The organism is Flintibacter sp. P01028 (assembly GCF_041925235.1).
Taxonomy (GTDB): Bacteria; Bacillota; Clostridia; order Oscillospirales; family Oscillospiraceae; genus Lawsonibacter; species Lawsonibacter aceti.
In genome coordinates this window covers 226,296-339,329 of sequence record NZ_JBHEVC010000003.1, presented here as the reverse complement: position 1 = coordinate 339,329, position 113,034 = coordinate 226,296, and the positions used below count along the sequence as shown (strand labels likewise).

Genomic DNA, 113,034 nt, shown 5'->3' with positions numbered 1-113,034 from the left:
GGTGCTGGACGCCTTCGATGACTATAATCAGTAACTATAATAAAACTTCCCGCTGCCAAGCAGCGGGAAGTTTTTATGTCAGTTTTCCTGTTCTTTGGGCTCCCCCTCGATTTCCTCTCCCTCCTCGTCCCGCTTTCGCAACCAGGCGGATACCAGCAGGGTGATGGGGATGGCGGCGCCGAATAGGATAATCTGAAGGGAGCGTGTGAAGTCCCTGCCCACGAACATCCAGGCGACGGCTCCGCCGTAGACCAGGGGGACAATGCAGCCCAAATACCAGTTGGAGGAGCCTCTGCCCCTTACCCAGGCCTGGATGACTACGGCGGCAAAGGCGAGGGTAAAAATGGCCCAGGAATTCACGACAAAACGCTCCTTTCAGTAGTAAAGAGTTACTCCAGATTCAGCTTGTTTTTCAAGATATAGCTGGTGACTAGGAACGTGAGGACGGTGGGAATGAGAAGAAGGAGGATGCCAAGCCAGTAGCCCAAGTGGCTGCTCAAATCCATCCCGTAGAGCCAGTTCAGCGCATCCATATGGTGCAGAGAGCTGGTGACAACGCTGTCCAGAATGTTGAGGAGGAAGAATGCGATTACGCTCATCAAGATTCTGCGCTTAGAGAACAGATGGCCGATGGCCATAGCCAGATAGAAAGTCATGAACATAGCGGCGCACATGACCAGCATCAGCAGAAGGAACTCCAGAAAATAGACGATGGTATCGGGATGCTGGGTCAGGCTGCGAAAGATGGTCTGCCACAGCTCAGTGTCAAACAGTTCCTCCCAGTCCAGAGGCATCATCAGGAACATTGCGGCAAAACCCACGATGCCGTTGACCACGGTGGTGGCAAGGGCACAGATCAGCTTGGACAGGACAAGCTGCCAGGACTTGACGGGGAGGGTGTGCATCAGATAGCCCTCGTCTCCCAGAAGGCCCTTGTAAAACCGGGTGAGGACGAATACGGCGGACAGAATGACCAAGGTAAAACACACGCCTATGAACAGACCCATGGAGATGACGCTTACCCACTGGCCAAAGGCGCTTTCACCGGGGTTGGTGGTGCCGAAGAGAGTGAAGCGGTTGACCAGAGCCAGGATGAGGGCAGCGGGCCAGACAATGCGGAAGGTTTTCCACATGGAGCGGAAGTCGTATTTCAAAAGTTTGCCGAACATTAGTACAGACCTCCTTCCAGGGGCTGGGCCTTAAAAATCTCGCGGAACAGGGCGTCCACGCTCTTGCCCTGCCGCTCCCGGATGTCGTCCACTGTGCTGTGGAGCATAATCCTGCCACTTTTCAGAAAGATCACCTCATCCAGCACCTTCTCAATATCGGCAATCAGATGGGTGGAGATCAGGACAGTGCCATCCTCGTTGTAGTTGGTCAAAATGGTGTGCAGGATAAAGTCACGGGCAGCTGGGTCTACCCCGGCGATGGGCTCATCCAGCAGATAGAGCTGGGCCTTCCGGGCCATGACCAGCACCAACTGGACCTTTTCCTTGGTGCCCTTAGACATGGATTTCAGCCGATCCTTCGGCTCCACGCCTAGACTGCGGCACATGGCAAGGGCCTTATCATAGTCGAAGTCCTGGTAAAAGTCCCGGAACAGGTCAAACAGGTCGGTGGCCTTCATCCAGTCGGCAAAGTACATCCGGTCGGGCAGATAGCTTACCTGGGCCTTGGTTGCGGGACCGATATGCTGGCCATTGATCTCTAGGGTGCCAGTGGTGGGCTGCAGCAGACCGCACAGCAGCTTGATCAGCGTGGTTTTCCCGCTCCCGTTGGGGCCGAGCAGCCCAACGATCCGGCCACGGCCCACTTCCAAATCCACTCCGGACAGGGCGACCTTTGGACCGTAGGCTTTCGAAAGCCCCCGGCAGACGATCAAATGTTCACTCATGTATGCTCCTCCTTCAGCATCGCCGTGGCCTCTTGCTGGGAGTAGCCCAGCTCTGCCATGGCGTGATAGTATTGGTTGACGACCACATGGGCCTCCGCCCTCCGTACCGCATCCAGTATAGCGGTGTCTTGGGTGACCAGCCGCCCCGCCGTCCGGTCCGCCTTGGCCAGACCGTCCTGCTCCAGCTGGGCCAGGGCCCGCTGCATAGTGTTGGGGTTGACCCCCGCCTCCGCCGCCAGCTCCCGCACTGGGGGCAGCTTGCTCCCAGGGGGATAGACCCCGGTGATGATGCGCCGGGTCATTTGCTCGGCCAGCTGGAGCCAGATGGGCCGGTCGTCATTGAGTTTCCATTCCATAGAGGCTCCCTCCTTGTACTATTGTATTAAGTGATTAGTACAATAATACATTCTGAGGGATTTGTCAAGCCCAAAATAAAAAATTTGTGTCTATTCTGATTTGTTACCTATGTAACGGGTTTGTAGCCGCTTTGAAAGGAAATAGAGATGTTTTTCTGGGAGTAGGCGGTATAATAGTGTATCATGCCTGCATTTTCCCTTAGTCGAGGGCTTGGAAAAAGAGGTTCCAAACAGGACACGCCTTGTTTGATAAGGAGGATTACAATGAAACAATGGAAAAAACTGCTGCCCGCCCTGCTGTCGCTGGCCCTGCTGGTTTCCTGCGGACCGAAAAGGCCGGGCACCGACACCTCGGTCGGGGATGTGTCCGCCCCTGGCACGGCGGCCCCCTTTGTATTCACCAGAGACAGCCTGCCCCGGCTGGATGGCTCCACCTCCACAGCGCCCATGGCCCAGGCCATGTGCGCGGTGCTGCTGGGGGAGGGGCGGGAGCAGGTGGCCGACCTGGTCCAGTTCTCCCGGACCACCCAGTCGTACCGAAATTTGATGGCAGGTGCCGCTGATTTGCTGTTGGCCGCCGAGCCGGCCCCAGAGGTGGCCCAGGAGTTGAAACAGGAGGGGGAGTGGCTGCTGACTCCCTTTGCCACGGACGCGCTGGTGTTTGTGGTCAACGAGGACAATCCGGTGGACAGCCTGACTACCGAGCAGGTGAGAAAGATATACACCGGCCAGATCACCAACTGGAAGGAGGTGGGAGGAGAGGACCTGGACATTATCCCCTTCCAGCGCAACAGCGAGGCTGGGAGCCAGACTCTGATGGAGAAGCTGGTTATGGACGGTCTGGAGATGATGGATGCCCCGGAAGCCTGGGTGCCCGACTCCATGATGGGGCTTCTGGAGGCGGTGCGGGAATATGACAACTCACCCTCCGCCATCGGCTACACCGTGTACTACTACGCCAATGATATGGAGATGGCCAAGGGGCTGAAGGTGCTGACCATCGACGGGGTGTCCCCCTCGGCCGAGGCCATTCAGGCTGGGGAGTACCCATTTTTAAACCCCTACTATGTGGCCATGGCCAAGGACCGGCCCCAGGACGACCCCACCCATATACTGTATGACTGGCTGCTGGGGCCAGATGGCCGGCGGCTGGCGGAGGAGCTGGGCTATGTCCCCGCCTCTGACGCTGGGGAGCCCCTTATCCCGGTAGAGGTGGACTGGTCAAAGCTGGATGAGCAGGAAAAGCCTCTGCCTGATATTGGCGGCCGCTGGTATCAGGAGCGTGTGGAGCAGCTTCGCCCCAGCCAGGAGTATGGTCAGCTCGTCCCCTTCGAGGGGGCGGCGGGCTACTTCTCCTGGCAGGCGGACAACTGGCCGGAAACGCTGATAGGGCTGATGACCACTGGCGGCAAGGTGGTCATGGACCCGGTGTGTAGCGAGATCAGCCGGCTGTATTATACAGATGACGCCGGGGACAGCCAGACCCTTCCAGTGTGGGAGCTGGAGAAGGGGGACCCGGAGCGGGGCAGCCCCGGTAACGGCGCCCTTATCGCCCTGGCAGCGCAGGACGGGAGCTGGGTCACTGAATTTAGGTACTGGGGTGTTAAGGGAACTCCGGTGGGTATTTTCGCGGGGGATGGGCACAAGCTCTATCTGCTGCGTCAGGAGGATGGAACAGAGAAGGCCTCCTGGTCATGGGACCAGCTTGGCATCGCCCGCCCGGAGAGCTTCCCCTGGTTTACCGGCGATGCATATGAAACCGCCCAGTGGTACGATGGCGGATTTTTCCTGGGCTGCTGGGGAGAGAACTGGGATAAAGCCCTTTTTTTGGACCCGGAAACGGGAGAAGTGACCGCTCTGGCTGCTCAGGATTGGTATGATAGGATACAGAAGCGATATCAGGACACTCTCTGGTGGGACAGCAAAACAGACGGCCAGGGCCAGGTCACTCTCACCTATGGGACGGACAGCTTTACCTTCCCCTCCCCCCTGCCGGAGGAGGAATTTCCCTATGTGACCGGCGGGGACCGGGTGATCTTCAACGATACCCAGGGGGACCGGTGCGCTGTGTCCCTGCTGAACGGACAGGAGGTCCTGCCCGCCCAGGACGGCCAGGTAGAGGCCCTCCAGGGGGATGAGGCCAGCTGGCTGGCGGTGCGGAAGGACCAGGGCAGACAGTGGAACATCTACGACTGGAAAGGAGAGCTGTCCTGCACCCTGGAGGGGGAGGAGGAGAGCTGGCTCTCCCTGTCCGGTCCCCTGCTGGAGCTGCGCTGCCGGAACTATACGGCCTATTATGAGCCGGAGAGCGGTACCTGTGTGTTCCGTACCTGGTTCTCCCTGGGGGACCGGGGCGGAGAGGCCCAAGAGCCCGCCGGCTGAGAATTGTAAATAATTTTTGAACCCTATTGCATTTTCCGCCTGACTGCGCTATCATATGGTTAGCACTCGGATATAACGAGTGCTAACCATTTTGTTTTCAAAAAATTTTTCATATACGGAGGCAGAAAATCATGGCAAAGAAGCAGTTTAAGGCCGAATCCAAGCGGCTGCTGGACCTGATGGTCAACTCCATCTATACCCATAAGGAGATCTTTCTCCGGGAGCTGATCTCCAACGCCAGCGATGCCGAGGACAAGCTGGCTTACAAATCGCTGACTGACGACACAGTAGAAGTAAAGCGGAAGGACCTGAAAATTACCATCGTCCCGGACAAGCAGATGCGCACCCTGACCATTTCGGACAACGGCATCGGGATGTCCAAGGAGGATTTGGAATCCAACCTGGGCACCATAGCCCGCAGCGGCTCCGGCCAGTTCAAGGCCGGACTGGCCGAAGACGACAAGGCCGCGGACAAGATCGACGTTATCGGCCAGTTCGGCGTGGGCTTTTACTCCGCCTTCATGGTGGCCGATCAGGTCACCGTTATCTCCCGTGCCTGGGGGAGCGAGGAGGCCTGGATGTGGCAGTCTGACGGGGCCGACGGCTATACTGTGACCCAGTGCGAGAAGGACGCCCCCGGTACAGATATCATCATGCATATCAAGGCCAGCGGCGAGGATGAGAACTACGACCAGTATTTGGAAACTTATAAATTACAAGAGCTTATCAAGAAATACTCCGACTATATCCGCTATCCCATTGTCATGGAGGTAGAGGACTATAGGAGGAAGGACAAGCCCGCTGACGCCCCCGAGGACTACAAACCGGAATGGGAGACCGTCAAGGAGTGGAAGACCCTCAACTCCATGGTCCCCCTGTGGCAGCGGCAGAAGTCCAAGGTGAAGCCGGAGGAGTACAACGCCTTCTATAAGGAGAAATTCGGAGATTGGCAGGATCCCCTGGCCGTCATCCACACCAGTGCTGAGGGGGCTGTGACCTATAAGGCCATGCTCTATATCCCCGCCCAGACACCCTACGACTTCTATACAAGGGAGTATCAGAAGGGGCTCCAGCTCTATTCCTCCGGCGTGCTCATCATGGACAAGTGCGCCGACCTGCTGCCCGACCACTTCCGCTTCGTGCGGGGCGTAGTGGACTCCGCCGATTTTTCCCTGAACATCAGCCGGGAGGTGCTGCAGCACACCCGTCAGCTAAAGGTTATCGCCACCGCCCTGGAGAAAAAGATCAAGTCCGAGCTGCTGAAGATGCAAAAGGAAGACCGGGAGAAGTATGAGAAGTTCTGGGCCGCCTTCGGCACCCAGCTAAAATACGGAGTGGTGGCGGAATACGGCGCTCACAAGGAGATGCTTCAGGATCTGCTGCTGTTCTGGTCCTCCAAGGAGGGCAAGAACACCACCCTGGCCGCCTATCAGGACCGCATGCCTGAGGACCAGCCTTACTACTACTACGCCTGCGGCGAGAGCGTGGACAAGATCGCCAAGCTGCCCCAGGTGGAGCGCATCATGGACAAGGGTTATGAGATCCTGTACTGCACCGAGGACGTGGATGACTTTGTCATGAAGGCCCTGGGTGAGGTGAACGGCAAGCAGTTCAAATCTGTCAGCGATGAGGACGCCCTCCCCCAGACGGAGGAGGAGAAGAAGGCGGCCGAAGAGAAGGCCGAAGCGGGTAAGGATGTGCTGGAGGCGGTGAAGGAGGCCTTGGGCGACCAGGTGAAGAACGTCCGCGTCTCCTCTATCTTGAAGTCTGGCGCCTGCTGTCTGTCAGCCGACGGCCCTGTTTCTTTGGAGATGGAAAAGTATATGAGCAAGCTGGAGGGGAGCGACCACCCCAAGGCCGACCGGGTACTGGAGCTCAACCCCGATGCCGCCCCCTTCGCCGCCATCAAGAAGGCGGTGGACGCTGGGGATAAGGATACTGTGGCCAAGTATGCCAAGCTGCTCTACGGCCAGTCCCTGCTGATGGCGGGCCTGCCTCTGGAGGACCCGGCGGAGTATGCCCAGATGGTTTGCTCTCTGATGGTCTAAGGACGAAACGATAAGAAAAAGCCAGCCATGGAGGTTTGCTCCATGGCTGGCTTTCTGCTGTTTGGAGGGCCCGTCAATTCACAGTCAAGTAGTCAGCGGACACATAGCCGATGGCGGCCTGTCCGGCCCGGTTGAGATAGAGGACCTGATACCACCCGGCCTCCTGGCCCAGAATTACCACACAGGTCCCGTTGTCCAGCCCGCCGATGACGGGCCGGTCGGAGCCTGGGCCAGAGCGGACGTTAAGACCCAGCTCCGCGTCAGTGACCGTGCCGGTCTGGGCAGCCTGTTGGCAGAGAACGGTACAGCTGGCGGACAGGCCGTTCCAGCTGGCCGTGATGGTGACAGAGGCGGTGCCTGTCCCAGTGTAAAGGTTGGTCACCGCGCCTTTGGAGGAGACAGGAGCGGCGGAGGGATCGCTGCTGGTCCAGGAGATCTCCGCTCCCTCCCAGGCCGGGGCGAGGGAGGCAGTGAGCGGGACGCTCTCACCGGACTTTAGAGTGACCTCGTTGTGGTCCAGGGTCAGCGTATACTGGCTGGGGTCGGGGAGCTGGGGCTCTATGGGCTCCTCAGGATCGACGGGGCCCTCTGGGTCCACCGGCTCCTCAGGCTCCACGGGATCTACCGGCTCCTCCGGGCCGGTGGGCACATCCTGAATGGGGGTGTAGGTGAGGGCCTTATAGAGTAGGGCGGCCATCTCGGCACGGGTCAGATAGCCTTGGGGATCGATGCCGTCGCCCTTGCCGCTGATCACGCCTTGGGCGACCAGAGTGGCGGTATGTCCCTTGGCGTAGTCGGCGATCCGGTCACGGTCGGCGAACTGGTCCAGAACAGACAAGCTGGCGTCTGGGCAGTCCTTGCCCAGCAGAGGAAGGACCTGGCGCAAGATGGTAAAAGCCTGCTCCCGGGTAATGGGGGCGCCTGGAGAATAGGCGCCGTCCCCGGTGCCGGAGGCTAGGCCTACGCTCTGGCCCCAGGACAGGGCGGTATAGTAGTAATCAGTGGGAGCTACATCGGTGAAGGTGCAGTCCTGGGTGACGGCAGGCTTGCCCATGGCATTGTACAGCATCAGCATGAAATCGCCTCGGCGGATCTGGAGGTCACGGCCAAACTCAGTAGCGGAGATGCCGCCCACGATGCCGTGGGTGTAGCAGTAATCCACGGCGGTATAGGCCCAGTGGTCCTCCGTCACATCGGTATGGACATTGGTCATGGAAATTGCGATGGTCTGGGTCTTTCCGCCAGCAGAGGCGGTGATGGAGCCGGTGCCCCCAGTCTTGGAGGCGGTGAACAGACCGTTCTCATCCACGGTCCCCACGTCCCCCTCTGTGGTCCAGGTGACGGCGGTCCAGTCCCGGAGGGCGGTGCGGCCCCAGTAACTGCCGGTGACGGCCAGTTGGACCTGTTCTCCAGGCTCAACAGACAGAGAAGTGATGGGAGAGGCGCTGCCCTCCTTGGAAATGACCAGTTCAGTCAGGTGGTCCACCACATGGATCTGGGCCTCTCCCTCTACATCCAGGTCCCTGGAGCGCAGACGGAGGGTGTCGGTGCCGGCCCTGTCGCCGGCGGTGTATACCCCGTCCTCCACTTCGCCCAGGTCCTCCCTGGAGGTGATGGTCAGGTCACGGAGCTCTCGGTCCAGAAGGTTCAGCCCTTCGTCCAGCACAGCGGCATCCGGCAGGGTGAGGGAGGTGCCCGTCAGAAGGGTGAGGCCGTTTTGCGTCAGGGCCAGCCGGTCTGGCCGGCCGTCCCCCTCCTGGTCTGTGACCAGCAGCAGATAGGTTGCGCAGCTTCGGGGCTTGCCGTCAGAGGGCAGGTTGAGAACAGCGGGCCCCGTCTGTCCCGGCAGCCAGAGGGAGATGGCGGTGGAGCCGCCCCCATCCAGATTGACGGCCCAGACGCAGCCCCGCCGGATCATCTCCTCCGCCAGATCCTTCTGGGACAGGCCGGAGGAGTAGCCGGACTGGCGGCCATCCACGGCGTAGACCAGCAGAGTGCCGTCCTCCTTCATGCCCAGGGCGGTCCTGGGCTGACGGCCGTCCTTGGCATAGGTCCACTGGGATGAGTCGGTAAGCTGGCCGTCCCACACCATAATGTCCCCCACACCTCCGGCCCACTGGGCATGAGATAGGGCCTCGTTCTCGCAGGAGGTGGTCAGGGTGATCCGGTCGCCCACCTGGAAGGACTGAAAGACGGACAGATAGCCGGAGGCATCGGCGGCGGTAAGGATGTACTCCCCATCGCCAATGGCGAGGGGCTGGTCAGACTGGAGCAGCTCCGTCACCTCCAGCTCCAGGGTGCTATTGACCGTGAGGGGCTCGTCCTCCTCCATCAGAGCCATCCGTACATACCAGCCAGGGGTGGAGGTACGGGTGGACACAGCGGAGAAGTCCTGGTTGAGCAGGTAGATGCCCCCTGACTCGCTGCGCCATTTGTTCAGGTGGGAGGGCTTCACCGTGCTGTTGTCCCGCTGGTTGACCAGAGTGAGGGATACCGACGGCCCATCTACCAGGGAGACTTGACCATCGGTGATGATCATGGCGTCCTCGTGCTCCGGGCTGGACTTGTAGACACCGTCCTCGATGACGATGCCGATGGGCACGCCGGAGGCGGTGGAGAAGAAGTCGGTGTTTACCGCGCCTAGTACGTGGTAACCCAGCTCCTGGGCATAGGTGACAGCTCGGTTGATGGTGGCGGCGCCGTAAACAGTGCCGGCAGCCTGAAGCAGGATGGGGTAGGCGTCGCTGTCCTTCTCCAGCTCCAGGGAAAAGCTCTCCACCCGGCGCTCGCTGTTGTCGGTGATGGTGTTGCGGTAAGTCAGACCATCCACCAGGTCGATGGAGGTCTGCAGCTTCTGTTCCCCAGCGTGGGCATAGACGGTGGGGAGGGCCAGCGCCAGGGCTAGGACCAGGGCGGCCGCCCGGTGGGATAGGGATCTGACGGTATGTTTTTTCATGGGTACTCCTTTGTAATATGTAAACCGATTGAATATGGCCTATTATAGCAGACACAAAAATCGGATTCAATGGAAAAAGAAAGAAAGTTGCGGGAAAGGAGATGTTTACAAATCGTTCAGGATCAGATGGTTGAAAAAGGGATATTCTTGGTGTACAATAAATCAGTTGTACTAATATTGCGCAGGGAACGGAGGAAGAAGCCTTGGAGGATCGGCACAGCGCCACAAGGACGATCAGCGCCGTTATGGCCATCACTCTGCTGGGAAAAGTGATGGGACTGTACCGGGACCACCTGCTGGCCGTGCATTACGGTATGGGTATGGAGGCCAACGCCTTCTATACCGCCAGCCGAATCCCACGGGTATTCTTTGACGCGGTATTCGCCTCGGCCATCGCCGCTTGCTTTATCCCGGTGTTCAGCGAGTATCTGGAACAGAAGGGAAAGAAGGAGGCCTACCGCTTCGCGGGCTGCTTTATTACCATCATCGCCCTGCTCACCGGCGTTCTTACCTTGGCGGGGATGGCCTTTCCCCAGCCGTTGGTGGCCCTCTTTGCCGACTATGAGGACCCACAGACTACGGCCTTGGCAATTTCTTTGACTAGGACCATGTTTCCCACGGTTCTGTTTTCCGGCGTGGCCTTCTCCTTGGTCGGAGTGCTCCAGGCCCAGGACCACTTCACCGCCCCCGCCCTCATGTCCGCCCTATCCAACCTGGTTATTATCGCCTACTTTCTGTTTCTGGACCAGTCTATGGGCATCTATGGTCTGGCGCTGGCCTATCTGTTGGGCTGGTTCCTCCAGGGGCTGATCCAGGTCCCGCCGCTTAGGCGGCTGGGCTACCAGTATCGGCCGGGATTGGACTTCCGGTCGCCGGGGATGAAAAAGGTGTTTGCGCTGATGGGGCCGGTGATGGTGTCCACCTGGGTCCAGCCCATCAATCTGGTCATCAATTCCCGATTCGGTTCCCGGCTATACGGGGGGGCGGGTGTGTCCGCTATGGAGTATTCCACCAACCTGTATCTGGTTATTGCCGGTACCTTTATCCTGTCGATCACCAATGTGATCTTCCCTAAGCTGTCCCGGCTCACCGCCGGCGGACAGCAGGGGGATTTCCGGGATACCCTCCGCCAGACCGTCCACAGCAGTTTGTTTTTCGTACTGCCCATGGCCGCAGGGCTGATGGCGGTAGCCAGACCCCTGGTGTCCTTCCTCTACGGAGGGGGGGAGTTTGGGCAGGGGGCAGTGGAAGTCACCGCCAGCGCCCTGTCCTGGATATCCCTGGGCATGGCGGGCTATGCGCTTCAGAATATTCTAAGCCGGGCCTACTTCGCTCGGCAGCAGGGGAGAGGGCCCCTGGTAGCGGGCGCCCTGTCCATCGGGGTGAATCTCCTGCTGTGCATGGCCCTGGTCGGCCCGCTGGAGGTCCGGGGGCTGGCCATCGCCTCCGCGGTCTCCTCCACGGTGTACGCGCTGCTGCTGATCGTTCCCATGGAGCGGGAAGGTCAGGGATTCCTGGACCGGGCCCTGTGCCTGGACTTCTTCAAAATGCTGGCTGCCGCCGCGGTTACGGGGCTGACCGCTTGGCTGCTTTTGGGATGGCTTGGATCGGTCCTGCCTGCCGGAAAGATGGGGGAGCTGCTCTCCCTGGCCCTGTGCGCCGGAGGCGGCGTGGCCGTCTATTTCGGCGTTACCCTGTCCATGGGCATGGAGGAGGCCGCCATGACGGCGGCCCTGATCAAACGTCTATTAAAGAGAGGATAAGGGATGGAACAGATGAAGCAAGTGTTGTCCGCCAGCCTGGTCTGGCGGTGGCTGACGGCGGTATGCCTGTGGTTTAGCCGCCAATGGGAGCGGAGCGGACTGGTCCAGTGGTTCCTCCACCCGGCGGGGTGGAATAGAGCCTCGTCCGAGCGGAGCGTCTTTTTTAAGCTCTGGTCCCTGGTGCGGAGGGGCCTGTGCTGGCTCTACGATAAGCTGAGGCTGGAAAAGCTCTTTGCCGGGAGCATCTTTACCAGAACCTGGCTGTGGTGCGCGATCCCGGTGGTGCTGGCCCCGATGCTGGCCGTGTCCCGCCCCTCTCTGATAACCATGGGGCTGGCGGCCATCGGCTATGCCTCTCTGCTGCTCAATTTGGTCCGGGACAGGGATCGTCAGTTGGCCTGGTCCCCGGTCAACAAGTATATCATCCTCTACGCCGGCGTTTATCTGGCGGGCACTCTTTTCTCGGTGGACCTTGAGAGCAGCCTTCAGCCCGGCCTGCTGTCGGTGGCCTTCATTCTGTTCTCTATCGTGCTGTACAACGGGGTGACCAACCGAAACCAGCTGGACACGCTGGTAGCCCTGATGGTGCTGGCTGGGGCCATCGTGTCCGCTTACGGCATCCTCCAGTATATCTTCCGCTGGGGCTACCAGTCCGCCGCCTGGGTGGACAGCGATATGTTCTCCAGCATTCAGTTCCGGGTGCCCTCCACCTTGGAGAATCCCAATATGCTGGGGCAGTATCTGATTCTGCTTATCCCGCTGGGGGGAGCCAAGCTGCTGGGGGCCAAGGACTGGCTGAACCGGGTCTTTTACCTCGCCTGCTGCTCTGTCATGTGCGTTTGCATGATCCTCACCTTCTCCAGAGGGGCCTGGCTGGGGCTCCTGTTCGCGGGGCTGGTCTTTGTCCTGCTCCTCAATCCCAGACTGCTCCTGCTGGCCCCCTTTGTCATGGTAGCCCTCTATTTCGTCCTGCCGGATACGGTGATCTCCCGGTTTACCAGTATCGGAAACCTCACTGATAACTCCACCTCCTACCGGGTGTATATCTGGATAGGCGTACTGGCCATGCTGAAGGATTACTGGCTGTGTGGTATTGGGCCGGGGGACGGGGCCTTCAACATGGTCTATCCCGCTTACAGCTATAACACCATTGTGGCCCCCCACTCCCATAACCTATTCCTCCAGATGGTGTGCGACGCGGGTATCTGTGCCCTGGTGGTCTTTCTTCTGCTGCTGTTCAACTTCTTCCGGGATATGTGCTCTGCCATCGGCAAGGAAAAGAACTGGACCAGCCGGGTTCTTCAAATCGGCATTACGGCCGGAGTATGCGGCTTTATGGTCCAGGCCATGACGGATTACTCCTTCTATAACTACCGGGTTATGTTCCTGTTTTGGGCCTATCTGGCCCTGGGCGGCCTGGCTGCCCGGCGAGGGCAGCTCCCGGAGGGGAGGCTGCTGGTATGATCCGGGTGCTGAACATCATCAGTGATACCAATATCGGCGGGGCGGGCCGGGTCATCCTGAACTATTTGAGCTATGCCGACCGCTCCCAATATGAAACGATGGTGGCCATCCCCAGGGGAAGCCTGCTAAAGGAGCCCTTGGAACAGGCGGGCGCCCAGGTCTACGAGGTGGACGGCATGGCGGACCGCTCTTACCACAGGGACGATGTGAAGGTGCTCAAAGAGCTGATCAGGCGGATCAAGCCCGATCTGGTCCACACCCATGGGGCCCTGTCGGGCCGCATCGCCGCCAAGGGCCTCCATGTACCTGTGGTGTACAGCCGGCACTCTGCCTTCCCGGTCCCGGCCAAGATAAAGTATCCGCCCGGCCGCTGGGTCAACAAGCTGGTCAACGAGCACTTTGCCGACCATATCATCGCCGTCAGCCCGGCTACCCGGGACAACCTGACCGAGGGGGGGATTTCCCCCAAAAAGATCACCGTGGTGATGAACGGCGTGGCCCCGGTGGAGGAGACCGGGCCAGAGGACCGCGCCAAGCTCCGGCAGGCGCTTTCCATCCCTCCGGACACGGTGGTATTCGGCATCCTGGCCCGGATCGAGGACTATAAGGGCCACCTGTATTTGGTTCACGCCGCAAAGCTGTTAAAGGAGCAAGGGCGCAGCGGCTTCCGGGTCCTCATCGCCGGTACTGGCTCCTTTGAGGAAGATGTGGCCCGGGCTGTGGTGGAGATGGGCGTGGAAGACGTGGTCCAGATGCTGGGCTTCCGCGCCGACGTGGCCGCCCTGCTGAATATCCTGGACGTGCAGCTCAACGCCTCCTACGGCACCGAGGCCACCAGCCTGGCCCTGCTGGAGGGGATGAGCCTGGGCCTGCCCACCATCGCCAGCGACTACGGGGGAAACCCCTGGCTGGTGACCAATGGGGAGAACGGCCTGCTATTTCCAAGCCGAGACAGCCAGAGCATGGCCAAGGCCATGGCCTATCTGATGGATAGGCCGGAGGAGCGCCGGGAGATGGGCCGTCAGGCCAGAGAGCGGTTCCAAACCAGCTTTACCGGTCAGGTGTTTGCCAAAAATATTGAGAACGTCTACCAAGGCGTGCTGAAAGGAGATCCTCATGGAAGAAAATAAGTACAAATTCCGTCTGCGGCTCAATCTGTTTGATGGCATCATTTTGGTGGTGGCCCTGGCGGTGGCCGCGGTCCTGCTGTGGATGGCCGTAAAGCCCCAGGCCGTTTCCAACGAGTCGTCAACTGCCGCCGCTACGGTCCGGTACACTATCCGCTTTCAGCGATGGATCGAAGGGACCAGCTCCATCATTCAGCCGGGGGACAAGCTGGTAGACAACATCAAGAACAATGAACTGGGCCAGGTGGTGTCCACCCAGGCGGTCCCTGCCCAGACACAGCTTCTGGACCAGGAGAGCCACAGCTATGTACTGGCCGACGTGCCAGGCTATGAGGATATCCTTGTAACGGTAGAGGCCCCCTGTACAGTCAGCGAGGAGGCGGTCATCCTGGGCAGCAATTTCCAACTGCTGGTGGGGTCCACCGCCTATATCCGGGGCGAGGGCTATATGGCCAGCGGCCCCATTATCTCCATTGAACGGGAGGGACAGGAATGAAGCTCATTGACCGGGAGGGCCGGCTGTTCGGCAAGATCAGTATTATCGACGTGCTGGTCCTGGCCGTCGTTATCGTGATGGCTGTGGCCCTGTATGTAAAGACGAATCACCGTGAGATCACCAGCACCACCACCTCGGACACCCCCTTTACTTACCAGATCCTGGTCAGCGGGGTCCGGGGCTATGTGGCCGACGCCATCCGGGAGAAGGACATGCTGTATGACGTGGACAACAGCAGCGGCGGTGCCCTGGGAGAAATCACTGACATTCAGGTGATGGAGGGGGCCAAGCTGGCCGAATATGACGACGGCACCATGGAGATGACTCCCGTGGAGGACGGCGTCAACCTGCTGCTTACCGTAGAGGGCAGGGGCATCATCAGCGACGGCCGCTATCTAGTCAACCGGGTGTACGACCTTGGTGTCAACTCCGCCCGCAACTACCACACGCCCTATGCCCAGTTCACCGGAACAGTGGTAGCCATCGATTGAATATGACCTGGAGAGGAGGGAACCAATGAAGATCCTCATGGCCACCATGGGCATGAACATCGGTGGGGCGGAGACACATATCCTGGAGCTGTCCAAGGAGCTGAAGCACCAGGGGCACGATGTTATCATCGTATCCAATGGAGGTGTCTATGTGCCGGAGATCGAGGCGGCCGGCATCCGCCACTACCAGGCGCCCATGCACCGCCGGGGCTTTCGGGAGATGCGCCGTTCCCGGACCATTCTCCGTGACATCATTAGCAGGGAGAGGCCAGACGTGGTCCATGCCCATGCCCGGATCCCGGCGTTCCTGTGCGGCAGCCTGCAAAAACGGATGGGGTTCCCCTTTGTGACCACTGCCCACTGGGTCTTTGATACCAGCGGCATCCTGCGCTATCTGACCAACTGGGGCCAGCGGACCGTGGCGGTGTCCGAGGATATCAAGGAGTACCTGATCCGGGAGTACGGTCTGCCCCCGGAGCATATCTCTGTGACCATCAACGGCATCGATACAGAGAAGTTCTCCCCCGCTGTTTCGGGGGAGCGGGTCATCCGGGAGTTCGGGCTGGACCCCTCCCGGCCCATCCTCTCTTATGTCAGCCGGATGGATGCCGACCGGGCTCTGGTGGCCCGGCAGCTCATCCAAATCGCTCCGGAGCTGGATCGGGCTATCCCCGGCATCCAGCTGCTCATCGCCGGGGGCGGCAACGTCTTTGACGAGCTGAAGGCGCTGGCCAATCAGACCAATCAAAGGCTGGGCCGCAACTGTATTACCATGACAGGCCCCCGGACAGACATCAACGAGATCGTGGCCGCTGGCGACCTTTTTGTGGGGGTATCTCGGGCGGCGCTGGAGGCCATGTCCGCCGCCAAGCCTGTCATCGTGGCGGGCAACGAGGGTTATCACGGCCTGTTTGGCCCGGACAAGCTGGCCGAGGCACAGGCGGGCAACTTCTGCTGCCGAGGCCTGCCTGTGTCGAGACCGGAGACCTTGCTGGCCGACGTGTCTGCGGCGTTCTCCCTGACGCGGGAGGAGCGGGAGCGGTTGGGGGCCTATGGCCGCCAGGTCATCTTTGACCACTATTCCGTCCGCCGCATGGCCAGCGACTGTCTAACCATGTATGAGCAGGTCCGCCGCCGGAAATATCGGGTAGTTATGAGCGGCTACTACGGCTTTTCCAACGCTGGGGACGATGCCATTTTGGAGTCCATCCAGCAGGCCATCCATGAGGCCAGCGACGAGGTGGCCGTCACCGTCCTGTCCAATGACCCGGACCTGACCCGGCGGCAGTACGGGCTGGATGCCATTCCCAGATTTCGAATGTGGCGGGTATTCTCCGCCCTGCGCCGAAGTGACGCCCTGCTGTCCGGGGGAGGAAGTCTGCTCCAGGACACCACCTCCACCCGGTCCCTGTTTTACTATCTGTCTGTCATCCGCTGCGCCGAGCTGCTGGGCAAGCCGGTGATGCTGTACGCCAACGGTATCGGTCCGGTCCATAAGCCGGCCAACCGCCGGAGGGTGAAGCGGGTGGTGGAGCGGGCCGCCCTGGTCACCCTAAGAGACCACAGCTCCGCCAGGGAGTTGCGGGACATGGGCGTGACGCGGGACGATATCAGAGTTACCGCCGACCCGGTGTTCCACCTGGCTCCTGCGGGGGAGGCGCGGTGCGCCCAGCTTCTGTCCGGCACCGGCATTCCAAACGGCAGGCCTTTTGTGGCGGTGTCCGTCCGTGGCTGGCCCGGTACGGGAGAGTTCCCCAGGGAGCTGGCCCGGCTGTGCGACCACCTGCACCAGGCCCATGGTCTGGAGATGCTCTTTTTGCTCATGCAGCCCGATAAGGACCGGGAGGCCACCCGGCAGGTGAGAGAGCGGATGAGCACTCCCTCCTATGTGCTGGATGCTCCCTGTACCCCACGGGAGCTGATGGGGGTGCTGGGGAAGGCGAAGCTCTGTCTGGCCATGCGCCTGCACACCCTGATCTTCGCCGCCCGGATGGCGGTACCCTCCATGGGACTGGTCTACGACCCCAAGGTGGACAGCTACCTGCGGGAGCTGGACCTGCCGGCGGCCGGAAATGTAGACCAATTTGACGGAGGAGAGGCCATCCGCCGGGCGGACCAGATGCTGGCCGACTACGACGGGGTATTGTACCGGCTGAAGATACGATCCGGGGAGCTGGCACAAGAGGCCAGAGAGAATGAGCGGCTGCTGCTGAAGCTGCTGGAAGAGAGTAAGCGGTAAAGACAGCGGGGGTCGGGCCTGTGTCCCAGCCCCCGCTTTTTGAAGGGAACGCTATGGAATACTACTTTGCCCCTATGGAGGGCATCACCGGCGGGGAGTTCCGCCGGGTCCACCACCGACACTTTTTCGGGGTGGACAAATACTATATGCCCTTTATCAGTCCCACCAGGGAGCACCTGTTCACCCAGCGGGAGCGGCGGAATATGGACCCGGAGGTCAACCGGGGCATCCCGGCAGTCCCTCAGCTTCTGACCAAAAGCGCCGAAGACTTCCTCTGGGCGGCTAATGCTCTGGGAGAGATGGGATATGAGGAGGTCAACTTGAACCTGGGCTGCCCCTCCGGCACCGTGGTAGCGAAAGGAAAAGGGGCGGGGATGCTGGCCCATCCTGAGGAGCTGGACCGATTTTTAGATCAGGTATTTGGCGGCGTCCGGGTGAAGGTGTCGGTCAAGACAAGGCTGGGTCTGGAGTCGCCGGAGGAGTTTGGACCTCTCTTGGAGATATTCGAAAAATACCCCCTCCATCTGCTCATCATTCATCCCCGTGTGCGGAAAGATTTTTATTCCGAGCCTGTTCGGATCGAGGCATTTTCCAGGGCGCTGGAGATGTACAGCGGGCCTGTGTGCTACAATGGCGGGCTGGTGACGGCGGAGGGATGCTGCCGTTTTCAGGAGCGATTCCCCCAGGTGGATCGGGTAATGATCGGACAGGGGCTGCTGGCTGACCCGGCCCTGGCGGCCAAGGCCAAGGGGGAACCGCCGCCGGACAGGAAAGTTCTGCGGGCCTTCCACGACGGGCTGTATCAGACCTATTTGGAGGCCTTCGGCAGCCAGCGCAATACGGTGTTCCACATGAAGGAGCTGTGGAGCTACCTGTGTCGTCTGTTCGAGGGCGGGGACAGACTGTTCAAGGACATCAGAAAGGCCCAGGACAGCAGGGACTATGAAGGGGCCGTGGCCCGTGTCTTTGGGGAACTGCCCATGCGCAAGGACGCGCTATGGGAATAAAAGGGGACCGCGCAACCTTGGCGCGGCCCCCTTTTTGTCTTTTTTTACAAAAGGGATAAGACACTGCTGTCCCCGAATTCTAGGACCCGGATGGTCCTGCGCAGGTGGGACTCCATGGCCAGCCGGGTGCCCTGGGGGTCCCGATTCCGGAGAAAACTGGTAATCAGGGCGTTGTCCTGGATCACCATATCGGGCAGAGAGGGGTAGGAGCCCACCATCCGCCAGGTGGAGGTGACCGCCCGGTTGAGGATGGGCACGAGTTGCTCCATGAACTGGTTGTGGGAGGCCGCCACAAAGGCGTGGTGGAAGTCCACGTCGGCGCTGTCCCAGTCCCTGCCGGAGCGAATCCGCCGGGCAACCTCGTCAGCACAATGGAAGATGTGGTCCAGCTCCTCCTGAGTGCCCCGATGGCAGGCCAGCATGGCGGTAGTGGGCTCGATCATCAAACGAATCTCGAACAGATCCTGGAGGCGAACCTGGACCGTTTCCAACTGGGGCAGGCCAATATCCTGACTGATGGTGGTCCGTGGTGCTACAAAGGTGCCCAGCCCCCGCCGTACCTCCACATAGCCCTGAGCGGCCAGGAAACGCACCGCCTCCCGGACAGTGGTGCGGCTGACCCCGAACAGGGCGCACAGCTCCGTTTCGTTGGGGAGCTTGGATCCAGGGCACAGCTCCGGGTCGGAAATAATCATCTGGAACAGACGGTCAGCGGTCTGGTCGGTCAGTTTTTTTGATGTAATCCTAGCCATAGACCCACTCCCCCGTTAAAATATACAATGATTATGCCACAGATGTAGAATTTTTGCAAGCCTCTTGACATACTACATCTTAAGATATATTATGACATCATACAATAAGTAATAAAATAATATGTCTAAAGGGAGGGGGCAACAATGGACAGAATGGAGTGGCTGGAGCAGAGCCGCTTGACCGTAGTCGTGGGATACAGTGGCAGCGGAAAGACAGAGTTCTCCGTCAATCTGGCCCTGGCCCTGGCCCGGCAGGGAAAGCGGACTGCCCTGGCCGACCTGGATGTGGTCAACCCTTACTTCCGCTCCAGGGAGCGGAGAGATCTGCTCTCCCACGAGGGGGTGCGGCTCATTGCTACCTCCCAGGCATGTGTGGACGCCGACGTGCCGGCCATGCCGGCGGAGGTGAACGTTCTGTTCCAGGATCAGGACCTCTGGGGTGTGCTGGATATCGGCGGGGGCGGCGTAGGGGCACGGGTACTGGCCCGATATCGGCCGCAACTGCTGGGGTCCCAATGCCGGGTCCTATTTGTCCTCAACGCCCGCCGGCCTCAGACACGAGACGTGGAAGGAGCTCTGGCCAGTCTGGAGGAGATCCAGGCGGTCACCGGATTGAGAGTGACCGGACTGGTAGACAACACCCACCTGTGCCGGGAAACAGAGCTGGCCGACCTAGAGGCGGGAGCGGCCCTGGCCCGAACAGTTTCTAGCCAGACCGGCCTGCCGGTGGTATGCCATGTGATCCAGGAGGAACTGATCGACCAGGCAGAGGGGATGCCGGGCCCCCTGTTCCCCGTCCGGCTGTACATGAATAGACCATGGGAAATGGATGAATAAAAAGGAGGAGTGTCCCTATGCAAGCAAGATTGACCTTTGACCGGGACCGGTGTAAGGGCTGCGAGCTGTGTATTTCCGTCTGTCCCAAGCACATTTTAGCCCTGGATATGACCTCGGCCAATGTGAAGGGCTATCACCCGGCCGGAGTCACCGACCTGAGCCAGTGCATCGCCTGCGCCAGCTGCGCCAGGATCTGTCCAGACTCGGTGATTACTGTGGAAAAAGAGTAAGGGGGAAGAAGAAAATGGCAAAAGAACTTTGGAAGGGGAACGAGGCCATCGCTCAGGCGGCTATCCGAGCCGGCTGCGACTGCTTCTTCGGATACCCCATCACACCCCAGAATGAGATACCGGAATATATGTCCCTCCATATGCCCAAACTGGGCCGGGTCTTTGTCCAGTCTGAGTCAGAGGTAGCCGCCATCAACATGGTGTACGGCGCCGCCTCCTCCGGTAAGCGGGCCATGACCTCATCCTCCTCTCCGGGCGTCAGCCTGAAGCAGGAGGGCATCAGCTACCTGGCCGGCGCGGAGCTGCCCGCCGTGATCGTTAACGTGATGCGGGGCGGCCCCGGCTTGGGGTCCATCCAGCCCTCCCAGGCCGACTACTACCAGGCCACCCGTGGCGGCGGGAATGGCGACTACCGCACCATCGTTCTGGCTCCCTGCAACATCCAGGAGGCTGTGGATTTGACACAAGAGGCATTTGACTTGGCCGACTGCTACCGCAATCCAGTGGTGGTGCTGGCTGACGGTATGATCGGCCAGATGATGGAGCCCATCGAATGGCACGATATCCCCAAGCGGGAACTGCCCTCCAAGGACTGGGCGGCAAGCGGACGAAACGGAAGGGCCCACAACAACTTCGTTACCTCCCTGTTCATCGAGGCCCAGGCCTGCGAGGAGCACGACCTGGCCATCCAGGCCAAGTATGACTTGATTGAGGAGCGGGAGATCCGCTGGGAGGAGAAGAACACCCAGGACTGCCAGGTGCTGCTGGTGGCCTATGGCACGCCCTCCCGCATTGCCATGTCCGCCATCGAGCAGCTGGCGGAGCGGGGAGTCAAAGCCGGTCTGTTCCGACCCATTACCCTGTGGCCCTTCCCCTATGCGGCGCTGAAAAAGGCAGCCAGTCAGGCCAGCGTCCAGGCTGTGCTGACCGTGGAGATGAGCCTGGGGCAGATGGTAGACGATGTTCGTCTGGCTGTCGAGGGGGAAAAGCCTGTTTATTTCGAGGGCCGTGCCGGCGGCAGCATTCCCACGCTGACCCAGATCGTGGACGCGGCTGAACGGGCGCTGAAGGGAGGCAAGTAAGATGACGACTGTATATAAAAAGACTGCCGGCCTCCAGGATACGGAGCTACACTACTGCCCTGGATGCAGCCATGGCATTGTACATAAGCTGATTGGTGAGGTCATGGAGGAGCTGGGCATTATCGACAGCACCATCTGTGTGTGCCCTGTTGGCTGTTCTGTCTTTGCGGGCAGTTACTTCGCCTGCGACGCTGTCGAGGCCGCCCACGGCCGGGCTCCCGCTGCCGCCACCGGCATCAAGCGGACCCACCCGGACCAGCCTGTGTTCACCTATCAGGGGGACGGCGACCTGGCCTCTATCGGCGCCGCTGAAATCGTCCACGCCGCTATGCGGGGCGAGAAATTCACTACCATCTTTATCAACAACGCCATCTATGGCATGACGGGCGGCCAGATGGCGCCCACTACCCTGATCGGCCAGCGGGCCACCACCGCGCCCATGGGCCGGACAGAGGAACTCCACGGCAAGCCCATACGGGTGGCTGAGATGCTGTCCACTCTGGACGGCCTGGTATACGCGGAGCGGGTGTGCGTGGCCGATATCCCCAACATTGTCAAGGCCAAAAAGGCCATCAAGAAGGCATTTACCAAGCAGATGAACAACGAGGGATTCACCTTCGTGGAAGTGCTGTGTGCCTGCCCTACCAACTGGGGCATGACCACCCTGGATGCTAACCGCTGGGTGCTGGATAAGATGGCGGAGTATTATCCTTTGGGCGTCATCAAGGAGGTGGCTGACCAGTGAAAAAGGAGATCGTGATTGCCGGCTTCGGCGGTCAGGGCGTTATGTCCATCGGCAAATCTTTGGTAGAGGCCGGATTGGAGGAGGGGCTGGAGGTTTCCTGGGTCCCGTCCTACGGCCCGGAGATGCGGGGCGGTACCGCAAACTGTTCTGTCATCATGTCCGATGAGCCTGTGGGCTCCCCCATCGTCTATCACCCCACGGAGCTCATTGCCATGAACGGCCCTTCTTTGAAGAAGTTTGAGGACGAGGTGGTCCCCGGCGGCACCGTCTTTTTGAACAGTTCCATTATCAAGGAAAAGGTGGACCGGGAAGACCTGCGTGTTATCCAAGTCCCCTGCGACACCATTGCCAACGAGCTGGGCAACGGAAAGGTGGCCAACATGGTTATGCTAGGCGCCTATATCGCCGCCACCGGCGCCCTGAAGGCGGATACTCTGCGGGAGATGATCCGGCAGATGTTCACTGGGCCTAAGGCCAAGCTGGTGGACCTGAACATGACCGCTTTGGCCAGGGGCATGGAGTGCGTCTGAACTGCGAAAATCGAAGAGAGGAGCGGGACCTCTGATGAGGTCCCGCTCCTCTTTTAATGTTAGGGGAGGGAGGGCTTAGAACTTGTCGTACAGGGCGCGAATCAGGATGATGGCCTCCTCCACGGTGGTGTTGGCCACAGGAGCGACGCCGTCGCCCTTGCCGCTCATCAGACCATTATTGGTCAGCTTGGCCACAGCGGGCTTGGCCCAGTCGGCAATCTGGTCCACATCGTTGAACCGGCTGGCATCCACCTGGGTGCTGGTGTCGGTCAGGGTGGTAGAGTCATTGGCCTGGTCCACATACTCAATGACCTTGTTCAGCATGACACAGATCTCCTGGCGGGTGATTTTATCGCTGGGGGCGAAGATACCCTCGCCCTTGCCGGAGGTGACGCCAGCGGCCACAGCCTTCAGTACCATGGGATCGCTGGTGTCGGTGAAGGACTGGGTAGAGGGGGTGATCTCCTTGCCGGTGGCCTCTTCAATCAGGTTGACAGCCAGCTCGGCAAACTGCAGGCGGGTGATCTGGTCCTGATACAGGCCCTCGGTGCGGTCGGTGATTAGCTTCTTGTCCTTAGCGTCGGCGATGAGCTCGGCAGCCCAGGCGGAGGGCTGTTGTGTGCCGGGCGTGGGGTCGGCAGGCTGGGTGGAGGTGCCGGGTACATTCAGGGTGTAGGTCTTGCTGGAGCGGGAGAACTGGCCGCCGCTGGCCTCTGCCTTGACGGTGTGGCTGCCGCCGCCCAGAGCGGCCAGGTCGAGCTCATAGTAGTAAGGGGCCTGGGTGCTGGTGTGGACCAGCTTATCGTCCACATAGTATTTGACTGTGTTGGTCTTCTTGCCGGGGAAGCTGACATAGGAGGCCAGCTTCAGTGTGCTGTCGCCAGCGGAAAGGGCGGTCTTGTCCAGCGTTTCCCAGCCGGTGGCGGAGCCGTCCACCTCATCCAGATAGGCGCCGTTGTTGCGGATGGCGTTCTGATAGGTGGAGGACACGGAGGAATTGCCGTTGAGCATATACTTAAATCCGCTGTCGGGGTCGGCGTTGAAGTAGAACACAGCCTTTACCTGGGGATAGACCATGTTGATATAGGAATAGAACCAGTTAAGCTGCTCCACGGCGAAGGAGGTCAGGTCGGTGCCGGAGCTGTTGCGATAGGCAAAGCCGCACTCGCTGACCATAACGGGCTTGTTGTGGGCCACGGCCAGGTCGATGATGGGCTTGATGGTGACCATGGGGTCATGGTCATAGATGCCAAGGCCGTAGTAGGCGTCATTGCCGTAGCCGGTATAGTCAAAGCTGTAAGAGGAGGTGCCGCTGTAACCGGCATAGTTGGTGTTGTGATAGGTGGACATACCGACCCAATCCACATACTGGTCTCCGGGATAGAAATCGGCAATGGTCCGGTTCCGGTTGCTGATATTGTCCGGGGAGAAAACCATCTGGATGTTGCTGTACCGGCTGGCGGCGTCGGCCACCTTGCGGAAGGCCTGGATATAGGTAGCGGGGTCACAGTCGGACCAGTTGTTCATCTCGGCGCCCACCCGGAGCAGGACAGTGGCATCCAAGCTGCCCAGAGCCCGTAAGCTTTCCTCAATATAGCTGTCAGCGGACAGAACGGCCTGGGCTCCGGCGGTGCCCTCAGGGCTGAAGTTCCAGGCAAACTCGATGACGCCGCCGTTTGCCGCCTCCCGGAAAGCGGGCGAGCAGTCCATGTAGTAGTCGATCCAGTAGTCCACAGAGTAGCTGTCACCGAAGGTGACATAGATCAGAGAGGCGGAGCCGCCGGTGGTGGAGCTGTCCGCCGGGGTGCCATACCAGGTCCCGGTCTTGGGGCCTACCGCATAGGGGGAGGCGCTGTCGTCGCTCTGGGCGTAGATGGTGACATTCTGGGCGGCTTTCAGGTAAGCCATCCGAGCGTCCACGTTGAGCAAGGTATCCTTGTAACTGCGAATGTTCTGGTCCAGCCAGCTGGCAAAGGTGCGCTGCCGTTCCAGCCACAGGATAGCGCCATCGATGTCGCCCTTCATCTCACAGGCCCAGGAGGCCCGGCCAGCCTTGGGCTCTAGGTTGTAGCACACATCCTCGCCCAGGCCCAGGGGCATCAGCAGGTCATAAGTCTGCTGGGCTACGGAGATGACTTGCTCAGGGCTCTTGGCAGCCACAGCCTCATCCCAGGCGGAGTGGAGCTTCCAATAGGCGGAAGGGTAGGTGAAGGCAGAGGCGGTGAAGCACATGCCCGTCACCATGACTGCCGCCAGAGCGGCGGACAGCAGTCTGCGCATGTTTTTTTTCATCTAAAATTCCTCCCTTATCCATTTTTACCGCGCGCAAGGCGGCGCAGATATACTTAAATTATAATGTAAAAAATATTTTTAGACAATAGGGCTGGCCGCATAGGGAGAAAATCCTCCCTATTGCGGAAGAAAAACACGGGGATCGGATTGTGAACTTTTCGTGAAAAGGCTGGACAGAAAAGCTGGGTTGGATTATGATATATTCTGCTACAAAATGGAGTTTTACCACGTATTTTCTCCAAAAGAGGGAAAATACAGGGAGGTTAGTCAATGCGAGGTTCCTTTTTCGGGGGAGTACACCCCGTTACAAGAAAAGAGCTTACCCGCCGCAAGCACCTGACCCAGCTGGACCGGCCGCCGGAGCAGGTGGCTATCCCGCTGCGTATGAGTGCCGGAGAGGAATCTGTCCCTCTGGTCAAGCCTGGGGACCTGGTGGAAGTGGGACAGCCAATCGCCGGCCCGGGACCGGGCGGCGCGGCTGTCCATGCCAGCGTATCCGGCCGGGTTTCGGCGATCCGGGAACAGCCCCACCCCTGGGGCGGACAGTCGGTGGCGGTGGTGATCCGTAACGACGGACAGGATACCCCCTGGTCTGGCCGGCCAGAGCCGGTCATTTTGGAGGAGGTCACGCTAGATCTGCTGCTGGACCGGGTGCGGGAGGCTGGCGTCGTGGGCATGGGGGGCGGCGCGGCCCCCACAGTCCAAAAGCTGGAACAGGCGGCCGGAAAAGTGGACACTGTGATCATCAATGGGGCGGAGTGCGAGCCCTATGTCACCGCGGATCACCGGCTGCTGCTGGAGCGCAGTGACCAGATCTTACAGGTCACTCAGGTCCTGGCCCGCTGCCTGGGGGCCCATCGGGCGGTGGTGGTTACCGAGGGTGACAAGCTTAACGCCGCCGAAGTCATTGAGCGCCGCCTTCGAAAACGGGGCGGAAAAGTGGAACTACGTACCCTTCGGACCCGCTATCCCCTGGGGGGAGAGAAGCAGATCATCCAGACCGTCACCGGTCGCGAGGTCCCACTGGGGAAGGCGGCCTGGGAGGAGAAATGTCTGGTGCTGAATGTGGCCACGGTCTTTGCCATTCAGGAGGCCCTGGTGAAAGGAAAGGCCCTGACCCACCGGGCTGTGACGGTCACCGGTGGAGCGGTGGTCCGGCCCCGGAATCTCTGGGTGCCGATCGGCACACCGCTGCGCGTTCTGCTGGAGTCCGCGGGGGGGTTGCGGGAGCGGCCTGAGCTGATCCTTACCGGCGGCCCTATGATGGGGGTAGCCCAAGAGGACCTGGAGGCCCCCGTTGTAAAAAATACCAACTGCGTCGTCTGTCTGACGCAGGAGGAGCGAAGACGGGCTGGGCCAGAAGGGGTATGTATCCGCTGTGGGAAATGCGTGGCCGCCTGCCCCATGCACCTGGCGCCTATGTTTATTGCCCGTGCCCTCCGTCAGCGGGAGTGGAGGCAGCTGGACCGCCTCCATGTAGAGGACTGTATCTCCTGCGGCTGCTGCTCCTATATCTGCCCGGCCCAGATCCCGCTGGTGGATCTGGTACGACAGGCGGCGGAGCACGTGGGAAAGGGGGTGGACAGCCATGGGGCCTGATTTGATGCCGGTCCGGCGGATGTCCCCCCAACTGCGGCAGCCGGCCAATACGCGGGCCATGATGGTGGATGTGATGGTGGCTCTGGTGCCGGCGCTGGCTATGGGAGTCTTTATGTTTGGCGTCCGGGTGCTGGTGCTGGCTGCGATCTCTGTGGCCTCCTGTGTCCTGTTTGAGTTTCTGTACCGCCGGATGGTGGGGGAAAGCGACTCCGTCCGGGATCTGTCCGCCTGTGTCACCGGGCTGCTGCTGGCCATGAGCCTGCCGGCCACCGCCTCTTACTGGGTGCCAGTGCTGGGCGGGGCCTTCGCCATTGTGGTGGTCAAACAGTTTTACGGCGGCCTGGGCAAGAACTTTATGAACCCGGCCCTGGGGGGACGGATGCTGCTGGCCACCTTCCCCATGCTGATGACCAACTGGTCGGAGGCTATGGACCGCCTCCCCCTGCTGGGAGTGGACGCGGTGTCTGCCGCCACGCCTATGTCTTACCTCCACCAAGGAGTCCTGCCTCCTCAGGAGCTGTCCCAGCTTCTGCTGGGCCAAAGGGGGGGCTGCATGGGAGAGGTATCCGCCTTTATGCTGCTGCTGGGGGGTGGCTATCTGTTGCTGCGGCAGGTCATATCCCCCCGTATCCCTCTGGCCTATTTGGGAACAGTCGCCCTGCTTACCTTTTTGTTTCCACAGGGAAACGACCCGGTCGCCTGGATGCTGGCCCAGTTGTGCGGCGGCGGCCTTCTGTTGGGCGCCTTCTTCTTCGCCACCGACCCGGTTACGTCTCCGGTGACACCCAGGGGGCAGCTGATGTTTGGCGTGGGGTGTGGTCTGCTTACCGTGTTGCTGCGCTACCACAGCTCCTACCCCGAGGGGGTGGGCTGGGCTATTCTGACTATGAACTGCTGCGTCTGGCTGCTGGACCGGGCGGGGATGCCCAGGCGTTTTGGAGAAAAGAATCTGGCCGCGGTCCAAAGCTGGCTGGGTCGGTTCCGGGCCCATATGTCTGATATCAAATTTGTCAAACCTCAATTCTCCCTGTTCACCAAGGCGCTGCAGGAGGGCAAGATGCCCGGTGAGGCCCATCTGGACCAGATTCGGTCCCAAGCTGTCATCCTAAGCCGCCTGGGGGTGGTGGTGCTTGCTGTGGGTGTGATGATTTTCGGTGTGCACCGCTATACAGACCTGGATACTGTCCGGGCGCAAAATAGGGAACAGAGAGAACTGCTGGCCCAAGTTATGCCTCAGGCTTCCTTCAGTTCGGAAACACCCTATCGGGCCGCCGGCGCTCTCAGTATCCTGGGTGGGTACAGCGGGGAGAATGAACTGCTTGGCTATTGCGTGGAGGTCCAGTCTCAGGGCTTCGGCGGCCCCATCACTATGGTGGTGGGAGTGGATCTGGACGGCAAGGTTACCGGCGTGGCCGTCACCGACCACCGGGAGAACCGGGATACTGGAGCCAAAGCCCTGACCCCTGCCGCCCTCAGCCGATATGTTGGGAAGGCGGGTACCATCCGTGCCTCGGGCAGCAACTCAGTGGACGCGGTCAGCGGCGCGACCGCAACCTCACACGCGATTACCGCCGGAGTCAACCGGGCACTGGCCATCGTGGCTAATCTGGATACAGAAGGAGCGGACATCTACTATGAAGACAGTGAAGCGGGTTGAGTGGTCCGCTCTGGAGAGAGGGGGCGTGGCCCTGTGGCCTCTATTTTGGAACTAGCGGGGGTGGCGTTGGCCGCCCTGCTGTCCGAAAACTTTGTGCTGGTCAGCTGTATGGGCATTGGCACCAGGACCGAGGCATTCCGAGACCCAATGGACGCGGTGCGTACCGGATATTGCCTGACCGCGGTCATGGTACTGGGGGCCCTGTGCGCCTGGCTTATCGACTTTTTCCTGCTGGGGCGGTTCGGCTGGCAGCATTACCGGCTGCTGGTCCTGGCACTCCTCATTCCAGGGCTGGTCGCCGGACTGAGAAAATTTCTGAAGGTATGTATCCCGGAGCTGTCCCGCCGGATTGACGGACAACTGAAATCAGTGGCCACCAACTGTGCCGCCCTGGGTTCAGCCCTGCTGATCTCACAGCGCAGTTACAGCCTGCCCGCCGCGCTGATATTCGCTCTGTGCGGAGGAATCGGCGCTACTGTGGCACTGGCCAGCTTTGCCGGTCTGCAAAACGAGGTGGACTTGGAGAGCTGTCCCAGATCCTTCCGGGGAATACCCATTCAACTCATTACGGCCGGGCTGATGGCCATGGCCCTTGTGGGCTACTATGGTCTGCACCTGGACTGAGAGCTTGAAAAGATACAAAGAGAGGCCCGGAGCCAACGGCTCCGGGCCTCCCTTTGTCTTTGAAAAAACTGTTCAGCGGACCTGGCCCAGCTTAAAGGAAGCGCACTCAGTACCCTCGCACTTGGTGGGGGTGCAGTCGCAGCAGCCCACCTTAATGGAATCCAGAGAACAGCAGTTCTGGGGAGCATTGTGGTAGGCGCAGGAGCTTACAGTGCACTTGATGCTGGTGTTGCAGGACTTCTTATCCATATTAAAACCTCCCTTACTGTGGATGGCCTTAGTATGGATTGCCGGGGCAGGATTATTCTTTATCAGAACGATTCTTTTTCGATTTTTTTAAAAGTTTTGGGGTCCAAGGCTCCTGATCCTCGGGCTGAATATCCACAACCTGAGGGATAAACCGCCGGGCAAAGCGGCCTTTCCCACGGCTCTTGACATAGAAATAACCGATAAAGGAGAAAACCACCGCCCCAATAAAGTTCACGAACAGGTCCTTCATGGTGTCCAGGATCCCCACATCCAGATAGCCGCCCAGGCCGAGGGAGATCTCCTCCCCACTGCCTGTGACCACGATAACGTCGGCAATGTCCCGGATGATAGTGGGGGTATTGCCCCCGGTGGGGTCCAGCATGACCGAGGAGATGGAGTGGATCACCGCGTCCTTCTGCATATCCAACAGGAAAAACTGGTCCATGGCGCACTCGAAAAACTCCCACAGGACCCCGATGGTCATGGAGAAGCAGAAAGCGACAATGGCCATGAAGGCAGGAGAGAGGGACAGAGAAAACCGTTCTGTCCGGTTCAGCATATCTACCAACGCAAAGCCGATAGCGGCGCAGAGGAAGCCGTTGAGGGTGTGGAGGATGGTGTCCCACCCCCGGAAAGTGGTGTAGTAGGACTGGATTTCCCCCAAAATCTCGGCGGCAAAAATAAAAAGCAGGATGATGATTTCCATGGTGTTGGGCAAATCGATCTTTAGTGCCCGCTCGAAGATGGTAGGCAGCAGAAACAGAATGAGGGTCAGGCCGCAGAGGAACACATTTTCGTAGTTGCCATTAAAAAATTGGGCTACGGCTATGATGATGACCAGAAAGCGCAGCAGAACATAGACCATGGCTACCGTCCGCTTCCGCAGCAGGGCGGAGTTGGCGGAGGATAGCAGGTCCCGTATCTTATGTTTTGCCAAGATGGCCGACCTCCTTGATAATAAGTTTATATAAAAGAGAGTATAGTATGTCCGCGCTGGAAAGTCAAGAAATGGGTAGGCGTTCCTCCTCCTCTCTGCTCCCCTGAAAACAACACGCCCGGTTCAGGAAAGAAAATATCGTTCATCTGTCAAACCGCCGCCCTGCTGGCATAGAATGGGAAGTGGAGGTGATCTTACATGGATCTGCGTAACCAGACCATCACCGTGGGCGAGCTGTTGGACGACCCCAAGTCCAGGGCGGTCTTCCAGCGGCGGTTTGGAAAATTGATGAAACATCCCATGGTGGGGGCCGCCCGGTCCCTGACGCTGCGCCAGCTGTCCGAGATGGCGGCGGTCTATCTGCCTCAGAAGACCATCCAGGATACCCTGCGGGAACTGAGTCAGATCTAGCGCCCAAGCCAGCCGCCTTTTGGCGGAAGTGACCCGAATCCGGGGGAAAAGAAAGATGGTTTTCTTCCATGTAACGGGTTGTCAGCGGCAGGAATTTGGGATAAAATAGAACATCATGAAAAAGAGGGGGGGACGGCCATGGATATCACACGTCAGCAGCGCCATGGCGTCCTTTTTTATGCCTGCATGGACCCTGCCTGGCGGGGGGCGGCCCACGGGTTTTCTACTCGGCTGGGTGGGATATCCCCCGCCCCATGGGACAGCCTGGATCTGGGGGCTAACCGGGGGGATCACCCGGCCAATGTCCGGGAGAATTTTGTCCGCTTCTGCGCTGCGGTCGGTACGGATGCCCGGAGCCTGGTGAAAAATCATCAGGTCCACAGCGATCTTGTCCGCCCTGTGACACGGGCTGATATCCAGTCCGACCCAGCCGCCCCCGGCGTCTATGAGGCGGACGGCCTGGTCACTGACGAGCCTGGTGTCTGCCTGACCATCTTTTCTGGAGACTGCATCCCTGTGCTGCTCTATGACCCGGTCCGCCGCTGCATAGCCGCTGCCCATGCGGGCTGGCGGGGCACCGCCCTGGGGATCGCCGCTCGGGCAGCGGAAAAAATGTGCGGCGACTACGGCTGCCGCCCAGCGGATATCCTGGCCGCCATTGGGCCGGGGATTGGCCCCTGCTGCTTTGAGACCCATGTGGACGTGCCCGATGGACTGCGCGGCGGCCTGGGAGTGGAAGCCGACCCCTTTATTCACCCCCTGTCACGGGCGGGGAAGTACCAGGTGGACCTGAAGGGGGCAAACCGCCGCTGGCTGGAGCTGGCCGGCCTGGACCCGGACCATATCTCCGTCTGTGACGCCTGTACCGCCTGCCGCCTGGACATCTTCTGGTCCCACCGGGTCCAGGGGAATGCCAGGGGCAGCATGGCGGCTATGATCCAGCTTCTCCCCACCCCGTGATGGGAAGAAGATACCTCTATCTTTGCCCTGTGAAAGGTTAGTGTATGAAACGATTTTGCGCCTGCCTTCTCTCCGCCGCCCTGCTCCTCTCCCTATCCGCCTGCGGCGGGGAAGGAGAGGCCAGTTCTTCTGACAGCTCCGTGGATACCAGCCAGGAGGAGGTCCGGGAGCCGGAAACGGCGACCCTGACCCTGGCGTTCTATCCTCAGCAGAGCCTGCATCCGGCGCTGTCCGCCAACCGGGCCAACCTGACATTAGCGCCCCTGCTGTACGAGGGACTGTTCGCCGTGGACGGCTCCTTCACGGCCCAGCCGGTGCTGTGCGAGAGCTATACAGTCAGCCCGGACAAGCTGACTTGGACCTTTACCCTTCGCGGTGGAGTTACCTTTTCCGATGGCACTTCTCTAACGGGAGAGGTGGCGGCCGCCGCCCTGGAATTGGCCAGAGGGGAGGGCTCCCGTTACAGCGGCCGGCTGTCCCATGTCACCTCAATCACCGCTGGGGAGGGGACGGTGACAGTCACACTGGACGAACCAAACGGCTCACTCCCCCTGCTGCTGGACATCCCGCTGGCCCTGGGGGCAGGGGAGCGCCCTGTGGGAACCGGCCCATACCTTTTGTCGGAAAACGGGGAGGAGGCGGAGCTAACCGCACGGGAGAACTGGTGGCAGGCCAGACAGATGCCTGCTGATACGATCTCCCTGAAGATTATGAACAAGAGTGACGAGATGATTTTCGCCTTTGACGCTGGGGATATCTCCCTGGTGGAAGTAGATTTGATGGGGACCAACTCCCTGGGCTACTCTGGCAGCTATGAGACCTGGGATTACAGCACCACGTCCATGATCTACCTGGGCTTCCATACCAGGGCCGGCCTGTGCCAGTCGGCGGAGGTGCGCAAGGCTCTGGGGCGTGGAGTAGACCGGGAGTCCATCGCCCGCATTACCTACGCTACCCACGCGGTCCCCTCCGCCCTGCCTGTTCACCCGGACAGCCCCATGTACGACCGATGGATTGCCTCCCAACTGTCCTACGACCCGGAGGCCCTGGTGAATGAGCTGGAGGCGTTGGGCGCGGCTGGCCGGGAGCTGGTACTGTTGGTCAACACCGAGAATATGGCCAAGGCATCTGCTGCCCAGTGGATCGCCGACCAGCTGGAGTCGGCGGGGATGAAGGTCCGTGTGGACAACCTGCCCTTTGAGGAATATATCTCCGCACTGGAGGCGGGACGGTTCGACCTGTATCTGGGGGAGGTGGCGCTCACCGCCGATTTTGACCTGTCCGCGTTGCTTGCCTCGGATGGCGCGCTGAACTACGGCCGCTGGCAGGATGAACAGACCGACCAACTGCTGGCTGCTCTGGCCGCCGCGCCTATGGACAGCAGGGAGGAGGCCGCTTCCGCCCTGTACGCCTATCTGGGGCAGCGGGTCCCGCTGGTGCCAGTGTGCTTTAAAAACAACTCCGTTTTGACGAAGTGGGGAAAACTGTCCGGCCTGTCCCCGGTGCGTGGAAACCTGTTTTACGACCTGGAGAACTGGGTTATCTCCTAGAAAGCTGCTGTTATATCCAGGGCGCGGGCTGGCGCCCTTTCATCGAAAGAAAGATAGGTGGAGGAAGAAAAATGAGTGTTTACCGCTGTTATTCCGTAAAAAAGCCCGGCTTTGATGTAGAGGCCAGGGGCTTGTGCAGGGCGCTCCAAGAGCAACTGGGTGTCCAGGGCCTAAAATCGGTGACCATTTTGAACCGGTATGACGCCGACCAAATCAGTCAGGATGTCTATGACCAGGCCAAGAGTATCGTGTTTTCCGAGCCCCAGGTGGATGCGGTGTACGACGAGACCTTTCCTGTCCCCGGCCACCCCCACTCCATCCTGGCGGTGGAGGCCCTGCCGGGCCAGTTTGACCAGCGGGCCGACTCCGCCGCCCAGTGCATCCAGCTCATGGCCGGTGTGGACCGCCCTCTGATCGCCTACGCCAAGGTGTATCTGCTGGAGGGGGAGCTGTCAGACAGCGACCTGGAACAGATCCGGGGATACTTGATCAACCCGGTGGAGAGCCGCCAGGCCGCCATGGACAAGCCGGAAACCCTGGTCCGCACCCACGAGGCCCCCGACCATGTGGCTGTGCTGGAGGGGTTCACCGCTCTGGACGAGGGGGGGCTGTCCGACCTGCTGTCCCAGTTAGGGCTGGCTATGGACCTGGATGACTTGAAATTCCTCCAGGCATATTTCCGGGACCAGGAGAAGCGGGACCCCACCATAACCGAAGTGCGGGTAGTGGATACCTACTGGTCTGACCACTGCCGCCACACCACCTTCTCCACCCATCTGGACGAGGTAGAGATCAGCGATCCCGATGTGAAGGATGCCTATGAGCGATATCTGGCCGCGCGGGTGGAGGTCTATGGGGAGGAGAAGGCCGCCAAGCGGCCCCAGACCCTGATGGACATCGCCACCATCGGCACCAAGACCCTGAAAAAGCGGGGCCTGCTCCCCGAGCTGGACGAGAGCGAGGAGATCAACGCCTGCTCCATCCACGTCCCGGCCAAGGTAGATGGCAAAGAGCAGGATTGGCTGCTGATGTTCAAAAACGAGACACACAACCATCCCACAGAGATCGAACCCTTCGGCGGCGCGGCCACCTGTATCGGCGGCTGTATCCGGGACCCCCTGTCCGGCCGGGTGTATGTCCACCAGGCCATGCGCTTCACCGGCGGAGGAGATCCAAGAGTCCCCTTTGAGCAGACGCTGGAGGGCAAGCTGCCCCAGCGGAAGCTGGCTCAGACCGCGGCGGCGGGCTACTCCTCCTACGGCAACCAGATCGGCCTGGCTACCGGCCATGTGGCTGAGGTGTACCACGATGGCTATATCGCCAAGCGTCTGGAGTGCGGCGCGGTTGTCGGCGCGGCCCCTGCGGAGAACGTCCGCCGGGAGCGGCCCGCCCCCGGGGACGTGGTCATCCTCCTGGGCGGAAGGACCGGCCGGGACGGCATCGGCGGGGCCACCGGCTCCTCCAAGAGCCACAACAAGAAGTCCCTGACCACGATGGCCTCCGAGGTCCAGAAGGGCAACGCCCCTGAGGAGCGGAAGATCCAGCGCCTGTTTCGGAACGGTGAGGTGACCCGCCTCATCAAGCGGTGCAACGACTTCGGCGCCGGCGGCGTGTCCGTGGCCATCGGTGAGCTGGCCGACGGCCTGAAGATCGACCTGGACGCGGTACGAAAGAAGTACGAGGGCCTGGACGGCACCGAGCTGGCCATCTCCGAGAGCCAGGAGCGCATGGCTGTGGTGGTGGCCCCGGAGGACGCGGCCAGATTTATCTCCGCCGCCGAGGCAGAAAATCTGGAGGCTTATCAGGTGGCCGTGGTCACCGAGAGCCCCCGGATGGTCATGCACTGGAAGGGCCAGACCGTGGCCGACCTGTCCCGTGAATTTTTGAATACCAACGGCGCGGTGAAGCACGCCAGCGTGTCTATTCCCCGCAAGAGCGATTTGGGCAGCCTTGTTGTGGACCCCGATGGAGCTTGGTTTGGGGAACATAAACGGGAGCATGTACCCTTCCACAGCCTGCGGGAGATGGCCTCCAGTCTGAAATGCGCCTCTCGCCGCGGTTTAACGGAGCGGTTCGACGGCTCCATCGGGGCGGGTAGTGTCCTGATGCCCTTCGGCGGAAAAAATCAGCGCACCCCCGCCCAGGCGATGGCCGCCCTGTTCCCCGTCCTGCCCGGTCAGGAGACCGACCAGGCCAGCGTCATGGCCTGGGGCTTCGACCCAGATCAGATGATGGAAGATCCCTTCCAGGGCGCTTACAACTCCGTAACCGTATCTCTGGCCAAAGTAGTAGCTGCCGGCGGAGACTATAAAAAAGCCTACCTGACTTTTCAGGAGTTCTTTGAGAAGCTCCGGGACGAGCCCCGGCGCTGGGGTAAGCCCTTTGCCGCCCTGTTGGGCGCTCTGAAGGCTCAACTGGACTTCGGCCGGGCTGCTATCGGCGGCAAAGATTCCATGTCCGGCTCCTTCCTGGACAAGGATGTGCCCCCCACTCTCATCTCTTTCGCCATCGCTCCGGTGAAGGCGGGGGAGGTGCTCTCCCCCGAGTTCAAGGAGGCGGGCCATCGGGTCTATCTCTTCCGTCCTTCGGACTGGCCCCGATTCCACAACCTATGTCAGAAAGGACTGGTTCGTTCCGCCTATGCGGTGGAGAGCTGTGTGGCCGAAGCTGTGATGAAGATGGCTTTTGGCAACGGGATTGGCTTCCAGGCTGCCGCTGCGGTCCACGGACCGGAGATGTGGTATGTTCCAATGCCTGGTTGGATTGTGGCCGAAGTGGATACAGATTTGGCACGGACTTTCCTCCTGGGCTTCACCGTGGATGTTGCGTCTGTTGATCTGGGCGGTGGTGACCGTGCCCCCATCCAGGAGCTGCTTTCCCTCAATGAGGGCGTGCTGGAGAAAGTTTACCCCACCAAGGCGGGCACCACCGAGACCGTCGCCCCCATCTCCTGGGACAAGCCCTCCGTGGCCGTGTGCAGGCACAAGTCGGCCCATCCGAAGGCAGTCATCCCCGTGTTCCCCGGCACCAACTGCGAGTACGATACCGCTCAGGCCTGCCTCCGGGCGGGCATCGAGCCGGAGATCGTGGTAGTTCGCAACCTGACCACCGATTTCCTTACCCAGTCTGCTCAGGCGCTGGAGAAGGCCATCCGCTCGGCCCAGATGATGGTTATCCCCGGCGGCTTCTCCGGCGGCGACGAGCCAGAGGGCTCCGGTAAGTTCATCGCCTCCTTCCTCCGTTCCCCCGCCCTGGCGGAGGCCATCATGGACCTGCTGAAACACCGGGACGGCCTGATGCTTGGTATCTGCAACGGCTTTCAGGCTCTGGTGAAGCTGGGACTGGTCCCCTACGGCGAGATCCGGGATATGGATGAAAACTGTCCCACCCTGACCTATAACCTGATTGGCCGGCACCAGAGCCGGTATGTCACCACACGGGTCTCCTCGGTCCAGTCCCCCTGGATGCTCAAGAGCAAGGTGGGCGATCTGCATACCCTGCCCATCTCCCACGGCGAGGGCCGCTTTGTAGCGCCGCCCAAGGTCATTGCCGACTTGATCGGCCGGGGCCAGGTGGCTACCCAGTATGTGGACCTGAACGGAAATCCCGCTATGGATATCAATGTGAACCCCAACGGTTCTCTGGAGGCCATTGAAGGCATCTTTTCCCCTGACGGCCGGGTGTTCGGCAAGATGGGGCATCTGGAGCGCCGTGGCCCCTATGTGGGCCGGAATATCCCCGGAAACAAGCATCAACCCCTCTTTGAGTCGGGTGCGGAGTATTTCAAATAACGCATGGCAAAGGCGGCCCCCACGGGCCGCCTCCATTTTTATCTTTTTTTAATCCGAACATAGGGGAGTTTTTAAGAATAGCATGGTAGGATAGCACTGTAAAACACAGGGAGGGATCCTCTATGATCAAACTCTTAACGCTTTCGCTGCTGTGCCTCTTTTTGATTCCAGTGATTTTAGTAGCCCTGCTGCTGTTTAGCATCCCCTTTGCCATCGTCATGGCTGTTTTGCCCTGGCTGTTGCGGATTGCGGCAATTATCCTGCTCCTCCGGGGCCTGATGGAGAGCCCCTTCCACTGGTCTGCTCTGGCGCCGGCCGGAGTAGCCTTTGCCCTGTCTGTCCTGCTGCGGTAGGCCGGGGGGAGATGCCTCCGGCCTGCTCAGGAAAAAACAGAGGAAAAAATGAAATTTCCTGTTGACAAAGGCTGGCAAATCGGATATACTAACTCTTGCCCTGCGTAAGGGAAAAACATGGCGGCATAGCTCAGGTGGCTAGAGCATACGGTTCATACCCGTAGTGTCCCCGGTTCAAATCCAGGTGCCGCTACCATATCAATTACGGGAGTTCTCCCGTTCCCATATAAAAACGGCCCGGTGGTCAAGCGGTTAAGACTCCGCCCTTTCACGGCGGCAACACGGGTTCGAGTCCCGTCCGGGTCACCACCTTATTTATTGCCGTTTCCATATGGAGGCATAGCTCAGCCGGTAGAGCGTCCGCCTCACACGCGGAAGGTCACAGATTCGAGTTCTGTTGTCTCCACCAGGAAAAGACACCCATTCGGGTGTCTTTTCTTTTTTGATTTTTCCCCTTTATTAGCTCTGTGGATAACCTAGAGTGCCCTGTCGGTTGGCTTACTTGTGAATCAATATGACGCCAGATGAGAAATTTTGGGGCTGCAGCAGAAAAAAACTGTGGCACTTTAACGGTTTAAAGTCTTGACTTGCGCGGATGAGTGAACTATAATAATCCAGAACGCGAGTCGCGATCAAATTTATACCTTTTGTGTTGAGGAGGAAAAATCGTGGAAGGATCTACAAGCGGATTGATGCTGGTGCTGGCCAGCACGGTCCTGGTGATGCTGATCGGCTTTGGCATTGCCTTCTATTTCCAGCGCAGGACCAAAACAGCAGAGGACTGGGCCATGGGCGGACGAAGCCTGCCGTCTTATGTAATTGTCTTTACCCAGTTTGCCACCCTGGTAGGCGGCGGTGTGCTGGTGGGCCATGTGAGCATCGGCTTCAGTTATGGTATGGCTCCCTTGACTTACGGAATATGTGGCGCGGCTGGCTGTTTTATCATGGCCATCATCGCAGCTTGGCTTCGTGAGAATGAGTTTACCACTATTCCCGACATTTTTGAGAAAGTTTATGGCAAAAACCGCTTCCTTATGTTAGTGGGTGCCCTGATGGCCATGGTGGTCCCCTTTGGCTGGATCGCCTCTCAGGCCACCGCCTTTGCTAAACTATACACTTCCATAACCGGAATTGACAGCCGGATCCTTGTGGTGGGGATGATTGTAGTCAGTGTGTTGCTGACCCTTCCCTCCGGCTTTAAGGCTGTGGCCTGGACTGATTTTGTGTTTGGCGTGCTGATGCTGGCTTTGTGTCTCCTTACCGGCGTGCAGGCTCTGGATATGGCTGGCGGCTGGGAAAATATTGTGGCCAACCATCCCGCCCCTGAAACACTATCCCTTCCTGGAGGGCTGATGTCCGCTGGCTTCGCCACCACCGCACTGTGGTTCATCGCCGCCACCCCTGGCATGATGACCAACCAGATGACCCTTCAGCGGGTGTGCGCCGCAAACTCCGCAAAGAATGCCCGCCGTACTTTGATTGTAGGCGGTATCCTGATCGCTGGAATTGAGTTGTGGGTGGTGGTAGTAGGCAACGCCTGCCGAGTTCTCAATCCTGGCCTGGCCCCCGAGGATGCTAGCGGCTGGTTCCTGACCCAGATCCCTACCTGGGTGCTGGCTTTGTTCTCCGGCTTTATTGCTACTACTATTCTATCGACCACGGACAGCGCCCTTCAGTCTGTGTCCGTCAATCTGACCCAGGATATCTACAAACAGTTCATAAATCCCAACGCTGAGGACAAGAAGCTGCTGTCCGTGTCCCGAATCTGCACTGTGTTTGTGGCCGTGGCTGCCGTGGCCTTGGCCATCGTATTCCCACGGGTGTTGGATCTGATCGTCGCCTCTTATGCGTACTCAGCCTCCGGGCTGCTGGTGCCTATCTACTGCGGCTATGCTTTCCGAAATAAGAATTTCCTGACTCCGGCTAGCGGTGTCGCGGGCGTAGTGGGTGGAGTGATTGGCTGCGGTCTGGCCCAGGCGTTTGAAGCCTCTCTGCCTGCTGTCTTTGGGATTCAGTTGCCCTATGCCATTTATGGGATCTTGGCTTCCTTCCTCTGCCTGATTGTGGTGGCCCTGGCTACCAGGAAGTCCAAATAAGAATATTTCTGGGGCGCTTGAAGAACAGGAAAAAAAGTGATAAAATTTGAAACCAAGACAGAATGACTGTCGGCGGCGGGCCGTGCTCGCCGCCGACAAGATTACCGAAATAAGGAGGAGTTTATGATGAATACCATTCTGTTAAAGGAATCTGAGATCAAAAAGCTGGTCTCCATGCGGGACATTATTGAGATAGTGGACAAGACCTTCGTGGACTTGGGGGAGGGCAAGACGATCAATCCTACGAAGCTGAACCTGAACCTAGGGGACAGCGAGCCTACCAACCTGCCCTATAAGGCATCCCTCAATGCCATGCCCGCCTATATTGCCTGGCAGGATATGGCTGGCCAGAAGTGGGCCGGTGGCTGGGGCAAGGGCCGTCGTGAGATCGGCCGCCCCTTTATCAACGCCCTGATCATGCTGGTTCATCCCAACTACGGCGACTTCCTGGCCGTGATGGATGGCGCTTGGATTACCAATATGCGCACCGGTGCCCAGACCGCCGTTATCCTGCGCTATCTGTTGAAGGATAAGAAGGATATTACCGTTGGCCTGTATGGCGCCGGTGTCCAGGGCCGTACACAGACCGAGGCCCTGACCGCTATCTTTAATGTCCAAAAGCTGTATGTTTATGACCCCGTGCCCGCTGCCGCCGCCAAGTTTAAAGAGGACATGAAGGACTATGTCCAGGGCGAAATCATCGTGGTGGATCACCCCCAGAAAGCGGCCAAGGCGGATGCGGTCATTACTGTTACTCCTGCTACTCAGGCATTCCTGAAGGGAGAGTGGCTGGAGAAGGGCACCGTCTATTTTGCCATGGGTTCCTACCAGGAATGTGACGACCAGGCGATTCTGGGTGCTGATAAGCTGATTTGTGACCATGTGGGACAGTGTCTCCACCGCGGCAATCTAAAGCATTTGGCTGAAGAGGGTAAGATTACGGAGAATAGCGTGTACTGTACCGTGGGAGAACTGGCTGCCGGCATGAAGCAGGTGGGCGACGTGGCGGATCAGAAGCTGCTGGTGGTCCCCATCGGAATGGGCTGCCTGGATGTAGCTGTGGCTGGCATCGCCTACCGCAAGGCATTCTCCCTGGGTGTGGGGGAGACCTTCGCGTTTGACGAATAAGGAAGGCGGACTCCATGAAGCAAAATTTTGCGGTATTGGGTGCCGGCAACGGCGGACAAGTAATCTCCGCCTATTTGAAACTGTGTGGGAAACATGTGACCCTGTATGACCGCTTTCCTCAAGTCTTAGCGCCGATAAGAGCCAGAGGCGGCATTCAGCTAGAGGGAGTTTCCAAAACCGGTTTTGCCAAGCTGGATCAAATCTGTGAGGATGTGGCCCAGGCGGTAGACGGAGCGGAGATCATCTTTGTAGTACTGCCCGCTTTTGCCCATGCCTATGTGGCCCAGGAGCTGGCAGGCTGCTTGGTGGACGGCCAGACGGTCGTCGTTTGTCCCGGCGCGACCGGCGGCGCGTTAGAATTCCGGGCAATCTGGGACAGGGCCGGCTGTCGGTCCAAGGTCCGCCTGTGTGAGACGAACAGCTTGTTCTATGCTGCCCGGGCCCAGGATGCTGTAGCTACCATTTCCGGAGTGAAGGATGAGCTGTCTCTGGCGGCCCTGCCTGCACAGGATACTCAGGCTATCATTGACGATTTGTCTGATGTGTACCCACAGCTGATTCCCGCAGCCAATGTACTGGAAACCAGCCTAAACAACATGAATACGGTTGTCCACCCTCTGCCTGTTCTGCTCAACGCGGGCAGTATCGAACGAGGGGAAAAGTTCCGCCACTACTTTGACGGCATCACCCCCGCGGTGGGCGAGGTAGTGGAGCAGATGGACCGGGAGCGGGTAGCTGTGGGCAGGGCCTACGGGCTGGATATTCTCAGTCTGAGAGACGCTTATATCCACTACTACCATGTTCAGGCAGAAAAGATGTCAGACCTGTGTCATATGTCCCAGGCCCACGCCGATATTATGGCTCCTGGGGTGCTGGACTCCCGCCTGATCGTGGAGGATGTGCCCATGGGGCTGGTGCCCATCTCCGCCCTCGGCCGGGCAGCCGGGGTGCCCACCCCAATCATCGATTCGGTGATTACGCTGACGGGTGCGCTGGTCGGCCAGGATTTCTGGAAGTCCGGCCGGACGATGGAGTCACTAGGAATTGCCGGGTTGGACCGGGAACAGCTTATGGCGAAACTATAATATAAAAGGGCCTGTGGCGAAAAAGCCACAGGCCTTTTTATAAGATGGGACGTATCACAGCAGGGCGAGCTGTTTTAGCAGGAAAATCCACAGGAATAGGGTCAAGCTGCAGAGCAGAGAGGTAGTGACAATCAACTGGGCGGTCAACTGATGGTCGCTGTCGCAGGCCAGAGCCATAGGATAAGAGGTAGAGGCGGTGGGGGAGGCGATACAGACCAGTACAGTGCCTAGCGCCCCGCCCCGGAAGCCCATCAAAATGGCAGGAATCACCGCACAGGCTGGAGCAATGACCAAACGGACCAGCGCCCCAAAAAGGACAGGCTTCCAATTTGTCCGCAGCCCGCCCAGCCGGAAGGAGGCCCCTAGGGCGATCAGCGTAGTAACACTGCCTGCGTTGCCCAGACTGGCCACAGTGGTTTCCACGCAGGAGGGCAGCCGTACTTCCAGAAACAGACAGATCAGACCCATTAGGCAGGCCAGGATCAGCGGGTTGCGAAGGATGCTAGTCAATGTTTTCTTCAGATCTGCCCGCTCTCCACGGCAGGTTTCCAGTGTGATTACCGCCATCACATTGTACATGGGGACCATAATAGCAATGGCCATGGACAGCAGCGCTACCCCATTCCCATCCATCATTTGTTGGGCTAGGGACACTCCAACCACGGCGATGTTAGTGCGAAAAGAGTTCTGGATATAGGCGCCCCGGCGTCTGTGATCGGGCTCTGCCTTAGTATAGATTAAATAGCAGAGCAGGAACCAGCCCAGCAGCCACAGGGCTAGGTACAGAAGAAGGTCCGGCTGGATGGCTGTAGATAAGTCGGTGGAATAGATGTTGGAAAAAAGGAGGCAGGGAAGCAGGGCGTGGAAGCTGAGAGAACTGAGCTGGTCGAACATCCCTTCCGGTACTACTTTACTCAGCCGGATGAGAAGACCGGTGCATAGAGTGAGAAACATGGGGATGACACAGTTGACAGATACAATGAGATTTTCCAATTTCTATACCACCTTATCTAGTTCCCTTTTTGTCTATTGTAGCACAATCAGAAAAAAAGGGAAGAAAAAGATAGGCCAGTTCCACGGAACTGGCCTATCTGTCTTACGACCGGTTTTGCGCCTCTACCAGCCGGACGCCGCAGTATTGCTCCCGTAGCTTGGGCTTCTCGATCTTGCCGGTGGGATTCCGGGGAACGTCAGCGAAGATGAGCTTGCGGGGCCGCTTATATCGGGGGAGATCCATACAGTACTGGTTAATTTCGCTCTCGGTACAGGTCATGCCCTCTTTCAACTGGATGATGGCGGCGGCAATCTCACCCAGTCGGTGATCGGGTAGGCCAATCACAGCCACGTCGTGGACCTTGGGATAGGCGGACAGGAAGGCTTCGATTTGAACCGGGTACAGGTTCTCGCCGCCGGAGATGATCACATCCTTTTTCCGGTCTACCAGATAGATAAAGCCCTCCTCGTCCTGACGGGCCATATCCCCGGTGTGGAGCCAGCCGTTTTCCAGAACCTCGGCGGTGGCCTCCGGATTGTGGTAGTAGCACACCATAACGCCGGGTCCCTTGACACACAGCTCGCCTACATCACCCTGCTTCACCAGGGCATTCTGTTCGTCCACAATTTTTACCTTCCAGCCATAGCCGGGAACCCCGATGGCCCCCACTTTGTCCAGGTGATCCATGCCCAGATGGACACAGCCAGGGCCGGTGGACTCGGACAGGCCATAATTGGTATCGTACTTGTGGTGGGGAAAGTAGCGCATCCAGTGTTTGATGAGGGAGGGAGGGACTGGCTGGGCACCAATGTGCATGAGCCGCCACTGGGACAGATGGTAGTCCTCCAGCTCCAGGTCCCCTCGGTCTAGGGCGGCCAGGATGTCCTGACACCAGGGGACCAACAGCCAGACGATGGTGCACCGCTCAGAGGAGGCGGCCTCGAAGATAGCCTGTGGCGTGTTGCCTTTCAGCAGAACTGCCCGGCTTCCAGTGAACAGAGAACCAAACCAGTGCATCTTGGCGCCCGTGTGGTACAGGGGCGGGATGCACAGGAAAACATCCTCATGGGTGGTGGCGTGGTGGATGGCCTCCATCCGGGCGGACTGGATCAGGGCCTGGTGCTTGAGTAGGATAGCCTTGGGAAAGCCGGTAGTCCCGGAGGAGTAATAGATGGCGGCTTCGTCCTCGTCATCGATCAGCACCTTGGGAGCGACGCTGGAACAGTTGGCGGTGGCTCGGTGGTAGTCCTCGGCAAAGGAGGGGCAGGTGTCGCCCACGAAGAAAAGGAGCATCTGCCGGGATATCTTGGGCACAATGGCCTCCACTCGGCCGATGAACTCCGGCCCGAAGAACAGCACATCCACGTCAGCCAGCTTCAGGCAGTAGTCGATCTCGTCGGAGGTATAGCGGAAATTGAGAGGGACGGCCACCGCTCCGGCCTTTAAAACTCCGAAGTAAATGGGGAGCCACTCCAGGCAGTTCATCAGCAGGATAGCGACCTTCTGTCCTCTGCGGATGCCCCGACCCAGGAGCATATTGGCAACCCGGTTGGCTTTCTCGTCAAAGACGGACCAAGTGATCTCCCGGCGGTAGGGGACGGAGGAGGTGGGCTGGATCAACTCGTACTCCTTCCAGGTGACCCGCTGTTCCTCCTGGATCTCGGGGTTGATCTCTACCAGGGCGATTTCCTCACCGTATAGTTTGCTGTTGCGCTCCAACAGATCCGTGATAGGCATGGCGCTCATATCCTTTCCAAGGCCGGATTCGGCCAGGTGCTTTATTGATTTCAACCTTTAAACCGTTAAAGTATCATAACCCATTTGCGGCCTGTTGTCAAGAGGGAAACGCCAACGGGGATGGAGGCGAGGCTGTAATTGATAAAAGCGGCATTAGGTAGGCAGTCCTGTCCAGCCCCTGTACCCGGAAGTAAACAGGGAAAGTCGTTCAAAGAACAAAAATGGACTTGACAAATGATGCCAGAGGTGTATAATGCGAACCAATAAAGTGTGGACGGAAACAAAGTAGGGCGCGGGTCCGGCTGTACAGAGAGTTCCCGGTAGGTGTGAGGGGCACAGCTTCGCGTTTGAAATTTCATTTCCTGAGCTGTCCGAGGAAAGGCTTTGGGCTGAGTAGAGCGGATCGGGTCCTCCCGTTACAGAGGCTGGGTGTTGTTGGACACCCGATAAGACTGTCCCTATGGGGACGGTGAACAGAGGTGGTACCACGGGAGACGTTTCCCCGTCCTCTAGCGGCTTAGGCTGCTAGGGGGTTTTTTGTTTTTTAGTAGAATTTGGCCCCGTAAAAAGAGAAAGGCTCATTTACTTTTTTGCTTTTGTGTGCTACACTTTACACAAGTAAATTCTCCTGGAGGAGAAGAAACTTGGAAAAGGAGCGAAGACAATGGCGAAAGGGGAAAAGAAAGGCCGAAGCCTGGCCCTGTACGAAACTATTTTGAAGCTGAAGGATCTAGACGAGTGCTGCCGGTTTTTTGACGACCTGTGCACCCCGACCGAGCTGCGCAGCCTGGAGCAGCGGTTCGATGTGGCGGTCTACTTGCAGCAGGGGTTGGTCTATTTGGACATTCTGGAGAAAACCGGGGCCTCCAGTGCCACCATTAGCCGGGTCCGCCGGTCCATGCTGGACAACGGCGCCGGCGGTATTATGCGGGAGGTTATTCAGCGGGAAACTCTTCACAACAGGGGAAGCGACGAATAAATATTAGGAAAGCAGGGAAGAAACATGAAACAACTGATGCTGGGTAATGCCGCCGTTGCCCGTGGGCTTTATGAGGCCGGGTGCTGCGTGATCTCCAGCTACCCCGGTACCCCCAGTACTGAAATTACCGAGGAGGCCGCCAAGTTCGACGATATCTACTGTGAGTGGGCCCCCAACGAGAAAGTGGCTATGGAGGTGGCCTTCGGTGCCAGCCTGGCTGGGAAGCGGGCCTTCTGTGGCATGAAACATGTGGGGTTGAATGTGGCCGCTGACCCTCTATTTACTATGAGCTATACCGGCGTGAACGGCGGTATGGTTATCGGCGTGGCTGACGACGCGGGGATGCATTCCTCTCAAAATGAGCAGGATTCCCGCCGCCACGCCATTGCCGCCAAGGTGCCTATGCTGGAGCCCTCCGACTCCGCCGAAGCCCTGGCCTTCACCAGGCTGGCCTTTGCGCTGTCCGAGGAGTTCGACACCCCGGTGCTGCTGAAAATGTGTACCCGGGTGGCCCACTCCCAGTCTCTGGTGGAGTTGTCCGACCGGGAGGAGAGGCAGACCGTCCCCTATGAGAAGAACATCGCCAAATATGTGATGATGCCGGGCAACGCCATCCGCCGCCACCCCGCAGTGGAGGAGCGCACCGGCCGGCTGCGGGAGTGGGCGGAGACTGCTCCCATCAATCGGGTGGAGATGGGCGGTACCGGCCTGGGCATCATTACCTCCTCCACCAGCTACCAGTATGTGAAGGAGGTCTTTGGGGACAGCGTGTCCGTGCTGAAGCTGGGTATGGCCAACCCCCTGCCCGTCAGGCTGATCCGGGACTTCGCCGCCAAGGTGGACAAGCTGGTGGTGGTAGAGGAGCTGGACCCCATCATTGAGGAGCACTGCCGCACCCTGGGCCTGGAGGTGTCCGGCAAGGATGTACTGCCTATGGAGGGGGAGTTCTCCCAGAACCTGGTGGCCGCCCGGCTGGGCGGGACCGTACATAGCGGGAAGGCTCTGGACGACGCCATTCCGCCCCGGCCTCCGGTCATGTGCGCCGGCTGCCCCCACCGCGGGCTGTTCTACACCTTGAACAAAAACAAGTGCACCGTCCTTGGGGATATCGGCTGCTATACTCTGGGAGCGGTGGCCCCCCTGTCCGCCATGGATATGACTTTGTGTATGGGGGCCTCCATCTCCGCCATCCACGGCTTCAACAAGGCCCTGGGCACGGAGAGTGAGGGCAGGACGGTGGCCGTCATCGGCGATTCCACCTTTATGCACTCTGGAATGACCGGATTAGCTAACATCGCCTATAACCAGTCCAATTCTACCGTCATTATCCTGGATAACTCCATCACCGGCATGACTGGCCACCAGCAGAATCCCACTACCGGCTACAACATCAAGGGCGACCCCGCCGGCAAGATCGACCTGGAGGCCCTGTGCCGGGCCATGGGCTTCAACCGGGTGCGGGTGGTGGATCCCTATGACCTGAAGGCCACCGACCAAGCAGTGAAGGAGGAGCTGGCCGCGGACGAGCCCTCCGTCATCATCAGCCGCCGGCCCTGCGCCCTGCTGAAATACGTTAAGCACAAGGCACCGCTGAAGGTAAACACAGACAAGTGCATTGGCTGCAAGAGCTGTATGAAGATCGGCTGCCCCGCCATCTCCATGAAGGAGGGCAAGGCCCATGTGGACAACACGCTGTGCGTGGGCTGCGGCGTTTGTGAGCAGCTCTGCCCCGTGGGGGCCTTCGAGAGCACCGGCAAGGAGGGTTAAGGCATGGAAACCAAGAATATTATGATTGTGGGCGTAGGGGGACAGGGCTCCCTGTTAGCCAGCAAGCTGCTGGGCCACCTGCTGATGGAGCAGGGCTATGACGTGAAGGTGTCCGAGGTCCACGGCATGTCCCAGCGGGGCGGAAGCGTGGTTACCTATGTGCGCTACGGGGAAAAGGTGTGCTCCCCCGTCATTGACAAGGGAGAAGCGGACTATATCGTGTCCTTCGAGCTGCTGGAGGCCGCCCGCTGGCTGGCCTACCTGAAGCCAGATGGACAGATTGTCACCTCTACCCAGCAGATCGATCCTATGCCCGTCATCACCGGCGCGGCCCAGTACCCCGAAAATTTGGTGGAGAAGATGAAGGCCGCCGGCGCCAAGGTGGATGCCCTTGACTGCTTGGCCTTGGCCGAGGAAGCTGGCTCCTCCAAGGCGGTGAACATCGTCCTGATGGGCCGCCTGTCCCACTACTTCGAACTGCCCGAGGAGGCGTGGCACAAGTCCCTGGAGGCCATGGTGCCCCCAAAGTTCCTGGAACTGAATAAGAGAGCGTTTGAGCTGGGGAAGAACGCCTGATGGGGTTGGGCGGTTTAATGGTGGCCGCGGGCGGCGCCTTGGGTGCCGCTGGCCGCTATGGGATAAGCCTGCTGCCATGGCGGGGGGAGCTTCCCCTGCTTACCCTGTGTACTAATTTCCTAGGGGCCCTGGCCATCGGCTTTGTCGTCGGACTGGCCGGGCAGCGCCGCCTTTCCCCCGGCTGGACTCTGTTCTGGAAGACCGGGGTGTGCGGCGGCTTTACCACCTTCTCCACTTTTTCTCTGGAGAGCTTCACCCTGCTGGAGCGGGGAAAGTGGCTTCTGTGCGGGGGATATATGTTTCTAAGCGTGGCGCTGTGCCTGCTGGGAGTGGCCCTGGGGCAGAGGTTGAGCGGGGATGCCTGAATCGGCCCTGTATGTCAGGAACAAAAGGGCGGCGATTGCCGCCGCCCTTCTATTTTTCCATATTTTTTGATATGCCGCCCAATTTGTCCTGGAAGATTTGTCAGGATTGGGCCTTTCTGAACGCAAGAATCAAAAGAAGCTGGAAAGCACGAGAGAAAACTGGAAAGGACTGATACCCATGGAGAGATATTACCAGCCAGAGATCGAAACCGCGTCCCAGGAGCAGATCCGCGCTTGGCAGGACGAGCGCCTGGTCAAGCAGGTGAAACACGTCTGGGACAACGTGCCTTACTACCGCAAGAAGATGGAGGAGAAGGGGCTGACTTCTGACGACATCAAGGGCGTGGATGACCTGCATAAGCTGCCCTTTGTCACCAAGGCCGACCTGCGGGAGGCATATCCCTACGGACTAGTGGCCAAACCCCTGAAGGACTGCGTGCGTATCCAGTCCACCTCTGGCACCACTGGCAAGCGGGTGGTGGCTTTCTACACCCAGCACGATATCGACCTGTGGGAGGACTGCTGTGCACGGGCCATCGTGGCCGCCGGCGGCACCAACGAGGACGTGTGCCAGGTGTCCTACGGCTACGGCCTGTTTACTGGCGGACCCGGACTCAACGGCGGCAGCCACAAGGTTGGCTGTCTGACCATCCCCACCTCCTCCGGCAATACGGAGCGGCAGATCATGTTTATCCGGGACTTAAACGCCACCATTCTGTGCTGCACCCCCTCCTACGCGGCTTACCTGGGCGAGTCTATGAAAGAGATGGGCCTGACCCCCGACCAGATTCCCCTGAAGGCGGGCATCTTTGGGGCCGAGGCGTGGAGCGAGGAGATGCGCCAAGACATCCAGAATACACTGGGTATTAAAGCCTATGATATATACGGCTTGACGGAGCTGTCCGGCCCCGGTGTGGCCTTCGAGTGCTCCGCCCAGTCTGGGATGCATATTAATGAGGATCACTTTATCGCGGAGATCATCGACCCGGACACCGGCGAGGTGCTGCCCGAGGGCAGCCAGGGCGAGCTAGTATTTACCTCCATCACCAAGGAGGCGTTCCCCCTGCTGCGCTACCGTACCCGGGACATCTGCGTGCTCAGTCATGAGCCTTGCCCCTGCGGCCGCACTCATGTGAAGATGACGAAGCCCCGCGGCCGCACCGACGATATGCTTATCATCCGGGGTGTCAATGTGTTCCCCTCCCAGATCGAGACCGTGCTCCTCAACCATGGCTACCCCGCAAACTACCAGATCATCGTGGACCGAGTGAAGTCCACCGATACTCTGGACGTTCAGGTGGAGATGACCCCCGAGATGTTCACCGACAATCTGGGCGAGATCAGCCGCCGCCAGAAGGAACTGGTGGATGGGCTGCGGTCCATGCTGGGACTGGCCGCCAAGGTCACCCTGGTGGCCCCCAAATCTATCGTCCGTAGCGAGGGCAAGGCGGTGCGCGTCATCGACAAGCGCAAGATCTGAAACTAAAGGAGGAAAGCGGTATGAATATCAAGCAGATCTCCGTCTTTGTGGAAAACAAGCCGGGCGCCCTGTATGCCATGACCGGGGTGCTGGCTCAGAACCAGATCGATATGAGGGCCCTGAATGTGGCCGAGAGCAGCGACTTCGGTGTGGCCCGCGTAATCGTGGATGATGTCTATAAGGCCGCCACGGTACTGAAGGAGGCGGGCTATGTCCACAATATCACCCCTGTGCTGGGGGTAGCCATCCCTGACGTGCCCGGCGGACTGAACAAAGTGCTCCAGGTACTCACCGATGCCAAAGTCAATGTGGAGTATATGTACGCTTTCCTGGGCGGTAAGGATACCACCAACGCCTATATGGTATTCCGGGTGGCCGACAACGAGGCGGCTGCCGCCGCCCTTGCGTCCCGAAGCATCAAGACGGTGGACCAGGAGGAGATGAACAACCTGTAAGGACGGGGTGTCCAAACCTTTCACAACGGCAGAGGCCGCCCATTGGGCGGCCTCTGCCGTTGTGAAAGGAAGGATTTGTCTTCGGGCGGGTCCATAATGATAGAAGATCCATGCTGGCCTTATCGAGTCCACACCATCCGATATTCCATCTCTCCGGTATGCTCATCCAGCCCTTCCCGCTGTATCACGAACCGTTCCCTCTGATAAAAGGCGACCGCTCTGGAATTTTTCTGGTATACGTTTAGCTCCAGTCGGTCTTTGCGGGCCTTTACAAAGTCCAGCAGCCGTTTCCCAACCCCTTGGGATTGTGCCTCCTGGCGGATAAATATTCCCTCTATGTAACTGCCGTTGAGGCCCACGAAGCCCTGTATGGCTCCCTCTCTCTCACAAAGATAGACCTCGGCTTGGGCAAGGGCCTCCGTTACTTCGGACAACTGGCCTTCCCAATATTGGGAAGGAATAAAAGCGTGGGCTGAGAGATTGGTATTGAGCCAGATAGCGGACACAGCGCTGATATCCTCCGTCTGTAAAGCTCTGATCATAATTCGCTCCTAAGAGATGATTTGGGGTGTCTGATACAATTATATCACAAGCGGGGAAGGGCAGCAACGGAACGAGGGGATATAAAATGCTCTCTGTGATTGTGCTGCTGATTGGCATACTGCTGATGGGAGCGGGCCTGTATGACCGGACTGTGTTTTAGAGAAAAAAGCTCCGCTCTGAGTGATTTCAAAGCGGAGCTTTTTTGTAAATTTATACATTTAGTATCACTCTTGCTAGGCCAATGGCTGCCAAATGGGCAGGATAGAAGGCATAGAAAAACCACTTTGGCACCTTGATGCCTGTGTGGGTGGGGAGAAAGATGGGAAAGGCAGACAGGACAGCGAAGATGGTCCAGTTGATGGCGTGTCCGGCGATCTTCACACTGAGGGGATCCTCCATTTGTCCGCCCCACAGGGCAGGCAGCCAGAAGAGCACATAGACAGCCGCCCCCAGGACGGGTCTGTTTCGGCACAGATAGAAAATGAGCATCAGCACGATGCCGTTGGCCGAGTAATCAAAATTGACAAAGCTAGCCAGCAGGAATAGGGCGAGGAACAGCCACCACCGTCTGGTATGGACTCCCCACAGGGCTAGCAGGCTTACCAGCAGCGTGAAAAAGATGTTCATATTCATCCACTCCGCTTGCCAGTCCCAGGGGTGAAAGGCAAAGATGTAGAAGGGCTGGGAAATCAGGGCGAAGGCCCCCAGCCGCAGGAGGTATTTCCTGATGTCGCGGGTGTACAGCAGACCCACTGTCAGACAGTAGGCGAAGATGGGGAAGGCCAGCCGCCCCACCCATCGAAAGACGGGGTACTCCGGAAAAAAGGCGGTGCCCACATGGTCAATGACCATGGAAAGAATGGCAATCAGTTTAAGAAAGTCAGTGTCCAGATTCGTTTTCAACTTGGGCATGGCGGAGAGCGGTTTGGTTTCCATACGGGTCCTCCTTGTATAGGCCTTCGTCCGATGCTGCGACAGTATAACACTGTCGCTGGCAAAACGCAAGACGTTTTGCCCTGACAGGACTGGGGACCGTCCGAGAAAGCCCTGCCCCTTTGGAAAAACTTACCTTGACACAGGAGGTTTATTATAGTAAACTTAATTGAGAGAGGTTTATTGTGATAAACTTAAGAAGGTGAGTCTGTGGAAAAACTGTTTGAGGGGGAATACCGCGTGATGGAGGTGCTGTGGGACAGCGGGCCGGTAAGCTCCACCCAACTGGTTTCCCTGTGCGGAGAGCGGTTGGACTGGAACAAGAGCACTACCTACACCGTTCTGCGGCGGCTAAAGAATAAGGGCTTAGTGCGCCACCAGAACACAGTGGTTACCCCTCTGGTTACCCGGGAGGAGGTCATCCGGGCCCAAGGGGAGGAGTTGGTGAGGCGGGCAGGGGGACTGCCCCTGTTTATGACCGCCTTCCTCAGCGGCCGAAAGCTTACCGCCCAGGAGGCGGAGGAGCTGAAGGAGCTGATCGACGAGAAAATGGGGGAGGGATAAAGCCGTGGAGCTTGTGGCGCGGTTCTGCTGGTGCGCCATGCTGCAGATGCTCAATTGGAGTATTTACCTGGGAATGGCCCTGGCCGCCCTTCTGGCCCTGAGACCCATGACCCGGCGGCTCCTGGAGCCCCGGCAACGGGTAGCCCTGTGGGGGGTGGTGTGGCTGTCCTTCTGCTTGCCCCAGTGGATAAACCTGCTTGACCGGGTGCCCCTGCCCTTCACCCTCCGCTCTTTCCTGACTCCCCGGACTTATTGCGACAGCGGCTTTGACCATTTCCCTATGTATCTGCCTGAGATTACTGGGGAGGGGACCTATCACCTTGCCCTGCCTGGGGGCTTTTCCATCCCCATCCAGGTGTCCTGGCAGGGGATGGTGCTTCTGGTACTGCTGGGAGCGGCCTATTTTGTGGTGATTTTTAGCCTGGCTCGCTGGTCAGACCGGGGAGTCAGGAAACTGGCCAGCCAGGGGAGGGCGCTGGAAACGGAGGACTATGAACGGCTGGGGCTGACCATGGCCGAGGGGCAGAGCATCAAGTTGTGTCCGGACCTGCCCACCAGCTTTGTGCTCCGGCGCAAGGGCGGACATGACATCCTGCTTCAGAGAGAGCTGACCGGCGAGCAGATGAAATTGGTGCTCATCCATGAGCGAGAGCATGTGAAACAACGCCATCCCTGGCTCCAGGGGATTGCTTCTGCGGTCTGGATTCTCAATTTCTGGAATCCCCTGGTGTGGCTGGCCTACCGGGCCTTCCGCTTAGACATGGAGCTGGCTTGTGATCAGGGGGTGCTGGAGCAGCTGGACGTGGAGGGCCGGCGGAGCTATGCCCGGACTCTGGTAGAGCTTGCCAGCGACCGCCCAGTATGGGGTGGGGTTACCTCCTTCGGCGAGTGTGACGCAGCCCTCCGTGTCCGGCAGGCTGCCAACTGGCAGCCCGATTACAGAAGCTCCGGGCCGGGGGCGTCACGGAGCGGGGACAGGAAAACGGTCCTGGGCTGGGCAGCGGCCGCCGCCCTGGCTGCCTTTCTTCTGGCAGGGGGCCCCTACCGTGCCCTGGATGCCGATGTCCTGGATGTGATGGAGCGGTACCAGATCTGGTCCATGATGGCAGAGGAGGCGGACTGGGACGAGGATACAATTTTCTATGCGGCGGAGGATGGGAGCAGTTATATCTCGGTCCGGTTTCAGGATTTGAATGGTACCTGGTGCCACGCCCTGTTCCGGCGGTGGTTTTGGGGGGATACTATCGACTTCCACTTCACACCTGACGGCAGATCGCCGGACCAAGACCAGAGACTGGACTACTGGGTGCTGCTCCCGGGCGGAAAAACAGAGCCCCTGTCATAAGACAGGGGCTCTGTTCTGTTCAATGCCGGTCCTGCTTCCTGACTGCCAGATGTTCCATCATGGCCCGGTCGAAGGACAGGCAGGAGCCAAAGGGGTCCACCACAAAGCCCGCCGCCCGGTTGTCCCGCAGGACCATGGCGGCATAGTCGTCAAAGGTGAGAACCAGGGTTTGCTGGTTTTTGGGGCCGCACAGCTTGCGCAGCTCCTCCCAGCAGGTGAAGGCGGGGAAAAAGGGCTGCCCCTCCTGATTGGGCAGCAGTTGGAACTGGATGGCGGTGCCCTCCCCTAGTGGGGCGCTCTCCTGCTGCTCCGGGGCGGGAGAGATGGTCACCGGGGCCAAAAAACGGGCCTTGGAGATGACGATGTCCAGCACTGCCTCCCGGCTCGCCCGGCTGCCCTGGGCGGCCATATCAGCGACCGCCTGGGCCAGTTCCGGGTTGGTGATAGGTTGTGTGAGATCACTCATGGAAAAGACCTCCTAATCAAAAATATCCGGCGCCTTAGGACAGCCCTAGCAGCCTCTGGGCGTTACCGCCCAGAATGGCCTCCAGGTCCGGCTGACTTAGGGGCAGGGCCCGGAGCTGGGCGATGCCCTCTTCCTGCCCACGCCAGGGGCTGTCGGTGCCGAAGAGTATCCGGTGTGCGCCAAAGGTGTCCACCATGCGCAGAAACTGGGCCTTGGACATTAGATCCAGCTCCTCCGGAGCGAAGTGGCCGTCCCCCCTGTGGGCAATCCGGCCCAGGGCGTAGGCGGTGTCCAGATAGACATGGGTATGGGGCAGCAGCTCCTCCACTTGGTCCCAATTTCTCCACCCACCCATGTGAGCCAGAATGAGCTGGAGGGGGCCTGCCTGTTCCACCGCCCGGAGGACCATCTCTGGGGAGCAGTTTACTTGGCCGGGAAAGCCGATATCCAGTCCGGCGTGGGTCAGCACAATGAGGCCCAGCTCTCCGCACCGGTCCAGGATGCGCAGATAGCGGGGGTCGTCAAAGTCCACCCCCTGGTAGACGGGGTGGACCTTAATGCCCTTCATACCCAGGGCAGCCACCCGTCCCAGTTCCTCCTTCCAGCCGTCGAAGTCCGGGTGCATACAGCCGAAGGAGAGAATGCCATTCCCCTGGCTGTTCAGGCGAGCGGAGGCGTCATTGATGTGGACCACTTGGCGGGGGCTGGTGGCCACGGGGAGGACCAGGGAGAAATCTACTCCAGCGGCGACCATGGAGGCCCGCAGGCCCGCTTCTGTCCCATCGGTAAAGGGGCGGGTGTGGGAAATATCCTGTAATTTTTGAATGGTGGAGGCGGCGATGCGCTCCGGAAAGGTGTGGGTATGGATATCGACGACCATAAAAAACTTCCTTTCGGAAATGAGGATAGAACATACCGTCAGGGCCCACAAAGTGGGCCCTGACAGAGTCGTGTGCTTATTTAGGATACCACAGTGCCCGCCTTTTTGCAAAGAGGGAATTTATTTGTCCCCCAGGGCCTGGCTTTGCCGGACCAGCACCTTCTCGTCATAGCAGGAGAAGGCGTCCTCTACCAGCGCACGGTCCGGCTTGGCGGTGCAAAGGGAGACCAGGGGAACGATCACAAGACCAGCGACCATGCAGAAGGCCCCGGCGTTGATGGGGGACTGAAGGAGGGCGGGAAGGACGGACTTTAGAGGGCTGATGACAGCCAGCATAAAGACGGTGGAAAACAGGAAGCTGGTCCAGCAGGCGGCCTTGGTGGCCCGCTTCCAGTACAGCCCAAAGAGGAAGGGGGCCAGAAAGGCGCCGGCCAGGGCGCCCCAGCTGACGCCCATGAGCTGGGCGATGAAGGTGACGTTGGACCTGTATTGAATGATGGCCAGCACCACGGAGATGGCGATAAACACCACGATGAGGCAGCGCATGACAAAGACCTGGCGCTTCTGGTCCATGTCCTTCCAGACGTGGTCCTTCAGCAGATCCAGAGTCAGCGTAGAGCTGGAGGTGAGCACCAGGGAGGACAGGGTAGACATGGAGGCGGACAGCACCAGGACCACCACCACCGCCAGCAGAACGTCTGGCAGGCCGGACAGCATAGTGGGGATGACGGAGTCATAGCCGTTGGCGGCGATATCGATCTGGCCGCTGAACAGCCGTCCGAAGCCCCCCAGGAAGTAGCAGCCCCCGGCCACGATGACGGCAAAGAGGGTGGAGATGACCGTGCCGGTGTCGATGGCCTTCTCGCTCTTGATGGCGTAGAATTTCTGGACCATCTGGGGCAGTCCCCAGGTGCCGAGGGAGGTGAGGACCACCACGCCCAGCAGGTTCAGGGGGTCGGGGCCGAAGAAGGAGGCAAAGACGCCGGGGGCGGCGGACACCTCCGGGTCGCTCACCTGGGCCAGCCCCTCCAGGGCAGCCAGAAAGCCCCCCTGGCTGTTCAGGACGGCGGCAATCACCGCCACGATGCCGAAGATCATGATGATGCCCTGGATAAAGTCGTTGATGGCGGTAGCCATATAGCCCCCGGCGATGACATACACTCCAGTGAGCACTGCCATGACTACCACACACACGGAGTAGTCGATGTCAAAGGCCATGCCGAACAGCCTGGACAGGCCGTTGTACAGACTGGCGGTGTAGGGGATAAGGAAGATGAAGATAATGACTGAGGCGGCGACCTTCAGGGACCTGGAGCCAAACCGCTTGCCAAAAAATTCGGGCATGGTGGCGGAGTCCAGGTGCTGGGTCATGATGCGAGTCCGGCGGCCCAGCACGACCCAGGCCAACAGAGAGCCCAGGATAGCGTTGCCGATGCCCGCCCAGGTGGCGGCAATACCGTACTTCCACCCAAACTGCCCGGCGTATCCCACAAAGACTACGGCGGAGAAGTAGGAGGTGCCGTAGGCGAAGGCGGTGAGCCATGGTCCGACAGACCGCCCACCCAGCACAAAGCCGCTGACATCGGTGGCGTGTTTCCGGCAATACAGACCGATGCCCACCATGACGGCGAAGAACACCAGCAACATACCCAGCTTGATACCCATTTTGAACCAGTCCTCTCATCAAACACATTTGATTTATTGGTTTGATGCGTTAAAGTTTAACGCACAAAAGCGATAAAGTCAAGAGAGAATTTGATTGTTTGGGCAAAAAGTTTTTCCAAGCTGGGATTCTCCCGATCAGAAGGGGCCGGGAAACAGGGCGATGAAGGGGGCTGCGGGGACTGGGTGGGAAAGCGGCAGATTTGCAAGTGGATGATTGAAGGGACGCTCCCGATACTGGGAACGTCCCTTTGTCACAAGGCCAGGAGGAGATAGCCACTCAGCAGTATTGTCAGAAAAACCAAATTGGCCGCGGTGAACCACAACAGGTATTTTCCCTTTTTGTAGGGAGAGCGGCGGACCACCTGCTTATAGGAAATCAAACTGGCCATAGAGGCGATCAGCGTACCCAGTCCCCCCAGATTAGTGCCAACCAGTAGTGCGGTCCCGTTGTCTGTAAAACCAGACAGCAGCAGGGCGGCGGGCACATTACTGAGCGCCTGGCTAGCCAGGACGGCGCATACCGCCTCATGGTGAGCGAGGACGGCCCGGAAAAAGTCATGGCAGGCGGGCAGGCGGCTTAGGTTGCCCACAAAGAGAAAGAAGCCTACAAAGGTGGCCAGCAGGGACCAGTCCACCCGGACCAGCACACGGCGGTCTACCAGGGCAGTGAGCAGGGCCACCAGTACGCATAACAGCGCCACAGGCAGGGCTTTCGCCACCGCGGCCAGACAGAGGACAAAGAGGATGAGGTAAAAGCCCAGACGCCTGCCTTCGGAAATCGCGGGAGGTGTCAGCTTGGGTAGGGACAGGGGGGTGGAGTGGCGGCACAGAAGGAACAGTAGAATCAGCAGACCGGAGGCGGCGGTGAGGGGGAGCATGGACCGGAAAAACTCCCCAAGGCTCATCTGATAGTGGGAGTAGAGGTACAGGTTTTGGGGATTGCCGATGGGGGTAGCCATACTGCCTAGATTGGCGGCGATGGTCTGCATGGCCACCACAGGGATCAGGCGCTCCTCCTCTCCGGCTAGCTCTAGTACCTCCATTGCGAAGGGAACAAAGGTGATAAGGGCCACATCGTTGGTCACCGCCATGCTGAAAAAGAAGGGCAGGAAGATGAGCGCACCCTCCAACTGTCTGGTCGTGGCCGTCCGCTCCAGCAGATGCTCACCCAGACGGCGGAACAGACCCAGCCCCTGGAGCCCTGCCATCACCGCCATCAAAGAAAAGAGCAGCCCCAGGGTGCCGCCGTCGATATAATCCAGATAGGCCCGGTCCGGGGGGACCAGAAAGGCTGTGGCAGCCGCCAGCAGCCAGGCGATGGACAGCACCGTTTCCCGCCGTAAAAATACTATGAGCTTTTGCAACACACATCTCTCCATTCGGGAGGATATGTTAGCACAGACAGAGGGAAAAATCAAAGAAAATATTTTTGTGGGGGAGAGGCTGGAGGATATCGAATTACCATATGTCAGCACTTTGGAGGGTAGAGAAATAGGAAAGCCCCCAAGCCAAAATGGCTTGGAGGCTTGTTAAGCCGTCCGGGACAGAAGCTTTTCCTGCCGGAGGACACGGAGAAGAAAGAGAAGGGAGAGAATGGCGGTGAGTACTCCGGTAGAGGTGGAGATGAGCCACACCCCATCCAGCCCCAGGGCGCCGGGCAGTACAAGCAGGGACAGGAGGGGGAAGACAAGAGTCCGGCTGAACGCCAGGACCAGGGAAAGCCCCGGTCGATTCAGGGCGGTAAAGAAGGAGCTGAGGCAGGTGCTCACCCACCCAAGGAGATAGGACAAGGAGAAGAGCTCCATGGCCCGCAGGGTCATGTCCAGCAGAGCTGAGTCCTCCTCCTTGAGGAACAGGGGGATGACCTGTTCGCCTCCGAGCTGCATCCAGACCAGCACAGCCAGGGAGATAGCCGCCGCCGCCGTCAGGACTCGCTTCTCCAGGGCGAACATACGGGTACGGCTGCCGGCACCATAGTTATAGCTGATGGCGGGCTGCATGGAGTCGGCCATGCCGAAAAGGAGGGCGCCGACGATGCTGTCCACATACATCACGATGGAAAAGGCGCTTACCGCCGGGGTGCCGGCCAGATGGAGCAGTACACTGTTGAGGATGACCATGAGCACCGAGCCGGCGATGCTGGAGAAGAATTCTGAGCTGCCATTTGCCAGCAGGGCAGCCAGCTGATGGAGAGGTACCCGGCCCCGGACAAAGCGTAGGGGCAGTTTTTTTCGTAGGAAGGGGAGCAGGCCAAGGACTGTGCCCAGGGCCATCCCAATGCAGGAAGCCAGGGCCGCCCCGGCCACTCCCCAACGGAAGACAATAAGGAATAGAGCGTCCAGTACAATGTTCACAAGGGAGGTGAACACATTGATTCCCATGCTGTACCGGACCCGGCCGCAGATGCGCAGATAGTTGTCCAATGCGAAAAAGAGCATGATAAAGGGGGCCAGCAGAGCATAGACCCGCAGGTAATCCACTGCCATAGCGGTGACCTGACGCTCCGCGCCCATGAGTGCCACTGCGGGCCCGGCCAAGAAGAAACCCGCCGCTCCGATTAGAAGAGAGAGCAGAAGGATGAGCTTGGAGCAGAAGCTGAAAATACGGCTGGCCTCCTCGGACTTCTGCTCCCCCAGGCGGATCGCGATCTGGACCGAAGAGCCCACGGCTACCAGATCGATCAGGGCAAAGCTGATTAAAAGCAGGGGCATGACTAGGTTAACGGCGGCCAGGGCGTCGGCCCCAACATAGCGGCCCACAAAGATGCCGTCCACTACCGTATAGAGCGAAGTGACCGCCATGCTGACCATACTGGGCAGAGCACATCGGAAAAAGAGCCGGGTAGGGGAAAGGGTGATAAAAATACGTTCTTGCTGTGTCATATTAAAGATCCTTTTGATACTCCTTGCTGAATATGTCTAAAATCGCGCAGAACAGGTCAATTTCATCCTGGGAGTAGGCGGCCTCCACCTGACGAGCCGCACGCTCCAGCGGACGGTCATAGGCTTTTAGCGCCAAGGCGGCCGGCCCGGTAACTGACAAGTAGCTGACACGCCGATCCTCCTCGCTCCGGGTTTTGGTTACCAGGCCCAGCTTGACCAGTTCCCCGACTTTGATGGTGGCTGCCGCGCGAGAGATGTGCAGGGTGTCTGCCAAGGTGGTGACAGTGCACACGCCCAGGGCCTGCTGATAGGAGATGACATCCAAATACATGATGCTGTTATAGGACAACTCACCTCCTCCAGTCTTGTTTACTTGGCGCAGGTCACTGACGGTAGAGTCATAATAAAATCTGCACAGACTGTCACGCAGGTCCATAAAACAGGCGCCTCCTAAATAGTTAACCAAATTTAATTAAATTTGCTTAATCAATATAACAGAAGATTATAATGTTGTCAAGTAGGAGAAAGAAGGATGCTAAGAAGTAAAAAATCCGTCCAAGCACAGCTTGGACGGATCAGATGTACGAAAGGGAAAGGAAAGATATGCTCAGAGATCCTCCCCGCTGATGACTTGGGCTTTAATCAGGTTGGTGGAGCCGCTCTTGCCCAGGGGGACCCCAGCGGTAATCACGACCGTGTCCCCAGCCTGGACCAGCCGTTCCTTCAGAGCCACCTCGGCGGACAGAGAGAAGATGCGGTCGGTGGAGTTGACCTCTCCGGTGAGGAAGGGGATGACACCCCAGCAGATGTTCAGCTGGCGGCGCACCTTCTCATGCATGGTCAGGGCGGCCACGGGGCAGGAGGGGCGGAACCGACAGATCATCCGGGCGGTACGGCCGGAGTTAGTGGCCGCCAGGATGGCCTTGGCGTCCAAGTCCTTGGCGGTCAAACAGCAGGTGTGAGTGATGGCGTCGTTAATGTTGCTGGCCGGGACCACCCTCTGCTTTTGGAAGTGGCGCCAGTAGTCAATGGAGGCCTCCGCCTCCTCCACAATGCCTGTCATAGCTGTGAGGGCCTCCACCGGATATTTGCCCCCAGCAGTCTCGCCGGACAGCATGACGCAGCTTGTGCCGTCAAATACGGCGTTGGCCACGTCGGACACCTCTGCCCGGGTGGGCCGGGGGTTGCGCATCATGGAATCCAGCATCTGGGTGGCGGTGATGACAGGCTTGCCTGCCTGAAGGCCCTTGCGGATGATTTTCTTCTGAAGGATGGGTACCTTGGCGGCGGGGATCTCTACGCCCAGATCGCCCCGGGCCACCATAATGCCGTCGGCGGCGGCCAGGATCTCGTCGATGTTGTCTACGCCCTCCTGGTTCTCAATCTTGGCGATGATCTTCACACTTTCCCCGCCACAGTCCTGAAGGACCTGGCGGACCGCCTCAACATCGCTGGCCTGACGGACAAAGGAGGCAGCGATAAAGTCAAAGTCATTCTCCACCCCGAATCGGATGTCTGCCACATCCTTCTCGGTCAGGGCGGGCAGATGGATATGGACGCCGGGGATATTGATGGACTTATTGGCGGATAAAGTACCACCGTTCTCCACTGTGCAGACGATGTCCTCACCCCGGATCTCATCCACCCGGATGGCCACTAGGCCGTCGTCAATGAGGATCTCCTGGCCGGGGGCCACCTCCTGGTGGAGCTTGGGATAGCTGACAGAAACATGCGTCTGGTCCCCCACCTCCTCCCGTGTGGTCAGAGTGAAGGTATCCCCCGCCTCCAGGGAAATGGACTTGGTGTCGAAGTTGCGGATGCGGATCTCCGGCCCTTTGGTGTCCAAAATTGTGGCCACCGGGCGGCCCATAGCGTCACGGACAGCCTTGAGCAGACTAAGCCGCTCCAGGTGCTCCGGGTGGCTGCCGTGGGAGAAGTTGAACCGGGCCGCGTCCATTCCGGAGCGGATCAGGGTGCGAATCATATCCTCGCTGTCCACTGCGGGGCCCAGGGTGCAGATGATCTTTGTTTTTCTCATATTGATTTCCTCCTGTGGGAATCAAACTGTTCAGACTTCGTACATCCCTATCATACAGGAAAAGAGGGGCTTTGAACAGGGGGCAATTCCATGAAATTATGTCCTCTCCATGACCAAAAATCCGACAAATGGGAGGGGGGCTATCCGAATGGTGAACGGACGCAGAAGGTATGAAAAGACCCCCTCCCGCTTAGGCGGAAGGGGGCAGTCATTTTATAGGTAGGAGTCAGCCAGAGCCTTGAATTTCGGCAGGGCCCGCTGGATCATCTCGGTCTGGACACAGTAGGCGATGCGCACATGGCCGGGGGCGCCGAAGCCGGAGCCGGGGACCAGCAGCAGGTCGAACTTCTTGGCCCGCTCGCTGAAAGCCAGATCATCGGGCTCCAGGGACCGGGGGAAGAGGTAGAAAGCGCCGCCGGGCTGGGCTACATGGTACCCCATCTCCCGCAGGGAGGAGGTGAGCAGCCGGCAGTTCTCCTCGTACACCTTCAAATCAGAGGTCATATCGCAGCACAGAGAGGTCACCTGCTGGAACAGGCTGGGAGCGTTCACATAGCCCAGGGAGCGGCCCGCCCCGGCCACGGCGGCGTAGACCTCGGCAGAGTCGGTGATGTCACCGGGGACCAGCACATAGCCCAGCCGTTCGCCGGGGAGGGACAGGGACTTGGAGAAGGAGTAGCACACGATGGTGTCCCGGTAGATGTGAGGGACCCAGGGGACCTCGAAGCCCTGGAATACAATTTCACGATAGGGCTCGTCAGAGATGAGGTAGATGGGGTGTCCGTACTCCTGACTCTTGGCGGTGAGGACGGCGGCCAGCCGCTCCAGGGTGTCCTTGGAGTAGACTACGCCGGAGGGATTGTTGGGGGTGTTGACCACCACGCCCTTGGTGTGGGGGCCGACAGCCTTTTCAAAGGCCTCAAAGTCAATCTGGAAGTGGTCGATCTCCGGGGGAATGAGTACCATTTTGGCCCCCGCGCCTTCAATGAATACCTTATATTCGGGGAAATAGGGGGCAAATACGATAAACTCGTCCTCGGGGCAGGTCAGTCCGCCGAAGACACAGCAGAGAGAGGCGGCCGCCCCTACGGTGATATAGAGCTGGTCGGCGGTGTAGCTGGCCCCAAAACGGCGGTTCAGGGAGTCGGCGAATCGCTGGCGGGCCTGTGCGTCGCCCTGGGCGCTGGTGTAGCAGTGGATCAGTTCGGGCTGTTCCCGCAGAATGCGGATGGCGGTCTCGTTGACCGCGTCGGGGGCGGGAACGCTGGGATTGCCCAGCGAGAAATCAAAGACGTTTTCAGGGCCGACAACAGCGGCCCGCTGCTTGCCGTACTCAAACAGCTCACGGATCACAGACCGGGCGGTGCCCAGTCCAAGCATACGTTCAGAAACCACGGGGATGACCTCCTTATGAAAAATCGGGAAAAAAGAACAGGAACGGACCTGCTTGTCCATTATACCACGGCAATTTATCAGCGTAAAGCGGCAATTTTGAGTCAGAGGGAAGAAAAAGGGGGGAAGTTCGATGACAAGAGGGGCAAAATCAGCCACGCCTCGCCTTTACAAACGGAGAATGGGGGGCTATAATCAAAGAAATACCAGTGGAGAACGGGGAGGTGAGGGTATGCTGGAGTTGGCTGGAAGATCCATCGCGGAGCAGATCGCTATTGGACAGTTGCACTTTTACCGGCGTGAGCCCCCTGTGTTAGCCCCCCGCTCTCAACGCGGCCCCCAAGAGGAGCTGGAGCGATTCCAACAAGGACAGAGGCAGGCCGTACTGCAGTTGGCTGCCCTCTACGACCGTGCCTTTGCCGAGGTGGGGGAGGAAACAGCCTCTATTTTTGCCATCCACGCTATGCTGCTGGAGGATGAGGACCTTGTCCGAACCATCACGGACATGATACAAAGGGAGGGGGCCACGGCAGAATATGCTGTCAAGGCGGCGGGGGATGCTCTGGCCGCCGCCTTTGGAGCGATGGACAGCCCCTATATGCGGGCCAGATCGGTGGATATGCGGGACATCTCCCGCAGAATGCTCCGGGCGCTGCTGGGTCGCCGGCCAAAGGCACCCTTGACCCGGCCGGGGACCATCCTGGTCTGTGAGGAGTTTTTCCCCAGCGAGGTGATGGAGTTGGACCGCCGCTGGCTGGTGGGACTGGCGGCTATGCGGGGCAATGTGGACAGCCATACCGCTCACCTGCTGCGGGCCTATCACATCCCAGGCATGATTGAGCTGGACTTGTCCCCGGACCTGGAGTGGGAGGGACAGATCGGCCTGATGGACGGATTTGACAACAAGCTGTATTTGGATCCGGACCGGGAATTGATGGAGAAACTCCGCCTGAGGTATCAGGAGCGGGGCTGCCCCGTGGGCTGCGGGACATAGAAAGAAAAGAAAGGGGAGCGTACACATGGAGCGGGAGAAGAAGCGGAGGTTGAGCTGTACGGACTGCGGCCTGTACAACTGTCGAAACCGGGGGGAACAGTACCCGGAATTCTGTTTGACCACCGGATGTGTGGAGGCGGGGGAAACCGCTGAGTTGGACCAGATTTATGGCGGCGACACCATAGACGGGAAAATGGCTCGGGCCGCCGCCCAAATCGAGGGGCGGTATTACTGTACCAAGACCCGTGTAGAAGAAACCGTCCTGTTTATCAAGGAGATCGGGGCCAAAAAGGTAGGGATCGCCACTTGTTTTGGACTGATTAACGAAGCTAAGATCTTTGCCAAAATCTTGCAGAAAAACGGAATTGAGTATGTCAGTGTGGTGTGTAAGGTAGGGGGAGAGGACAAGGCGAATATGGGGCTAGCCCCTGAGGACACCATCTGCAAGGGGGCCCATCCGGAGACCATGTGCAACCCCATCCTCCAGGCACGGGTGCTCAACCGGGAAAAAACGGATCTGAATATCGCTATCGGCTTGTGTGTAGGCCATGACGCCCTGTTCAGCAAGTATTCTGACGCGCCGGTGACTACCCTCATCGCTAAGGACAGGGTGCTGGGCCATAACCCGGTGGCCGCTCTGTACAGCGGGTACTATAAAAAACTTTATGAGTGAATCGATCCAGGGATGCCATGGGATGATTTGAGGAACCAGACTTGAAGGTGCTATTTGAAAGAATAAACGGTGGCGCGGACTGCCTGGATAGACGTTTGGAGCAAGTACAGTTCCTGACAGGAAATTCCTTGAAAATGATCGCTGTTATGGCGATGGTTATTGACCACACCTGCAAAATCGTCCTTCAGTGGCTCTTATCAAATTACTGGGGCGTAATGGTGGATACCGGGAAACTATCCTGGGAGCAGTTTGAGAAAATTGATTATTTCATTCGATTTGATCTGCAGAGCATAGGTACAATTGCGTTTCCGCTGTTTTGCTTTTTGCTGGCAGAGGGTTTCCAACATACTAGAAACAAGAAGCGATATATCGGGTTAATGCTTGTATTTGCGCTAATCTCCGAAATACCTTTTGATATAGGATTTTTTAGCAGATATTCGCTTATGGAGGGTACATTTCCGTTTTATTTAAAATATCAAAATGTATTTTTCACTTTGTTTTTAGGCTTATTGACATTAGCGTGTCTCGAAAGATGCTCGTGCAAATCACAGGTGCGCACTGATAAAATTAAGTCAGTGGTTTTGCAAGTTGTCAGTGTGGCGCTTTTTTCTGTAATTGCTGAACTGATACGCTGTGATTACGGGATACAGGGGATCCTGTTCATATCCGCGTTCTACGTCTGCCGCAGCCATCGGGTCTATCAAGTGCTGCTGTTCCTTCTGGCATATATGGGGGCGACTGGAAATCAGCCGACTATGTGCATCCTTTTTACCTGTCTGCTCATTTTACTCTATAACGGCAGGCGGGGGAAACTGAAATTGAAGCGCTTTTTTTACGTATTCTATCCGCTGCACATTACGATTTTGTACCTATTCCGATTGCTCTTGGAAAAGTCGATGATAACCTGATCGCGCGATTTTGATTTGCCGGGGCACTGGCCCCCTGAAAAAACCTGTGCTGCGCATAACAAAGTCCTCCGTATGAATTCGATCATGCGGGGGACTCAGTTTGTTAAGCGATAATTCTGTAAGAGCGCAGACTATTGTTATTGAATCGGCATAGGGCAGACGGGGCAGAAAGTATGCACCTGTTCCTGGCCGTTGAGGATACGCAGAGCGCCCAGGGCCAGGGCCTCCATCTCGTTTTCTCCGGGGATGACCACCACCCGACACAGGTTGTGGAGATAGTCGATGACCATGCTGGTGAGCTTTTTGGAGTTGGCCAGCCCCCCGGTGAGGATGACCGCGTCGATCAGCTCATGGAAGCAGCCCAGCATGATTCCAACGCCCTTGGCGATCTGGAGGGCTTGGGCCTGGTAGACCAGGGCCGCCCACTCATCCCCGTCCTCGATACGGCGCTCCACCTCCCGGCAGTCATGGGTGCCCAGCAGGGCGGACATCCCACCCTCCCCCCGAAGCTTTTTCAGCATCTGGGCCTTGGTGTACTTGCCCGAGTAGCACAGATCCACCACATACAGCATATTCAAACTGCCCGCCCGGTCCGGGGAAAAGGGGCCGGCGTCGTCGGACACAGAGTCGATGATGCGCCCGTGGCTGTGTGCGGAAATGGAAATTCCACCCCCCAAATGGGCCACGACCAAATTCATATCCTCGTATTTCCGGCCCATGGCCTGGGCGTACTTGTGGCTGGTGGCTCTGGCGTTGAGGACGTGGCAGAAGCTGGCGCGGGTGACCTCCTTAAAGCCAGTGACACGGGCCTCCGGGGGCAGCTCATCACTGGTGACCGCGTCGTAGATATAGGCGGGGATGCGCAGCGGTTCAGCAAATTCCCGGGCCATCAATCCACCCAGGTTGGAGGCGTGGTCAAACACTGTGTGGTGGAGCAGGCAGTCGGTCAAGTTGTCATCCACCACATAGCCGCCGGCCACGATATTAGGAATGATGCCGCCCCGCCCTACCACAGCGGAAAGCTGCGTCAGGTCAAAGCCCTCCTGGGCCAGCCAGCTTCGGACCAGGGCCACCCGGTAGTCTAACTGGTCGTTGAGGGCAGGATAGGGGGACAGGTCCTGGTTGGTGTGCCCGATGCTTTTGAGCATCAACGGGTGCTCATCCTCGTAGACAGCGGCCTTGGTGCTGGTGGAGCCTGGGTTGAGGACTAAGATCTTGTGGGACATGTCAGCTTCCTCCTAATCCATGGCGGCGCAGAGCAGGATAGAGTAATATTTCTCCTCCGGCGTGGCCCCACGGGAATTGATGGTGATAGGGACCGCCGCTCCCAGCACGACTCCGGCCATCTGGCCGCCGGCCAAGCCATATAGGGCTTTGCCCAGTACGTTGCCCACGGCGATAGCGGGGACCAGCAGAATGTCCGCGTCCCCGGCCACCGGGCTGTGGTAGCCCTTCACCAGAGCCGCCTCGCGGTCGGTGGCCAGGTCCAGAGAGATGGGCCCTTCCACGATACAGGGACCGAATTCCCCCCGCTCTCCCGCTTCTTTTAGTGACAGGGCGTCCCCGGTTTCAGGCATAGCGGGATTCACCGTTTCCACAGCGCACAAGGCGGCGGCCTTGGGCCGTTCATAGCCCAGGAAGCGGCAGAAGTCCACCGCGTTTTTCAGGATATGGCCTTTCTGCTCCAGATTGGGGGCTACTACCATACCGCCGTCGGTGATGAATAGCAGCTTGTGGTAGCGGGGCACATCCAAAATAGCCACATGGGACATGACCTGGCTGGCCCGAATGCCTGTTTCCCGGTGGACCACCGCCTTGAGCAGAGTGCCGGTCTGAAGCATCCCCTTGATGAGGATATCCCCCTTTCCCTCCCGGATAAGAGCGACAGAGCGGGCAGCGCACTCCAGATCATCCTGGGCGTCTACGATCTGTTCTGGAGAGAGCTCCTCCCCCAGACTGCGGGCAATGGATCGGATCTCGTTCCGTCGGCCCACCAAGATGGGGCGGATCAGCCCGTCTCGGCGGGCGGCAAAGACTGCCTGTAAGGTGTGTTCGTCATGGGCCGCGGCTACCACCGCCTCCCTGGGGGAGAGATGTTGCAGCCGGCTCTTCAGAGCTGAAAAACTCGAGATGACCATGGGCGTCCTCTTTTCTGTCAGTTTGTCGCACCTATTCTAACATTCCAGAGAAAAAAAGTATAGGGCAAATTTGCTGTCCTTCCCCTTGACGGATGGGACCGGAATCGGTATAATATCATTTGTTATCCGCTAGTGTGGCTCAGGGGTAGAGCAGCTCACTCGTAATGAGCAGGCCGTGGGTTCGATTCCCACCACTAGCTCCACGTCGGAGCAAAGTCCGCTTTGCTCCGACGTCTTTTTATGCCTGGGGCAAAAAAGACGTCATCCGCCCGCTTCCCTGCTCCTCCTTTTCAACTGCGGCCCGCTCCGCTAGGCACACAGTTGGTGGGCCGCCCTGTGGGCGGCATTTTTCGCCATGAAGAAATATCGATTTTGACCGTCCCTGCCAGCTCGTCGCAAGCGATATGTCGCTTGCGACGAGCTTTTTCATTGTAAAGAAAGACACGACTTACGTCGTGCCTTTCTGAAAAAATAGGAAGTTTTCGATCATCAGCCCATGCACTCAGCACATCTTGGCGCCAGCGGGGATCTTGTCGTCCAGCATAAGCAGATTCAGGACCTCAGCGCCCTTCTCAGTGTGGACGGCGGAGATGAGCATACCGTTGGACTCCAGGCCCATCATTTTCCGGGGCGGCAGGTTGACGATAGCCATGAGGGTCTTGCCTACCAGGTCCTCCGGCTTGTACCATTTGGCGATGCCGGACAGGATCTGACGGTCGGTACCGGTGCCGTCGTCCAGGGTGAATTTCAGCAGCTTCTCGCTCTTCTTCACATTCTCACAGGCCTTGACCTTGACTGCTCGGAAGTCAGACTTACAGAAGGTGTCAAAGTCCACCTTGGCCTCCAGCTGGGGCTCTATTTCCAGGTCCGGGAGGGCGGACTTCCGGGCGGCTTCAGCCGCCGCCTCCAACTGGGCCAGGGCCTTCTCTGTGTCTACACGGGGGAACAGGTTTTCCCCCCGCTGGACGGTGACATCCCTCCGCAGGGAGCCGTAGACGGCGGCGCTGTCCCAGGTGCGGCACTCCTGGCAGGCGCCGATTTGGTCCAGTACCTTTCCGGCGGAGCCGGGGATAAAGGGGGTCAGCAGGATACCGGATACCCGCAGTACCTCCAGCAGGTTATACATGACCCGTGCCAGACGGGGACCGTTGGCCTCCATGTCCTTGGCCAGCACCCAGGGGGCGTTCTCGTCGATATACTTGTTGGCCCGGCCGATGACCTTAAAGATTTCCGCCAGGGCGTTCTGGAAGGCGTAGTGCTCCATCTGCTCCTCATACTTGGCGCGCAGGGAGGAGATGAGCTCCACCATCTCCCTGTCCATCTCCCCGTCTTCCGACTGATCTTCGGGCAGGGTGCCACCGAAATACTTGCCTACCATGGACACGGTTCGGGAGAGGAGGTTGCCCAGGTCGTTGGCCAGGTCCACATTGATAGTCTGAATCAGCGCTTCGTTGGAGAAGTTGCCGTCAGAGCCGAAGGGGAAGGTGCGCAGCAGGAAGAACCGCAGGGCGTCCACCCCGAACATCTCAGCCAGGATATAGGGGTCCACCACGTTACCCTTGCTCTTGGACATCTTGCCGCCGTCCAGCAGCAGCCAGCCGTGGCCAAAGACTTTCTTGGGCAGAGGCATCTCCATACTCATAAGCATGGCAGGCCAAATGATGGAGTGGAAGCGGACGATTTCCTTACCAACAAAGTGAACGTCGGCGGGCCAGAACTTTTCATAGTCGTGGTACTTGTCGTTGAACAGGCCCAGAGCGGTGGTGTAGTTGAACAGGGCGTCCACCCACACATAGACCACGTGACCGGGGTCGAAGTCCACGGGCACGCCCCAGGTAAAGGAGGTCCGGGATACGCACAGGTCCTCCAGACCGGGCTTTATAAAGTTGTTCACCATCTCGTTGACCCGGCTGCGGGGCTCCAGAAAATCGGTGTCCTCCAGCAGATGCTGGATGCGGTCGGCGTACTTGGAGAGTTTGAAAAAGTAGGCTTCCTCCTCCGCGTCCTGGACGTCTCGCCCGCAGTCGGGGCACTTGCCATCTACCAGTTGGGATTCGGTCCAGAAGGACTCGCAAGGCTTACAGTACTTGCCTATATACTTACCCTTGTAGATGTCGCCCTTTTCATACATCTTTTTAAAGATCTTTTGAATGGCGGATACGTGATAATCGTCGGTGGTGCGGATGAAACGGTCGTTGCTGATGTTCATCAGCTTCCACAGATCCTTGACTCCCTTGGGACCCTCCACGATGCCGTCTACGAACTCCTTGGGAGTAACGCCGGCCTCCTTGGCCTTGTCCTCGATTTTCTGGCCGTGTTCATCTGTACCTGTGAGGAACAGGACCTCATAACCGGTCAGCCGCTTATAGCGGGCCATGGCGTCGGTGGCTACGGTGCAGTAGGTGTGGCCGATGTGCAGCTTATCGCTGGGATAGTAGATGGGTGTGGTGATATAAAAACGCTTTTTATCCATAGTAAAGCAGCCTCCAATTTATCATGTTATTCCTCGTTCGGAATGGAGCTCTCCTCGCGTTCAGCCCCAGAGGGCATTCGCTCTCCGGCGGGGAAGGAATTGTTGGACAGTAGCGCATATCCATAGCCCAGCAGAGAGAGGAGAAAGGCAGCGGTTAGAGCTAGCTGGAACCAGCTGGGGCCGTCAGCCAGAGAGATTATCCCCAATGAGATGCCCAGCGAAGCGCAGAAGGTAAGCAGCTGAGGGTGGGAGCGGCCAAAGAAGAAACCAGCGGCGAAGTAGTGGCACAGCATCATCAGAATGGTAGCTGCCAGGGAGAAGCCGTACCGCATGGCGACGGGGTCAGTGCCGTGGAGCAGGTGGGTGGCAAACAGCCAGCACAGCCCGGTATAGCCTGGAAGGACAGAGAGCAGGGAGGTCAGCCGGTCCAGCTGGCCCCGATAGGCGGCCCGTCCGACCAGCAGCAGGGCGGCTCCGGAGCCAAAGGTGAGCAGGACCGTCAACAGCAGGACGGGCAGCAGGGCGGCGGGATAGGCGGACAGGTAGGCGTCCCGGCTGATGCGGAAGAGTTGGAACTGGTCCATCCACTCCAGCAGGCCCAGCAGGCCGGCCCCTAAAAAACAGAAGCCGGAGGCGGCCATCAGTCCCATAAAACCGGGAGAGGGACAGAAAAAGGCGTCCAGGAATCCCTCCGGCCTCCTTTTTCCACGGCAGAGGACAAGAAAGGCCAGGACCAGGAGAGCCGTCAGGGCGAGCAGGGCAAAGGTGGCCGGCGCCCCGTGGAGATAGAGTTGAGTCTGGGCGTCATAGGCGGACAGCCACTGCCAGCGGCGCAGTCCAAAGCCCGCCAGGCCGCCCCCCAGGGCCAGACCCGGCAGGATGATTTCTTTTCGCATTGTATTGTGTGCCTCCTTAAACGGAGAAAGAAGTCGTGCCCACTATCATATACCAGTTTCCTCCAAAAAGCAACAGATATACCAGAGGGCTGCGGGCCTGGAAAAAGAGGGCCTATTTGCCGCCATTCCAGCGGTCCTGGCCTTTCCCGCCGAACTGGAACCACAGGGCCAGAATCAGCAAGATGACACCGATGATTGTGCAGGCGCCGCTGAACAGGGGGGAGATGAGCCCGTTCCGCTCGAGCAGCACGGTAATGGACAGAAAAACCAGGTTGCCAAAGAGCAGGGTGCGGGCAGTGGGGTCCATCCGCTTCCTGGCGCGGTCCTTCTCGTCGGCCAGCTTGGCCTGATTGGCCTGACGTTTGGCATTGATGGTGGACTGGGAGTGGCGCTTTTTATACTTCTTGTGGCTCATGGGTCAGGGAGCTCCTTTCGTATCTGTGAGGAATCAGGGGGTAATGGTGGCCCCACCTACCACCGTGTCACCGTCATACAGGACCACGGCTTGGCCGGGAGTGATGGCCCGTTGAGGCTGGTCAAAAGCGAGGTGGATGGTGTCCGGCCCGGTCTGCTCCACAGTGCAGGGCTGCTCCGCCATGCGGTAGCGGACCTTGGCCCGCAGGCGGACAGGAGCAGAAAGGTGGTCACAGGCGATGAGGTTCAGATTCGCCGCCGTGAGGGTGGAGCCATACAGGCTGTCATTGCAGGAGAGTACCACGGAGTTATCCTGGGGCCGGACCTCCTTGACATAGAGGCGCCCACGGGTGGAGGATACCCCCAGCCCCCGCCGCTGGCCCAGGGTGTAGTCGATGATGCCGGTGTGGGCCCCCAGGACCGCTCCGCCCTCATCTAAAAAGGGGCCGGAGGGATAGCTCTTTCCAGTATACTGGCGGATAAAGGAGCCGTAGTCCCCGTCGGGGATGAAGCAGATGTCCTGGCTGTCCCCCTTCTTGGCGTTGATGAGGTCAGCTTGGGCGGCAATGGAGCGGACCTCCTCCTTGGACAGAGCGCCCAGGGGAAACAGGGAGCGGGAGAGCTGCTCCTGGTTTAGACCAGCCAGTACATAGCTCTGGTCCTTCTCTGGATGGGCCGCCTTCTTCAGCAGCCAGCGGCCGCTCCCCCGGTCCAGCTCCAGCCGGGCGTAATGGCCGGTGGCCACCTTATCCCGGCCTGACTCCAAGGCCTGCTGGAGTAAAAAGCCGAATTTGACATACCGGTTGCAGACCACGCAGGGATTAGGGGTAAGCCCCCGCTCATAGGCGGAGGTAAAGGTGTCCAGAACATGGGAGCGGAAGGGGGCGCGGGCGTCAAGCACATAGAAGGGAATACCCAGCTTCCCAGCCACGGCCCGGGCGTCCTCCACGCCATCTGGAGGTCTGTCATCCTCCCGGCTCCCGTTGACCAGCGCGCCATCAAACATCTTCAGCATAACGCCCACTAGGTCGTGTCCCTCCTGCTGAAGCAGCCAGGCGGCGGTGGAGCTGTCCACACCACCGCTCATGGCCACAGCGATTCGATTTTGCATATGGGGACACCTCCTGCCGGGACAAATAAGGGTCAATCCGGCGATTTGCCGAAATTCGTTACAAAGTATATCACACTTTGGCCCTTGTATCAACCAAAAAGGCCAGAAAGAGGAAAGAAAGTTCCCGTTTTCTCTCGTTTCTTCAAAAAATATATGTTGTATCCGTTGGTAAAAAATAAGAGGCGACATACAAGATGTAGTGGACAAAACAAAAAGGACATGGTATACTTCTCCCCTGACAGTGTCTGGCGGCCATGCCGCCGGTTAGATAGTATACCATAAAGATACGGGAGAGGGAGACCAGCTATGAAAGTGATCAAGCGCGATGGGACCATCGTGGATTATGACCGAAGCAAGATCGTTACCGCCATCGAAAAGGCCAACGCCGAGGTGCCGCCGGAGGAACAGCTTGACCGGGCGCGCATCGACGCCATCATCGACCACATCGAGGGACTCAAGCGCCAGCGGATGCTGGTGGAGGACATCCAGGACCTGGTGGAGCAGGGGCTGGTGGAGGAAAACAAGTTCCACCTGGCCAAGACCTACATCATTTACCGCTATAACCGGGCCCTGGTACGCAAGGCTAACACCACCGACGAGTCTATCCTCTCTCTGCTGCGCAACGAGAACCAGGAGCTGGCAGAGGAGAACTCCAACAAGAACACCATGATCGCAGCCACCCAGCGGGACTATATCGCCGGGGAGGTGAGCCGGGATCTGACCCGGCGCATCCTGCTGCCCGAGCATATCTCCAAGGCCCACGACGAGGGGACCATCCACTTCCACGATGCAGACTACTTTGTCCAGCCCATTTTTAACTGCTGCCTCATCAACATTGGGGATATGCTGGACAACGGCACTGTGATGAACGGCAAGCTCATCGAGAGCCCCAAGAGCTTCCAGGTGGCCTGTACCGTCACCACCCAGATCATCGCCTGCGTGGCCTCCAACCAGTACGGAGGGCAGAGCGTGGATATGAGCCATCTGGGCAAGTATCTCCGCCGCAGCCGGGAGAAATTCAAAAAGCACATCGCCTATGAATGTGCCGGACAGGTGGACGAGGCTACCCTGGAGCGGCTGGTGGCCGACCGTCTGCGGGATGAGCTGAAATCCGGTGTCCAGACTATCCAGTATCAAATCAATACCCTGATGACGACCAACGGACAGTCTCCCTTTGTCACTCTGTTCCTCAACCTCCAGGAAGATGACCCCTATCTGGAAGAGAACGCTATGATCGTGGAGGAGGTGCTGCGCCAGCGGCTGGAGGGCATCAAGAACGAAAAGGGAGTCTATATCACCCCCGCCTTCCCCAAGCTGGTGTATGTGCTGGACGAGCACAACTGCCTCAAAGGGGGCAAATATGACTACATCACGGAACTGGCCGTCAAGTGCTCCGCCAAGCGGATGTACCCCGACTATATCTCCGCCAAGAAGATGCGGGAGAACTATGAGGGCAACGTGTTCTCGCCCATGGGTTGCCGCTCCTTCCTGGCCCCCTGGAAGGATGAGAATGGGAATTATAAGTTCGAGGGCCGCTTCAACCAGGGAGTGGTCTCCCTCAACCTGCCCCAGATTGGCATTCTGGCCAGGGGGGATGAGGAGAAGTTCTGGACGCTGCTGGAGGAGCGGCTGGACCTGTGCTTCGAGGCCATTATGTGCCGGCACAACGCGCTGAAAAACGTGAAGTCCGACTCCTCACCCATCCATTGGCAGTACGGGGCAATCGCCCGCCTGCCCAAGGGGGCTCCCATTGAGCCACTGCTGTACGGCGGGTACTCCTCCATCTCTCTGGGTTATATCGGGCTGTACGAGGTGACCAAGCTGATGAAGGGCTGCTCCCACACCCAGCCGGGCGGCACAGAGTTCGCCCTCAGGCTGATGAACCGGCTGCGCCGGGCCTGTGACGACTGGAAGAAGGAGACGAATATCGGCTTTGCCCTCTATGGCACACCCGCCGAATCTCTGTGTTACCGCTTCGCACGCATTGATAAGGAGCGGTTTGGCACGATACCTGACGTAACTGACAAGGGGTATTATACAAATAGTTATCATGTGGACGTGCGGGAACACATCGACGCCTTTGAAAAGTTCACCTTTGAGAGCCAGTTCCAGAAGATTTCCACCGGCGGGTGCATCTCCTATGTGGAGATCCCCAATATGCGCCACAATCTGGAGGCCATGAAGGAGGTTGTCCGCTTCATCTATGACAATATCCAATACGCCGAGTTCAATACCAAGAGCGACTACTGCCAGGTGTGCGGCTTCGACGGGGAGATCGTCATCAACGACGACAACCAGTGGGAGTGCCCCTGCTGCCACAACAAGGATCGGTCCAAGATGAACGTCACCCGCCGTACCTGCGGCTATCTGGGAGAGAACTACTGGAACGTGGGCAAAACCAAGGAGATCAAGTCCAGAGTGTTGCACCTTTAAGTGAATTAGAAATTGAGGAGGTCGGCTGTGATGGGTCCGTTGCCCCCCCGTGTTCCCATTTCTAACTCCTTATTCCTCATTCCGGAAAGTTTGGAGGTTTTGCCATGAACTATGCCGACATTCGCCCCATCGACGTGGCCAATGGGCCGGGGGTACGGACTTCCATCTTTGTGTCTGGCTGTACCCACCACTGCAAAGAGTGCTTTAACCCGGAGACTTGGGACTTCGCATACGGTCAGCCCTTCGGCGGGGAGCAGATACAGGAGATACTGGATTGCCTGTCCAAACCCTACATTCGTGGTTTGTCCCTGCTGGGGGGCGAGCCCTTCGAGCCTCAGAACCAGCGGGCGGTGCTGGAACTGGTCCGGGCGGTCCGAGCCCGGTTTCCAGAAAAGGACATCTGGTGCTACTCCGGCTATCTGTTTGAAAGCCTTCGGGACAGCCAGGTGGGAGAATACAGCCAGGAGCTGTTAAAGGAACTGGATGTACTGGTGGACGGGCCCTTTGTCCTGGAAAAGAAGGATTTGTCCCTCCGGTTCCGGGGATCGTCCAACCAGCGGTTGATTGACGTGCCCGCTTCACTGAGAGCGGGGGCGGCAGTGCTGTGGGACGGCGCGGAATAAAATAGAGAACGGGAGCCCCGGCGGTACAGCCGGGGCTCCCGTTTTATTAGAGGAGGCGCAGGGGAGGGCCATCCAGAGGGATAACCCGGTCCGCCATGGACAGGATATCCTCCTCGTGACTGGACAGCAGGATAGGCAGGCCCAATGTCCTCATCCTGTCCATGATACGCCCGGCCCGCTCCCGGTCCACCCCGGCAAAGGGCTCATCCAGCAGATAGAGCCGGGCGGGGAGGGACAGGCACCGGGCCAGAGCCAGCCGTCTGCCCATGCCGCCGGACAGGGCGGGGGGATAGACGGATGCTTCGCCGCCCAGCTCCACCAACTCCAGCAGTCGGGACACGTCCTTCCAGCGATCCTTGGGCAGTACGTCAGTGAGGTGCTGTCCCACCGACCGCCAGGGGAGAAGGCGGTTTTCTTGAAACAGGATAGCGATCTCCCTGGGACTGATGCCGGAGACCGTGCCGCTCTGGGGCCGCTCCAGACCGGCCAACACCCGCAGCAGGGTGGTCTTGCCGCAGCCGGAGGGACCCCGCAGGGCGGTGATGCCGGCATCGGGGAGGGAGAGGGAAAAGCGGTCCAGCACCTTTTTCTCTCCAAAGGAGACGCTGAGTGATCGACAGGAGATCACAACTGAGTCCCCCCCTTCTGCTCCAGCATCAGCCGGAGTCCACGCTCCAGCGCCAGGCTGAGGGCCACCACCACAGCGGTCCAGGCAAAGAGATCCGGGATTTCCAGAGAGAGCTTAGAACTGTAAATCTGAGTGCCCATGGCCAAAGAGGGGGTACATAGCACCTCGGCGGCCACACCGGATTTCCAGGCCAGACCCACAGAGGTGATGAGGGCGGAGAGAAAGTATGGCCGGAGAGAGGGGAGATAGATCAGCCGTATGGCCTTGCTCCGCGAGAAGCGGTAGGCGCGGGCCAGCTCCAGAAGCTGGGCGTCAGTGGCCTCGATGCCGTGGACCAGGTTCTCCCACGTAACCGGCAGAACCATAAGGGCGGAGATGATGGCAGGTACCTGGTCCCGCTGCGTCCATAGCAGGACCAGCAGGATAAAGGAGACCACTGGGGTGGCCCGGATGATTCGGATGGGCGGGGACAGGAGCCGGGCACACCAGGAGCTGGCGCAGGTGAGACCGGCCAGCAGTCCGCCCAGCACCACTCCGGCGAACAGGCCCGCTGCCACCCGGAGAAAGGTGGCCCCCACGGAGGCCCAGAAGGAAACCTGTCCTACCAGAGCGGCCAGGGCGGCCAACACGGTGAGGGGGTAGGGAAGGAGCAGTTCGTTCCCCCGGCCCTCCACATGAAGCTCCACCAACCAGGCGGCAAGCTGCCAAGCCCCCAGCCAGAAGGCCGGGGGCAGCAAGGCGCGGATGAAATTGGGCCGCCCTTTACTCCCCGCCATAGTAGAAGGCGTCGTAGGGCATCCCGCCGCCGATGGAAGCGGGGTCGGTACGGAATAGGACGGCGTAGTAGCCCTCCAGAGCGGCGCGCATCTCCTGGCCCGTTAAGAAGGTCAGATTGCACTGGGGAATGGCCGCCTGGGCCACCTGTTCATTGGGGGCGATGCCGTATTTCGCCACCAGGGCGGCTCCGTCAGCAGCGTTGCCCTCCTCCGTCATGAAGGTGATGGAGTCGCCGTACAGGTCTAGCAGAGCGTCGATCAGCATGGGATTTTCCTGGATGAATTCGGTCCGGGCTACCACGCAGCCCATGGGCAGGACCCCTTGATCCAGTTTCTCCCACTCGTCAGACAGGGACAGGGCCTGACGAACGCCGGTGTCCTGTACCATCAGGGCGGTGGCGGCGGGGACAGGGAGCATACAGATGGCCTGTTCCGAGGAAACCATTTTAGCCGAAACCTCCTGGGCGGTCATCCACTGGATGTCTAAGGTAGAGGGGTCCACCCCGTTTGCCGTGAGGAGATGGTCCAATACATACTCCGGGTTTGCTCTCTGGCCAGTGGCGTAAATTGTCTTGCCCCGCAGGTCAGCCATAGAGTGGACGCTGTCCCCTTTCTCCAGAATATAGAGCACCCCCAGAGTGTTGACCGCCAACACCTGAATGGCCCCATCGCTTTTGGTGTACAGATTGGCAGCCACGTTGGTAGCGATGGCGGCCACATCGGCGGAGCCATTGACCAGGGCATCGGTGACCTGATTGTTGTCCGCCACAACAGTAGTGTTCAAAGTAAATGGGGCGTCTGTGGGGGCGCTGCCGGCAGCGTAGCTGTCCACCAAATAAGCGGCCCCGACGCCGGTAGGACCGCTGAGGACCATAAAGTTGATCTCCGGAATATCAGACGGGCCGGGAATCTCCTGGGACGAGTCGCCTGACGAGGAACCGCCGGAGGAGATGTCCCCGGAGGCAGAGCTGGAGGAGTCGTTCTTACTGGCGCTTGGTTTACAGCCGGCTAGGCTGGCCAGCACCAGGGCGGCGCACAGCAAGAGAGAGAGTTTTCGTTTCATGTGGATCATCCTTTCTGATAGAGCGGTGGGGACAGAAGCTCACAGGAACCCTTCCAGACCGGCCGGGTCGGAGATGGAGATGGTCTTTCCGTGGCGGGAGATGAGGCCGCTCTCCTCCAGGGACTGGAAAGCCCGATAGAGGGAGGCACGGCTCAAGCCCAGCCGCCGGGCCAGGTCGGTGGCGGCACAGGTGAGCTGCCCCTCCCGGACATTGGCCAGCAGGTACCGAGCCAGTTTTCCCTCGGCTCCGGACTGGACCAGGGATTGCAGCCTGCCGGACAGAAAGCGGATTCGGCCGGTGAGGTAGCACAGGTAGTTTTCCCGGAGCGGCCCGTCCTGAGCCAGTAAGCGGTCCATGCTGTTCTGAGGCAGCATCAGGCAGCGGCTGCTCCGCCGAGCGGTAATGGTGGTAACAAATTCCGGAGCCTCGGTGTACAGGGCGGCGGCTCCAAACAGATCCCCAGGCTCCAGATAGCTGACGGTCAAAGTCCCCTTGGTGACCTGAAGCCTGCCGGCTAGCAGAATGCCCAGGCAGCGGCAAAAATGGCTTGGACTATACACCATGGCCCCGGTGGGAAAGAACTCCAGCCGGCCCTCCTGTGTGATTTGGTCCAACAGGGCGGGGGAGCAGTGCCGAAGGAGCGGGCAGCCCTCCAGAATCTCCCAATCTTCTTGGTTCAGCGGCAGAACAGGCACCTCCAAACTGTCTTATTTGATACAGAATGATTGTATGACAGGGGAGAGGAAAAGTCAACCCCGGCTCTGGGTTCCAGAACCGGGGCCAGGGAGTCGATCCTTCCCTGGAGCGTACAGCTCCGGACGGAAGATCCCATCCACCCTCCGACTCAGCTTCTGGAGGTGGGCAGGCTGCTCTGTGATAGCGGCAGGGCCGCCTTCCGCTGCGCTGTCGTCCTTTATCGGCTGGCCAGATAGGCCGCCGGGCCGCTCTCATACAGATCCCCGCCGTGGGCGTCCAGGATAACGGTAAGGGGGAAGTCCTCCACCTCCAGGCGGCGCACGGCCTCACAGCCCAGATCTTCCCAGCAGAGGACCTCCAGCGCCTTCACGCTGGACGCCATCAAGGCCCCCGCGCCCCCCAGGGCGGCCAGGTAGACGGCCCCATTCCGGACCACGGCGTCCTTGACTGTTTGGCTGCGTTTGCCCTTGCCGATCATGACGGCTTGGCCCAGGTCCAGCAGGCGGGGGGAGTAGGCGTCCATCCGGCCGCTGGTGGTAGGGCCGGCGGAGCCGATGACCTGTCCGGGGCGCTCTGGGGTGGGGCCCACATAGTACAGGGCGGAGCCCTCCACAGGGAAGGGCAGGGGCTCCCCCCGGTCAAGCAGCTCCATCATGCGCTGATGGGCGGCGTCCCGGGCGGTGTAGACCGGCCCGGACAGCAGAACGGTGTCTCCCGCCCGGAGGGGGGCTAAGTCATCCTTTGACACCGGGGTGGTCAGACGATACTGCATGAAAACAGCCTCCTTAACTGATTGGATGGGTATACAGGGTTACAGGTGGTCCGACAGAAAGCGGTGGATCGTATCCGCGAGCTCTTGTGGGCGGCAGCGGTACAGATCGTGGGGAAGGTCTAACAGATGGAGAGAGGAGACGGAAAAAGCGGAGAGATACGTTCTTGCGCACATCCGCCATTCCTCCTGGGGGAGAGGGGTGCCCTTGCCGTTGGAAACCAGGAACAGCGCGGGGACAGAGGCTGGCGGCCCCTCCTGCTGTACCTGACGGATGGAGCGGGGCAGGTCCCTTGCCTCATTGACCCATACGACACTGACGAAGTTCCGGCGGGCGGCAGGGGCCAGTTCCCTCCGTTCCGAGGCGGGGAAGCGCCTCAGCAGGGCGCGGGAGGTAAGGCGGAAGAGCAGCCCGCGCTTCCAACTGGAGCGATGGAGGTCCTCCAGCCGGCGATGGACAGTCTCCAGCTCCATGTGCTGATAGACCTGCGGTACAGCGGGGTCCAGCCCAACCAGAGCGGAGACCTCCTCCGGATATTTGCGGGCCCAGTGAAGGGCCTCCAGAAAGCCCATGCTGTGGGCGGCCAGCACCACTGGAAGAGGGCGCTCCAAGGCGGCCAGCACGCCGCGGTATTCCTCTACCATAGTGTCTACATCTCTGGGGGCATCTGTCAGGCCGCTGTGTCCATAGCCGAATTTGGAGGGGATGAGGACCGAGTACCATGGGCTCAGAGCGTCCGCCAGAGGGGCATACTCCAGTCCGGGGAACAGAATGTTGGAACCGGACAGAATGAGAAGGGTGACCGGTCCGACGCCCGTGCAGGATACCTGGAGGCTCCGGCCGTCTATGGCAATCATTTTTTCGTCCATGGCGGGCACCTCCCGATGAGCGCTCACAGTTCAGTCGAGGCCCGGCGGGTGACGTGACAGCTGACATTCACCGCCACGGGCAGCCCCGCCACATGGGTGGGGGCGGTCTCTACGGCCAGCCCCAGGCAGGTGGTCCGGCCGCCGAAGCCCTGGGGCCCAATGCCCAGGCCGTTGATTTCTTCCAGCAGCTCCGCCTCCAGGGCGGCGTAGAAGGGGTCCGGATTGGGCTGGTCAATGGGACGGAGGAGAGCGTGCTTGGCCATGGCGGCCACTTTGTCAAAGGAGCCGCCGATGCCCACACCCAACACCACAGGGGGACAGGGGTTGGAGCCGGCCTGCTTTACGGTGTCCACCACAAAGCGCCGGACGCCCTCCACCCCGTCGGCGGGCTTGAGCATGGCTAGCCGGCTCATGTTCTCCGAGCCGAAGCCCTTGGGAGCCACGGTGATGGTGCATCTGTTCCCCGGCACCAGCCGCAGGGTGATGGCGGCGGGGGTGTTGTCCCCGGTGTTTACCCGCCGCAGGGGGTCGGCCACAATGGATTTGCGGAGATAGCCCTCCCCGTAGCCCCGCTGGACTCCTGTGTGGATGGCCTGCTCAAAGTCCCCCTGAATATGGACCTCTTGGCCCAGCTCCACAAACACACAGGCCATTCCTGTGTCCTGACAGATGGGGAGCTCCTTCTCCCCGGCCAGCTCCAGATTGTCCCACAGCAGGCCCAATGTCTCCTGAGCCAGGGGCCAAGGTTCCTCACGGCGGCTCCGGGCCAAGGCGGCCACGACGTCGGGGGGGAGCTGGGTGTTGGCCCGGACACACAACCGGGCCACTGCGTCGGTGACGGCGGCGGAAGAAATGGTCCTCATATTGGTTACCTCCCGGAATGGATAATCGTTTGATTGGGATGATTGTAACATAGCCCAGTGTGAAATTCAATTTTCTGCTGTTAGTTCCAGGAAAACAGCCGGACCGGGCAAAAGCCGGTCCGGCTGTTCATACCAGGGCGGTGTATAGCGCCCCCACCACCAGCGCGGGGAGCAGGTTGGCGACCTTAAACTTGTTGCCGAAGGCAAGATTGACGCCTACACAGAAGATGAGGATAGAGCCCAGAAAGGACAGATTGTCCACCACAGCGGGGCTGAACACCGGAGCCAGAAGTCCGGCGCACAGAGTGACTGTGCCCTGGAGCGCACCTACGGGCAGAGCTGAAAAGACAGCCCCCTTGCCGTAGGTGGAGGAGAAGATCATGACGATGATCAGGTCGAGGACGGATTTGGTGAACAGGGTGGAGGGGTCTCCGGTCATGCCGTCCTGGATGGAGCCTACGATGGCCATAGCCCCGACACAGACCGTGAGAGAAGCGGTGACGAAGCCCTGGATGAACTGACTATCCTCCCCACGGGAGGCCTTCTCCTTCAGCCAGCCCCCCAGCCGCTCCATCCGGCCATCCAGATCCAGCCACTCACCCAGCAGAGAGCCGGCGGCGAGGGCCAGTATCATGCCCAGAGTGCCCCTGGTGTCCAGCCCAGTGAGTACCCCGTCCCGGACCGACAGCATCCCGTTCAGGGCGCCAGCTCCACCGATGAAAATGATGCACAGGCCCATGGCCTGGATCACAGCCTGCTGATAGCGGGCCTTGAGTCCTCCCTTCAGGACCAGGCCGGCACAGCCTCCCGCCAGAATGGCCAGAACATTGACCACAGTACCAATCCCCGCCAAAGACGATCCCTCCCAGCCGGGGCCGATGTGGCCCCGCGCGACTGGATTTATTATAGTGCTTCGACGGAAAATGTCAAAGGAAAAGAATTTGCATTAGGTAGGATGATATGATACAATTAATAAAAATTCGGCCCAGGGCCAAGAGGAGGAATATTTTATGAAAATCGTAGTATTGGACGGCTATACGGAAAACCCCGGTGACCTGAGCTGGGACGAGCTGGGAAAGCTGGGCGAGCTCACTGTCTATGACCGTAGCAGCCTCACTGATGAGGACGAGGCTATCGCCCGCATCGGCGACGCCGAGGTGGTCTTTACCAATAAGACTCCCATTACCAAAAAGGTTATCGACGCCTGCCCCAACATGAAGATGATCAGTATGCTGGCCACCGGCTACAATGTGGTGGACTATGTTTATGCCAGGGAAAAGGGCATTCCCGTCACCAACGTGCCCACCTACGGTACCGCCTCCGTCAGCCAGTTCTCCATCGCCCTGCTGCTGGAGATCTGCCACCACATCGGCCACCATGACGCCTCCGTCCATGCCGGCAACTGGGCCAACTGTGTAGACTGGTGCTACTGGGACTATCCCCTGATCGAACTGGAGGGCAAGACCATCGGTATCATCGGCTTTGGCCGCATCGGTCAGGCTGAGGGCCGGATCGCCAAGGCCCTTGGTATGAACGTGGTGGCTTATGACCTGTATCCCAACGACTCCGGCCGGGCCATCGCCGAGTATGTGGACCTGGATACCCTGTATGCCAGGGCCGATGTCATTTCCCTGCACTGCAACCTGACGCCCGAGAACACCGGCATGATCAACAAGGACTCCATCGCCAAGATGAAGGACGGCGTCATTCTGATCAACAATGCCCGTGGCCAGCTCATCCACGAGCAGGATGTGGCCGACGCCCTGAACTCCGGCAAGATGGGAGCCGCCGGCCTGGACGTGGTGTACACCGAGCCCATCCGTGCCGACAACCCTCTCCTGAAGGCCAAGAACTGCATCATCACCCCACACATCTCCTGGGCCCCCAAGGAGAGCCGCCAGCGCATCATGGATACCGCGGTGGAGAACGTCAAGGCCTATCTGGCCGGCGCCCCCATCAACGTGGTCAACCGCTGAAAAACTGGAAAACAGCAGCAGAGCCGCCCATGAAAACATGGGCGGCTCTTTTGCGTTCAGGGCACGTTTTCCCTCCATACTGAAGCGGCCGACCGGGCCAGCTGAATCAACCCCTCGGCCAGCGTCCGGCGGGTCCCGTCCCGGTCGTCCGCCAGAGAGCGCAGGGCGGCCTGGAGGTTCCTGGGCTGAAGCAGGTCGGCGGTGGTGCTGGCCTCTCCGGCGGACAGCAGCTGAAAGAGGGAGTCCACGAACTGACTCCGCTCCTGGGGGGACAGACCGGCCAGCCAGCCCTTAATAGCCTGGTCGGCCATCCGGCTGCCGGGAGTGATCTCTTCCGCCTGGACGAAGGAGCCCCCCTCCACCTCCCAGGAGTAAGGGTCGTGCTGGAGCAGGCCGATTTGGCGGCTCCGCACCACGGTATGGGGCTCGTCGTGTTCCAACAGCAGTCCCACCACTGAGGACTGGGGAATGAAGGTGTGCAGCCGGGTCAGCAGCTCCTGGTAGCCCGGACTGTCCAGCACCAACCGGGTGAAGCCGGGGCCGTCGTTGTTGTAGATGGCCAGGATCCGGTCCCGTACTTTGATCCGGGCCAGGGCGCCGGCAAAGACAGCCAGATTGCCTCCCTTGGAGTGGCCGCCCAGCCGGAGGGAGCCAGGAAAGAGAGAGGCAAACCGCTCCACATAGTCCAGGGCCGCCTGTTGGGCGGGGACAGCGTCCAGGAAGCTCATGCTGAAGTCCTCCTTCCAGCCCACTAGGGTGGCGTCGGTGCCCCGGAAGGAAAGAAAGGCGGAGCCATCCTCCAACAGAACGGCGATGGCGGCGAACTGCATCTCCTCCTCCGGAACAAAGCGGTCCTGAGCGAAGGCCAATCCCAGGGGAGAAAAGCGGCGGCATCGGGCCAGAGCGGCCAGTAGCTTTCGGTCCGAAGGGCATCGGACACGGCCTCGCCGCCCCTCTGGCAGGGCCAGATAGGTTTCCGCCGCCTTTCCAAGAGAGATAGGACCGCGCAGGTCTGGAGGGACCAGGTTGTCGAAGTGGACATAGGACAGGATGGACAGAATCAGGCCGTCCACCGGGTTGAAGGGGGCCTGGCTCATGGGGATATCTCCCCGCCAGGCCAGGTAGTCGAACAGATCGGACAAAGGTTTCAGGCTCCTTTCCGGGGAAAACGGCGTCCTCCAGCCCCCTTTCCCGCATATCCCCGCCCACCACCGCATAGGATGGACCAACAAGAGGCGGGGAGTGTTGTTTTTGAAAGGAAACATGGAGGAGCGGGCCCAGCGCCTAGCTCTTTACATCATAGAGAACCGGGCCACGGTCCGTACCGCCGCACAGAAGTTTGGAATCAGCAAGAGCACCGTACATAAGGACCTGGCCGAGCGGCTGCCTGTATTCAACAGGACACTCTACCTCCAGGTCAAGGGAGTCCTGGAGGAGAACAAGGCCGAGCGGCACATTCGGGGAGGGATCGCCACCCGGAAGAAATACAAAGGGGCCTGAGAACGGACAGTGGATCGGGGACGCCACCGGGCGGCCCCGATTGCTTTTTGCTTCCTCCTATGATATCATATGCCTGAATGTGAATCTTGAAGGGGGACAAGGCCCATGAGCTACGCAGACCAGATATTCATCCAGAATTGCAGGGAGATCCTATCCCATGGGGTGTGGGATACGGACCGGGAGGTGCGCCCCCGATGGCAGGACGGCACGCCCGCCCACACCGTCAAGCTGTTCGGCGTGGTCAACCGTTACGACTTACGGAAGGAATTTCCCATTCTGACGGTCCGGAAGCAGTTCCTGAAGTCAGCGGTGGATGAGCTGCTGTGGATCTGGCAGAAGAAATCCAACAACATCCATGAGCTGAACAGCCATGTGTGGGACGCATGGGCAGACGAAAATGGCTCAATCGGCAAGGCATACGGCTATCAGCTGGGGGTGAAGCACCACTACCCCCAGGGGGATATGGACCAGGTGGACAAGGTGCTGTGGGACCTAAAGCACGATCCCGCCTCCCGCCGCATCATGACCAACCTGTATAACCACCACGACCTTTCCGAGATGGCCCTCTACCCCTGCGCTTACTCTATGACCTTCAATGTGTCGGGCCGCACCCTCAATGGGATCTTGAATCAGCGCAGCCAGGATATGCTCACCGCCAACGGCTGGAACGTGATGCAGTATGCCGTTCTCCTGCACATGCTGGCCCAGGTATCCGGACTGGAGGCGGGGGAACTGATCCACGTCATCGCGGACGCCCACATCTATGACCGTCATGTGCCCGTAGTGGAGGAGCTGCTGGAGCGGGAGCCCTATGAGGCCCCCCGGTTTATCCTGGAGCCCTCCGTCACAGACTTTTACAGCTTTACCCCCTCCAGTGTGAGGCTGGAGGGTTATCAGGCCCATGCCCTGGATCAAAAGATCCCGGTAGCCGTATAGAGGTGGATCTGCTATGGAACTGATTGTGGCGGTGGACCAGAACTGGGCCATTGGGCGGGGAGGGGATCAGCTGATCTACATCTCCCAGGACCTCAAGCGATTCAAAACGTTGACCACTGGGCACCCGGTAATCTTGGGCCGAAAGACCCTGGACACCTTTCCCGGCGGCCGCCCCCTAAAGGGACGCAGGAACCTGATTCTGTCCCGCAGCCCCGGCTTCGCCCCGGAGGGGGCGGAGGTGTATCCCGACATGGACGCCCTGCTGGCCGCGGCGCCGGAGGATAGCTTTGTAATCGGCGGCGCTTCGGTGTACCGGGCCCTCCTGGACCAATGTTCCACCGCCTATGTGACGAAAATAGAAGCTGCCTTCCCGGCGGCTGACTGCTGGTTCCCCGACCTGGATAGCCGTCCGGAGTGGAGGATATCAGAGGAGAGCGAATCCCAGGAGGAAGATGGAGTCAAGTTCCGGTATGTGACTTATCGAAAGGAGGAATGACGACCATGAAAAAACTGATTGCGGCCGGGCTGGCCTGTGCTCTGACACTGACTGTGGGGGGCACTGTGTTTGCGCACCATCAAGGCCGGACGGAAATATCCGCCCCCTGGATCCACTGTGATGGGGACGGCGACGGCCTATACGGTCGCTGTGCTGGCCGGCGGAATATGAACTTCACAGATGAGGATGGGGATGGTGTCTGTGACAACTGGATAGGCTGTCAGACGCCCGGCCGGGGCGAACACCACGTCAGCGGCCGTCATCACCATGGGTAAGTAAAAAGATTCCGGTACCAGCGGTACCGGAATCTTTTTACAGTCCTAGTGTCATACCCTCCTGGCCGGACAGTCCGTCTTTGGCCAGCATCCGCTCCAGCACCTCTACATCGGCGGTGATGTCCATGGCGTCCCCCTGGAAGAGGAGATCCAGCTGCTTTTCAAAGCCATCCACCACCTTATCCATCATACCCTCTATGCGTTCCATGGCGGCAGCAATGTTCTCTCCGGATATCTCCTGGTCCTCCAACTGTCCATAGGCCCGGAGGATCTTCAGGGTGGTGGGCAGGTAATAGCTCAAAAAGCTATGGAGTTGGGGAGAACTCTCCGGATGGGATTTCTGATAGTCCAGGATTTTGGCGGTGATGACCCCGATCCGGTCGATCTGGGCAGACAGCTTCTCGTTGTCCACGGCCTCGTTGACTGCCCGTATCTCTGTCAGAATGGCGTTCTCCTCCTGGTGGAGGGGCTGGGAGGGAGCCTCCTCCTTGGGCTGGGAATCGGACAGCCCATCAGCACTGAGGACCAGCCGGTCCCCACCATAATCCAAAAAGCCTTGGGGCAGGATCCCCTCCCCCAGCATATCGGCCAGATCGTCCCGGACCCGGCGGGGAGGCAGCCCGGAAGCGGAAGCCAGGGTGGATATGGCGATGGACTGCCGGGTCCCAATGACAGCCAAGTAATTGCGGTAGCGTCGAGCCTCCTTGTTTTTTCGTACGCCGGCCCATAGGCAGCCGAGGCCGCCGCAGGCGAAACACAGGGGAACGAGGATGCCTGACAGATACCAGCTAATATCAGGAAGCATCCACAGATTTTCTACCCCGTTGATTAGAGTGATCATTCCAAAGCAGATGGCCAGAGCGCCGCCTACCTGAGTCAGCCGTTTGCCGTCCTTAGCCAGTTTAGACAGCAGGTCCTGCTGGGCCTTAGATTTTTTTCTTCCCTTTCCCTTGGATGTGGACGGCTCCTCTTGGAACGTGGTCGTTCTAGCCCCCACAGGGGCGGCCTGGTCACGCTGGGTGTAATAGGGGTGCCGGCCGCGCTTTCCCCTGCCCATCAGCTTGAGTACGATCATCAGAATCGCCACGGGAGCGGCGACTCCAGTGAACAGCAGTACGGCGGCAATCGCCCAATAGGCCATATCCCCCGATCTCTCATTTCCCTTGTTGGTGTTTGCCACAGTCAGTCCCCCCAGCGGATGCTTATATCTTTATCATATCAGGTCTTTCCCAAAATGGAATTTAAATTTTCTTAAAAATCAATGAATGGGTCCAGCGCTACTATCATACAGCAGCGGCGCATAAAAGTAAATGGCAGACGCTTTTTTTCCTAACAAGGGAAAAAGGTGCAGAAAAAGGCATCAGGTTGTAACTGTTCTGTAATTGTATCAGGCAAGTTTGGGTGATATAATAAGCGCAGTTGGCTTTTTGCCCAGATAGAAAATAGAGGGAGGCCCTGTCACAATAAGGGCTTCCTTGGAGGGATAGCATGGAAGGCGAGCGCGTGATGAAGGCGCCGGAGAATGGAAAAAAGAAAACGTGGCTTATCGTGACAGGCGTAGTTCTGGGTGCGTTGCTGATGGCATATCTGGGGCTGTGCGCCTGGGTGGGAACGATGGACCGGATCTTTCCCAACACGACCATCGCCGGTCTGGATGTGTCCGGCATGACCGTGGAGCAGGCTCGGAAGGCGCTGGATCAGGCCATGGCGGAGCATGGAGATGAGATTGCCGGGACTATCACCTACGGGGAGTGGCGGGGCACCATCACCGCCTCCCAGATGAACTATGACTGGTCCGCCTCGGCGCAGGCGGCCTATACAGACGGCAGAGATCACTTTCTGACCCAGGGAGGGCAGTACGCCGCCAGACTTTTGGGCAAACAGTGGTCGGTGGAAACCAGAAGTATGGAAACAACAGAACTGGAGCGCCTGCTGGACCAGATGGAACAGGATCTGGACGGTGATGTGACCAGAGCCGCCTGGCGTCTGGAGGGGGACCGTTTGGTGATGACCAAGGGCCGCACCGGGGTGAGCTTGGACCGGGAGTCTGCCCGGGAGGGAGCTTTTTCCGCGCTGGAGGAGGCGATGGAGCAGAAGCTGGGTGGCGGCCAAGAGGGGAACGCGGAGGTGGAGCGGCAGCTTTACCCCGAGGAGATACCTCCCCAGGAACCCGACTTTGATGAGATTTATACTCAGTTCCATACCGAGCCGGTCAGTGCCCAGATGGACCCGGATACCTTTCAGATCACCGACCATGTGGTGGGGGTGGACTTTGACGTGGATGCCCTGAAGGCCGCCTATGAGGGGGCCGCGGAGGGGGAGACCTTCTCTATCCCCGTTACCTTGACCCAACCCAAGGAGACTAAGGCGAGCCTGGAAGAAAAGCTGTTTCAGGACCTGCTGGGGGAGGGAACCACCAGGGTGACTGGCTCGGCCAACCGCAAGTTCAACGTCAAGCTGTCCGCCGAAGCCTGCAATAACGTGATCCTCCTACCTGGACAGGAGTTCTCCTACAACAATACCACCGGCAGCCGTACGCCGGAAAAGGGCTATAAAAACGCCCCCACCTACCAGGCCGGAAAGTCGGTGGACGACATCGGCGGAGGCATCTGCCAGACCTCCTCCACCATTTACTATGCCGTTCTTCATACCCCGCTGGAGGTCGTGGAGCGGCACGACCATCAGTTCAATACTGGTTATGTGGATCTGGGCATGGACGCCACGGTATATTTTGGTTCTCTGGACTTCCGGTTCAAAAACAATACCGAGTACCCCGTCAAGATCGTGACCAGCAGCTATGACTCCAACGGGAGCCGGTATTTGAATGTGAAGATCTATGGTACCAACCCCGATGGCATCTACGCCATCCCCAAGAGCAGCGTCTTTGACAAAGTGGCGCCCACCACCAAGTATGAGCCAGACCCCAGTGTTCCAAAGGGTACCCTGGTGCTGGATAAGGAGCAGTACGCTTACACCGGCTGGAGCGCCCACACTTATCGATATATTTACGACAAAGACGGCAATCTGTTGGAGAAGCAGGATATGGGGAGCAGCAAATACAGTATGCGCCCCAACCTGTATCACTATAACCCGGCCGACGGCGACCCCAGCACCTGGCCAGACGGCAAGCCGCCGCAGCCCGGCACTGACCCTGGGACAGAGGTTCCTGTGGACTCCAGTACGGAGACCGGAGGGACAGCAGGCCCCGGCACAGAGGGCGGAGCCGTCCCCGGTACCGGAGAAGGGGAGGCTGGGACGGACCAGCCCGCACAGGACCAGCCGGCATCTGAGCAGACGGACGCCGGCGAGAGCGACCAAACCCAGACGGAGGGAGTGAGTGGTGGAGAGCGGCCCTCCAGCCAGGGTGAGGAGGCATCCTCTGGCCAGAATACGGAGGCGGCGACCTGACAGACAGAGAGGAAGAGGACGATGTTCCAAGGATTTTCCCAGGGTGCCATCGATTTTCTGTGGGGCATCCGTTTCAACAACGAGCGAGGTTGGTTTTTAGCCCACAAGGAGGAATTCCTGACTCTGGTGGACGCCCCCATGCGGGAGCTGGCCGCTCAGGTGAGTCAGGCCATGACGGAAGAATTCCCCAAGCTTGGACTGGAGCTGAAGGTGAGCCGTATCTACCGGGATGCCCGGCGGCTCTTTGGCCGCGGGCCCTATAAGGACCACCTTTGGTTTTCCCTGCGCCGCCGGAACGAGAACGAGGGGGCGGAGCCCAGCTTCTACTTTGAGATCGCCCCGGAGTATTACAGCTATGGCATGGGAGCCTGGGATTTGCCTCCGGTAACCATGGCCAAGCTCCGGGCCCGCATCGACCGGGACCCAAAACCTCTGGAGAAGCTGGCCCGAAGGCTGGAGAGGCAGGGGGAATTTGCGCTGGAGGGCCGGCAGTATAAGCGGCCCAAGGGGGACCCGGGAAAGCTTCTGTTTCCTTGGTATAACAGTCGTCAGCTGGTCATCTCCAGCGACCACAACTGTGAGGGCCCCCTGTTCGGCCCTGAACTGGCGGACCAGGTGCTGGAGGGGTTTCGATTTCTGGTGCCCTATTACCAGTATCTCCAGACATTGGCCGGGGACGCGCCTCCGCCTGAGATCTGAATACAGAGAAAAAGCGCTCCGGCCTCGGCTTGGGGCGCTTTTTGCAGGATGGGGGTTTAAGACTTGTGCTGTAGAGCTGACGGCACAGAAAATTTTGAAAATTTCTCACAAATACTATTGACAATAGAGTGGAGATGTGGTACATTATAGCCAGAAAGGATGAGTCCAATGTATTAAGAAAGTCCCCGCACCTGATGCTGTGATGCAAGGCCGAGAAGCATAAAAATCAGAAAGAGGAGAACCAGAAGAACATTTGAGGAAAGTCCCATATGCCAATGACATCGGACAGAAAGAATCTTCTCGGAGCGGAAACACCAGCACAGGGACATACCACAGAGCAAGGTCAGGTATATGTTCCGCCGCAAGATGCCTCACATATGAGGAAGAGCCGCAGAAGCGGCCACAATGATTTGGGAGAGATACAAGGACCGGGACCGGCGAGATGTGGTATGGCGATTCTGTAGAAAGAGAGGTAAACAATTGATGTTAGATAACAAGAACCACCAGAAATGACCCTTGGCTGCAACGGATTACGAAACGGGCAGTCAAGGGTCATTTCTTTTTCAAAGAGCACCGTGGACAGGCGGGGAGCTGGAGGTGTGGAGCCAAAGGGCTCTTTTTTTATGCCCATTTTGAAAAAGAGAAAGCCCGCCGTTTTCAGGCGGGCTTTGTTTCTGGAGAGATCAGCGGTTTTTGAAGGAGGTGAGCTTCTCCTTATTGACGAAGGCGCGCATGGCGTCCTTCTGGTCCTCGGTGGCAAAGCAGAGGCCGAAAGCCTCGCTCTCATAGGCGGCGCCGGTGTAAATATCGGTCTGGAGCCCCCGGCGGATGGCGGCCTTGGACTGGCGGACGGCTACCTGGGCGTTGGATGCAATGGCGTTGGCCAGCTCCAGAGCCTTGTCCATCAGCTCATCGGGGGGATAGACATGGCTCACCAGGCCCAACTCCTTGGCCTCGGCGGCGCCGATGGTCCTGGCGGTGAGGATCAGCTCCATAGCGTTGGAGATGCCCACGATCCGGGCCAGACGCTGGGTTCCCCCAAAGCCAGGGGTGATCCCAAGACCTACCTCCGGCTGGCCAAACTTGGCCTTTTCACTGGCGAGGCGGATGTCGCAGGCCATGGACAGCTCACACCCGCCTCCAAGAGCAAAGCCGTTGACGGCCGCAATGGTGGGCTTGGTCAGAGTTTCCAGCTTTAGAAAGACCCCATTGCCGTAAGCGCCGAATTTCTTGGCCTCCACGGAAGTGAGGGTGGACATCTGGCCGATGTCCGCGCCGGCTACGAAGGAGCGGCCGGCTCCGGTGACGATGGCCACCAGAATATCCTCACGCTCCTCTACCTGGTCCAGGACGGCGTCCAGATCCCGAAGTACCTGCTCATTCAGCGCATTGAGGGCATCGGGCCGGTTCATGGTGATGATGCCCACGGGGCCCTTCTGCTCAAGGGTGACAAAAGACATAGCTTGTTTCCTCCTTGTTTTTGTTCCGTGTTAAGGATCATTTTGCCTGTTTTCTTGTATTATAGCCTATCCTGAACAGAACAGCAAGGGAAAAGTGGCGTCATGACCGGACTGCCGCGTGAAGCAGGGACCAGAAGGACCAGATTACACCTACTACAGTCAGCGCCACCCAGAAAACTACCATGATCTGGCTCATATCGCCGATGAAATAGGCGCTTCTACCCACCAGCTGGGGGCCAAAACAGGCCGCCATCCAGATACCCCAGATGATCCAGCCACCCTTGGCACCGTAGCGCTGCATGATTGCGCCGATAATGAGGCCGCAGGATAGAGCAAAGACCAGAATGGCGGGCCACCACCACCAGTTCAGGGTGAAGTCCTCGATAAATAGAGTGCTCTCCCAGGCGGGGTCCACGGGAGCGCGTAGACTGGGCTCGGGCATAGGGGGGATGCCCTCCAGGGACAGCCCCGGCAGGCCGGTCAGTTTCAGCCACAGTACCGGGGACACCATATGCTCCAGTGCGGTGAGCAGAGCGGCCATGCCCATGGAGCAGACACCCATGAATAGGCTCCTCCCCAGCTCCATCCCCAGGGCTCGGCGGCGGGTCTGGCCAAAGCGGATGGCCTGTTCAAAGCTCACCCCCATAGCCGCTACCGTTACAACCAGAGCCATAATACCCGCCACGATGGGAAGTACGGTCCCGGAGATCATGATGCCGCTGTTCTCAGCGGAGAGGAGCAGGACCGCGGCTATCACGCCCTGGATCAACACAAATAGTCCGGTTACCACGCCCAGACACAGAAACAGGTCGTCCAGGTTGAGCCGTATCACTTTTTTCAGCATCCCGATCACCTCACTGCAAAACGGAAAATCTGCCGCCATATAACGACTTCACCAATGGCCAGCGTCGCTAACATTCCGATGGTCAGAATGGCGGGCAGGCTGCCCCACATACCGCTCCAGGCGCTGCCCATCAGAAAGGACCAGGCGTCCAGATCGGCCATGAGGGCCAGAAGGATGGAGCCCATGAGCAGGGCGATGACGGACACGGAGAGGATGACGGCGCCCCAGACCTTGGACTTGGCGGACACCAGCCCGCCCAGACAGCCCAGCACCAATATGGTCAAACATACTAGAGGGAACACCCACAGCGTCCCTCCGTAAAAGGCCCGGATCAAAGTCCAACGGCCCTCCTCAATCCAGCCGCCCAACTGGGGCAGAGCAGCCAGCAGGACTTGCGCGGCCCAGCAGAACCCGGTGTACACGACCAGCACTCCCTGCACGGCCCAGAAGAAGTCCCGCCGCCGGGCCCCAAAGGACAGCCCCAGATTCAGGTTGCTGGTGCACAGGGAAAAGGCGAAAAGGAATAGGACGAACAGGGTGACCAGGGGAAAGGCGCCATAGTAGGTAGCGAACAGATTGCTCGCCCCACCGGGCACCCCGGTGGCGTAGCAGCCCACTACTACAAGGACGGCGAAGCCCAGCAGGCAGGCCAGATTGATCCAGGCGAACTGGAAGAGAAAGCGAAAGGATTTCAACATTGGTGTCCCTCCTCACTGGGTGTCCCCATGTCCGCACAGGGCCACAAACACGTTCTGAAGGTTCATGGGGGACACATCTACATCGGCCTTGAGGGCGTCCTGGAGCTTAACTCCGCTCCCCCGGACGGCTGCGGTCTTGTGCCGGCCCATCTGATGGGTGGACAGCACCTCCAACCCGGCGCATACCTGATCTACCACATCCTCATGGCCGGAGATGTAGCGGAACTGGCCCACCAGCTCCTCGGTGGGGCAGTTTTCCAGGATACGGCCCTCATCCAGGATGATGACCCGCTCAAAGACGGAGGCGGCCTCCTCGATGATGTGAGTGGACACCAGGAAGGTCCGTCCGGTCTGGGCGAAATCGTCCAGCAGAAGCTGGTAAAACCGCTCCCGCATCACCACATCCAGTCCCGCCGCCGGCTCATCCAGGATGGTGATGGGAGACCGGCTGGCCAGGGCGATGAGGATGGTCACCATGGACATCTGCCCCTTGGAGAGCTGACAGATCTTCTTTTTCTCGTCCAGCTTAAATTCCTCTAATAGCCGCTGGGCGTATTCCCTATCCCAACCGGGGTAGTAGATGGCCGCAGAGCGGAGATAGTGGCGGATTTTCAGATTGTTCTGCCCGGAGAACAGGGTGGGCTGCAGCTCGCGGGAGAAGCAGATGTTGTCCAGTGCCGCCTGGTTTTCCCAGACGGGCTGTCCGTCGTAGGTCACCTCGCCCCGGTCCTTGGTGTTCTGGGCGGTGAGGATGCCCAGCAGAGTGGTCTTGCCCGCCCCGTTCCGGCCGATCAGGCCATAGATCTTGCCTGGTTCTATTGTCAGGTCCAGATTATGGAGTACCTCTTTGTCCTTATAGGATTTATACAGACCCTGAGCCTTTAAAATTCCGGTCAGCATGATTGCTCTCCCTCCTTGATCGCACGGTCCACCATAGACAGCAGTTCCTCTCCGGTCAGAGAGATAGCGGTTCCCTCTTTGACCAGCGGTTTCACAAATCCGTCGTAAAAGGCGGCCTTCCTTTTTTGTTTCACAGTATCACCTGCTCCTGGGGATACGAACATACCGATCCCTCTTTTTTTGTATAAGATCCCATCGGCCACCAGCATATTGATACCCTTGGCCGCCGTGGCTGGGTTGATGTTATAGCCCCGTGCCAGCTCATTGGTGGAGGGCACCTGCTCCTCCTCCTGGTAGATCCCCCGTAAGATGTCGTCCTCCAGCATCCGGGCGATCTGTAGATAGATCAGGGACTGATCGTTCAGGATTCCATGCACATGATCACCTCCATAATTGTTTCCTCCGCGCGGCGGAGAGCATCCAGGAGCCGTTACAGCAAAATGCTATAGACCGCAACGATGAAATAGCGCAACAGGCGATACCGCCCCTCTACTTTTTGTGCTCTTTTATCCAGACGTTGATTTTTCCATGAGATAGTGCCCCTCTTCTGGACCTTAGGCTCCCATACGCTTTCTGTTCGTTTGTTAATTACTTGTGTAATTAACCATATCACCGATGAGGAGAAAAGTCAAGACCTTTTTGTACATAAAAAAGAGACAGGGGAGGGGGGCGGCTTCCTCACCCTTTGGGCCGCCGCGGCATAGTCTGGGGTACAGATTCGTTGATACGGAGGGTCGGTCATGACTTCTTTGCCTAAAATCCAATATTTTTTGGGGGCCAATTCCCCCACTGGTTTTTACTCTCTTTACCCTGAACTCATCCAGCCTGAACGGGCCCGGACTATCTATATCCTAAAGGGCGGTCCGGGCTGTGGAAAATCCACCCTGATGCGCCGGGTAGGGGCCCGGATGGAGGAGGAAGGTCTGGATACCGAGTACATCCTATGCTCCGGAGATCCGGATTCGCTGGACGCGCTGCTGCTCCCCCAGCTAGGGGTAGCCCTGGTGGACGGGACCGCTCCCCATGTGGTGGAGCCCAAGTATCCCGGCGTAGTGGACCGGTATGTAAACATGGGGGACTGCTATGACAAGGAGGGGTTGGCGGTCCGACGCCAGGAGATCATGTCCTGTATGACGGGCTATAAGGGCTGCTACCAGCGGGCCTATCGATGCCTGGGGGCGTCGGCGGAGATCTTCGAGGATGTGCGGTCCACTCTACTTACTGACGTTTTGGGGGAGAAGCTGGCCAAACGAGCCCATGGTATCCTGTCCCGGGAGTTCAAAAAGCGTAAAGGCGTCCAGAGCGGACAGGTAAAGCAGAGATTCCTGGGCGCGGTGACACACAAGGGAGCGATGACGCTGTTTGATACAGCGACCGCCCAGTGTGACCGGATCTATGAGCTGGTGGACAGCTACGGCTTGGCCCATGAGCTGCTGGTCCATATCCTGGCCGGAGGGGCCGCCGGGGGCTATGACATAGTGGCCTGCCCCGATCCCATGGCCCCTGACCGGCTGGCCCACCTGCTGGTGCCGGAGCTGGGGCTTGCCTTCCTGACCTCTACCTCCGTCCTGCCCTTCCCAGGGAGCCCATACCGCCGGATCCGGCTGGACGCGGCCGCGGACCGGGAGATCCTCCGGCACAGCCGGCCCAGACTTCGCTTCGCCAAAAAGGTGTCCGCCGCTCTGGCGGAGGAGGCGGTGGAGTCTCTGGCCCAGGCCAAGGCCATGCACGACGACCTGGAGGCCCTCTACAACCCCTTTGTAGATTTCCAACTGGTAGACCAGATGGCACAGTCTGTAGGGGACGAGATCCTGAAAATATAAAGAGAGTCCCCGGTATCCTGTCTGGACACCGGGGACTTCTGTATATCAAGGTATTTGTGCCGTTACCGGCGGATCAGGGCTATGGCCACGTCGTTGACATTAGTGCCCGTAGCCCCTGTGACGATCAGCCCGTCACAGGCGGCCAGGGCGTTGTAAGCGTCGTTGTCCTGGAGGACCTGGAAGATGGATACACCCTTCTCCTCCAACTGGCCACGGGTCTCCCCAGTGACAAAGCCGCCGGCGGCGTCCGTGGGGCCGTCCGTCCCGTCAGAGCCCACGGAGAAGACGGCGGTGTCCCTCAGTCCGGCGATCCCCTCGGCCGCGGCAAGGGCAATCTCCTGGTTCCGGCCGCCCTTGCCGGCCCCAGTGAGCTTCACTACCGTTTCCCCACCGGCCAGGAAGGCCAGGGACCGCCCGCTGTCCTGGTGATACCGGGCGATAGAGGCCAGGAAGGAGCCCGCCTCCCTGGCTTGGCAGGTCAGGCTGTCGGTAAGGACTACGGGCTCATATCCCAGCTGGCGGCACACGTCGGCAGCGGCCCGGCACAGCTCCCGGACACTGCCGGTAATCTGAGTCTCCACGTTGTCCAGGGCCTTGGGCGTCTCCTGAGCCAGAACGGCGGCGGCCTCCGCGGAGAGCCTGATGCCGTATTGGGCCACAATGGCCTCCGCCTGGGCGCTGGTGGAGCTGTCGGGGTAGGCGGGACCAGATGCGATCATATCCAGCGGGTCGCCGATGATGTCGGACAGCACCACCGCGAAGACCTGGGCCGGGGCACAGTGAAGGGCAAAACGGCCCCCCTTGACAGTGGAGAGATGCTTGCGGATGGTATTCATCTCTGTGATATCCGCTCCACAGGCCAGGAGCTGCCTGGTGATGTCCTGCAGCTCCTCCGTGGAGATGATGGGTTTTTCAAACAGGGCAGAGCCGCCGCCGGACAGCAGGAACAGAACACGGTCCTCCGGCTTGAGATCCTGGGTCAGCTCCAGGGCCCGGCTGGTGGCGGCAAAGGTGCCGTCGTCGGGGACCGGATGGCCCGCTTCCCAGACCTCCAGGTTTCCGATGGGACCCTCGCTGTGGCCGTGCTTGGTGATGACGATGCCCCCATCCGGTTTGCGGTCCAGACTTTCCCAGGCCGCGTGGGCCATGGACCAGGCCGCCTTACCCACCGCTACAAGGATGAGCTTCCCCGAGCCGAACTCTTTTCCGGCCAGAGCCCGAGCCACTGCCGCATCCGGCCGGACCTGGGCGATGGCCTCCCGGACAATGGTGTTACAGTCATTTCTCAGCCGCATTGTCGCCGCCTCCCAAAATAAATTTATTCTTCCGGTTCCTCCGGCAGGGCAGTCGGGCGCAGGTCCAGGTTCCAGTCCACCTCTCCCTGGATGCCAGCTACCGTGCCGGTGTGGGTGTACTGCCAAAAATCAAAGTGATAATAAAAGCCTGGGATCTGGTCGTATTCCGCCAGCCAGAAGGGCCACTGGTCTAGCTGGGTCAGGTCGTAGGTGAGATAGCCCTGGTCCTGGTTGAAGTAGACCATGGGCTGATACCCACCCTCCTGGATGGTCCGGCAGAAGGAGACGGCGCACTGGGTCAGAGTCTGACCGTCCAGCCCGTCGGTGCGGGCGCCATTGCCGGGAGTGATGGGCTCCCAGTCAAAGACCACGGGGTAGGTGATGTCGCAGCCAGCCAGGGTGTCCAGCACGAACTGGGCCTCCTCCATCCCCTCTTGGGGGGTGATGGCCTGGGAGAAGAAGTAGACGCCCACCTCCAGTCCAGCCTCCAGGGCCCCCTGGATGTTGGACTCGTAGGAGGAATCCAGGAACAGCCCTCCCTCGGTGTAGCCGCGGTAGCCTAGACGAATGAGGGCGAAGTCCACGCCGTCCGCCGCTACGGCCTGCCAATCGATCTCCCCCTGGTAAAAGGACACATCAATACCCGCCTTGGCCAAAAGGCCATCCCGCTCATAGGACACCCGGCCCAGTGGATCGGTGGAGAAGCCTTCGGTCCCGTAGCGGTTCACAGCCAGACCATCTATCGCGGTCAATATCTGGTCCCGGTAGGAAAAGGTGACAGGAGGCGGGGGCTGCTTGCCGCCCAGGAACAGGGTGAGCAGCATGGCACCGCCTCCCAGCGCAAGGGCGGTCAGGCCGCAGACCAGCGCCAGACGCTTTCCCCATCCGGAGGAGCGGGGCACCGCCCTCCGTCCTGGGGGACGAGGCGCCTCTGGTATTTTGTTCTGGTCCATGATCTCACCTCATTGTCTGGCCCTGTGTGGGGAAGCAGGTCGCATTTTGCACTATTATAGCAGACCACGGACCAAAGCACAATGAGAAAGAGAAGGGGTCAGCCGATTACCCGCTTGGCCACGTCCACGCTTTCTTTGGCGTCCCTGGCGTAGAAGTCGGCGCCGATCTGCACGGCATACTCCGGGGTCAGGACGGCGCCGCCGACCACGATCTTACAGGACAATTCCTGGCTATGGAGAAGGGCAATGGTGTCCTCCATGCTTTTCAGCGTGGTGGTCATCAGGGCCGAGAGCCCCACCAGAGGGGCCTGATGCTTTCGTACCGCCTGCGCCACGTCGCCGGGGTCTACATCCTTGCCCAGATCGATGACCGTGTAGCCGTAATTTTCCAGTAGGACCTTGACGATGTTTTTCCCGATATCATGGATGTCTCCCTTGACGGTGGCCAGCACGATGGGGCCTTTGCCTGACGTCTGGTCAGATGGGCCGGACATCTCCTGCCGGATGACCTCAAAAGCGGCTTGGGCAGCCCCGGCGGACTGGATGAGCTGGGGCAGGAAGACCTTGCCCGCCTCAAAATTAGCTCCCACCCGGTCCAGAGCGGGGATGAGGATGTGGTCCACGATATCCATGGAGGAGGTGGTCTCCAACAGGCGGCGGGTGGCCTCACCCGCCTCACCCTTTAGTCCGGCCTCCACGATCTGGGCCAGAGAGCGGCCCTCCGTTGGTACAGGAGTCTGGCCTCCAGCCCCGCCGGAGGTAATGGAGGTCTTGATCCCGGCGTTTCCGTAGGCGGCAATAAACGCACGGGCCTCCCGATCCACATTCATCAGCAGGTGGTAGCCCCGGACAGCGGCCATCATAGCGTCCGTGTTGGGGTTGAGGATGGGCAGGTCCAGGCCGCAGGTCATGGCCATGGTGAGAAACGTCTGGTTGACCAGGGGCCGGGCGGGCAGACCGAAGGAGATGTTGGACACGCCCAGCACCGTCTTCAGCCCAAGCTCGTCCTTGACACGGCGGAGGGCGTCCAGCGTCTGGGAGGCACCCTCTTGTTCCGCCGAGGCGGTGAGGGTCAGGCAGTCGATATATACGTCCTCCCGGCGGATGCTGTAGGACAGGGCCGCCTCCAGGATGCGGCGGGCGATGTCCACCCGCTGCTGGGCGGTCTTGGGGATGCCGTCCTTGTCAAGCGTCAGTCCCACCACGGCGGCCCCGTACTTCTTGACCAGGGGGAGAATGGACTCCATGGTTTCCCGGTCCCCATTCACCGAATTGACAATGGCCTTGCCGCAGTAGACCCGGAGGGCCCGCTCCAGCACCTTGGGGTCAGTGGAGTCCAGTTGAAGGGGGGCGTCGCATACCCCCTGGATGGCCTTCACCGCCCGGACCATCATCTCCTCCTCATCCACCTCAGGCAGACCTACGTTTACATCTAAAATATCAGCCCCCGCCTCCACCTGGGTCAGAGCCTGGTTCAGGATATAGTCCACATCCCCCCGGCGCAGGGCTTCCTTCATCAGCTTCTTTCCCGTGGGGTTGATGCGCTCGCCGATGACACGGACCCGGTCGATGGGTAAGGCCAGGGTGGGGCCGCACACGGCGGCGGGCACCTGGCGGAAGGGCTCCCGGATGGCCTGCCCCATCAGGGCCCGCTTCAGCAGGGCGATGTACTCCGGGGTGGTACCGCAGCAGCCCCCGAACAGCTTGACCCCCATGGGGGCCAGGTCGGCCATAGCGGCGGCGAACTCCTCCGCGGTGATATCATAGCCGGCTCCGCCAGGGTCGGGGAGGCCGGCGTTGGGTTTGATGGCGATGGGCAGAGTGGACCACCGGGTCAGCTCCTCCACCAGAGGGGGCATCTCGCGAGGACCGAGAGAGCAGTTGACTCCGATAGCGTCTGCCCCCATCCCCTCCAGTACCAGAGCGGCGCAGGCGGGGGAGTGGCCCAAAAAGGTCCTGCCCCGGTCCTCGTAGGTCATGGTGACCATCACCGGCAGGGAGCAGCACTCCTTGACAGCCAGCAGGGCGGCCCGGCACTCCTGGAGGTCGGTCATGGTTTCAATCAGGACCAGGTCCGCCCCGGCCTGAACCCCGGCGAGGACCACCTCCTTGAAGATGTTTACCGCCTCCTCAAACCGCAGGGAGCCCGTGGGCTCCAGAAGCTGGCCGATGGGGCCGATATCTAGGGCCACCAGGGCATTCCCCGCGGCGCCCTCCCGGGCGGCGTCAATGGAGGGGGGGACCACCTCGGTCACAGTTTTTCCGGTGCGCCGCAGCTTTTCCCGGTTGGCGCCAAAGGTATTGGCGCACAGGATCTGACTGCCGGCCTGGGCGTACTGGCGGTGAATATCCACCACCCAGTCCCAGTGCTCAAGAGCGGCCAGCTCCGGATGCTCCCCAAGGCCCAGCCCTCTGGCCTGGAGCATGGTGCCCATGCCGCCATCCAGGATTACAGGTCCAGGAGCCTTCAACAGCTCATAAAAGTCCACAGTGTCCACCTGCCTTTCGGTATTGGCAGCCGCCCTGGGCGGGACAGCCCAGGCAGCTTCGTTTGTTTCTAGCGATCTCTCGGTCGGATACCCCCAGGATGGCAGTCACCGATTTCCGGGGGATGAGGATGTGGCTGGCGCTGGCCGTCAGCCCCACCCTGCGGGGAGCGTCCAGCAGGGAGAGAAGCTCCCCTTGGACGGTCAGGGGCAGATCCCCATAGCCAGGGCTGTACCGGAAGGGGAAGGAGCAGCCGGGAAACATGGCCTGGAGCTCCAACTCGATCTGGTCGCACCCCTGTTCCACCGCCGTGTCCGCGGCGCAGTCCAGGGCCAGCCCCTGGAGCATATCTCCGCTCTGGGTCTTCCGGATAAGCACGTCCACCGCTGCCCCCAGAGTCATACAGAACACTACCGCCCTTACACAGCCCTCCAGATGGGCCTTCAGGTCCCGGCCGGGGAGGAGCAGGCCGCAGGACAGACGCACGCCGTTCTCCTCCTGAAGTATATCGTAACAGCGCCAGGCCCAGCGGAGCCGGGCCGTCTGGCATATGTGCCGGCCACAGAGCTGGGCCTGGTTTCGCAGGTCCGCTCCGGCCTGGTCCGGGGGACAGCCCATGTAACGTAAGATCTCGTCTGTATCTAGCTGCTTCAATTCAATGGACATGGGCCGGGGGCCTCCTCTCTGTATGGGGCCTGGCATATCGGGTGGTATGCATCTTGTCCCCTTTACAATACGATCAGGTCCTTGGGGGAGCGGGTGATGTCCTCACATCCGCCGTCCTTCAGGACCAGCACGTCCTCAATGCGGACGCCGAATCTACCGGGAATGTACACGCCGGGCTCGGCAGAGATGACCGCCCCCGCTGGGAGAACGCGGTCCTCACTGGGGCTGGCATTAGGGGACTCATGGATATCCACTCCAAGGGAGTGGCCGAAGCTGTGGGTAAAATAATCCCCATAGCCCGCCTCCCTCAGTACCCGCCGGGCCGCGCCGTCCACCTCCCGACCAGATACCCCAGCCCGGGCGGCCTGGATGCCCGCCCGCTGGGCGGCCAAAACGGCGGCATACACCTTCTCCATTTCCGGGCTGGGCTGTCCCAGGGCCACCGTGCGGGTCATGTCAGAGCAGTAGCCCTCCACCTTGCAGCCGAAGTCCATGGTAATGAACATCCCCACATCCACCACCTGATCTCCGGGCACGGCGTGGGGGCGGGAGCCGTTGGGCCCGGCGGCCACGATGGGGTCAAAGGACACCTGCTCCCCGCCCCGACGCAGCAGTTCGTATACCAGTCGGGCGGCGATCTCTCGCTCGGTCAGTCCGGGCCGGATAAAATTCAGAATGGCCTTGAACGCCTCGTCGGTGATTTCCTGGGCCCGGCGCATATGGGCCAGCTCCCCCTCGTCCTTGCTGGCTCGCAGATCATCCAGAAGTCCCTGGGCGGGGGTGAGGATGCAGGGCAGCTCCTGGCTGTATCGGCGGTGGGCGTCTACGGTCATTTCACCGCTCTCAAAGCCTACGTTGCGCAGCCCATGGACCTGGATAAATTCCTTGGCCTGAGACAGGTGGCCGCTGCCGGCGGTGACTAGAGATACCTCCGCTCCCACGATCTGCTCCCGAGCGGCCTCGATATACCGACCGTCGGTGGTGTAGCGGGCCCCGTCCCGGGTGACCAGGAGCAGACCCTCCCCATGAAAGCCCAGAGCGTACCGCTCCCCGGAGGAGCTGGTGATCAGCATGGCATCCAGGCCGTATTCAGACAGTTTTTTGGAAATTTTTGTAATATGATTCATGATAACGATACCTTTCTCCATCGGTCAGTCTGCCTCCCGCTGGGCGATCAGCAGACTTTCATCACAGAAGTAGGAGAGAAACTCTCCGTGGGACACACCGGAGCCGTCAGATAGATTTGTCTGGCAGTTCTCAATGACACGGGCCTCCCGGCGGCGGTAAGGAGCCATTGTTCCATCGCAAAAAAACCTGGTGGCCACGCCATCACTCAACCAGCTTCCTGGCTGGGGAATGTGGGTATAGCACCTGCGGCCCAATTCAAAGACAGGCCAAAGGTCCAGAATCCGGGGGACCAGCCGGGACTGCCAGCTGACCTGGTCGCATAGCTTGTGCAGGAGGAACCACTGACCATCATAATCATACAGCTCCTCACTGGTCAGATAGTGAGAGGGATAGTAGGGGCGTGCTCTGGTACAAAGGCGCAGGGCGATCACATCTCCCGGTTGAAATACCGGCTTGGTGTTCAACCGCACCCGAACCTTCTTTGGCGGCGGTTGAGGGCTGGTCAGCTTTTCCCGAAAGAGGTCCAGCGTCCGTTCCCTGGCTCTGACATCTGAATAGAGGTCCAGCGCCGCCTTCTCATCGATCAAGGTCAGGGCCCGGTCACGCATGGGTGGAGTTAAAAGTCCATGCTTCCATAAAAAGTCAGCCAGAGAATAGGTGTAGTCTGTCCAGGTGCCAATATCCCTCTGACCGTCCAACTTGTCCTGGACATACCGGTCCAGAAGGGCGATGCCCTGCTCGAGGGAGAAAGTGGAAAAGACGGCCATGTATTCCAGCTTCATGTCCTGGGCAAAATCGTTTCCGTTGATGGAAACGCTCCACGCACCCATAAGCGACCTCCTTACTCATTAGAACGGGGGATGAGGCACCGTCTTTACATCTTTATTAAAACCAAAGCGCCGCTCCCTCCCGGAATTTTGGAGCTGGGCCATCGGCATAGGGGTCATACCGGTGAAGATTGCATCCAAACTCCTGAAGGCGGCAGATCCTGCCATCCCTATCCCAGTCCACCAGAGAGAGGCCGTCAAATATTTCTGCCGTCCCGCCGCGCATTTTATTTTCAAAGTGCCACTCCACCACAGACCGGTCCTCCCTGTGAAAAAATCCCTGGATGTCCCAGACAAGCACCTTTCCGCGGGTGTTCCACTCCTCAAACCAGTGCTTGATCTGCTGGGCACCGCGATATTCCGGCCCCCAGCTCTCGATATACAGGGCATCTGGAGCAAAAAGCTGGAGAATACCGGTGTCCCGGCCCTCTAGCCACATAGAAAACCAGCGGCGGACAGCCTGCTCCCGTCCTGCTATATCCATACCGTTTCTCCTTTCGGCAGCGCCCCATAGGAGTGCATCATGGGTTTGCGGCATACTGCTCATATATTCTTTTCATAGTCAGCGCATCCTCCGCCTGAGTCCCTGCGCTTTCGCAGATAAAAGTGGGGCTCCAGCCCCGGCAGGCCACCTGGGCAGCCAGCGGGGTCCAATCGGGGCCGTAGCCGTCATCATCGGCAAAGGTACGGTGGCACTTCTCGCCCCCGCCGGGAGTAAACTGGATGTGAGAGAAGTGGCTGTGGAACTGGGCAGCCCGCTCTGTCCCCAGTACCTCCTCTACCCGATCCAGCATCCGGGAAAATGCCTCCTGCCCGTCGTCTGCCCCCAGGGAGCGGGCGTACAGATGTCCCCAGTCGATGCAGGGGATCAGCCGCTTATCCAGGGTACACAGCTCCAGCACCTCGTCCAGATCTCCCAGTTGGTTGATCTTTCCCATCGTTTCGGGGCACAGGGCGATAGAGCCGAAGCCCTGGTCATCACAGGCGGTGATCACCTCCCGCAGGGATCGGCGTGCGATGTTCAGCGCTTCTCCCCGGCTGCGCTTCATCAGTGCCCCGGAGTGGATGACCACCCGGCCAGCTCCCATTTGGCTGGCCGTCAGACAGGCGGCAGAGATATAGCCGATGTTTTTTTCCAGGGCCGACCGGTCGGGATTGGCCAGGTTGATGAAGTAGGGGGCATGGAGGGACAGGGAGATGCCGGCCTGGCGGGCCCGCTCCCCCACCTTGCGGGCAGTTTCTTCTCCCACATGGACTCCTTTGCCGCACTGGTATTCATAACAGTCCAGACCCAGGCCGGCGATCCATCCCGGGGCCTCCACCGAGGAGCGATGTACCTTGGAAAAGCTGTCAGAATTGCCCGCTGGGCCAAATTTGGCGCTCATAGGAAGGGCCTCCTTCTGCCCAGCATCCGGAAAGGGGTTTCAGCGGCGTAGCGGAGGTATCGGCCCGGATTGCCCGCCAGCCGAATAGGCTCCACCAGCAAGGGGATGACCCCGGCGTTGTTGGCCCCAAGGGTATCGGTAAAGATCTGGTCCCCCACCATCACTGTTTCCTCCGGCCGGCAGCCCATCCGCTCCATAGCCCGGAGATAGCCCCCTTTTTTCGGTTTGCCTGAGTGCCCCTGATAGGGGATGCCCAGCTGTTCGGCAAACTTCTGCGCCCGGCCGGGCTTTCGGCTGTTGGACAGCAGGAACAGTTGGATCCCCTGCTCCGCCAGCTCTGCGGCCCAGGCGGCCACCTCGGGGGAGGGCTCTGTCACATGGTAGGGGACAAGGGTGTTGTCCAGATCTGCCAGTACCAGACGGATCCCTTTGGCGGCCAGCTCGCTGGGGCTGATGTGGGTGACCGAGGGATATACCCCCCGGGGAATGGGTGAAAAGGGCACGGGTAGGTCCTCCTTATGTCTCGTTCTATGCTTTGGCCCGCTGGCATAGAGTGGAGGGAGCGGGCCTCCATTTGGTCTGACCACAATCATCGGTTAAGTATATCACGATACAATATTCTGGGCAAGGGGGAGCCGTCATGACGAGGGACACCATTATCATTACCACGCCGCCTCAGACTCTGCGGTCAGTACAGGGGTGGGATGTGACCCCAGGTCACCTGGCCTATCGGGTGGGGAGGGGGCCGCATTTGTTCCGGGCGGGCGGCGGCACAGTCCAGCCCAGGGGCGGGATCATGGTGGTGGACGATCAGGGCTTCGACGGCTTGGGCGACCCCGGCCCGCTGTGCCAGGAGGTGGTCCGGGAGTGTTCCGCCCGTGGCTTCACGGGGGCGGTACTGGACTTTGATGCCAAGCTGCCCCCGCTGGAGCGGATGGCCGCCACACTGGAGGAGGGATTTGCCCGCCGGGGCTGGACCCTCTATGTGCCGGAAAGTTACGGAGCCAGGCTTCAACGGGCCAGAGTCATGATATCCTCCGCCCTATCTGGAGGCTCTCTGGCCCTTCGGCTGGAGGAGGCGTCCGGCTGCTTTGGGGCGGACCGGGTGGCTCTGGCGCTCCAGAGGGTGGCGGAGGACTTTGCCCTGCCTTCATCCACAGGCAACGGGCAGCCCCTGACCAGGGAAGAACTGGCCCAGAAAAGGCGGCAGATGAACCCCTCGGTGTTCTTTTCCGGAGAGCTTTGCGCTCGGTATTTTACCTATATGAACCGGGAGGGTGGAGCCCACTTTGTCCTCTTTGATGATGGCGACACCCTGCGTCGAAAAATGGAGGTAGCCCGCAGAGCGGGGATACACACCTTCCTGGCCGCCTGGCCGGAGGTGGCGGACTGTGTGGAGCAGCTGGGGCTCCAACGGGCGCAATCCAGAGCCAGATAGGTCCAGCCTTCCCAGGGGTATATGACAGAAAACAGACGTTTCAAGAGAGAAAAATTTGTATGCGGCCGCAAGCGATTAGGCCGTTGAAAAGATTTCGATAAAAAGAGCCGATAACCGCAATGAGATCTGCGTGTTATCGGCTGTGCGGTTTTCCAGCCTAGGTCCTTATCAGACTAAAAGGCTCTAAAGGAGACCGACAAAGGGATTCAGCGCCCATCGGCTTCTACTGAACACTCTGGTGGTACGGGCTGGCCCCGCTTTGTATAGTAGTCAGCTAAAGCCGCTTTTACTGCTTCTTCTGCAAGGACGGAACAGTGCATCTTATGAGGGGGAAGACCGTCCAATGCCTCCGCAACAGCGGCGTTGGTCATAGTCAATGCCTCTTCGATGGTCTTGCCCTTTATTATCTCAGTTGCCATAGAAGAGGTAGCGATGGCAGAACCGCAGCCAAAGGTCTTGAACCTGACATCTGTGATAACGCCATGGTCAATTTTGAGATACATTTTCATGATGTCGCCGCACACTGGATTGCCTACGGTACCAACTCCGTCCGCATCCTCAATGATCCCCACATTCCGAGGATGATTAAAATGGTCCATAACTTTATCAGAATAAATCATGGTATTCTTCTCCTTTACCAAGTCGCCTTTTGGGCCGTGGTATCCCAAACGGGGGACATGGCCCGCAGATGATCAACAACTTCCTTGAGTGCCAGAATGATGGTATCCACGTCATCTTCCGTTACATCACTTCCCAGACTGATCCGTACAGAGCCATGGGCGATCTCGTGGGGGAGGCCAATGGCCAGAAGCACATGGGAGGGCTCCAAAGAAGCGGAGGAACAGGCGGAGCCACTGGAAACGCAGATGCCTCTCGCATCCAGCTTCAGTAAAATGGATTCTCCCTCAATGGCCTCAAAAGTAAATGAGGCGATGGATGGCAGGCGGTTTACCGGGTCGCCGGTGAGGCGGGTTCGGGGAAACTTTAAGACCTCTTGGATCAGTTTGTCCCGCAGCATGGAGATACGGGGAATTTCTTCCTCTAAAACGGCACACCGCTCTTTTAAGGCGGCGGCAAGCCCCACCGCGCCAGCCACGTTCTCTGTCCCAGAACGGCGGTTTCGCTCCTGACCACCGCCGTGGATCAGCGGTAGAATAGGAGTTCTGGATTTGATATACAGGACACCCACCCCCCTCGGACCATGAAATTTATGCCCAGATAGACTGAGTAAGTCTACCCCCAGATCGTTTACGTCCACCGGGATATGGCCTGCCGCCTGTACGGCATCTGTGTGAAATAGCGTACCATTCTCGTGGGCAATGGCAGCAAGTTCCTTAACTGGTTCAATCGTCCCAATTTCATTGTTGGCCATCATAATGGAAACAAGAATCGTGTCAGGCCGCAAAGCGTCTTTCAGGACTTCCGGTTGTACAGTACCAAATTCGTCTACCGAAAGCTCCTCCACATCAAACCCCTGCTTTCTCATCCATTGGGCTGTGTGAAGAATAGCGTGGTGTTCCACGGCGGAGATCAGGATATGCTTCCCCTTTTTGTTAAGAGCTTCTGCCACTCCGCGTAGCGCCCAGTTGTCGCTCTCAGTGCCTCCGGAAGTAAAGAATATTTCCTCTGGTTGAGCGTTCAGACACAGCGCCACGTCAGCTCTGGCCCTGTCCAAAGCCGCCTTCGAGTGAGTAGCGAGATTATATAAAGAGGATGGATTTCCATAGTCCTCCGTGAAATAAGGCGTCATCGCCGCAAGCGCCACAGGAGAAAGTTTTGTTGTTGCGGCGTTATCCGCGTAGATCATGGGGCATCTAGCTCCTTTCTTAATCATAGTAGGAATATAGGTTTTATAAACCTATTATATCACTATGTTTTCTGAGTTTCAAGTAGTAGCCATGACTTTTTGATGAAGCCATTGATATATGATTAACCCTGTTGTATAATAGGATTATCGAAAGGGGGATATGATAATGATCGTTTCGACAAAAGGCCGCTATGCGCTTCGGGTGATGATTGATTTGGCCGAACATCCTTCGGACGGCTATATTCCCCTGCGGGAAATTGCCCAGCGGCAGGAGATATCGGAAAAGTATCTAGAAATCATCCTGAAATTGTTGGTACGTGGGAATCTGCTGACGGGGCTTCGAGGCAAAGGCGGAGGGTACCGGCTGAATCGTGGTCCAGAGCAGTATACGGTGGGAGAAATTTTGCGCTGTACAGAGGACAGCCTAGTTCCCGTGGCCTGTCTGGGCTCCGGCAGCAATGAATGCCGTCGTGCGGCGGAATGTCGTACCCTGCCGATGTGGAAGAAATTGAACCAGATGGTCAATGACTATTTCGATAGTATTACCATTGCTGATTTGATAAGAGCTGATGGACAGGTAGCCTGCCCGATCTGACCATGCATACTATGTGCGCTTGAAAAAGCCGCCGCATATGCGGCGGCTTTTTCAATGCGATGATATGATTTTGGTTATTCTGAAAAGAGGGGGGTGGAGAGATACCGGTCTCCGGTGTCAGGGAACAGCACCACGATTGTTTTGCCCCTGGCCTCCGACCTCTTGGCGATTTCCAAGGCGGCCCACAGGGCAGCTCCGGAAGAGATTCCAACCAAGACGCCTTCTTTTCTGCCTGTCAGCCGGCCCAAAGCAAAGGCATCCTCATTCCTCACCGGGATGATTTCGTCATAGATGGAAGTATCCAGCGTATCAGGAACAAAGCCAGCGCCGATGCCCTGAATCTTATGGGATCCGGCGCACCCCCCACTGAGTACCGGAGAGTCTTTCGGCTCCACGGCAATGACTTTGAGATCGGGATTTTTCTCCTTTAGAAATTTTCCCACGCCGGAAACAGTGCCGCCGGTGCCCACTCCGGCAACAAAGTAGTCCACGACACCTTCGGTATCTATCCAAATCTCCGGCCCAGTGGTGGCATAGTGGGCGGCGGGATTGGCGGGGTTCACAAATTGTCCCGGCACAAAGCTGTCAGAGATGCCTGCGGCTAGCTCATTTGCCCTGGCGATGGCGCCCTTCATGCCTTTGGCTCCCTCTGTCAGTACCAACTCCGCGCCGTAGGCCTTCATAATCTGCCGCCGCTCTACACTCATAGTTTCCGGCATGACAATAATGATGCGATAGCCGCGGGCGGCAGCAACGCTGGCAAGGCCGATTCCGGTATTACCGGAGGTAGGCTCGATTATGACGCTGCCGGGTTTTAGCAGGCCTTTTGCCTCCGCATCGTCGATCATGGCCTTGGCGATGCGGTCTTTTACGCTTCCAGCTGGGTTAAGATACTCCAGTTTGGCAATGATCTTCGCTTCCAGACCCAGCTCCTTTTCAATGTGTGTCAGTTCCAAGAGCGGAGTATGCCCGATTAGCTGGTCAGCCGCGGCGTAAATCCTGTTCATCTTCTCTCCTCCCCCTATTTTACCTGTGCGAAGCCTTTTTCAAGGTCCGCGATGATGTCGTCAATATGTTCTGTGCCAATAGAAAGCCGAATGGTGTTAGGTTTGATTCCTACATCTAACAGTTCCTCCTCAGTAAGCTGGGAGTGAGTTGTGGTAGCCGGGTGGATAACCAGAGATTTCACATCGGCCACATTCGCCAATAGGGAAAACAGATCCAATCCATCAATAAACTGCCACGCCTGCTCTTTGCCTCCTCTGATCTCAAAGGTGAAAATGGATGCGCCTCCATTAGGAAAGTATTTCAGATATAGAGCGTGGTCAGGGTGGTCGGGCAGGGAGGGGTGGTTGACCTTCTCCACCAGCGGATGGCTTACCAGGTACTCAACCACCTTCTGAGTATTCTCTGCGTGGCGATCCAGCCGCAGGGACAGCGTTTCAGTCCCTTGGAGCAGCAAGAAAGCGGCAAAGGGAGAGATAGCGGCCCCGGTATCCCGCAAGAGGATTGCGCGGATATAGGTGACGAAGGCAGCCTTTCCGGCGGCCTTGGTGAATTTAACGCCATGATAGCTGGGATTTGGCTCGGACAGCCATGGATACCGGCCCGACGTTGCCCAATCGAAGGTGCCGCCGTCCACAATGACGCCGCCCAAAGCAGCGCCGTGTCCGCCAATGAACTTGGTAGCGGAGTGGACGACGATATCCGCGCCATGTTCGATTGGCCGGATCAGATAGGGTGTCCCGAAGGTGTTGTCAATCACCAGGGGCAGACCATGGGAATGGGCAATTTGTGCGATGGCGGCGATATCTGGAATGTCACTGTTGGGGTTGCCCAGTGTTTCGATGTAGATGGCCTTGGTATTGGGTTGAATAGCCCCAGCTACCTCACTCAAATCATGAATGTTAACGAAGGTAGTCTCCACCCCATATAAGGGTAGCGTATGAGCCAACAGATTGGATGTGCCGCCGTAGATGGTTTTTTGCGCTACAATATGTTCACCTTTTTTAGCAAGAGCCTGGATAGTATAGGTGATGGCCGCCGCACCAGAGGCCAGAGCCAATCCAGCCGCGCCGCCCTCTAGTGCGGCGATACGGTCCTCAAACACTCCTTGGGTAGGGTTGGTCAAACGACCGTAGATGTTTCCCGCGTCAGCCAGCCCAAACCGGGCGGCGGCATGGGCAGAATCGTGGAACACATACGATGTGGTGGCGTAAATAGGGACAGCGCGGGCATCGGTAGCAGGGTCTGGCTTTTCTTGCCCAATATGAATTTGCAGCGTTTCAAATTTGTAGTTGTTCATAACAGATACCTCTTTCATTATTCCCTGATATGGAAAATTGGGGTTAGCACACAACTCCCGGACAGGTATCTGGACCTATTGATATCGTATTTACCAAAGACACAAACAAGAAAATGTTATGCGCCTAGCCAGATCACACGTCCGGGAGCACAACATTCGTCCACATCGGAAATTGCTACGCAAGAGTGATTGAAATATACTTTGCATAAAGCAAACTCCTTTCCATAAATGATAGGCAGATAATAACATAATTTACCTACTATGTCAATGGGTATTATGTTTTATTCAAAAGAGAGTGGCCGCTAGTATGTCCCGGTCCGAGGAAAGTAAAACGAAAATTGAAGAATCCTGGACCAAAAATCGGGAGGAGCCGGTGTGGTAGAATCCACACCGGCTCCTTCAAAGCAGATCTAAATTGTCGTGAGGGTTCTCCATGGGAAGACTTCCTTATGGGAATTTCCTCATTTTGCTGTGCCCCCAAAATCTTACTTTACAATATCCTTGCAGAAGTTCATGAAGATCTGTGCTACCTCGGCGCGGGTGGCCCCGGCGGTAGGCGCCAGGGTGTTGTTCCCCTTGCCGGACAGCAGACCGGCGTTTACCGCCCAGTCCATGGCCTTCACGGCATAGCTGGAGATGGAGGAGGCGTCCAGATAGCCCTCTGTCCCCTTACCGCTCTGGCTGGTCTTGTACCCCTCGTTCTGGGCGTAGCGGTACAGGATGGCCGCCAGCTGCTCCCGTGTAATAGGATCGTTGGGGCCAAAGGTGTCGCCATAGCCGGACACGATGCCCTCACCAGCCGCCCAGGAAATGGCGTCGGCGTACCAGGCGCCCTCCGCCACGTCAGCGAAGTCAGCCCTGCCGGCCGCGGGCTTGCCCTCCAGGCTGTACAGCATCTGGGCCACCATGGCGCGGGTCAGGGTGCTGCCGGGGGCGAACTCCCGGTCGGACACACCGGACATCAGGCCGTTGTCCAGGGCGTAGTCCACCGCCTCATGGTACCAGGCGTCCTCGTCCACATCCCGGAAGCCGGCGGCGGGGCAGGTATCCTGGTGGTCGATCTCCACGAAGGAGGCCTCAATGGTCACCTTGGACCGGGGCATCTTGAAAGTATACCTGCCGTCGCCCTTGTCGGTCAGTTCGATCTCGTCCCCGTTCTTGTCAGTGACCGTCAGTTCGTCCAACTCATAGCCCTCGTCGGCCTTGACAGTGATGGTCACCGTCCGGCCGCTGGAGGCGCTCTTGGGGGAGACAGTCACGCTGCCGTTGTCAATGTTCTTGTCCACGCTGATGGAGTAGCTGCTGGAGCCGCCGCCTCCACCGCCGCCGGAGGTGTACCAACTGGCGGTAAAGGTCACATCGGCGGTAATGGTCACTGTCGCACCGGCGGCATGAACTGTGGTTCCGTCATACCAGCCCTGGAAGTTGCCTCCGGCAGGGGCAGCAGGCAGGGTGAAGGAACTGTTGTTGGTCACGGTTTGAATGTCAATGACCTGGCCGTTCACCACGACCTTGACGGTGTGGGAGCCTGCGGGTGCGGTGGTGACGATCTCGCCGGTGATGGCGCCCTTGTTGTCCAGAGTGCCACCGTTGATATCGATCTTGTCAACGGGCTTGCCGTCCTTATCCTTGTTGCCGCTGGCAGTGAGCTTGGAATTCTCGTCTACTGTCAAAGATCCGTCAGACTTCAATTCCACCACGGCGTTCATGTCGTTGCCCTGCCAGTCTTTGCAGGGCAATTCCTTGCCGCTGTTGGTCACAGAGATGGAGCCGCCGCCGGACACAGTTACATCTTGGGCGACCACGCCGGTCTTGTCTACATTCGTGACATTGACGGTAGAATTATCTACGGTGATATCCTGTACGCTTAGACCATAGTCGCCGCAGCCGTTTACGGTGAGAGTGGAATGATCCTTGATATTCCACACGCCGCCGTTGGAGGCGTTGCCGTCGATGTTCTGGATGGTCAGCTTGGAGTTGATCATCTCGACGCTGGCCAAATTCTCAGCGGCCACCTGGAACACCATGCCGCGCTGCAGCCCGGTCAGTTCCACCTCGGCATTGTTCAGGATCAGCTTGCCGCCGTTGCCATTGGCGCTGTTATTCAGAATGAAGCCGGTGCCGTCGTAATTGCCGCCCTTTCCTTCGGTATCAGCAGTGCCCTTAACCGTCAGCTTCACGCCGTTCAAGGTCAGAGCGGCGTTCTCGGTGATCGTAAAGGCGCCGGTAGTAGGACCAGCGGCGACGGTGGCGGTGATGGCGGGGACAGCCGCAGCATTCTCGTCTTTGAGGATGGTGATATTCTTGCTGATGGTGAACTTGGCGCTGTCCAAAGCGGCATCCTTCACCAGATAGATGTTGCCGCCGTCAAACTTAGGATCAGCCAGAGCGGTGGCCAGCTTCCCGGTTGTGATGGCGCCATTGGACACCCAGACGGCCTCGTCGTCCTCTCCGATAATCACGCCGATGAAGTCCGACAGATGGTCGGTGGTCCAGGACAGGGTGCCGGCCTCATAGGTGGTGGTCATAGACTCCAACTGGCCATTTTCACCCACATAGTAAACCACGACACTCTGACCATCGGTCAGTTCCTGATTATAGGGTACAGAAAC

At 59.0% G+C, this 113,034-nt stretch carries 108 protein-coding genes and 4 tRNA genes (2 of these 112 running past the window's edge); 56 read left to right on the top strand and 56 right to left on the bottom strand.

The window, feature by feature from the left end; all coding sequences use genetic code 11:
• Window positions 1-34, top strand: the end of a protein-coding gene (locus tag ACEVJK_RS08435) for a sodium/proline symporter (protein WP_147573115.1). 1,496 nt of this gene lie to the left of the window's left edge; the window shows 34 of its 1,530 coding nt (coding positions 1,497-1,530); its start codon lies off the left edge, out of view; the stop codon is at window positions 32-34.
• 44 nt (window positions 35-78) lie between these two features.
• Here the strand turns inward: ACEVJK_RS08435 and ACEVJK_RS08430 are convergent, their stop codons facing one another.
• Genes ACEVJK_RS08430 through ACEVJK_RS08415 form a run of 4 tightly spaced genes read right to left on the bottom strand, consistent with a single transcriptional unit; the run spans window position 79 to window position 2,250 of the window.
• Window positions 79-360 carry a hypothetical protein gene (locus tag ACEVJK_RS08430; protein WP_147573117.1) on the bottom strand — a complete coding sequence of 94 codons (282 nt, stop codon included), beginning with the start codon at window positions 358-360 and terminating at the stop codon, window positions 79-81.
• A 29-nt stretch (window positions 361-389) separates the two neighbouring features.
• Entirely contained in the window at window positions 390-1,169 is a 780-nt protein-coding gene (locus ACEVJK_RS08425) for a hypothetical protein (RefSeq protein ID WP_374740371.1), read from the bottom strand.
• Window positions 1,169-1,894, bottom strand: coding sequence for an ABC transporter ATP-binding protein (locus tag ACEVJK_RS08420; protein WP_240288510.1), 726 nt, complete (start codon window positions 1,892-1,894; stop codon window positions 1,169-1,171). Before ACEVJK_RS08420 ends, ACEVJK_RS08425 begins: the two co-directional genes overlap by 1 nt.
• Window positions 1,891-2,250 (bottom strand): GntR family transcriptional regulator, encoded by a 360-nt coding sequence (locus ACEVJK_RS08415; RefSeq protein ID WP_147573123.1) that lies wholly within the window; start codon window positions 2,248-2,250, stop codon window positions 1,891-1,893. The genes ACEVJK_RS08420 and ACEVJK_RS08415 overlap by 4 nt, the downstream gene beginning before the upstream one ends.
• 264 nt (window positions 2,251-2,514) lie before the next feature.
• On the opposite strand from ACEVJK_RS08415, the gene ACEVJK_RS08410 reads away from it, so the two are divergent.
• A complete protein-coding gene (locus tag ACEVJK_RS08410; protein WP_374740370.1) occupies window positions 2,515-4,632 on the top strand; it encodes a PstS family phosphate ABC transporter substrate-binding protein in 2,118 nt (705 codons plus the stop codon).
• A 131-nt stretch (window positions 4,633-4,763) separates the two neighbouring features.
• Window positions 4,764-6,680, top strand: a complete 1,917-nt coding sequence (gene htpG, locus ACEVJK_RS08405) for a molecular chaperone HtpG (protein ID WP_374740369.1) — start codon at window positions 4,764-4,766, stop codon at window positions 6,678-6,680.
• A 73-nt stretch (window positions 6,681-6,753) separates the two neighbouring features.
• Here htpG and ACEVJK_RS08400 read toward each other — a convergent pair whose 3' ends face one another.
• A complete protein-coding gene (locus tag ACEVJK_RS08400; protein WP_374740368.1) occupies window positions 6,754-9,636 on the bottom strand; it encodes a phosphodiester glycosidase family protein in 2,883 nt (960 codons plus the stop codon).
• A gap of 203 nt (window positions 9,637-9,839) precedes the next feature.
• On the opposite strand from ACEVJK_RS08400, the gene murJ reads away from it, so the two are divergent.
• From murJ to ACEVJK_RS08365, 7 genes are read left to right on the top strand one after another with little or no spacing between them, the layout of a single operon-like run.
• Complete coding sequence (murJ, locus tag ACEVJK_RS08395; protein WP_374740367.1) at window positions 9,840-11,399, top strand: murein biosynthesis integral membrane protein MurJ; 1,560 nt, start codon at window positions 9,840-9,842, stop codon at window positions 11,397-11,399.
• Between the two features lie 3 nt (window positions 11,400-11,402).
• Window positions 11,403-12,863: an O-antigen ligase gene (locus ACEVJK_RS08390; RefSeq protein ID WP_240288503.1), complete on the top strand. Its 1,461-nt coding sequence runs from the start codon at window positions 11,403-11,405 to the stop codon at window positions 12,861-12,863.
• Complete coding sequence (locus ACEVJK_RS08385) at window positions 12,860-13,993, top strand: glycosyltransferase family 4 protein (RefSeq protein ID WP_374740366.1); 1,134 nt, start codon at window positions 12,860-12,862, stop codon at window positions 13,991-13,993. Before ACEVJK_RS08390 ends, ACEVJK_RS08385 begins: the two co-directional genes overlap by 4 nt.
• Window positions 13,980-14,486, top strand: a complete 507-nt coding sequence (locus ACEVJK_RS08380; protein ID WP_374740365.1) for a DUF4330 domain-containing protein — start codon at window positions 13,980-13,982, stop codon at window positions 14,484-14,486. The genes ACEVJK_RS08385 and ACEVJK_RS08380 overlap by 14 nt, the downstream gene beginning before the upstream one ends.
• A complete protein-coding gene (locus tag ACEVJK_RS08375; RefSeq protein WP_147573139.1) occupies window positions 14,483-14,977 on the top strand; it encodes a DUF4330 domain-containing protein in 495 nt (164 codons plus the stop codon). The genes ACEVJK_RS08380 and ACEVJK_RS08375 overlap by 4 nt, the downstream gene beginning before the upstream one ends.
• A gap of 25 nt (window positions 14,978-15,002) precedes the next feature.
• Window positions 15,003-17,216: a polysaccharide pyruvyl transferase CsaB gene (csaB, locus tag ACEVJK_RS08370; RefSeq protein WP_374740364.1), complete on the top strand. Its 2,214-nt coding sequence runs from the start codon at window positions 15,003-15,005 to the stop codon at window positions 17,214-17,216.
• Between the two features lie 53 nt (window positions 17,217-17,269).
• On the top strand, window positions 17,270-18,223 hold the full coding sequence (locus ACEVJK_RS08365) for a tRNA dihydrouridine synthase (RefSeq protein WP_374740363.1): 954 nt from the start codon (window positions 17,270-17,272) through the stop codon (window positions 18,221-18,223).
• A 44-nt stretch (window positions 18,224-18,267) separates the two neighbouring features.
• On the opposite strand, the gene ACEVJK_RS08360 is transcribed toward ACEVJK_RS08365, so the two are convergent.
• Entirely contained in the window at window positions 18,268-18,975 is a 708-nt protein-coding gene (locus ACEVJK_RS08360) for a FadR/GntR family transcriptional regulator (RefSeq protein WP_147573145.1), read from the bottom strand.
• 144 nt (window positions 18,976-19,119) lie between these two features.
• Here ACEVJK_RS08360 and ACEVJK_RS08355 point away from each other — a divergent pair, with 144 nt between their 5' ends.
• Genes ACEVJK_RS08355 through ACEVJK_RS08335 form a run of 5 tightly spaced genes read left to right on the top strand, consistent with a single transcriptional unit; the run spans window position 19,120 to window position 22,399 of the window.
• Window positions 19,120-19,812: a hypothetical protein gene (locus ACEVJK_RS08355; protein ID WP_262670199.1), complete on the top strand. Its 693-nt coding sequence runs from the start codon at window positions 19,120-19,122 to the stop codon at window positions 19,810-19,812.
• A gap of 17 nt (window positions 19,813-19,829) precedes the next feature.
• The gene (locus ACEVJK_RS08350) at window positions 19,830-20,042 is read left to right on the top strand and encodes a 4Fe-4S dicluster domain-containing protein (protein ID WP_147573147.1); all 213 of its coding nucleotides are present in this window, start codon (window positions 19,830-19,832) and stop codon (window positions 20,040-20,042) included.
• Window positions 20,043-20,056: 14 nt separating this feature from the next.
• Window positions 20,057-21,124, top strand: a complete 1,068-nt coding sequence (locus ACEVJK_RS08345) for a 3-methyl-2-oxobutanoate dehydrogenase subunit VorB (protein WP_262670198.1) — start codon at window positions 20,057-20,059, stop codon at window positions 21,122-21,124.
• A 1-nt stretch (window position 21,125) separates the two neighbouring features.
• Window positions 21,126-21,869: a thiamine pyrophosphate-dependent enzyme gene (locus tag ACEVJK_RS08340; RefSeq protein ID WP_147573151.1), complete on the top strand. Its 744-nt coding sequence runs from the start codon at window positions 21,126-21,128 to the stop codon at window positions 21,867-21,869.
• Window positions 21,866-22,399: a 2-oxoacid:acceptor oxidoreductase family protein gene (locus ACEVJK_RS08335; RefSeq protein WP_147573153.1), complete on the top strand. Its 534-nt coding sequence runs from the start codon at window positions 21,866-21,868 to the stop codon at window positions 22,397-22,399. Before ACEVJK_RS08340 ends, ACEVJK_RS08335 begins: the two co-directional genes overlap by 4 nt.
• Window positions 22,400-22,474: 75 nt before the next feature.
• On the opposite strand, the gene ACEVJK_RS08330 is transcribed toward ACEVJK_RS08335, so the two are convergent.
• Entirely contained in the window at window positions 22,475-24,691 is a 2,217-nt protein-coding gene (locus ACEVJK_RS08330; protein ID WP_340406246.1) for an S-layer homology domain-containing protein, read from the bottom strand.
• A 270-nt stretch (window positions 24,692-24,961) separates the two neighbouring features.
• Between ACEVJK_RS08330 and rsxC the strand changes: the two genes are divergently transcribed.
• The 3 genes from rsxC to ACEVJK_RS08315 are packed head-to-tail and all read left to right on the top strand — an operon-like array spanning window position 24,962 to window position 28,571.
• The gene (rsxC, locus tag ACEVJK_RS08325; RefSeq protein WP_240288488.1) at window positions 24,962-26,290 is read left to right on the top strand and encodes an electron transport complex subunit RsxC; all 1,329 of its coding nucleotides are present in this window, start codon (window positions 24,962-24,964) and stop codon (window positions 26,288-26,290) included.
• Complete coding sequence (locus ACEVJK_RS08320; RefSeq protein WP_186851814.1) at window positions 26,280-27,947, top strand: RnfABCDGE type electron transport complex subunit D; 1,668 nt, start codon at window positions 26,280-26,282, stop codon at window positions 27,945-27,947. The genes rsxC and ACEVJK_RS08320 overlap by 11 nt, the downstream gene beginning before the upstream one ends.
• Before the next feature lie 33 nt (window positions 27,948-27,980).
• On the top strand, window positions 27,981-28,571 hold the full coding sequence (locus tag ACEVJK_RS08315; RefSeq protein WP_186851815.1) for an Rnf-Nqr domain containing protein: 591 nt from the start codon (window positions 27,981-27,983) through the stop codon (window positions 28,569-28,571).
• Window positions 28,572-28,643: 72 nt separating this feature from the next.
• Here ACEVJK_RS08315 and ACEVJK_RS08310 read toward each other — a convergent pair whose 3' ends face one another.
• Together ACEVJK_RS08310 and ACEVJK_RS08305 are read right to left on the bottom strand one after the other, a co-directional pair.
• A complete protein-coding gene (locus ACEVJK_RS08310) occupies window positions 28,644-28,820 on the bottom strand; it encodes a DUF1540 domain-containing protein (protein ID WP_147573160.1) in 177 nt (58 codons plus the stop codon).
• 52 nt (window positions 28,821-28,872) lie between these two features.
• Window positions 28,873-29,757, bottom strand: a complete 885-nt coding sequence (locus tag ACEVJK_RS08305; protein WP_240288486.1) for a hypothetical protein — start codon at window positions 29,755-29,757, stop codon at window positions 28,873-28,875.
• Between the two features lie 198 nt (window positions 29,758-29,955).
• Here ACEVJK_RS08305 and ACEVJK_RS08300 point away from each other — a divergent pair, with 198 nt between their 5' ends.
• The 11 genes from ACEVJK_RS08300 (at window position 29,956) to ACEVJK_RS08250 (ending at window position 41,131) form a co-directional block, all read left to right on the top strand.
• Window positions 29,956-30,168, top strand: a complete 213-nt coding sequence (locus ACEVJK_RS08300) for a hypothetical protein (protein ID WP_240288484.1) — start codon at window positions 29,956-29,958, stop codon at window positions 30,166-30,168.
• Between the two features lie 138 nt (window positions 30,169-30,306).
• Entirely contained in the window at window positions 30,307-31,128 is an 822-nt protein-coding gene (gene pgeF, locus ACEVJK_RS08295) for a peptidoglycan editing factor PgeF (protein ID WP_262670196.1), read from the top strand.
• Between the two features lie 44 nt (window positions 31,129-31,172).
• Window positions 31,173-32,678, top strand: a complete 1,506-nt coding sequence (locus ACEVJK_RS08290) for an ABC transporter substrate-binding protein (RefSeq protein ID WP_374740362.1) — start codon at window positions 31,173-31,175, stop codon at window positions 32,676-32,678.
• A 71-nt stretch (window positions 32,679-32,749) separates the two neighbouring features.
• Window positions 32,750-36,469, top strand: coding sequence for a phosphoribosylformylglycinamidine synthase (locus tag ACEVJK_RS08285; protein ID WP_374740361.1), 3,720 nt, complete (start codon window positions 32,750-32,752; stop codon window positions 36,467-36,469).
• Between the two features lie 122 nt (window positions 36,470-36,591).
• A complete protein-coding gene (locus tag ACEVJK_RS08280) occupies window positions 36,592-36,822 on the top strand; it encodes a phage-shock protein (protein ID WP_147573170.1) in 231 nt (76 codons plus the stop codon).
• Between the two features lie 119 nt (window positions 36,823-36,941).
• Window positions 36,942-37,018: transfer RNA gene (locus ACEVJK_RS08275), tRNA-Met, on the top strand.
• Between the two features lie 38 nt (window positions 37,019-37,056).
• Window positions 37,057-37,131: transfer RNA gene (locus ACEVJK_RS08270), tRNA-Glu, on the top strand.
• Window positions 37,132-37,155: 24 nt separating this feature from the next.
• Window positions 37,156-37,231, top strand: a tRNA-Val gene (locus tag ACEVJK_RS08265).
• Window positions 37,232-37,490: 259 nt separating this feature from the next.
• Window positions 37,491-38,918, top strand: a complete 1,428-nt coding sequence (locus tag ACEVJK_RS08260; RefSeq protein WP_147573172.1) for a sodium:solute symporter — start codon at window positions 37,491-37,493, stop codon at window positions 38,916-38,918.
• A 123-nt stretch (window positions 38,919-39,041) separates the two neighbouring features.
• Complete coding sequence (locus ACEVJK_RS08255) at window positions 39,042-40,046, top strand: ornithine cyclodeaminase family protein (RefSeq protein ID WP_147573174.1); 1,005 nt, start codon at window positions 39,042-39,044, stop codon at window positions 40,044-40,046.
• Window positions 40,047-40,060: 14 nt separating this feature from the next.
• Window positions 40,061-41,131 (top strand): NAD/NADP octopine/nopaline dehydrogenase family protein, encoded by a 1,071-nt coding sequence (locus tag ACEVJK_RS08250; protein WP_374740360.1) that lies wholly within the window; start codon window positions 40,061-40,063, stop codon window positions 41,129-41,131.
• 54 nt (window positions 41,132-41,185) lie between these two features.
• Here ACEVJK_RS08250 and ACEVJK_RS08245 read toward each other — a convergent pair whose 3' ends face one another.
• The gene (locus tag ACEVJK_RS08245) at window positions 41,186-42,124 is read right to left on the bottom strand and encodes an AEC family transporter (RefSeq protein WP_240288440.1); all 939 of its coding nucleotides are present in this window, start codon (window positions 42,122-42,124) and stop codon (window positions 41,186-41,188) included.
• A gap of 103 nt (window positions 42,125-42,227) precedes the next feature.
• Entirely contained in the window at window positions 42,228-43,862 is a 1,635-nt protein-coding gene (locus tag ACEVJK_RS08240; RefSeq protein WP_186851821.1) for a class I adenylate-forming enzyme family protein, read from the bottom strand.
• 664 nt (window positions 43,863-44,526) lie between these two features.
• Here ACEVJK_RS08240 and ACEVJK_RS08235 point away from each other — a divergent pair.
• The 6 genes from ACEVJK_RS08235 (at window position 44,527) to ACEVJK_RS08210 (ending at window position 49,484) form a co-directional block, all read left to right on the top strand.
• Entirely contained in the window at window positions 44,527-44,841 is a 315-nt protein-coding gene (locus tag ACEVJK_RS08235) for a YerC/YecD family TrpR-related protein (RefSeq protein WP_147573180.1), read from the top strand.
• A 24-nt stretch (window positions 44,842-44,865) separates the two neighbouring features.
• Window positions 44,866-46,608, top strand: coding sequence for an indolepyruvate ferredoxin oxidoreductase subunit alpha (gene iorA, locus ACEVJK_RS08230; protein ID WP_186851822.1), 1,743 nt, complete (start codon window positions 44,866-44,868; stop codon window positions 46,606-46,608).
• 3 nt (window positions 46,609-46,611) lie between these two features.
• Window positions 46,612-47,184 carry an indolepyruvate oxidoreductase subunit beta gene (locus tag ACEVJK_RS08225; protein WP_147573184.1) on the top strand — a complete coding sequence of 191 codons (573 nt, stop codon included), beginning with the start codon at window positions 46,612-46,614 and terminating at the stop codon, window positions 47,182-47,184.
• Window positions 47,184-47,549: a fluoride efflux transporter CrcB gene (crcB, locus tag ACEVJK_RS08220; protein WP_340406226.1), complete on the top strand. Its 366-nt coding sequence runs from the start codon at window positions 47,184-47,186 to the stop codon at window positions 47,547-47,549. Before ACEVJK_RS08225 ends, crcB begins: the two co-directional genes overlap by 1 nt.
• A 178-nt stretch (window positions 47,550-47,727) precedes the next feature.
• The gene (locus ACEVJK_RS08215; RefSeq protein WP_374740359.1) at window positions 47,728-49,029 is read left to right on the top strand and encodes a phenylacetate--CoA ligase family protein; all 1,302 of its coding nucleotides are present in this window, start codon (window positions 47,728-47,730) and stop codon (window positions 49,027-49,029) included.
• 20 nt (window positions 49,030-49,049) lie between these two features.
• Complete coding sequence (locus ACEVJK_RS08210) at window positions 49,050-49,484, top strand: ACT domain-containing protein (protein ID WP_147573189.1); 435 nt, start codon at window positions 49,050-49,052, stop codon at window positions 49,482-49,484.
• 119 nt (window positions 49,485-49,603) lie between these two features.
• On the opposite strand, the gene ACEVJK_RS08205 is transcribed toward ACEVJK_RS08210, so the two are convergent.
• Window positions 49,604-50,026, bottom strand: a complete 423-nt coding sequence (locus ACEVJK_RS08205; protein ID WP_147573191.1) for a GNAT family N-acetyltransferase — start codon at window positions 50,024-50,026, stop codon at window positions 49,604-49,606.
• Between the two features lie 26 nt (window positions 50,027-50,052).
• Here ACEVJK_RS08205 and ACEVJK_RS08200 point away from each other — a divergent pair, with 26 nt between their 5' ends.
• Window positions 50,053-50,187, top strand: a complete 135-nt coding sequence (locus ACEVJK_RS08200; RefSeq protein ID WP_262670188.1) for a hypothetical protein — start codon at window positions 50,053-50,055, stop codon at window positions 50,185-50,187.
• A 50-nt stretch (window positions 50,188-50,237) separates the two neighbouring features.
• On the opposite strand, the gene ACEVJK_RS08195 is transcribed toward ACEVJK_RS08200, so the two are convergent.
• On the bottom strand, window positions 50,238-50,963 hold the full coding sequence (locus tag ACEVJK_RS08195; protein WP_340406219.1) for a TraX family protein: 726 nt from the start codon (window positions 50,961-50,963) through the stop codon (window positions 50,238-50,240).
• A gap of 207 nt (window positions 50,964-51,170) precedes the next feature.
• Between ACEVJK_RS08195 and ACEVJK_RS08190 the strand changes: the two genes are divergently transcribed.
• Window positions 51,171-51,524, top strand: a complete 354-nt coding sequence (locus ACEVJK_RS08190; protein WP_240288437.1) for a BlaI/MecI/CopY family transcriptional regulator — start codon at window positions 51,171-51,173, stop codon at window positions 51,522-51,524.
• Between the two features lie 4 nt (window positions 51,525-51,528).
• Window positions 51,529-52,869 carry a M56 family metallopeptidase gene (locus ACEVJK_RS08185; RefSeq protein ID WP_374740358.1) on the top strand — a complete coding sequence of 447 codons (1,341 nt, stop codon included), beginning with the start codon at window positions 51,529-51,531 and terminating at the stop codon, window positions 52,867-52,869.
• A gap of 19 nt (window positions 52,870-52,888) precedes the next feature.
• On the opposite strand, the gene ACEVJK_RS08180 is transcribed toward ACEVJK_RS08185, so the two are convergent.
• From ACEVJK_RS08180 to ACEVJK_RS08165, 4 genes are all read right to left on the bottom strand, one after another.
• Window positions 52,889-53,335: an SseB family protein gene (locus tag ACEVJK_RS08180; protein ID WP_186851825.1), complete on the bottom strand. Its 447-nt coding sequence runs from the start codon at window positions 53,333-53,335 to the stop codon at window positions 52,889-52,891.
• Between the two features lie 34 nt (window positions 53,336-53,369).
• Window positions 53,370-54,215, bottom strand: coding sequence for an amidohydrolase family protein (locus tag ACEVJK_RS08175; protein ID WP_147573199.1), 846 nt, complete (start codon window positions 54,213-54,215; stop codon window positions 53,370-53,372).
• A gap of 120 nt (window positions 54,216-54,335) precedes the next feature.
• On the bottom strand, window positions 54,336-55,880 hold the full coding sequence (locus ACEVJK_RS08170) for a sodium:solute symporter (protein ID WP_147573201.1): 1,545 nt from the start codon (window positions 55,878-55,880) through the stop codon (window positions 54,336-54,338).
• 251 nt (window positions 55,881-56,131) lie between these two features.
• Entirely contained in the window at window positions 56,132-57,247 is a 1,116-nt protein-coding gene (locus ACEVJK_RS08165) for an SLC13 family permease (RefSeq protein WP_374740357.1), read from the bottom strand.
• 22 nt (window positions 57,248-57,269) lie between these two features.
• On the opposite strand from ACEVJK_RS08165, the gene ACEVJK_RS08160 reads away from it, so the two are divergent.
• Complete coding sequence (locus tag ACEVJK_RS08160) at window positions 57,270-57,413, top strand: hypothetical protein (RefSeq protein ID WP_340406208.1); 144 nt, start codon at window positions 57,270-57,272, stop codon at window positions 57,411-57,413.
• Here the strand turns inward: ACEVJK_RS08160 and ACEVJK_RS08155 are convergent.
• The 4 genes from ACEVJK_RS08155 to ACEVJK_RS08140 all read right to left on the bottom strand — a co-directional run bounded on the left by ACEVJK_RS08155 (window position 57,410) and on the right by ACEVJK_RS08140 (window position 62,195).
• Complete coding sequence (locus tag ACEVJK_RS08155; protein ID WP_186851828.1) at window positions 57,410-58,762, bottom strand: MATE family efflux transporter; 1,353 nt, start codon at window positions 58,760-58,762, stop codon at window positions 57,410-57,412. The genes ACEVJK_RS08160 and ACEVJK_RS08155 overlap by 4 nt on opposite strands.
• Window position 58,763: 1 nt before the next feature.
• Complete coding sequence (locus ACEVJK_RS08150; protein WP_147573206.1) at window positions 58,764-59,198, bottom strand: MarR family winged helix-turn-helix transcriptional regulator; 435 nt, start codon at window positions 59,196-59,198, stop codon at window positions 58,764-58,766.
• Window positions 59,199-59,369: 171 nt separating this feature from the next.
• Window positions 59,370-60,800, bottom strand: coding sequence for a pyruvate kinase (gene pyk, locus ACEVJK_RS08145; protein ID WP_186851829.1), 1,431 nt, complete (start codon window positions 60,798-60,800; stop codon window positions 59,370-59,372).
• Window positions 60,801-61,013: 213 nt separating this feature from the next.
• A complete protein-coding gene (locus ACEVJK_RS08140; protein ID WP_147573210.1) occupies window positions 61,014-62,195 on the bottom strand; it encodes a pyridoxal phosphate-dependent aminotransferase in 1,182 nt (393 codons plus the stop codon).
• Between the two features lie 15 nt (window positions 62,196-62,210).
• Here ACEVJK_RS08140 and ACEVJK_RS08135 point away from each other — a divergent pair, with 15 nt between their 5' ends.
• The 4 genes from ACEVJK_RS08135 to ACEVJK_RS08120 are packed head-to-tail and all read left to right on the top strand — an operon-like array spanning window position 62,211 to window position 64,767.
• Window positions 62,211-62,387 (top strand): hypothetical protein, encoded by a 177-nt coding sequence (locus ACEVJK_RS08135; RefSeq protein ID WP_186851830.1) that lies wholly within the window; start codon window positions 62,211-62,213, stop codon window positions 62,385-62,387.
• A gap of 37 nt (window positions 62,388-62,424) precedes the next feature.
• A complete protein-coding gene (locus ACEVJK_RS08130; protein ID WP_186851831.1) occupies window positions 62,425-63,186 on the top strand; it encodes a phosphoenolpyruvate-utilizing N-terminal domain-containing protein in 762 nt (253 codons plus the stop codon).
• 25 nt (window positions 63,187-63,211) lie between these two features.
• Window positions 63,212-63,859 (top strand): DUF1847 domain-containing protein, encoded by a 648-nt coding sequence (locus tag ACEVJK_RS08125; protein ID WP_147573214.1) that lies wholly within the window; start codon window positions 63,212-63,214, stop codon window positions 63,857-63,859.
• A 47-nt stretch (window positions 63,860-63,906) separates the two neighbouring features.
• Window positions 63,907-64,767 (top strand): conjugal transfer protein TraX, encoded by an 861-nt coding sequence (locus ACEVJK_RS08120; protein ID WP_262670222.1) that lies wholly within the window; start codon window positions 63,907-63,909, stop codon window positions 64,765-64,767.
• A 137-nt stretch (window positions 64,768-64,904) separates the two neighbouring features.
• Here the strand turns inward: ACEVJK_RS08120 and buk are convergent, their stop codons facing one another.
• Both buk and ACEVJK_RS08110 read right to left on the bottom strand, forming a co-directional pair.
• Window positions 64,905-65,993 carry a butyrate kinase gene (gene buk, locus ACEVJK_RS08115; RefSeq protein WP_374740356.1) on the bottom strand — a complete coding sequence of 363 codons (1,089 nt, stop codon included), beginning with the start codon at window positions 65,991-65,993 and terminating at the stop codon, window positions 64,905-64,907.
• A 12-nt stretch (window positions 65,994-66,005) separates the two neighbouring features.
• Complete coding sequence (locus ACEVJK_RS08110) at window positions 66,006-66,905, bottom strand: bifunctional enoyl-CoA hydratase/phosphate acetyltransferase (RefSeq protein WP_147573221.1); 900 nt, start codon at window positions 66,903-66,905, stop codon at window positions 66,006-66,008.
• 128 nt (window positions 66,906-67,033) lie between these two features.
• Between ACEVJK_RS08110 and ACEVJK_RS08105 the strand changes: the two genes are divergently transcribed.
• Window positions 67,034-67,108: transfer RNA gene (locus ACEVJK_RS08105), tRNA-Thr, on the top strand.
• Between the two features lie 299 nt (window positions 67,109-67,407).
• Here ACEVJK_RS08105 and metG read toward each other — a convergent pair.
• The 4 genes from metG to mnmA all read right to left on the bottom strand — a co-directional run bounded on the left by metG (window position 67,408) and on the right by mnmA (window position 71,799).
• Window positions 67,408-69,378 (bottom strand): methionine--tRNA ligase, encoded by a 1,971-nt coding sequence (gene metG, locus ACEVJK_RS08100; RefSeq protein WP_147573223.1) that lies wholly within the window; start codon window positions 69,376-69,378, stop codon window positions 67,408-67,410.
• A gap of 26 nt (window positions 69,379-69,404) precedes the next feature.
• Window positions 69,405-70,274 (bottom strand): hypothetical protein, encoded by an 870-nt coding sequence (locus ACEVJK_RS08095; protein WP_374740355.1) that lies wholly within the window; start codon window positions 70,272-70,274, stop codon window positions 69,405-69,407.
• Between the two features lie 112 nt (window positions 70,275-70,386).
• A complete protein-coding gene (locus ACEVJK_RS08090) occupies window positions 70,387-70,689 on the bottom strand; it encodes a hypothetical protein (RefSeq protein WP_147573227.1) in 303 nt (100 codons plus the stop codon).
• A 33-nt stretch (window positions 70,690-70,722) separates the two neighbouring features.
• Entirely contained in the window at window positions 70,723-71,799 is a 1,077-nt protein-coding gene (gene mnmA / locus ACEVJK_RS08085; protein ID WP_374740354.1) for a tRNA 2-thiouridine(34) synthase MnmA, read from the bottom strand.
• 306 nt (window positions 71,800-72,105) lie between these two features.
• Between mnmA and nrdD the strand changes: the two genes are divergently transcribed.
• Complete coding sequence (gene nrdD, locus ACEVJK_RS08080) at window positions 72,106-74,232, top strand: anaerobic ribonucleoside-triphosphate reductase (protein ID WP_186851839.1); 2,127 nt, start codon at window positions 72,106-72,108, stop codon at window positions 74,230-74,232.
• A 104-nt stretch (window positions 74,233-74,336) separates the two neighbouring features.
• Window positions 74,337-74,855, top strand: coding sequence for an anaerobic ribonucleoside-triphosphate reductase activating protein (gene nrdG / locus ACEVJK_RS08075; RefSeq protein ID WP_262670173.1), 519 nt, complete (start codon window positions 74,337-74,339; stop codon window positions 74,853-74,855).
• Window positions 74,856-74,901: 46 nt separating this feature from the next.
• Here the strand turns inward: nrdG and ACEVJK_RS08070 are convergent, their stop codons facing one another.
• The 8 genes from ACEVJK_RS08070 to ACEVJK_RS08035 all read right to left on the bottom strand — a co-directional run bounded on the left by ACEVJK_RS08070 (window position 74,902) and on the right by ACEVJK_RS08035 (window position 81,374).
• Window positions 74,902-75,483: an ATP-binding cassette domain-containing protein gene (locus tag ACEVJK_RS08070; RefSeq protein ID WP_374740353.1), complete on the bottom strand. Its 582-nt coding sequence runs from the start codon at window positions 75,481-75,483 to the stop codon at window positions 74,902-74,904.
• Complete coding sequence (locus ACEVJK_RS08065; RefSeq protein WP_374740352.1) at window positions 75,480-76,259, bottom strand: ABC transporter permease; 780 nt, start codon at window positions 76,257-76,259, stop codon at window positions 75,480-75,482. The genes ACEVJK_RS08070 and ACEVJK_RS08065 overlap by 4 nt, the downstream gene beginning before the upstream one ends.
• A complete protein-coding gene (locus tag ACEVJK_RS08060; protein WP_374740351.1) occupies window positions 76,246-77,322 on the bottom strand; it encodes an ABC transporter substrate-binding protein in 1,077 nt (358 codons plus the stop codon). Before ACEVJK_RS08060 ends, ACEVJK_RS08065 begins: the two co-directional genes overlap by 14 nt.
• 39 nt (window positions 77,323-77,361) lie before the next feature.
• Entirely contained in the window at window positions 77,362-78,018 is a 657-nt protein-coding gene (locus ACEVJK_RS08055) for a Crp/Fnr family transcriptional regulator (protein WP_262670168.1), read from the bottom strand.
• Window positions 78,019-78,236: 218 nt separating this feature from the next.
• Window positions 78,237-78,791 carry a Fe-S-containing hydro-lyase gene (locus tag ACEVJK_RS08050; protein ID WP_147573238.1) on the bottom strand — a complete coding sequence of 185 codons (555 nt, stop codon included), beginning with the start codon at window positions 78,789-78,791 and terminating at the stop codon, window positions 78,237-78,239.
• A 39-nt stretch (window positions 78,792-78,830) separates the two neighbouring features.
• A complete protein-coding gene (locus ACEVJK_RS08045; protein ID WP_374740350.1) occupies window positions 78,831-79,658 on the bottom strand; it encodes an alpha/beta fold hydrolase in 828 nt (275 codons plus the stop codon).
• Between the two features lie 23 nt (window positions 79,659-79,681).
• Window positions 79,682-80,521, bottom strand: coding sequence for a fumarate hydratase (locus ACEVJK_RS08040; RefSeq protein WP_374740348.1), 840 nt, complete (start codon window positions 80,519-80,521; stop codon window positions 79,682-79,684).
• 127 nt (window positions 80,522-80,648) lie between these two features.
• Window positions 80,649-81,374, bottom strand: coding sequence for a DUF554 domain-containing protein (locus ACEVJK_RS08035; RefSeq protein WP_262670164.1), 726 nt, complete (start codon window positions 81,372-81,374; stop codon window positions 80,649-80,651).
• Between the two features lie 157 nt (window positions 81,375-81,531).
• Between ACEVJK_RS08035 and ACEVJK_RS08030 the strand changes: the two genes are divergently transcribed.
• Window positions 81,532-82,497 (top strand): D-2-hydroxyacid dehydrogenase, encoded by a 966-nt coding sequence (locus tag ACEVJK_RS08030; RefSeq protein ID WP_374740347.1) that lies wholly within the window; start codon window positions 81,532-81,534, stop codon window positions 82,495-82,497.
• 56 nt (window positions 82,498-82,553) lie between these two features.
• Here ACEVJK_RS08030 and ACEVJK_RS08025 read toward each other — a convergent pair whose 3' ends face one another.
• A complete protein-coding gene (locus ACEVJK_RS08025; protein ID WP_374740346.1) occupies window positions 82,554-83,639 on the bottom strand; it encodes a DUF2974 domain-containing protein in 1,086 nt (361 codons plus the stop codon).
• A gap of 109 nt (window positions 83,640-83,748) precedes the next feature.
• Between ACEVJK_RS08025 and ACEVJK_RS08020 the strand changes: the two genes are divergently transcribed.
• The 4 genes from ACEVJK_RS08020 (at window position 83,749) to ACEVJK_RS08005 (ending at window position 85,704) form a co-directional block, all read left to right on the top strand.
• A complete protein-coding gene (locus tag ACEVJK_RS08020; RefSeq protein WP_147573246.1) occupies window positions 83,749-83,997 on the top strand; it encodes a sporulation transcriptional regulator SpoIIID in 249 nt (82 codons plus the stop codon).
• Between the two features lie 105 nt (window positions 83,998-84,102).
• Window positions 84,103-84,933, top strand: coding sequence for a thymidylate synthase (thyA, locus tag ACEVJK_RS08015; RefSeq protein ID WP_340406175.1), 831 nt, complete (start codon window positions 84,103-84,105; stop codon window positions 84,931-84,933).
• A 13-nt stretch (window positions 84,934-84,946) separates the two neighbouring features.
• The gene (locus ACEVJK_RS08010) at window positions 84,947-85,429 is read left to right on the top strand and encodes a dihydrofolate reductase (protein WP_147573249.1); all 483 of its coding nucleotides are present in this window, start codon (window positions 84,947-84,949) and stop codon (window positions 85,427-85,429) included.
• 5 nt (window positions 85,430-85,434) lie between these two features.
• On the top strand, window positions 85,435-85,704 hold the full coding sequence (locus tag ACEVJK_RS08005) for a hypothetical protein (protein WP_186851851.1): 270 nt from the start codon (window positions 85,435-85,437) through the stop codon (window positions 85,702-85,704).
• Between the two features lie 37 nt (window positions 85,705-85,741).
• Here the strand turns inward: ACEVJK_RS08005 and ACEVJK_RS08000 are convergent, their stop codons facing one another.
• A complete protein-coding gene (locus tag ACEVJK_RS08000) occupies window positions 85,742-86,884 on the bottom strand; it encodes a 5-bromo-4-chloroindolyl phosphate hydrolysis family protein (protein WP_186851852.1) in 1,143 nt (380 codons plus the stop codon).
• Between the two features lie 308 nt (window positions 86,885-87,192).
• On the opposite strand from ACEVJK_RS08000, the gene ACEVJK_RS07995 reads away from it, so the two are divergent.
• Entirely contained in the window at window positions 87,193-89,112 is a 1,920-nt protein-coding gene (locus ACEVJK_RS07995) for a VanW family protein (protein WP_374740345.1), read from the top strand.
• 21 nt (window positions 89,113-89,133) lie between these two features.
• Window positions 89,134-89,811, top strand: coding sequence for a DUF2461 domain-containing protein (locus ACEVJK_RS07990; protein ID WP_147573257.1), 678 nt, complete (start codon window positions 89,134-89,136; stop codon window positions 89,809-89,811).
• A gap of 683 nt (window positions 89,812-90,494) precedes the next feature.
• Here the strand turns inward: ACEVJK_RS07990 and ACEVJK_RS07985 are convergent.
• The 5 genes from ACEVJK_RS07985 to ACEVJK_RS07965 form a co-directional block, all read right to left on the bottom strand.
• Window positions 90,495-91,271: an enoyl-CoA hydratase-related protein gene (locus tag ACEVJK_RS07985; protein WP_147573259.1), complete on the bottom strand. Its 777-nt coding sequence runs from the start codon at window positions 91,269-91,271 to the stop codon at window positions 90,495-90,497.
• A 100-nt stretch (window positions 91,272-91,371) separates the two neighbouring features.
• Window positions 91,372-92,115: a hypothetical protein gene (locus tag ACEVJK_RS07980; RefSeq protein ID WP_374740344.1), complete on the bottom strand. Its 744-nt coding sequence runs from the start codon at window positions 92,113-92,115 to the stop codon at window positions 91,372-91,374.
• Between the two features lie 5 nt (window positions 92,116-92,120).
• Window positions 92,121-92,813, bottom strand: a complete 693-nt coding sequence (locus tag ACEVJK_RS07975; protein WP_374740343.1) for a hypothetical protein — start codon at window positions 92,811-92,813, stop codon at window positions 92,121-92,123.
• A 12-nt stretch (window positions 92,814-92,825) separates the two neighbouring features.
• Complete coding sequence (locus tag ACEVJK_RS07970; protein ID WP_147573265.1) at window positions 92,826-93,713, bottom strand: ABC transporter ATP-binding protein; 888 nt, start codon at window positions 93,711-93,713, stop codon at window positions 92,826-92,828.
• Complete coding sequence (locus ACEVJK_RS07965; RefSeq protein WP_147573267.1) at window positions 93,707-94,090, bottom strand: GntR family transcriptional regulator; 384 nt, start codon at window positions 94,088-94,090, stop codon at window positions 93,707-93,709. Before ACEVJK_RS07965 ends, ACEVJK_RS07970 begins: the two co-directional genes overlap by 7 nt.
• A gap of 363 nt (window positions 94,091-94,453) precedes the next feature.
• On the opposite strand from ACEVJK_RS07965, the gene ACEVJK_RS07960 reads away from it, so the two are divergent.
• Window positions 94,454-95,536, top strand: coding sequence for a hypothetical protein (locus ACEVJK_RS07960; protein WP_240288397.1), 1,083 nt, complete (start codon window positions 94,454-94,456; stop codon window positions 95,534-95,536).
• A 62-nt stretch (window positions 95,537-95,598) separates the two neighbouring features.
• On the opposite strand, the gene ACEVJK_RS07955 is transcribed toward ACEVJK_RS07960, so the two are convergent.
• From ACEVJK_RS07955 to ACEVJK_RS07915, 9 genes are all read right to left on the bottom strand, one after another.
• Window positions 95,599-96,831, bottom strand: coding sequence for a glycerate kinase (locus ACEVJK_RS07955; RefSeq protein WP_374740342.1), 1,233 nt, complete (start codon window positions 96,829-96,831; stop codon window positions 95,599-95,601).
• 23 nt (window positions 96,832-96,854) lie between these two features.
• The gene (locus ACEVJK_RS07950) at window positions 96,855-97,784 is read right to left on the bottom strand and encodes a glycoside hydrolase family 25 protein (RefSeq protein WP_374740341.1); all 930 of its coding nucleotides are present in this window, start codon (window positions 97,782-97,784) and stop codon (window positions 96,855-96,857) included.
• Window positions 97,785-97,882: 98 nt separating this feature from the next.
• Window positions 97,883-100,273, bottom strand: coding sequence for a homocysteine S-methyltransferase family protein (locus ACEVJK_RS07945; protein ID WP_374740340.1), 2,391 nt, complete (start codon window positions 100,271-100,273; stop codon window positions 97,883-97,885).
• The gene (locus tag ACEVJK_RS07940; protein ID WP_147573287.1) at window positions 100,260-100,937 is read right to left on the bottom strand and encodes a methionine synthase; all 678 of its coding nucleotides are present in this window, start codon (window positions 100,935-100,937) and stop codon (window positions 100,260-100,262) included. Before ACEVJK_RS07940 ends, ACEVJK_RS07945 begins: the two co-directional genes overlap by 14 nt.
• Window positions 100,938-100,999: 62 nt before the next feature.
• Window positions 101,000-102,064 carry a M24 family metallopeptidase gene (locus ACEVJK_RS07935; protein ID WP_374740388.1) on the bottom strand — a complete coding sequence of 355 codons (1,065 nt, stop codon included), beginning with the start codon at window positions 102,062-102,064 and terminating at the stop codon, window positions 101,000-101,002.
• Between the two features lie 24 nt (window positions 102,065-102,088).
• On the bottom strand, window positions 102,089-102,895 hold the full coding sequence (locus ACEVJK_RS07930; RefSeq protein WP_374740339.1) for a hypothetical protein: 807 nt from the start codon (window positions 102,893-102,895) through the stop codon (window positions 102,089-102,091).
• A 55-nt stretch (window positions 102,896-102,950) separates the two neighbouring features.
• On the bottom strand, window positions 102,951-103,370 hold the full coding sequence (locus tag ACEVJK_RS07925; RefSeq protein WP_374740387.1) for a nuclear transport factor 2 family protein: 420 nt from the start codon (window positions 103,368-103,370) through the stop codon (window positions 102,951-102,953).
• A 43-nt stretch (window positions 103,371-103,413) separates the two neighbouring features.
• A complete protein-coding gene (locus ACEVJK_RS07920; RefSeq protein WP_374740338.1) occupies window positions 103,414-104,277 on the bottom strand; it encodes a TIM barrel protein in 864 nt (287 codons plus the stop codon).
• Window positions 104,274-104,780, bottom strand: a complete 507-nt coding sequence (locus tag ACEVJK_RS07915) for a YqeG family HAD IIIA-type phosphatase (RefSeq protein WP_374740337.1) — start codon at window positions 104,778-104,780, stop codon at window positions 104,274-104,276. The genes ACEVJK_RS07920 and ACEVJK_RS07915 overlap by 4 nt, the downstream gene beginning before the upstream one ends.
• A 137-nt stretch (window positions 104,781-104,917) precedes the next feature.
• Here ACEVJK_RS07915 and ACEVJK_RS07910 point away from each other — a divergent pair, with 137 nt between their 5' ends.
• A complete protein-coding gene (locus ACEVJK_RS07910) occupies window positions 104,918-105,715 on the top strand; it encodes a hypothetical protein (RefSeq protein WP_147573295.1) in 798 nt (265 codons plus the stop codon).
• A 206-nt stretch (window positions 105,716-105,921) separates the two neighbouring features.
• Here ACEVJK_RS07910 and nifU read toward each other — a convergent pair whose 3' ends face one another.
• Window positions 105,922-106,335, bottom strand: coding sequence for a Fe-S cluster assembly scaffold protein NifU (nifU, locus tag ACEVJK_RS07905; RefSeq protein WP_147573297.1), 414 nt, complete (start codon window positions 106,333-106,335; stop codon window positions 105,922-105,924).
• Window positions 106,336-106,349: 14 nt separating this feature from the next.
• Window positions 106,350-107,522, bottom strand: a complete 1,173-nt coding sequence (gene nifS, locus ACEVJK_RS07900; RefSeq protein WP_374740336.1) for a cysteine desulfurase NifS — start codon at window positions 107,520-107,522, stop codon at window positions 106,350-106,352.
• A gap of 166 nt (window positions 107,523-107,688) precedes the next feature.
• On the opposite strand from nifS, the gene ACEVJK_RS07895 reads away from it, so the two are divergent.
• On the top strand, window positions 107,689-108,117 hold the full coding sequence (locus ACEVJK_RS07895) for an Rrf2 family transcriptional regulator (RefSeq protein WP_147573301.1): 429 nt from the start codon (window positions 107,689-107,691) through the stop codon (window positions 108,115-108,117).
• A 74-nt stretch (window positions 108,118-108,191) separates the two neighbouring features.
• Here the strand turns inward: ACEVJK_RS07895 and cysK are convergent, their stop codons facing one another.
• The 3 genes from cysK to ACEVJK_RS07880 form a co-directional block, all read right to left on the bottom strand.
• On the bottom strand, window positions 108,192-109,124 hold the full coding sequence (cysK, locus tag ACEVJK_RS07890; RefSeq protein ID WP_147573303.1) for a cysteine synthase A: 933 nt from the start codon (window positions 109,122-109,124) through the stop codon (window positions 108,192-108,194).
• 14 nt (window positions 109,125-109,138) lie between these two features.
• Window positions 109,139-110,422: an O-acetylhomoserine aminocarboxypropyltransferase/cysteine synthase family protein gene (locus ACEVJK_RS07885; RefSeq protein ID WP_374740335.1), complete on the bottom strand. Its 1,284-nt coding sequence runs from the start codon at window positions 110,420-110,422 to the stop codon at window positions 109,139-109,141.
• A gap of 485 nt (window positions 110,423-110,907) precedes the next feature.
• Window positions 110,908-113,034: the end of an S-layer homology domain-containing protein gene (locus tag ACEVJK_RS07880; RefSeq protein ID WP_374740334.1), read on the bottom strand. Its footprint extends 2,589 nt past the window's final position; 2,127 of the gene's 4,716 nt are visible here — the last part of the coding sequence; the start codon falls outside the window, past its right edge; it ends in the stop codon at window positions 110,908-110,910.

Excerpts from the sequence above, each read along its gene's own strand:
- ACEVJK_RS08425 (WP_374740371.1), bottom strand. The coding sequence starts at position 1,169 with ATGTTCGGCAAACTTTTGAAATACGACTTCCGCTCCATGTGGAAAACC.
- ACEVJK_RS08420 (WP_240288510.1), bottom strand. The coding sequence starts at position 1,894 with ATGAGTGAACATTTGATCGTCTGCCGGGGGCTTTCGAAAGCCTACGGT.
- ACEVJK_RS08415 (WP_147573123.1), bottom strand. The coding sequence starts at position 2,250 with ATGGAATGGAAACTCAATGACGACCGGCCCATCTGGCTCCAGCTGGCC.
- ACEVJK_RS08410 (WP_374740370.1), top strand. The coding sequence starts at position 2,515 with ATGAAACAATGGAAAAAACTGCTGCCCGCCCTGCTGTCGCTGGCCCTG.
- htpG (WP_374740369.1), top strand. The coding sequence starts at position 4,764 with ATGGCAAAGAAGCAGTTTAAGGCCGAATCCAAGCGGCTGCTGGACCTG.
- ACEVJK_RS08400 (WP_374740368.1), bottom strand. The coding sequence starts at position 9,636 with ATGAAAAAACATACCGTCAGATCCCTATCCCACCGGGCGGCCGCCCTG.
- ACEVJK_RS08390 (WP_240288503.1), top strand. The coding sequence starts at position 11,403 with ATGGAACAGATGAAGCAAGTGTTGTCCGCCAGCCTGGTCTGGCGGTGG.
- ACEVJK_RS08385 (WP_374740366.1), top strand. The coding sequence starts at position 12,860 with ATGATCCGGGTGCTGAACATCATCAGTGATACCAATATCGGCGGGGCG.
- ACEVJK_RS08380 (WP_374740365.1), top strand. The coding sequence starts at position 13,980 with ATGGAAGAAAATAAGTACAAATTCCGTCTGCGGCTCAATCTGTTTGAT.
- ACEVJK_RS08375 (WP_147573139.1), top strand. The coding sequence starts at position 14,483 with ATGAAGCTCATTGACCGGGAGGGCCGGCTGTTCGGCAAGATCAGTATT.
- csaB (WP_374740364.1), top strand. The coding sequence starts at position 15,003 with ATGAAGATCCTCATGGCCACCATGGGCATGAACATCGGTGGGGCGGAG.
- ACEVJK_RS08365 (WP_374740363.1), top strand. The coding sequence starts at position 17,270 with ATGGAATACTACTTTGCCCCTATGGAGGGCATCACCGGCGGGGAGTTC.
- ACEVJK_RS08360 (WP_147573145.1), bottom strand. The coding sequence starts at position 18,975 with ATGGCTAGGATTACATCAAAAAAACTGACCGACCAGACCGCTGACCGT.
- ACEVJK_RS08355 (WP_262670199.1), top strand. The coding sequence starts at position 19,120 with ATGGACAGAATGGAGTGGCTGGAGCAGAGCCGCTTGACCGTAGTCGTG.
- ACEVJK_RS08350 (WP_147573147.1), top strand. The coding sequence starts at position 19,830 with ATGCAAGCAAGATTGACCTTTGACCGGGACCGGTGTAAGGGCTGCGAG.
- ACEVJK_RS08345 (WP_262670198.1), top strand. The coding sequence starts at position 20,057 with ATGGCAAAAGAACTTTGGAAGGGGAACGAGGCCATCGCTCAGGCGGCT.
- ACEVJK_RS08340 (WP_147573151.1), top strand. The coding sequence starts at position 21,126 with ATGACGACTGTATATAAAAAGACTGCCGGCCTCCAGGATACGGAGCTA.
- ACEVJK_RS08330 (WP_340406246.1), bottom strand. The coding sequence starts at position 24,691 with ATGAAAAAAAACATGCGCAGACTGCTGTCCGCCGCTCTGGCGGCAGTC.
- rsxC (WP_240288488.1), top strand. The coding sequence starts at position 24,962 with ATGCGAGGTTCCTTTTTCGGGGGAGTACACCCCGTTACAAGAAAAGAG.
- ACEVJK_RS08320 (WP_186851814.1), top strand. The coding sequence starts at position 26,280 with ATGGGGCCTGATTTGATGCCGGTCCGGCGGATGTCCCCCCAACTGCGG.
- ACEVJK_RS08310 (WP_147573160.1), bottom strand. The coding sequence starts at position 28,820 with ATGGATAAGAAGTCCTGCAACACCAGCATCAAGTGCACTGTAAGCTCC.
- ACEVJK_RS08300 (WP_240288484.1), top strand. The coding sequence starts at position 29,956 with ATGGATCTGCGTAACCAGACCATCACCGTGGGCGAGCTGTTGGACGAC.
- pgeF (WP_262670196.1), top strand. The coding sequence starts at position 30,307 with ATGGATATCACACGTCAGCAGCGCCATGGCGTCCTTTTTTATGCCTGC.
- ACEVJK_RS08290 (WP_374740362.1), top strand. The coding sequence starts at position 31,173 with ATGAAACGATTTTGCGCCTGCCTTCTCTCCGCCGCCCTGCTCCTCTCC.
- ACEVJK_RS08285 (WP_374740361.1), top strand. The coding sequence starts at position 32,750 with ATGAGTGTTTACCGCTGTTATTCCGTAAAAAAGCCCGGCTTTGATGTA.
- ACEVJK_RS08280 (WP_147573170.1), top strand. The coding sequence starts at position 36,592 with ATGATCAAACTCTTAACGCTTTCGCTGCTGTGCCTCTTTTTGATTCCA.
- ACEVJK_RS08255 (WP_147573174.1), top strand. The coding sequence starts at position 39,042 with ATGATGAATACCATTCTGTTAAAGGAATCTGAGATCAAAAAGCTGGTC.
- ACEVJK_RS08250 (WP_374740360.1), top strand. The coding sequence starts at position 40,061 with ATGAAGCAAAATTTTGCGGTATTGGGTGCCGGCAACGGCGGACAAGTA.
- ACEVJK_RS08240 (WP_186851821.1), bottom strand. The coding sequence starts at position 43,862 with ATGCCTATCACGGATCTGTTGGAGCGCAACAGCAAACTATACGGTGAG.
- ACEVJK_RS08235 (WP_147573180.1), top strand. The coding sequence starts at position 44,527 with ATGGCGAAAGGGGAAAAGAAAGGCCGAAGCCTGGCCCTGTACGAAACT.
- iorA (WP_186851822.1), top strand. The coding sequence starts at position 44,866 with ATGAAACAACTGATGCTGGGTAATGCCGCCGTTGCCCGTGGGCTTTAT.
- ACEVJK_RS08225 (WP_147573184.1), top strand. The coding sequence starts at position 46,612 with ATGGAAACCAAGAATATTATGATTGTGGGCGTAGGGGGACAGGGCTCC.
- crcB (WP_340406226.1), top strand. The coding sequence starts at position 47,184 with ATGGGGTTGGGCGGTTTAATGGTGGCCGCGGGCGGCGCCTTGGGTGCC.
- ACEVJK_RS08215 (WP_374740359.1), top strand. The coding sequence starts at position 47,728 with ATGGAGAGATATTACCAGCCAGAGATCGAAACCGCGTCCCAGGAGCAG.
- ACEVJK_RS08210 (WP_147573189.1), top strand. The coding sequence starts at position 49,050 with ATGAATATCAAGCAGATCTCCGTCTTTGTGGAAAACAAGCCGGGCGCC.
- ACEVJK_RS08205 (WP_147573191.1), bottom strand. The coding sequence starts at position 50,026 with ATGATCAGAGCTTTACAGACGGAGGATATCAGCGCTGTGTCCGCTATC.
- ACEVJK_RS08195 (WP_340406219.1), bottom strand. The coding sequence starts at position 50,963 with ATGGAAACCAAACCGCTCTCCGCCATGCCCAAGTTGAAAACGAATCTG.
- ACEVJK_RS08180 (WP_186851825.1), bottom strand. The coding sequence starts at position 53,335 with ATGAGTGATCTCACACAACCTATCACCAACCCGGAACTGGCCCAGGCG.
- ACEVJK_RS08175 (WP_147573199.1), bottom strand. The coding sequence starts at position 54,215 with ATGGTCGTCGATATCCATACCCACACCTTTCCGGAGCGCATCGCCGCC.
- ACEVJK_RS08170 (WP_147573201.1), bottom strand. The coding sequence starts at position 55,880 with ATGGGTATCAAGCTGGGTATGTTGCTGGTGTTCTTCGCCGTCATGGTG.
- ACEVJK_RS08160 (WP_340406208.1), top strand. The coding sequence starts at position 57,270 with ATGTTAGCACAGACAGAGGGAAAAATCAAAGAAAATATTTTTGTGGGG.
- ACEVJK_RS08155 (WP_186851828.1), bottom strand. The coding sequence starts at position 58,762 with ATGACACAGCAAGAACGTATTTTTATCACCCTTTCCCCTACCCGGCTC.
- ACEVJK_RS08150 (WP_147573206.1), bottom strand. The coding sequence starts at position 59,198 with ATGGACCTGCGTGACAGTCTGTGCAGATTTTATTATGACTCTACCGTC.
- pyk (WP_186851829.1), bottom strand. The coding sequence starts at position 60,800 with ATGAGAAAAACAAAGATCATCTGCACCCTGGGCCCCGCAGTGGACAGC.
- ACEVJK_RS08135 (WP_186851830.1), top strand. The coding sequence starts at position 62,211 with ATGAAAAATCGGGAAAAAAGAACAGGAACGGACCTGCTTGTCCATTAT.
- ACEVJK_RS08130 (WP_186851831.1), top strand. The coding sequence starts at position 62,425 with ATGCTGGAGTTGGCTGGAAGATCCATCGCGGAGCAGATCGCTATTGGA.
- ACEVJK_RS08125 (WP_147573214.1), top strand. The coding sequence starts at position 63,212 with ATGGAGCGGGAGAAGAAGCGGAGGTTGAGCTGTACGGACTGCGGCCTG.
- buk (WP_374740356.1), bottom strand. The coding sequence starts at position 65,993 with ATGTCCCACAAGATCTTAGTCCTCAACCCAGGCTCCACCAGCACCAAG.
- ACEVJK_RS08110 (WP_147573221.1), bottom strand. The coding sequence starts at position 66,905 with ATGGTCATCTCGAGTTTTTCAGCTCTGAAGAGCCGGCTGCAACATCTC.
- metG (WP_147573223.1), bottom strand. The coding sequence starts at position 69,378 with ATGGATAAAAAGCGTTTTTATATCACCACACCCATCTACTATCCCAGC.
- ACEVJK_RS08095 (WP_374740355.1), bottom strand. The coding sequence starts at position 70,274 with ATGCGAAAAGAAATCATCCTGCCGGGTCTGGCCCTGGGGGGCGGCCTG.
- ACEVJK_RS08090 (WP_147573227.1), bottom strand. The coding sequence starts at position 70,689 with ATGAGCCACAAGAAGTATAAAAAGCGCCACTCCCAGTCCACCATCAAT.
- mnmA (WP_374740354.1), bottom strand. The coding sequence starts at position 71,799 with ATGCAAAATCGAATCGCTGTGGCCATGAGCGGTGGTGTGGACAGCTCC.
- nrdD (WP_186851839.1), top strand. The coding sequence starts at position 72,106 with ATGAAAGTGATCAAGCGCGATGGGACCATCGTGGATTATGACCGAAGC.
- nrdG (WP_262670173.1), top strand. The coding sequence starts at position 74,337 with ATGAACTATGCCGACATTCGCCCCATCGACGTGGCCAATGGGCCGGGG.
- ACEVJK_RS08065 (WP_374740352.1), bottom strand. The coding sequence starts at position 76,259 with ATGGCGGGGAGTAAAGGGCGGCCCAATTTCATCCGCGCCTTGCTGCCC.
- ACEVJK_RS08060 (WP_374740351.1), bottom strand. The coding sequence starts at position 77,322 with ATGAAACGAAAACTCTCTCTCTTGCTGTGCGCCGCCCTGGTGCTGGCC.
- ACEVJK_RS08050 (WP_147573238.1), bottom strand. The coding sequence starts at position 78,791 with ATGCAGTATCGTCTGACCACCCCGGTGTCAAAGGATGACTTAGCCCCC.
- ACEVJK_RS08045 (WP_374740350.1), bottom strand. The coding sequence starts at position 79,658 with ATGGACGAAAAAATGATTGCCATAGACGGCCGGAGCCTCCAGGTATCC.
- ACEVJK_RS08040 (WP_374740348.1), bottom strand. The coding sequence starts at position 80,521 with ATGAGGACCATTTCTTCCGCCGCCGTCACCGACGCAGTGGCCCGGTTG.
- ACEVJK_RS08030 (WP_374740347.1), top strand. The coding sequence starts at position 81,532 with ATGAAAATCGTAGTATTGGACGGCTATACGGAAAACCCCGGTGACCTG.
- thyA (WP_340406175.1), top strand. The coding sequence starts at position 84,103 with ATGAGCTACGCAGACCAGATATTCATCCAGAATTGCAGGGAGATCCTA.
- ACEVJK_RS08010 (WP_147573249.1), top strand. The coding sequence starts at position 84,947 with ATGGAACTGATTGTGGCGGTGGACCAGAACTGGGCCATTGGGCGGGGA.
- ACEVJK_RS08005 (WP_186851851.1), top strand. The coding sequence starts at position 85,435 with ATGAAAAAACTGATTGCGGCCGGGCTGGCCTGTGCTCTGACACTGACT.
- ACEVJK_RS07995 (WP_374740345.1), top strand. The coding sequence starts at position 87,193 with ATGGAAGGCGAGCGCGTGATGAAGGCGCCGGAGAATGGAAAAAAGAAA.
- ACEVJK_RS07990 (WP_147573257.1), top strand. The coding sequence starts at position 89,134 with ATGTTCCAAGGATTTTCCCAGGGTGCCATCGATTTTCTGTGGGGCATC.
- ACEVJK_RS07985 (WP_147573259.1), bottom strand. The coding sequence starts at position 91,271 with ATGTCTTTTGTCACCCTTGAGCAGAAGGGCCCCGTGGGCATCATCACC.
- ACEVJK_RS07980 (WP_374740344.1), bottom strand. The coding sequence starts at position 92,115 with ATGCTGAAAAAAGTGATACGGCTCAACCTGGACGACCTGTTTCTGTGT.
- ACEVJK_RS07975 (WP_374740343.1), bottom strand. The coding sequence starts at position 92,813 with ATGTTGAAATCCTTTCGCTTTCTCTTCCAGTTCGCCTGGATCAATCTG.
- ACEVJK_RS07970 (WP_147573265.1), bottom strand. The coding sequence starts at position 93,713 with ATGCTGACCGGAATTTTAAAGGCTCAGGGTCTGTATAAATCCTATAAG.
- ACEVJK_RS07960 (WP_240288397.1), top strand. The coding sequence starts at position 94,454 with ATGACTTCTTTGCCTAAAATCCAATATTTTTTGGGGGCCAATTCCCCC.
- ACEVJK_RS07955 (WP_374740342.1), bottom strand. The coding sequence starts at position 96,831 with ATGCGGCTGAGAAATGACTGTAACACCATTGTCCGGGAGGCCATCGCC.
- ACEVJK_RS07950 (WP_374740341.1), bottom strand. The coding sequence starts at position 97,784 with ATGGACCAGAACAAAATACCAGAGGCGCCTCGTCCCCCAGGACGGAGG.
- ACEVJK_RS07940 (WP_147573287.1), bottom strand. The coding sequence starts at position 100,937 with ATGTCCATTGAATTGAAGCAGCTAGATACAGACGAGATCTTACGTTAC.
- ACEVJK_RS07935 (WP_374740388.1), bottom strand. The coding sequence starts at position 102,064 with ATGAATCATATTACAAAAATTTCCAAAAAACTGTCTGAATACGGCCTG.
- ACEVJK_RS07930 (WP_374740339.1), bottom strand. The coding sequence starts at position 102,895 with ATGGGTGCGTGGAGCGTTTCCATCAACGGAAACGATTTTGCCCAGGAC.
- ACEVJK_RS07920 (WP_374740338.1), bottom strand. The coding sequence starts at position 104,277 with ATGAGCGCCAAATTTGGCCCAGCGGGCAATTCTGACAGCTTTTCCAAG.
- ACEVJK_RS07910 (WP_147573295.1), top strand. The coding sequence starts at position 104,918 with ATGACGAGGGACACCATTATCATTACCACGCCGCCTCAGACTCTGCGG.
- nifU (WP_147573297.1), bottom strand. The coding sequence starts at position 106,335 with ATGATTTATTCTGATAAAGTTATGGACCATTTTAATCATCCTCGGAAT.
- nifS (WP_374740336.1), bottom strand. The coding sequence starts at position 107,522 with ATGATCTACGCGGATAACGCCGCAACAACAAAACTTTCTCCTGTGGCG.
- ACEVJK_RS07895 (WP_147573301.1), top strand. The coding sequence starts at position 107,689 with ATGATCGTTTCGACAAAAGGCCGCTATGCGCTTCGGGTGATGATTGAT.
- cysK (WP_147573303.1), bottom strand. The coding sequence starts at position 109,124 with ATGAACAGGATTTACGCCGCGGCTGACCAGCTAATCGGGCATACTCCG.
- ACEVJK_RS07885 (WP_374740335.1), bottom strand. The coding sequence starts at position 110,422 with ATGAACAACTACAAATTTGAAACGCTGCAAATTCATATTGGGCAAGAA.